This is a genomic window from Beutenbergia cavernae DSM 12333 (assembly GCF_000023105.1).
Classification (GTDB): Bacteria; Actinomycetota; Actinomycetes; order Actinomycetales; family Beutenbergiaceae; genus Beutenbergia; species Beutenbergia cavernae.
Map to the genome: position 1 here is coordinate 3,081,172 of NC_012669.1, position 115,343 is coordinate 3,196,514.

The window sequence follows — 115,343 nt, forward strand, 5'->3', positions numbered from 1 at the left end:
GTGGCGACGTCGAGGATCCGCGTCGACGGACCGGCGAGATCGAAGTCGATCACCCCCCGGACGTGCCGCTGCCCGTCCTCGCCCGCCGGGGAGAAGATCGTGTTCTCGACGGTGATGTCGTTGTGGCCGACGACGTCGGGAGCGTCGAACACATCGGGCACCTCGTCGATGCGGACGCGCTCACGCCAGGTCACGCCCGGCGGGAGAACGACGTGGGCCGAGACGTCGTGCAGCCGACGCTGCAGCTCCGCGAGCTCCACGAGCACGTGCTCCCCGAGCGCCCACGGGTGCACGGGACGGCCACCCATGTCGCCCTCGACGAACGTGCAGACCTCCCGACCGACGTCATCGATGCCGAGGAACCGGGGCGCACCGTCGAAGCCCGCGCGTTCCAGGTGCAGGAGGTAGGCCTCGACGGCCGCGCTGTGCTCGCCGCGAGGACGGCGCACCGTGGCCCCCCGGCGCACGAGTCCGTCGGAGACGTCGCCACCCTCGAGCGGCGTCTCGACCTCGGGGGCATCGTCGGTCCAGGTCATCGTGTCCGGGTGCACCGCGTGATCCTGCCAGATCACCCTCAGACGCGACCGGCGAGCCGCCCGAGCCGCGCGACGGCGTCGACCACGGCGTCTGCCGCCGCGGTGAGGTCCTCGGCGCCGCGGGTCCGCCCGAACGTGAACCGCACGGCGGTCCGGGCGAGCGCGGCGTCGTAGCCCATCGCCGTGAGAACCGGCGACGGCTCGTCGCTGCCCGCCGCGCATGCGGAACCGGACGAGCACGTGATCCCGCGCTCCTCGAGCTCCAGCAGCACCGCCTCGCCGCTCGCGGCCGCGAAGACGAACGACGCGTGACCCGGGAGACGGAGCGTGGCGTGCCCGGTGAGCGCGGCGCCCGGGACGCCGTCGAGCACGCGCGCAACGAATGCGTCGCGCCGCGCGACGACGGCGGCGTCGGACGCGCCGTCGTCGTCCGGCAGCGTGCGGGCGTCGGCAGCGAACCTCACGGCCGCCGCCATCCCGACGGCGGCAGCGACGTTCTCCGTGCCGGAGCGCCGCCCGCTCTCCTGCCCGCCGCCGTGCAGGAGCGGCTCGAGCGGGACGCCGCGCCGGGTCCACAGCACCCCGACGCCCTTGGGTGCGCCGAGCTTGTGACCGGACAGGCTGAGGGCGTCGACGCCCAGCGTCTCGACGTCGAGGTCGAGCCACCCGGCCGCCTGCACGGCGTCGCTGTGGAACAGGGCGCCGACGCGGGCGGCCAGTGCGGCCAGCTCGGCGACCGGCTGGATCGTGCCCACCTCGTTGTTCGCGTGCTGCACGCTGACGATCGTGGTGTCCGCCCGGAGCGCCGCCTCGAGGACGCCCGGGTCGACGCGCCCGTCGCGGTCGACGTCGAGGACGTCGACGGCGTAGCCGAGCCGGCCGAGGAACGCCGCGGACTCCAGCACAGCCGGGTGCTCGACGGCGGACACGACCACGTGCCGGCCCCGGGGCGCCGCGAGCGCGATCCCTTTGACCGCGGCGTTGTCGGCCTCGGTCCCGCCCGAGGTGAACGTGACCTCGTCCGGGCGCGCGCCCAGCACCGCCGCGACGTCCGCGCGCGCCTCCTCGAGCCCGCGCCGGGCGGCCGCGCCCACCTCGTGGTGGCTGGAGGGGTTGCCGTAGGACGGCCCGAGGTACGGCCACATGGCCTCGAGGACGTCGCGCCGCAACGGCGTCGTCGCCGCCTCGTCCAGGTAGATGCTCACGGGTCCCTCCTCGCTCGGATGTCGAGGCCCAGGTCGAGGGCCCGCGCGCTGTGCGTGAGCGCACCGACCGAGACCAGGTCGACGCCGGTGGCCGCGACGGCGGCGACGTCCTCCAGGGTGATCCCGCCGCTGGCCTCCACGAGCGCACGGCCCGCGATCAGGGCGACGCCGGCGCGCAGGTCCTCGAGCGAGAAGTTGTCGAGCATGACCGTGCCGACGACGCCGGACGCGAGCACCGGCTCGATCTGGTCGAGCCTGTCCACCTCGACCTCGATGTGCGTCGTGTGCGGCAGCGCCGCACGGGCCCGGACGAGCACGGCGGTGATGTCGCCGGCCAGCGCCAGGTGGTTGTCCTTCGCGAGCACGGCGTCCGAGAGCGAGAAGCGGTGGTTGTGCCCGCCGCCGCAGCGCACGGCGTGCCGCTCCAGGGCGCGCAGTCCGGGCGTCGTCTTGCGCGTGTCGGTCACGCGCGCGGCTGTGCCGGCGACGGCGTCGACGTAGCGGCGCGTGAGCGTCGCGATCCCGCACATCCGCTGGAGGAGGTTGAGCGCGACCCGCTCCGCCCGGAGCACCGCGCGCGCCGGGCCGCGCACCTCGGCGAGCACGTCCCCCGGACCGAACGCGGCGCCGTCGGCCACCTGTGCGGTGACGACGACGTCCCCGCCGAGCGCCGGCGCCGTCATCGCGACCGCGAACACCTCGGCTCCCGCCATGACCCCCGGCTCGCGCGCCACGAGCGCGGCGTGCGCGACGGCGTCCGCGGGCACGAGGCTCTCCGACGTCAGGTCGCCCCACGGCGCGTCCTCCTCGAGAGCGGCACCGACGACCCGCTCGATCTGCGCGCGCGTCAGCATGCGGCACCGTCGCGTCCCCCGGCGGCCGCCCCCACGAGGACCCGGCGCGGTGTGCCCGCGACCACGCTGTGCCGCGGTGGGTCGAGCGCGGGCAGCGAGTCCGTGCGGTGGTGAGCTCCGACGGACGCGGTCCGCTCCTGGGCGGCCGCCACGAGCGCGCGGGCGCACGTGAGCAGGTTGCGGTCCTCGGCGGACGCGCTGTCCACCGCGTCCGGCGTCGCGAGGCCCGCGAGCGCCGTCGCCGCCAGGGCGAGGCCCTCCGCGTCGCGCTGCAGCCCGGCGTGCGCCCACATGAGCGTGTGCAGCTCGTCACGCGCGAACGGTGCGGCGTCGGCGGCGTCGTCGAGGACGATCGGCGACGGCGCCGACCACGCCGGGCCGCCCGCCTCCCGTGCGGCGGGCCGAGTCAGCGAGCGCACCGCCCGGCGGGCGAACACCGCGCCCTCCAGCAGCGAGTTCGACGCCAGCCGGTTCGCCCCGTGCACGCCCGTGCAGGCGACCTCGCCCACGGCCCACAGCCCCGGCAGGGACGTGCGCCCGTCGACGTCCGTGCGGACGCCGCCCATCCAGTAGTGCGCCGCCGGCGTCACGGGCACCGGATCGCGCGCGAGGTCGAGGCCGCGCGCGGCGCACGCGGCGACGATCGTGGGGAACCGGCGCGCGAGGAAGTCCGCGCCGAGCGCCGTGGCGTCGAGCCGGACCGGCTCGCCCTGCGCGGCGGCGACGGCGGCGATCGCCCGCGCCACGACGTCGCGGGGCGCCAGCTCCGCGTCCGGGTGCACCTCGAGCATGAAGCGGCGGCCGCGAGCGTCGAGCAGCACAGCACCCTCGCCGCGGACGGCCTCCGAGACGAGGAAGCTGCCGGGCCCGGCGAGCGCCGTCGGGTGGAACTGGTAGAACTCCAGGTCCGCCACGGCGGCACCGGCGCGCAGGGCGATCGCGACGCCGTCGCCCGTCGCCACGCCCGGGTTCGTCGTGTGCGGGTAGAGCTGCCCGGCGCCGCCCGTCGCGAGGACGACGGCGTCCGCGGCCAGCTCCGTGCCCCCGAGCAGTCGCACGCCGACGACGACGCCGTCGGCCGACACGAGGTCGGTGACGGTCGTGCGCTCCAGCACCGTCACGTCGCTGCGGCGGAGCTCCGCGACGAGCGCCCGCGAGATCTCCGCGCCGGTCGCGTCACCGCCCGCGTGCAGGATGCGGGCGTGGCTGTGCGCGGCCTCGAGGCCGCGTGCGAGCACCTCGCCGGCGGTGCCGGGAACGCCGTCGAACACGACGCCGCGACGCCGGAGGCCGACGATCGCGTCGGGACCGCCGGCGCACAACGCCTGCGCGGCCGCCGCGTCCACCAGACCGGCGCCGGCGGCGACGGTGTCCGCGACGTGTGCCGCGACGCTGTCCGGCGCCGGGCCGGCGACGGCGACGCCGCCCTGCGCGTGGGCCGTCGCGCTGACACCGAGGTCGGCCTTGGTGAGCAGCGTGACGTCGTGCGTCGCGCTCGCCTCGAGCGCCGCGACCAGGCCGGCGATCCCGCCGCCGACGACGACGACCCTCATGCGCGTGCCCCGGTCAGCGGCTGCGGGAGTGCGGCGAGCATGCGCTCGAGCGCCACCCGCGCGTCGCGCGCGACATGCTCGTCCACGGTGATCTCGTTGCGGACCTCGCCCTCGACGAGCCCGTCGAGCACCCATGCGAGGTAGCCGGGGTGGATGCGGTACATCGTCGAGCACGGGCAGATCACGGGGTCGAGGCAGAACACGGTCTTGTCCGGGTGCTCCGCGGCCAGCCGGTTGACGAGGTTGATCTCGGTGCCGATCGCGAGCACGGAGCCGGGCGCCGCCTCGGCGACGGCGCGCCGGATGTAGTCGGTCGAACCGGTCTCGTCGGCGGCGTCGACCACGGGCATGGGGCACTCCGGGTGCACGATGACGCGCACGCCTGGGTGCTCCTCGCGCGCGGCGTCGATCTGCGCCGTCGTGAAGCGCTTGTGCACGGAGCAGAACCCGTGCCACAGGATGACGCGCGCGTCGTCGAGCTGCTCCGGGCTGTTGCCGCCGAGCTCCTTGCGGGGGTTCCACATCGGCATCTCCTCGAGCGGGACGCCCATCGCCTTGGCCGTGTTGCGACCGAGGTGCTGGTCCGGGAAGAACAGGACCCGCTGCCCGCGCTCGAACGCCCACTCCAGCACGGTCCGCGCGTTCGACGACGTGCACACGATCCCGCCGTTGCGCCCGCAGAACGCCTTGAGCGCCGCCGAGGAGTTCATGTACGTGACCGGGATGACCGGCACGCGCCCGTCGGCATCCGGCTCGGTGCCGAACCGCGCGACGAGCTGTTCCCAGCAGGCCTCGACCGAGGCCTCGTCCGCCATGTCCGCCATCGAGCAGCCGGCCGCGAGGTTCGGCAGGATGACCCGCTGCTCCTCGCGCGCGAGGATGTCGGCCGTCTCCGCCATGAAGTGCACGCCGCAGAACACGATCGTCTCGGCGTCGGGACGCGTCAGGGCGGCGTTCGCGAGCTGGAAGGAGTCGCCCACGAAGTCGGCGTACCGCACGACCTCGTCGCGCTGGTAGAAGTGCCCGAGGATCACCAGGCGCTCCCCCAGCGTCTCCTTCGCGGCGGCGATCCGGGCGTGCAGCTCCGCCTCATCCATCCGCTGGTACGCGGGCGGCAGCTGGCCCGGCCGGATCACCGGCTCGGGGATGACGTCGAGCTCGGACGATCCCGGCCCGTAGCCGGGGACGGTGTCGAACACCCACGGCCCTTCGGCCAGGTCGGTGTCGCACGTCTCGGCGGGTCGGGCGACGACGAGGTCGTTGACGGAGGTCATCACACGCTCTTCTCTCGCGGGGTGAGGAGGTTGCGGCGGCCCTGTGCGGCGTCGCCTGAGTAGCGGTACAGGCTGGGCGGGCGGTGGCTCGTGCCCTCGACGCGCCGGCCGGTCGGCTCGAGCACGTCCGAGGCGAGCATCTGGCGGCGGAAGTTGGCGGGGTCGACCTGCCTCGCCAGCACGGCCTCGTAGACCTCGCGCAGCTGTGCGAGCGTGAACTCGTCCGGCAGGAAGGCGTGCGCGATCTGCGAGTACCCGAGCTTCGCGCGGAGCCGCTGCAGCGCGTAGTCGACGATCTCGGCGTGGTCGAACGCGAGCTCGGGCAGCTCCGCCGCCACGAACCACTCGACGTTCTCACCGTCGACGGCGAGAGCCGCCTCGTCCGGTCGCACCAGCGCCCAGTAGACGATCGACACCACGCGCGCACCCGGGGAGCGGTCGAGCCCGCCGAACGCGTAGAGCTGCTCGAGGTAGCGCGGCGTGAGGCCCGTCGTCCGCTCGAGGGTGCGGCGGGCCGACGTCCCGAGGTCCTCGTCGGGGCGCAGCGGGCCACCGGGGAGCGCCCACATCCCTTCCTGCGGCTGGCGGATGCGGCGCACGAGCGGCAGCCACGGCGTCGCGAGCCCGGTCTCCGGGTGCGGCAGCAGCGCGAGGATCACGCTCGAGACGGCCAGCTCGACGTCGTCGGCCGACGACGACGGCGCGGCGCGGCTCGTGCGCGCGTCGGCACCCGGGTCGTCAGCCACCACGTCCACTCGTCCACCTCGTCCGTCGAGTAAAGGTGAACGTGACCTTATGCCGGACCTTAGAGTCGACTCAACCCTAAGGGGGTGTGAGAGGCGTCACACCCCCGACCTGTCTCCGCGCCGGCGACCCGCCGAGTGCGCGAGTTCTCAGGCGGGATCCGCCCCGAGCAGGCGGCGCAGCGCGTCGACCTGGGCGACGACGAGCCGCTCCCGCTCCGCCCTACCGAGCGCATCGGAGTGCGCGACGGACCAGGAGTCCATCGCCTGCAGCACCGCGAACGCGAGGCGCGCCTGCAGGTCCGGCGGCAGGTCGTCGCGGACGGCGCCGGCAGCGCGCCCGGCGGCCAGCGCGCCGTCGAGCCAGGCGGCCATCGCGGCACGCGTGCGCACGAGAGCCGGCGACGCCGGCGCGTCGGGCAGGTGGAAGAGCTGCGCGAGGGCGAGGTACGAGCCCTCCTGCTGCCCGAGCCGGTCGATCCGCTCGACGAGCTCGCCCACGCGTTCCCAGAAGTCGCCGCGGGTCAGCCCCCTCGGATCGGGAACGGCCAGGTCCACGGCGAGCGCCCGGCCGACCTCGTCGACGACGGCGTCGAACAGTGCCTCCTTGCCGTCGACGTAGTGGTAGAAGGAGCTCTTGCTCATCCGGCACTCGGCGATGATCCGGTTGAGCGAGGCCCGCTCGTACCCCGCCGCGGCGAACTCGCGAGCCGCCGTCGCGAGCAGCAGGGCGCGCCGATCCGCGGGCAGGACGCCGACCTCCCGAGATGCCACGAGGGCACGCTACCACCGCCGTGGACCACCCGGTCCACGGCGGTGCTACGTTGTGTGGACCGTGCAGTCCACACCGAGGAGGTCATCATGCTCGCCGAGAGCTCTGTCCAGGACCAGCTGGACGCCGCACGGCACGACGCCCTGCGCGTGCTGGTCGTCGGCGCCGGCGTCGCCGGCTCGACAGTGGCTCAGCTGCTCCGCGCCCACGGGGTGCATCCTGTGCTCGTCGAACGAGCCGGGCCGGACGCCGGGAGCGGCTACATGCTGGCGCTCATGCCGCTGGTCGACCCCGTGATCGCCGCGCTCGGCGTCGCAGAGACCTATCGCGCGGCAAGCACCCCGCTGCGGCGCTACGAGATCCTGAGCAGCCGCGGGCGCAGGCTCCGCGAATACGGCATGACGAAGCTCCTCGCCGAGTTCGGCGACAACCGCGGGCTCAGCCGCGCCAGCCTGCTGCGCGTGCTCCACTCCCCCGGCGGGGCGATCACGCACCGCGCCACGGTGAGCGCGATCACGCAGACCGAGCGCGCCGCCGTCGTCACCATCGACTCGGGCGACGGTCCGCGGACCGGTGAGTTCGACGTCGTCGTCGTGGCGGACGGCCTGCACTCGACGACGCGCGACCTCGTGCTGGAGCCGGGCGAGGTGACGCGGTTCGACACCGGGTGGGGCGGCTGGGTGACGTGGTCCGACCCTGTCCACGACGCCGAACTGGGCCGTGAGCTGTGGGGAGCGGGAGCGTTCGTGGGGTCCTACCCGGTGGCCGACCGGCTGGGCTACATCGTGTGCGGGCCGCGCGACGAGACTCGCGCCGGGCCGCGCGTGTTCACGGACCGTGTCCGGCGACACCTCCCGAGCGTCGACGCCGCACTGGAGGACGTGCTCGACGTGACGGCCCGGGAGCACGACCCGTACTTCTGGCGTCTCGACGACTGCCGCACGGCCGCCTGGTCGCGGGGACGGGTCGTGCTGCTCGGGGACGCCGCCGCCGGGTTCCTCCCGACCGCGGGAATCGGCGCGGGCATGGCGATGGAGTCGGCCTGGGTACTGGCCGGGCGGCTCGCCGACACGTCACCCGGCGACGTGCCGCACGCGCTCCGGGCGTACGAGCGCGCTCAGCGCCCACGGGTCGAGGCGGCGCAGGACAACTCACGTCAGCTGGCGGGACTGATGTTCCGGCGAAGTCGCGCGTTCGCCGTCGTCCGTGATCTCGCCGCCCGGTTCATGCCGCTCGAGATGGCCATCCGGCCCATCCGGCGCCTGCTGCGGACCAGTCCACAGCCTCAGGCGGCGGCGCCCTCGGCCCAGCCGCCGCGGCGATAGGCCGGCGTCGCGAGCGCCAGGACCACGAGCGCGAGCAGGATGGAGCCGACCATCACCGTCGCCATCGCGACGGCGTCGCCGCCGAGCACCCCGACGATCGGGCTCGCGGTGGCGGCGACGGCCGCCTGCACGGCGCCGATCGTCGCGGCAGCGGCCCCGGCTCGCTCCCCGTGCCGGCTCAGGGCGATGGCCGACGCGTTCGGGGGGACGAATCCGTTGATCGCGATGACCGCCCACAGCGGGATCACCAGCCCCACGATGCCGCCCGCCCCGGTGAGCGCGACGACGAGCAGCGCGACGCAGGCGAGGAGGCTGGCGGGCAGAGCGAGCCGGATGATCCGGATCGGCGCGAACCGCCGGACGATCGCCGCGTTGACCTGCGCCGCCGCCACGAGGCCGATGCCGCCGGCCGCGAAGAGGAGCGCGAACTGGTTCTCGGAGAGCCCGTAGCCCTCGCGGAGGATGAACGGCGAGCCCGCGACGTAGGCCATGAGGGCGGCCATCGCAAGGCCGGGCAGGATCGCGAGGACGAGGAAGTGCCGGTCCCGCACGAGCACGCCGTAGGAGCGCAGGGCACCGCGCAGACCGTCCGTGCGGCGCCGCTCGGTGGGCAGGGTCTCGGGCAGGAACTTCCAGACGGCGAGCATGAGCAGCAGGCCGAGGCCCGCCAGCACGGCGAAGACGGCACGCCAGCCCGCGACGCCGGCGATGGCCCCGCCCACCGTCGGGGCAAGGAGCGGTGCGACGCCGATCACGAGCATGAGGCGGGACAGGATCGCCGACGCCGTGCCGCCGGTGAAGCGGTCACGGATGACGGCCATCGCGACCACCTGGGCGCTCGCGTTGCCCACGCCCTGGATGACGCGCAGCACGACGAGCGGCCAGAGGCCGGGGGCGACGAGGCACAGCAGCGACGCCACGACGTGGAGTCCGATGCCCACGAGGACCGGCGCGCGGCGGCCGAAGCGGTCGGACATCGGGCCGACGAGGAGCTGGCCGATCGCGCCGCCCACGAGGACCGCCGAGATCGTGAGCTGCGCCGAGGCGGTGGTGACGCCGAGGTCGGTCGCGACGTCCGGCATCGACGGGAGATACATGTCGATGGTGACGGCGCCGAGGCCGGACATGGCTCCGAGCAGGAGAACGAACTTCGGGCTCACGCGCTCGTGTCGCACTCGCGCACGGCGCTCAGCTGTCTGCGCGGGGTCGACGGCGGCAGCCGGGTCGACGGCGGCAGCGGGCTCGGCGACGCCGGTCGCCTCGCCGGGTGTGGTGACGTGCGGCGTGGACGGCGCGTGGCGGCGACCGGCAGATCGCCGGTTCAGGACAGGGAGGGGCACGGGCAACAATTCTCGCGGCCGGCGGCGCCGTTGTCGAATCGATTCGAGCGGGTTCGTCGTCCCTTCGCCCGGCGTGCACAAGATCTCCCCCTGGCGCTGGCCACGGACCGCGTGGTGGGATGGGTGGTCCGCGCTTCGAGGAGGTCCGCGTGCCCAACACGTTCGTGCCGGCGGCCTACGACCTGGTGTGGTCGGGTGCCGCCGTGGTCGTGCTCGGCCTCGCCGTGTGGGCGCTCCTGAGCCTGGGCGCGGACCGCACGCTGACGCCGGGCGTGCGCCTCCTGTGGGCCGTGCTCATCGTGGTTGTGCCCGTGCTGGGCGCCGCGGCGTGGCTCCTCGGCGGCCGGTCGACACCTCGCGCCGCCGCGAGCCGCGGCCGGCGTTGAGGATTCTGCCCCCCAGGCCAGAGCGGACTGACCTCGAGCTCAGGCGCCCCGACGACGGCGGCTGACGCCGAGGAGCCCCGCACCGAGCCCGAGGAGCAGCAGGACGGCGCCGACGCTCGGCAGGACCCCGATGCCCGTGCCCGGGAGCCCCGGCCAGCCCGGCCCCGGCCCTGGCGCCGGACCCGGCCCGGGCGGCGGCACCTGCGCGGGGACCTCGAACTCGGCCCAGACCTCCCCGCTGGCATCCCCCGTGAGCGTCACGCGGTGCGTGCCCGGGTCGATGTCGGCGGGAAGAGTCACGGTGAACGTCACAGCGCCGTTCTCGTCGGCGGTCAGCGTGCCCAGGTCGACAGGGTCGGACTCGAGGAGCCCGGACACCGACTCCCCCGGCAGGAAGCCCCTCCCGTAGGCGATCTGCACGTCACCCGCCTCGGCCACGCTCAGCTCGAGCGTCACCGATGCCCCGCCGACGCGGACGAAGCCCGGCTCCGAGGTGTTCCCGGCCTCGTCGGTGGCTGTCGCGGACAGGAGCGTGCCCGTCGGGATCCGCTCGGCGGGCACGCACACGAACCGACCGCCCGCGTCCGCCGTCGTCACACACACGACGTTCCCGCCCGAGTCGCGGATCGTCACCGTCGTGCCCGGCTCGGAGACGCCGGTCACCTCGGCGCCGTTGGTCGGGTCGAGCTGCGGGGGTGCAGGCGCAGTGTCGTCGACGGTCACGGTGACCGGCGCCGACGGTTCGCTCGTGTTGTCCGAGGGGTCGGTCTGGGCTGCGACGAGGGTCGTCTCACCGACCGGCAGCGGACTCGACGGCGTACACGACCAGGCCCCTGTCGCGTCCACGGCAGCCGTGCAGACGACCGTGCCGCCGCCGTCCGTCACCGTGACCGTCGCGCCGGGCTCCCCCGTGCCCTCGACGAGCACGTCCGGACGCACGCTGGCCCCGTCGGACGGTGCGGTGATGACCGGCGGAGCGGGCGGCGTGGTGTCCACGACGGCGACCTGTGCCGTCGTCGTCCCGTTGGCGCCGTTCACGGTGAACGTGAGCACGGCCGTGCCGATCTGCGTGGCTGTCAGGGTGGCGGTGTACGTGCCGTCGCCGTTGTCCGCCACGGCTGACAGCGTCCCGAGCGACGTCGTGATCGTGACGTCGTCGCCGCCGCCCGGCACAGGGTTCCCGTTCGCGTCAACCAGCGTCACGGTGACCGTCGACGACGTCGTCCCGTCCGACTCGATGGTCGCGGGCGCGGCCGCGATCGTCGAGGTGCTCGGGTCCGGCACGCCGACGACGAACTCGACGCTCGCCGTCGCCGCACCGGCTGCGCCGCCGACAGCGAACGAGACGGTCGCCGTCCCGACGCTCGTCGCCGACGTCAAGGTCGCCGTGTACGTGCCGTCGCCGTTGTCCGTCACGGTGCCGAGCGTGCCCGCGCTCGTCGCCATCGTCACGGTCGACCCGCCGGCACCGACCGGGTTGCCGTTCGCATCCAGCAGCGTCACCGTCACGGCTGAGGTACTCACGCCGTCGGCCACGATCTGCGTCGGCGAGGCGACGATCTTCGACGTGCCGGGGTCCGCCGGGCCGGGCACGAAGTCGACCTCGGCCGTGGCCGAGGCGCCGGCGCCGCCGATCGCGAAGCTGACCGTCGCCGTGCCCACCGTCGTCGCCGACGTGAGGGTCGCCGTATAGGTGCCGTCGCCGTTGTTCGTCACGCCGCCGAGGACGCCCAGCGTCGTCGTGAGGGTGACGACGTCGCCGGCGTCCGTCACGGGGTTGCCGTTGCCGTCCCGCAGGGTCACCGTGACCGTCGACGTGGAGACGCCGTCGGCGGTGATGCTCGCCGGGTCGGCGGCGATCTCGGACGTCGTCGTCGACGGCACGCCCGCGACGAACGCGACGGTGGCCGTCGCGGTCCCCGGCGTGCCGTTCAGCGCGAACGTGATGATCGCGGCCGGCGGGTCGGTCGACGTCGGCGACGTGAGGACGGCGGTGTAGGTGCCGTCGCCGTTGTCGCTCACCGGGCCGAGGGCACCGGCGTCGGTGCTCATGGTCACCGTGCCACCGGACGCGCCGACGGGGTTGCCGTTCGCGTCCAGCAGCGTGAGCGTGACGGTCGACGTGCTGACGCCGTCGGCGGTGATCTGCGTGGGGTCAGCGGTGATCGTGGACGTCGCGGGATCGGGCGCGCCGGCGGTGAACGCCACGCTCGCCGTGCTCGAGCTCGCGGCACCGTTCACCGTGAACGTCAGCGTGGCGGTCCCGGCGTCGGTCGACGATGTGAGGGTCGCCGTGTACGTGCCGTCGCCGTTGTCGGTCGTCGCCGTGAGCACACCCGCGTCCGTCCCGATGACGACGGTGCCGCCGGAATCCGTGAGCGGGTTGCCGTTCGAGTCCACCAGCTGCACCGTGACCGTCGACGTCGAGACGCCGTCGGCCACGATGCTCGCGGGGTCGGCGGCGATCGTCGAGGAGCCTGGGTCCGCGGCGCCGGCGGTGAACGTCACCGCCGCGGTGCTCTCGCCCGCCACGCCGTCGATCGTGAACGAGACAGTGGCCGTACCGGCGGCGGTGCCCGAGGTCAGCAGGGCCGTGTACGTCCCGTCGCCGCCCGCCGTGACGGCGCCGAGCGTGCCGAGCGTGGTGGCGAGGGCGACGACGTCGCCTGCGTCCGTCACCGGGTTGCCGTTCACGTCGCGGAGCGTGACGGTGATCGTCGACGTGCTGACGCCGTCGGCCACGATGCTCGCGGGGTCGGCGGCGATCGTCGAGGTGGCCGGGTCCGCGGCACCGGCCGTGAACGTCACCTCCGCCGTCGCGTCGGCGCCGGCACCGTTCACCGTGAAGCTCACCGTCGCGGTGCCCGCCGCCGTCGCGGACGTGAGCGTGGCCGTGTACGTGCCGTCACCGTTGTCCGTCACACCTGACAACGTGCCAGCCGTGCTCGACAGCGTGACGGCGTCGCCCCCCGCACCGACGGGGTTGCCGTTCGCGTCCAGCAGCGTGACCGTGATCGTCGACGTGCTCGCGCCGTCAGCCGGGATGCTCGTCGGGTCGGCGGCGATCGTCGAGGTGGCCGGGTCGGCGGCGTCTGCCGTGAACTCGACGCTCGCGGTGTCCGCCCCGGCCGCACCGTCGAGCGTGAACGTGAGCGTCGCCGTCCCCACGGCCGTCGCCGAGGTGAGCGTCGCCGTGTAGGTGCCGTCGCCGTTGTCGACGGTGCCGCTGATCGTCCCGGCGTCGGTGGCGACGACGACGGCGCCCCCGGACGCGCCGACGGGGTTGCCGTTGGCGTCCAGCAGCGTCACGGTGACCGCCGACGTGCTCGTGCCGTCGGCGACGATCGTGGTCGGGGCCGCCTCGATCGTCGAGGTCGCCGGGTCTGCGGCGCCCGCTGTGAGCTGCACCTCGGCTGTCGCTGGGGCGTCCGCACCGTTCACGGTGAAGCTGACGGTGGCGGTCCCGGCCGTGGTCGCGGACGTGAACGTGGCGGTATAGGTACCGTCGCCGTTGTCCGTGACGACGCCCAGCGTGCCCGCGTCGGTCGCGATCGTCACCGTGTCGCCCCCGGTCCCGACCGGGTTGCCGTTGCTGTCCTGCAGCGTGACGGTGATCGTGGACGTGCTGGCGCCGTCGGCGGTGATCGACGTCGGGTCAGCCTCGATCGTCGACGTGCCCGGATCCGCCGCGCCGGCCACGAACTGCACGGTCGCCGTCGCGTCCGCCGCGGCGTCGTTGACGGTGAACGTGAGCGTCGCCGTCCCGGCGGTGGTCGCGGACGTGAGGGTGGCGGAGTACGTGCCGTCGCCGTTGTCCGTGACGGCGGAGACCGTGCCGGCGTCGGTGCTGACGACGACGTCGTCGCCGCCCGCCGTCACCGGGTTGCCGTTCGCGTCCAGCAGCGTCACCGTCACCGTCGACGTGGACGCGCCGTCGGCCACGATCGACGTCGGGTCCGCCTCGATCGTCGACGTGCCCGGATCCGCCGCGCCGGCCACGAACTGCACGGCCGCCGTCGCGTCCGCTTCGGCGTCGTTGACCGTGAAGCTGACCGTCGCAGTGCCCGCGGCCGTCGCGGACGTGAGCGTCGCCGTGTACGTGCCGTCGCCGTTGTCCGTCACACCTGACAACGTGCCCGCCGTGCTCGACAGCGTGACGGCGTCGCCCCCCGCACCGACGGGGTTGCCGTTCGCGTCCAGCAGCGTCACCGTGACGGTCGAGGTGCTGGCGCCGTCGGCCACGATCGACGTCGGGTCCGCCTCGATCGTCGACGTGCCCGGATCCGCCGCACCGGCCACGAAGGCCACGGCAGCCGTGTCGGCGCCGTCGACGTCGTCGAGCGTGAACGTCAGCGTCGCCGTCCCGGCCGCTGTCTCCGACGTCAGGATGGCGGTGTAGGTGCCGTCACCGTTGTCCGTGACCCCGGACACGGTGCCGGCATCCGTCGCGACGACGACCGTCCCCGCCGAGGCGCCCACCGGGTTGCCGTTCGCGTCCAGCAACGTCACCGTCACCGTCGAGGTGCTGGCGCCGTCGGCCACGATCGACGTCGGGTCCGCCTCGATCGTCGACGTGCCCGGATCCGCCGCACCGGCCACGAAGTCCACGGCAGCCGTGTCGGCACCGTCGACGCCGTCGAGCGTGAACGTCAGCGTCGCCGTCCCGGCCGCTGTGCCCGACGTCAGGATGGCGGTGTACGTGCCGTCGCCGTTGTCGGTGGTCGTGCCGACCGACCCGAGGTTCGTCGTGACGACGACGGCGTTCCCGCCGCCCGGCACCGGGTTGCCCTGAGCGTCCCGCACCGTGACGGTGACCGTCGAGGTGGCCGCGCCGTCGGCGGTGATCGACGTCGGGTCCGCCTCGATCGTCGACGCTCCCGGGTCGGGCGCGCCGGCCACGAAGTCCACGGCAGCCGTGTCGGTCCCGTCCACGCCGTCGAGCGTGAACGTCAGCGTCGCCGTGCCGGCCGTCGTGGCGGCGGTGAGCGTCGCCGTGTACGTGCCGTCGCCGTTGTCGGTGACGGCGGAGACCGTTCCGGCGTCAGTCGCCACCACGACGGTGCCGGCCGATGCGCCCACGGGGTTCCCGCTCGCGTCCAGCAGCGTGACGGTGACGGTCGAGGTGGAGGTGCCGTCGGCGGTGATCGACGTCGGGTCAGCCTCGATCGTCGACGTGCCCGGGTCCGCGGCTCCAGCCACGAACTCGACGGTCGCCGTCGCGTCCGCGTCCACCCCGTCCACGGTGAAGGACAGCGTCGCCGTCCCGGCCTGCGTCGCCGACGTGAGCGTCGCCGTGTACGTGCCGTCCCCGTTGTCCGTCACTCCGGAGACTGCCCCGGTGTCCGTGCTGACGACGACGACCGCGCCACCGGCACCCACGGGGTTCCCGTTCGCGTCGAGCAGCGTGACGGTGACGGTCGAGGTGCTGGCGCCGTCGGCGGTGATCGACGTCGGGTCTGCGGCGATCGTCGAGGTGCCCGGGTCCGCCGGACCCGCGACGAACGCGACTGACGCCGTCGCGTCCGCGGCGGCCCCGCCGACGGTGAACGTCAGCGTCGCCATGCCGGCCGAGGTGGCCGACGTGAGCGTCGCCGTGTACGTGCCGTCGCCGTTGTCCGTGACCGCGCCGATCGTTCCGACGTCGGTCGCGATCGTGACGGCGTCGCCACCGCTGGTGAGCGGATTGCCGTTCGCGTCCAGCAACGTCACCGTGACGGTCGATGTCGAGACGCCGTCGGCCACGATGCTCGTCGGGTCGGCCGCGATCTGGGACGTGGCGGGATCCGCGGCACCCGCCACGAAGGCGACCTCGGCGGTGTCCGTCCCGGCCGTGCCGTCCAGCGTGAACGTGAGCGTGGCGGTGCCCGCTGCCGTCGCGGAGGTCAGGACGGCGGTGTAGGTCCCGTCGCCGTTGTCGGTGACGCCGGAGATCGTGCCCGCGCTCGCGGCGATGACGACGGCGGCGCCGCCCGCCCCCACCGGGTTCCCGTTCGCGTCTACCGCCGTCACGGTCACCGTCGACGTCGCGACGCCGTCCGCGGTGATCGACGTCGGGTCGGCGGCGATCGTCGACGTCGCCGGGTCGGGAGCACCCGCGACGAACACGACCTCGGCCGTGTCCGTCCCCGCCGTGCCGTCCAGCGTGAACGAGACGGTCGCGGTCCCCGCCGCCGTCGCCGACGTGAGCGTCGCGGTGTACGTGCCGTCGCCGTTGTCCGTGACGGCACCGACGGTGCCGAGGTTCGTCGCGACGACGACGGCGTTCCCGCCGCTCGGCACGGGGTTGCCGTTCGCGTCGAGCAGCGTCACGGTGATCGTCGACGTGGACGTCCCGTCGGCGGTGATCGAGGTGGGGTCGGCAGCGATCGTCGACAGGCCGGGATCGGGCGGCCCGGCCGTGAGCTCCACTGTCGCGGTGTCCGTGCCCGACGTCCCCTCGAGCGTGAACGTCAGGGTGGCCGTGCCGGCCGTGGTCGACGACGTGAGCGTCGCCGTGTACGTCCCGTCGCCGTTGTCGGTCGTGGCGCCCACGGTGCCCGCGTCGGTGCTCACGACCACGTCGCCCCCGGAGGCCCCCACCGGGTTCCCGTTGGCGTCCAGCAGCGTCACCGTGACCGTCGACGTGCTCGCGCCGTCGGCCACGATCGACGTCGGGTCAGCCTCGATCGTCGACGTCCCCGGGTCGGCCGCACCGGCCGTCAGCTCGACGGTCGCCGTGTCCGTCCCACCCGCGCCGTCCAGCGTGAACGTCAGGGTGGCCGTGCCGGCCGTGGTCGACGACGTGAGCGTCGCCGTGTACGTCCCGTCGCCGTTGTCGGTCGTGGCGCCCACGGTGCCCGCGTCGGTGCTCACGACGACGTCGCCGCCGGAGGCGCCCACCGGGTTCCCGTTGGCGTCCAGCAGCGTCACCGTGACCGTCGACGTGCTCGCGCCGTCGGCCACGATCGATGTCGGGTCAGCCTCGATCATCGACGTCGTCGGGTCCGCCGCCCCCGCCGTGAACTCCACGTCGGCGGTGTCGGTGCCGTCGACGCCGTCGAGCGTGAACGTCAGCGTCGCCGTGCCCGCGGCAGTCGCCGAGGTCAGCGTCGCCGTGTACGTCCCGTCCCCGTTGTCCGTGACCGAGCCGAGCGAGCCCGCCGTCGCCGCCATCGCGACCTCGCCACCCGATGCCGTGAGCGGGTTCCCGTTCGCGTCCAGCAGCGTCACCGTGACGGTCGACGTCGACACCCCGTCCGCCGTGATCGACGTCGGATCGGCGACGATCGTCGACAGGCCGGGGTCCGCCGCGCCCGCCACGAACTCGACGGTCGCGCTCGAGTTGGTCGCCGGCGCCCCGTCCACGCTGAACGTCACCGTCGCGGTGCCCGCTGTGGTGCTCGAGGTGAGCGTCGCCGTGTAGGTGCCGTCGCCGTTGTCCGTGACGGCGCCGAGCGAGCCCGCCGTCGTCGCGAGCGCGACCACGTCACCGGCGTCCGTCACCGGGTTGCCGTTGGCGTCCAGCAGCGTCACCGTGACGGTCGACGTCGACACCCCGTCCGCCGTGATCGACGTCGGGTCCGCGACGATCGTCGACGTCCCCGGATCCGCGGCGCCCGCCACGAACTCCACCTCGGCGGTGGCGGTGCCCGCGGCGCCGTCCACGGTGAACGAGATCGTCGCGGTGTCGAGCTCGACGCCCGAGGTGAGGGTGGCGGTGTAGGTGCCGTCGCCGTTGTCCGTGACCGCGCCCAGCGAGCCCGCCGTCGTCGCGAGCGCGACCACGTCACCGGCGTCCGTCACCGGGTTGCCGTTGGCGTCCAGCAACGTCACCGTCACGGTCGACGTCGACACCCCGTCCGCCGTGATCGACGCCGGGTCCGCGACGATCGTCGACGTCCCTGGGTCGGCGGCGCCGGCCACGAACTCCACCTCGGCGGTCGCCGCGCCGGCGGCACCGTCCACGGTGAAGGACACGGTCGCCGTCTCCGCGGTGGTCGACGACGTGAGCGTGGCCGTGTACGTGCCGTCGCCGTTGTCCGTGACCGCGCCCAGCGAGCCCGCCGTCGTCGCGAGCGCGACCACGTCACCGGCGTCCGTCACCGGGTTGCCGTTGGCGTCCAGCAACGTCACCGTCACGGTCGACGTCGAGACGCCGTCCGCCGTGATCGACGCCGGGTCCGCCACGATCGTCGACGCCTCGGGATCGGCAGCGCCCGCCACGAACTCCACGGTCGCCGTCGCGTCCGCGTCCGCGCCGCTCACCATGAACGAGACGGTCGCCGTCTCGACCGCCGTCGACGACGTGAGCGTCGCCGTCCACGTGCCGTCGCCGTTGTCCGTGACGTCCGAGAGAGCGCCAGCCGTCGTCGCCAGCGTCACCGTGCCGCCCGAGGCGCCGACCGGGTTGCCGTTCGCGTCGAGCAGCGTCACGGTGATGGCCGACGTCGACGCGCCGTCGGCGGTGATCTGCGTGGGCGACGCCTCGATGGTCGACGTCGCGGGGTCAGCGGGACCCGCCACGAAGTCCACGGTGGCGGTGGCGGAGGCGCCCGCACCGTCGATCGCGAACTCGACGGTCGCGGTCTCGGCGCTCGTCGACGACGTGAGCGTCGCCGTGTACGTGCCGTCGCCGTTGTCCGCCACGGCGCCGAGCGTGCCGGCGTCGGTCGCGATCGTCACGACGTCGCCGGCGTCCGTCACGGGGTTGCCGTTGCCGTCGAGGAGCGTGACGGTGACCGTCGAGGTCGAGGACCCGTCGGCGATGATCTCGATCGGGTCGGCCTCGATCGTCGAGGTGGTCGTCGACGGGACGCCGGCCACGAACGCGACGGTCGCCGTCGCCGTGCCGTCCACGCCGTCCAGTGCGAACGTGATCGTGGCAGCCGGCGGGTCGGTCGACGTCGGCGCGGTCAGCGTGGCGGTGTACGTGCCGTCGCCGTTGTCCACGACGGCGCCGAGCGTGCCGGCGTCGGTCGCCATGGCCACCGTGCCGCCCGAGGCGCCGACCGGGTTGCCGTTCGCGTCCAGCAGCGTCACGGTGACCGTCGACGTCGACGACCCGTCCGCCTCGATCTGGGCGGGATCGGCAGTGATCGTGGACGACGCCGGGTCGGCCGGGCCCGCGACGAACGCGACAGCGGCGGTTGCGGTGGCGTCCGCGCCGGCGACGGTGAACGAGACGGTCGCCGTCTCGACGTCCGTCGACGACGTCAGGGTGGCCGTGTACGTGCCGTCGCCGTTGTCCGTCACGGCCGACAGCTCGCCGGCCGTGGTCGTCATCGTCACCGTGCCGCCCGAGGAGCTGAGCGGGTTGCCGTTCGCGTCGACCAGCTGCACGGTGATCGTCGACGTGCTCGCGCCGTCGGCGGTGAGGCTCTCCGGGTCGGCGGCGATCGTGGAGGTGCCCGGGTCCGCGGCACCGGCCACGAACTCGACGGCGGTGGAGTTGCCGCCCTCGTCGCCGGCCACCGTGAACGACAGCACGGCCTCCCCCGTCGTCGTGGAGGTGATCGACGCCGTGTAGGTGCCGTCGCCGTTGTCGATGACCTCGCCGACCGTGCCGAGCGTCGTGGCGATGACGACGTCGGCACCACCACTCGTGACCGGGTTGCCGTTCGCGTCGTAGAGCGTCACCGTGGCGATGGCGGCCGACTCACCGTCGGCGACGACCATCGCAGGGTCCGCCTCGATGACCGACGGCCCCGCCGCGGGCGGACCGGCGACGAGCTCGACGTCCGTCGTGGCGGCGGCGTCCGCGCCGTTCACCGTGAACGACACCGTCGCCGTCCCGACGGCAGGGGTCGACGTCAGCGTCGCCGTGTACGTGCCGTCCCCGTTGTCCGTGACGTCAGACATCGTGCCGTTCGTGGTCTCGATCGTCACCGTGTCGCCGCCAGCCGTGAGCGGGTTCCCGCCGGCGTCGAGCAGCGTCACCGTGATCGTCGACGTGCTCACGCCGTCGGCGGTGATGCTCTCGGGGTCGGCGGCGATCGTCGAGGTGGCCGGGTCGGCGGCTCCGGCGACGAAGTCGACTGTCGCCGTGCCGGCGCCCGCCGCGCCGTTCACCGTGTACGTCAGGGTCGCCGTGCCCGCCAGCGCCGAGGTGAGGAACGCCGTGTAGGTGCCGTCGCCGTTGTCGAGGACAGAGCCGAGCCCCCCGAGGTCGGTGGCCACGGTCACCGTGTCGCCCCCCGCCTCGAGCGGGTTGCCGTACGCGTCCTGGAGCGTGACGGTGACGCGCGACGTCGCGGTCCCGTCGGCCGTGACGCTCGTCGGGGCCGCGGCGATGGTCGACGCGCCGGCGTCCGCCGGCCCGGGCGTGTGGAGAACGGTCGCCGTGCTCGCGCTCGTCGCGCCGTTGACGGTGAACGTCACGGTCGCCGGGCCGGTCGTCGTCCCGGCCGTGAGCGTCGCCGTGTACGTGCCGTCGAGGTTGTCGGTGACCGGCCCGAGCGTGCCGAGGTCCGTGAGGATCTCGACGGCGGCGCCGCCCTCGGTGAGCACGGTTCCCTGCGCGTCGCGGACCGTCACCGTGATCGTCGACGTGTCGGTCTCGTTCGCCACCACGCTCGTCGGGTCGGCAGCGATGAGCGAGGAGTCGGCGTCGGGTGCGCCGGCCAGCAACGTAATCGTGGCCGTGGCGGTGCCCGTTACGCCGTTCACCGTGTAGCTGATCGTGGCGACCCCGGGCGAGCGCGGCGAGGTGAAGACGGCCGTGTAGGTGCCGTCACCGTTGTCGCGGACGGCGCCGATCGAGCCGACGTCGGTGGTCATCTCGACGACGTCGCCGCCCGTGGCGAGCGGGTTCCCGTCCGCGTCGCGCAGCGTGACGATGACCGACGACTGGCTGACCCCGTCGGCGGTCAGCGACGAGGGGTACGGCTCGATGTCCGAGGTCGCCGGATCGGCGGCGCCGGGTACGAACTCGACGACGGCGGTGGTGCTGCCGGCCGCGCCGTCGAGGACGTACGTCACCGTCGCGGGCCCCGCCGTCGTCGCCGAGGTCAGCGTGGCCGTGTACGTGCCGTCGCCGTTGTCGGCGACATCGGACAGGCTCCCCGCCGTCGTCGCGAGCTCGACGGTGTCGCCGCCGGCGGTCACCGGGTTGCCGTACGCGTCGACGAGCGTCACGGTGACGGTGGAGGTGCTGACGCCGTCCGCCGTGATCGACGTCGGGTCCGCCTCGATCGTCGACTGTCCAGGGGACGCCTCACCCGGGATGAAGTTGACCTGCACCCACTGGGTGGTCTGGCCGCCGATGTTGGCGCTCACACGCGCCGCACCGACCGTCGTCGGCGCCGTGAGGCGCGCCGTGTAGGTGCCGTCGCCGTTGTCGGCCTGCTCCGAGAGCGTCCCGCCGCCGGTGGTGTTCCACAGCGCGGGCCCGCCGCTCGACGTGATGCGGTTCCCGAACGCGTCGACGAGGGTGATCGTGATGACCGCCGACCCCACGCCGTCGGCCACGAGCTCCGCGTGGGACGACGTGATCGTCGTCGTCGCGGGGTCCCACGGCCCAGCGACGAAGCTCGCCGTGGCCGGGCTCCCGCCGATCTCGCCCGCCTCGAGGAACGCACGGATCTCGTGGTCGGCCGCCACCGTCGTCGTCAAGGTGACGGAGCACGTGCCGTCGGACGCCGTCACGCACGAGCCGGCGGACGCGGTCACGGCCGAGGGCGTCTGGAACGTCACGAGCTGGCCGCCGACCGGCCCGCCGGCGGCGTTGCGCACCGTCGCCGTCGCGGCGTGCGACTCCACGCCGTTCGCGACCCGGGTGCCCGAGCTGATCGTCAGGCTCGAGTCGGTCGGGACGGGCTGGTCGTTGTCGAGCACCTCGAGGGCGACGTCGGGCAGCACCAGGCCGTCGAAGTTCGGGTCGGTGGACGTGACCTGGTGCGTGATCGTGGTGGTCCGCGTGCCGTTGACGATCGAGTCGTCCACGGCTGCGGCGACGATCTCGCCGGAGCTCGCCGTCGTCGGGACGACGAGCGGCGACGGCGTGAGTGTCGCCCACGCCGGGTCCGTCACGGTGGGCGCGATGGTCAGCGGCGCCGTCGCGGGCAAGGAGCTCGTGACCGTGTAGGTGCCGGTGGCCCCACCCTCCTCGACGCTGAGCTCCGTCGGCGCGAGCGTGAGCGGTGAGACGTACTGGACGACGTTGTCGGTGGAGGTCGACGCCTGCGACGGGTTGGCGGCGTCGTCGGCGATCGCACCCTCGGGCAGCGAGAGCTGCACCAGGCCGGATCCGTCCGCGCGGGCCACGACGTCGAAGGAGCTGCCTGACGTGCGGGTCACGCTCGTGACCCGCGCGCCGGGTGCGGTCGATCCCTCGGTGCTCACGGCCGCCGGGAGGAGGTCGGCGGTCACCGTCTCGGAGAGCGTCACCGTGAAGTGGATGTCGCGGACGGACGTCGGGTCGGCCTGGCTCGCGGCCTGCTCGACGGTGGTGAACGGTCCGCAGCTGTCCGCCTCCGGCTGAGCGAGCACGCGGGAGTACTGGGACGTGGCGCCGGTGGCAGCCGTCGTCTGGACGCGGATGTTCCCCGCGCCCAGGGTGTACGGCACGGTGATGGTGGTGGCCGCGGTGATACCGCTCTGGGAGCCGAGGTAGACCTCGGCCTTCGTCGTCGGCGTGTAGTACACGTCGATCGTCACGGGCGTCGCCGGGACCACGCCGGCGGTCGGAGGCGTCACCGTCACGTCCAGGGTGCACGTCTGGTCCCCAGGTGCGACGGCGGTCGGGAACCAGGTGCGGATGTTCTGGTTCGAGTTGACGCCCTCGTTGAAGACCAGCGCCGTCGTGTCGTCCTCGTTGGCGGGCGTGCCGCCGCCGAACGAGTTCGGGCCGAACGTGTTGCGCTGGACGGGCAGGATGCCGGAGCCGGCACCGACGAATACCGACCAGGATCGCCGCCCGTCGAAGTAGTTGTCCTGGACCGTCCAGCCACTGCTCGCGGTTCCGGTCAGGCCCATCCCCGCGAAGTAGACGCCGTAGCTGGCGTTCTGGGCTGCCGTGTTGCTGAGCGTGTTTCTCTCGATGACGTTGCCCGAGCCTGCCCGGTTGACATAGATGCTGGTCGCCCCGGCGCTGTTGATCCTGGTGAACGTGTTGCCGGTGATCGTCGCGTCGGTGAGCGTCGCCCCGGTGAGGTCGAGCTGGTAACGGCCCGACTGGAAGCCCTCGAAGGTCGAACCGGTGATCGTCAGGCCGTTCAGCGTCGCGCTGCCCTGCATCTGGAAGCCGTAGTAGGCCTCCGTGTCGGGGTCGAACATGCGGATGCGGTCGAGCGTCAGGTCGTTGATCGTGGCGCCGGCGGCCACGCGGATCGCCGAGCCGCCGCCCGAGTAGGTCGATCCCATCTCGACGTTGCGGATCGTGACGCCGTCCGCGCCGTCGGCCAGCCAGAAGCAGCGCTCGAGGTTGATGCTGCCGGGGTCGGTGCACGAGCCGTTCTCGACGACGGCGCCGTCACCGCTCGGTCCGAACACGAACGCCGTCTCGTTGCTCTTGATGTTCGAGAAGTTGCGGACGGCGACGTCCGGGCCGTTGAGGTAGATCGCCGTCGCGCCGCCGGCGTCGTTGAGCGAGGCGATCCCGAGGCGGTTCTGGAAGTCGAACGTCACGGTGGCCGTCGCCATGAAGTAGGCGCCCGAGTCGCCCCACGGCGTGAGCGTCCCGACGTACATCATGTTCGTCGCGCCGGTGCCGCTGGCGACGATGGTGCCGCTGGGCTGGACGCCTGGTGTCGCCGAGTCCACGTCGTCAGCCGGGGCGATCGTGACCGTGTCGTCCGCCGGCAGCGCGTTCGACTCCTGCAGCGCGGCGCGCAGCGTGCACAGGCCGGTGGCCGTCTCGCAGACGCCGTCACCGGGCGCGGCGTCGTCGCCCTGGTGGCTGAGGGAGTTGACGAGGAACGTGTGGCTGGCCGCTGCGGCCGGGACGACCTGCAACGCGACGACGCCCGACGCGAGCAGCGCCCCGATCGCCACCGCGGCGGCGATGCCGCGCCGTCGCCGTCCCGGCTCGGCGTGCCTGACCCGATCCCCATGCGCGCCGGAGTTCCGCATGAGTCCCCACATGTGCCCACCCCGCCTCGTGTGCACCCGCCTGCGGGCACACGATCACCCCGATGCCAAGCTCCCCCGGGCGCATCCTTCCGGTGGGCAACGGTGTCCGCCACCCGAGCCGGCCCCACGTGCGCCCGACAGCGGGCAGGATGGCAGGAGCGGCCGCACGCCTCACGAGGGCGCGGCCGACCTCGGAGCGAAGGAGCCTCGATGCGGATCGGCATTCCGGCCCAGACCGGGCAGAGCCTGGTCGCCGCCACCCCGGCGACGCTCCCCCGGCTGCGCCGCCTGGGCTACGACGTCGTCGTCCAGGCCGAGGCCGGATCGCAGGCACGCTTCCCGGACGCGGCCTACGTCGAGGCCGGCGCCACGATCGATGACGCCGACGCCGTCTGGGCGAGCGACGTCGTCGCCGCCACCACCGCGCCCGACGCGGCTCAGGTCGCGGCGCTGCGCCCCGGAGCGCTGCTGGTCACGATGCTGGCGCCCGCCCATCGGGCCGGCCTCCTCGACGCGCTCGCTGAGCGAGGGGTGACGGCCCTGGCGCTCGACGCCGTCCCGCGCATCTCGCGGGCGCAGTCGATCGACGCGCTCTCGGCGCTCTCGAACGTCGCGGGGTACCGCGCCGTCATCGAGGCGGCCAGCGAGTACGGCGGCATGTTCGCCCCGCAGGTCACCGCTGCCGGGTCGACGGCGCCCGCCCGGGTCTTCGTGATCGGCGCCGGCGTGGCGGGGCTCGCCGCGATCGGGACGGCCGGGAGCCTGGGGGCGGACGTGAGGGCCTTCGACGTCCGGCCCGAGGTCGCCGAGCAGATCGAGTCGCTGGGGGCGACGTACGCGCGCGCCGACGGCGCCGAGCAGGAGGTGAGCGCCGACGGCTACGCGCGCGAGCTCACCGCCGCGCAGGAACGCGCGGCCGCCGCCGTCTACGCCCGCGAGACCGCGAACGCCGACGTCGTCGTCACGACGGCGCTCGTCCGTGGCCGCGCGCCGCGCACGATCACCGCCGAGATGGTGGCGGGGATGCGGCCCGGCAGCGTGATCGTCGACGTCGCCGCGACCGGCGGCGGCAACTGCGAGCTGACCGTGCCGGGGCAGCGGGTCGTGACGCCGGGCGGCGTCGTCGTCCTCGGCTGGACCGACCTGGCGGGGCGGATGCCGGCGCACAGCTCCCAGCTGTACGGCACGACAGTGGTCAACCTGCTGACCCTGCTCACGCCCGACGCCGACGGCACCTGGCGCCTCGACCCCGACGACGCGGTGCAGCGCGGGATGACCGTGACCGACGGCGGGCGCGTCACGTGGCCGCCTCCGCCGGTCGCGGTGTCCGCCGGGGTCGCCGCGCCGCCCGCGCGGCCCGCACCACTCGTAGCGGCGGCGGTGCCGCCCGCGCCCGGCGAACCGGGTGCGGGTCCTCCTGGGTCATCCCCCGCGCCGCCGCGAGCGCCCAGCGTTCCCGACGACGGTGAGCTCCGCCGTCGTCGTGCGCGGCGCACCGTGACCGGCGCACTCGCCGCGACGCTCGTGATGCTCGGGCTCTCGTTCGCGCCGACGTCGGTGCTTGCCCAGGTGACGGTGCTCGTGCTCGCCGTCATCGTCGGGTTCTACGTGATCTCGAACGTCAGCCACGCGCTGCACACACCGCTGATGTCGCAGACCAACGCGATCTCGGCGATCATCCTCGTCGGCGCGATCGTGCAGATCGGGAGCTCGAGCTGGGTCGTGACCACGCTGGCCGTCGTCGCGGCCGCCGCGGCCAGCATCAACGTCGTCGGCGGCTTCGCCGTGACGTACCGGATGCTCGGCATGTTCACGAAGGGGCGCTGAGCCGTGCTCCTCTCCGCCGTCCAGGCCGTCTACCTCCTCGCCGCCGTGCTGTTCGTGCTGTCGCTCGCGGGCCTGTCGAAGCAGGAGACGGCGCGGCGCGGGAACGTCCTCGGGATGATCGGCATGGCGCTCGCGCTGGGCGCCACGATCGCGCTCGCGCTGGCCGGCAGCTCCCGGCCGGTCGCGGTGACGGCCGCGCTGATCCTGCTCGTGCTCGGCGTCGGGACGGCGGTGGGTCTGCCCGTCGCGCGGCGGGTGCTGATGACGCAGATGCCGGAGCTCATCGCCCTGCTGCACAGCACCGTCGGTCTGGCGGCCGTGCTCGTGGGGTTCACGTCGTTCCTCGAGGGCACGCGTGACGCCGCGCACCTGGTGGAGATCCACGTCGGGGTGCTCGTCGGCGGGGTCACGCTGACCGGTTCGGTGGTGGCGTACCTCAAGCTCGCGGGGCGGATCCCGTCGGCGCCGCTCGTGCTGCCCGGGCGGAACTGGCTCAACCTCGCGGCGCTCGTCGCGTCCGGCGGGATCCTCGCGTGGTTCCTCGCTGCGCCGTCGATGGCTCCCCTGCTGGTGGGCGCGGTCGTCGCGCTCGCCCTGGGCGCCCACCTCGTCGTGGCGATCGGCGGCGGCGACATGCCCGTCGTCGTCTCGATGCTCAACTCGTACTCGGGCTGGGCGGCCGCGGCGGCCGGATTCATGCTCGGCAACGACCTCCTCATCGTGACGGGGGCGCTCGTCGGGTCCTCCGGTGCGATCCTCTCCTACCTCATGTGCCGCGCGATGAACCGCTCGTTCGTCAACGTGATCCTCGGTGGGTACGAGACGGCGGGTACCTCGGGCGCCGGCGCGGCAGGCGGGTCCGGCGTGGCGGGCGGGCCGGACGCGCGGGGCGCCGTGCCCGCCCACACCGAGATCGCCGCGGCCGACGTCGCCGCACTGCTCGAACAGGCCGGTTCCGTGATCATCGCGCCGGGGTACGGGATGGCGGTCGCTCAGGCCCAGTACCCGGTGGCGGAGCTCGCGTCGCGGCTGGCCGCCGACGGCGTGCGCGTGCGGTTCGGCGTCCATCCGGTGGCCGGTCGGTTGCCGGGTCACATGAACGTGCTGCTCGCCGAGGCGAAGGTGCCGTACGACGTCGTCCTCGGGCTCGACGAGATCAACCCCGACTTTCCCGCGACCGACGTCGTGCTCGTCATCGGCGCCAACGACACCGTGAACCCGGCCGCGCAGGAGGACCCCGGGTCCCCGATCGCCGGGATGCCGGTGCTCGAGGTGTGGAAGGCCCGGCGCGTGATCGTGTTCAAGCGGTCGATGGCGGCAGGCTACGCCGGCGTGCCGAACCCGCTCTTCGTCCGCGAGAACACGGCGATGCTGTTCGGGGACGCGAAGGAGCAGGTCGAGGCGATCCTGCGCGCTTTGTGAGCGCGATCGCGGCCCGCGCGTCCGATCCGGTGAGCGACTAGCGGGGCCGGCGGGCCGCGGGCCCGTCAGCCGGTGCTCGCGAAGACCGTCACGCGCAGCGGGATGCCGTCCGCCCAGGGCATCAGCGCCCACGGGAGGAAGGGCGGCCGGGCGCGCGCCGTCAAGGTGACCTGCGCCGTCGTCGGGTCTGCCGCGCCGGTCGGGCCGACGGCGGCCAGGTCCTCGAGGTCTCCGACGACGACGCCCGGGGCCGACGCCAGGAACTCCTCGACGGACGTCCGCACCGATGCGTCCGTCAGGGCTGGTTCGCCGGCGCCGAAGTACTCGTCGGTGTCGAACGCGTCGGCGGCGTCGGCCGCTGCCGCGTCGGCGAGCGCGAACAGCGCCTTGCGCTCGAGGTAGACGGCGCTGGCCGAGGCCACCACCAGGATCATCGCGAGCGCGAAGGCGACGCACGCGAGGGAGAGCAGCATGACCTGCCCGCGCTCGCCGTCCTCGTCGCCGCGCCGGACACGCCGCCAGCGGAGTCGAGCGGCGTGCAGAGCTCCGACGAGCGCTGCCGTCGCCGCTCCCATCAGCGCTCCCGGTACTGGTCGACGGCGGTCCACGCCTGGGCGGAGACGGGCACCTCGAGCGGGACGGCGGAGCGCAGCCACGACGGCACGAGCGGTAGCGGGACGGTCGCGTCGACCTCGACCAGGACCGTGCTGCCGGCGGCGAGGCACTCGTCCTGGCAGGAGATCCGCAGGGCCGCGTCGCCGTCGACCTCGATGCCCTGGTCCGCGAACGCGATCTCGACGGCGCGGGCGGCGAGGAGCTCGGCGTCGTGCGGGTCGCTCGCCTGCGCGACGATCCGACCGGCGTCGCGGGCGGCGCCTTCGGCGGCGAAGACCGCAGCCTGCGCCTCGCCGAGGACGAGCACCAGATAGACGAGCGGGACGAGGAGCAGGAGCGCCACGCCGAGGAACTCCACGACGGCGCTGCCGCGCTCCGGATCGTCCTCGAGGGGCGTCACTGTTCCTGCACCGCCCGCCCGGTCACCGTGACGACGCCTCCGGGGCCGAGGAGTCCCAGCACCGGCAGGGGTGCCGTGACATCGACCTCCACGGTCGCGACACCTCCGTCGTCCGAGGTCCGGGCCGTGACGTCCTGTGCGTAGGTCGGAGAGAGCGAACCCGCGATCAGCGCCTCGGTGCGGGCGACGCCGTCGTCGAGCTCGCCGTCGTGCAGGGCGGCCAGCCGGGCGCCCTCGGCGGCGCAGTCGATCAGCGTGGTGCGCACGTGCAGCACGAGGGCCAGCTGGATGACCCCGAGCGCCAGGACCACCACGAGCACGCTCACGAGAGCGAAGTCCACGACTGCCGACCCCCGCTCGGCGTCGGCCCGCGCCGGCCGGGCCGAGGCGCCCATCAGAGGTTGAGCACCCGATCGAGAGCGGTGTTGAACACGTTGACGAGTGCGTCTCCGGCGATCGCCCACAGGGCGACCACGAGCCCCGCCGTCATGAGCGTCACGAGCACCCACCCCGGGACGTCGCCCCGTTCGGGGTCTTCGCCGGCGAGGCGGGCCGTTCTGCCCCGCCACCATCGATCCGCCATCTCAGAACCTCCTCATCCTTCTCGACGCGACCGCGTCAGAACCCCACCCGCAGGACTGCGAGACCGGGGAAGAGTGCGAAGACGACGGTCACCGGGAGGACGAGGAAGACCACCGGGATCATCATCGCCACCTCCTTGCGACCGCCGGACTCCATGAGCTCGCGCTTGCCGGCGTCGCGCGCGTCAGCGGCCTGGGCGCGCAGCACGTCGGCGAGCGGGCTGCCCCGCTCGATCGCGACGGCCACGCCGTCCGCGAACCGGGAGACGGCCGGCAGGTCGGTGCGGCGCGCGAGGCCCTCGAGGGCGCCGGCCATCGTGGCCCCGGCCCGGACGTCCGCCAGGGTGCGGCCGAGCTCCGCCGACAGCTCGCCCTGCGTCGAGCGAGCCACGCGGTCGAGGGCGGCGACCGGAGCCTCCCCGGCACTCACGGCCAGGGCGAGCAGCTCGGCGACGGTCGGGAACTCGGCCATGATCCGCGCCTCGCGCGCCCGGACCTGGCGCGTGAGGCGCCGGTCCCGCAGCAGCATCCCGGCGACGGCGGCGAGAGCAACGAGCACAGCGAGCGGTACGGGGCTGACGCCCCGGGTCACACCGATGACGATCGCCAGGGCCAGGCCGAGAGCGAGTCCGGCCGCACCCCAGGCCACCTGCTCCACGCGGAACGCGTCGACGCTCGTCCGCCCGCCGGCGAGCGCGAGGCGACGGCGGATGCTCGACGACGAGCTCCCGAGCCGTTCGAGGAGCTTCCCGACGTCGCCGACCACGGGGGCGATGAGCCGCTCGAGGGCGGAGGCGGCGCCGTCGCTGGCGGGGAGCAGGGTCGACGTCGCGCGCCTAGCCCGCACGTAGGGGCCGACCCGGTCCGCGAACCGCACACGGCGGGCGGCGAGCCGCCACCAGACCGTGACGAGCCCGATCCCGAGGCCGAGGCCGGCGAGCGCGCCGATCGCCGCGAGGGTGCCCGGGGCCACGGGGTCGCTCATCGCAGCACCCGCGGATCCTCGGCGAGGCGGCCGATCCGCATCATGGCGAGGTAGGCGACGACGCATGTCAGCCCGCCGGCCAGCAGCATGAGGACGCCGGCCGGGGTGTCGAACGCGGCGGCGGTCTCGGGCCGGGTGCTCATGAGGGCCAGCACGACCCACGGCGCGGCGACGGCGAGCCGGGCACCGTTGACCGTCCACGACTGCCTGGCCTCGAGCTCGCCGCGGGTGCGCAGGTCGTCCCGGAGGAACTCCGACAGGGTCCGGAGCATGCGGCCGAGGTCGCTGCCGCCGACGTCGGTGGCGATCCGGAGGGTCTCGACGATGCGGTCGGCGACGGGATCGGCGAGCCGCTCCTTGAGTGCGTCGAGCGAGGCCACGAACCGCCCGGAGGCTCGGTAGTCGACGGCGAAGGCGTGCAGCTCGGCGCGCACCTCCTGGGGTCCTCGCTCCGACAGGGAGATGAGGGCCTCGGGGAGGGTCATCCCTGCTCGGACCGCTGAGGTGAGGTCGTCGACGACGTCGGGCCACACCTGCCGCAGCTCCACCCGGCGGCGCCGGGCACGCCCACGCACGTAGACCGTGGGCGCCGCTGCGGCGATGAGTCCGAACGCGGCTGCGATGCTCGCCCCGGAGCCGACCGCGAAGGCCGCCGTCGCGACGATCAGGCCGAGGCCGAGACAGACGCCGACGAAGGTCCGCAGGCTCACGCCGTGGAGACCCGCCTGGACGAGCTCGTCCTGGGCTCGCGCCGTCCATCCGGTGGCCGGCCGAGGCGACGTCGATCGAGGCCACCACGCCGACCAGGCGGTCACGATCCCGGCTCCGAGGAGCAGGCCCGCGACGGCGCCCATCGCCTCAGTTCTCCCCGTGCGCGAGCAGGCGGGCGAGGTCGAACCCGGCGCGGACGAACCGGTCCTCGTGGGGCGGGTAGCCGTCGGCGCGGTGCAGGACGCCCGCGACGGCGTCGCGCGGGCGGGTGAAGAGGCTCGCGGTCTCGACGACGCCGCCCTCGGCGCGGCCCGTCAGTGCGACGACCTCGCGCACGCTGCGGTGCCCGTGCGCATCGAGGTCGAGGTGCACCACGACGTCGATCGCGGAGGCGACGGTGGGGACGACGAACTGGGAGCTCACGTTCTCGCCCGCCAGGAGCGGCAGGACGCACATCTTCACCACGGCCTCGCGGGCGGAGTTGGCGTGCACCGTTCCCATCCCGGGAATGCCCGCGTTGAGAGCGATGAGCAGATCGAGGCTCTCGGCTTCACGCACCTCCCCGACGACGAGGCGGTCGGGCCGCATCCGCAGGGCCTCCTTGACGAGGCGGCGCAACGGGATCTCGCCCGTGCCCTCGAGGTTCGGCTGTCGGCACTGCATACCGACGACGTCGCGGACGGCCGGTCTCAGCTCGAAGACCTCCTCGCAGGTGATGAGGCGCTGCGAGGCGGGGATCGAGCCGGACAGAGCGTTGAGCAGGGTGGTCTTGCCGGCCTGGGTCGCACCGCTGACGAGGATGTTGAGGCCGGCGACGACGCACGCGTGCAGGAAGGCGGCGACGCCGGCCGGGAGGGCACCGAGGCCGACCAGGTCGTCGACGTGGGTCGCCCGCACGAGGTACTTGCGGATGTTGACGGCGAGGTGGCGCCGTGTGATGTCCGGGATCACGACGTGCACGCGTTCGCCGGTGGGCAACGTCGCGTCGACGAACGGGACGGAGAGGTCGAGGCGCCGGCCGGACGTGCGGAGCATCCGCTCGACGAGCTCGCGCACCTCGGGCTCGGTGAGCATGACCGTCGTCAGCTCGGGGACCCCGCGCCGCGCGACGAACACCCGACCGGGCTCGTTGATCCAGATCTCCTCGATCGTGGGGTCGTCGAGGAGCGGCTGGAGCGGACCGAGCCCGGCGACGGCGTCGAGCACGGCCTTGGCGGCGAGTGCCGTGTCTGCGAGCGGCGGGACCGCGCCGCGGAGGGCGCGTTCGTCGTAGTCGGCGACGGCCTCGGCGATGAGGGAGCGGACACCGGTGGTGTCCCGCGCCGGATCGAGCCCGCGGCGTCGGATGACCTCACGGACCTCCGACTCGATGCGCGCGACGGCGTCGACCATGCGTCCCCTCCCCCTTCCCGGTGCCCCCGCGGACGTCCTCGTGGCGTCACCATAGGCGCGCACTGCCGGGTTCGTGGGCGGTTTCGGGACATCTGTGGACGACGGCGTCCGGGCGGTGCACCGGCGCCGTCGCCCGCGCGGGGTCGTGCCCCGCGGCCGCTCAGGCGGTGGGGTCCTTCAGCGCGCGCATCGCGTCGAGCAGCGTGTCGTGGATGTAGGCGAGCTCGGGCGAGGCGCTGCCCCATTCCTCGGCCGGCGCGTCCCCGTCCCAGGCTTCCGCATCGGCGCCGGAGTCCCACGCGAGCTCGCCGTGCTGCCAGATCCACCAGAGGTTCGCGCTCGGGTCCTGGACGCGAGCGAACTGCGTGCCGAAGAAGTCCGTCGGTCGCGTGACGAGCGTGGCGCCGCGCTCGAGCGCCCGCTCGAGGGTCGCCTCGAGGTCGTCCACGTAGACCTGCAGCAGGCTGGGCGTGAAGGGCCAGTCGGGCTTGCGCTCCGCGAGCATGATGGTCGTCGTGCCGACCACGACCTCGCCCTGCAGGAGCAGGCCGTCGTCGTCGACGGTGCGTGCTTCCGGGCGCTCCGTGCCACCGAAGACGTCGATGACGAAGCGCGTGAGCTCCTCCGCACCGCGCGTGATGATGAACGGGTTGACGGTGGCGTAGCCGTCGGGCGCTGCGGGGATCGACATCGTGGCTCCTGATCGTTTCGTGCGAGCTTGGTGCCCCCATTTCATCGCCCGCCGCGGGACTCGGGATTGAAGATTTCCGCCCTCAACCGGTGGCGAGGATGCGCGCGGGCGTCTGCCCGTGGAACACCCGCAGCGACCTCGTCAGGTGGGCCTGGTCGGCGTACCCGCACAGCGTCGCGCACTCCGCCGGAGGGACGCCCTGCTGGAGCAGCGCGAACGCCTCCCGCGCACGGACCAGCTGCGCGATCTGCTTGCGGGTGAGACCCGTCGACGCGCGGACCCGACGCTGCCAGTGCCGCTCCGAGTAGCCGGCGTCGTCGCCGGACAGCGCGCGACGTACGGCATCGTCGGAACGCACGATGCCCAGGTCCAGCAGCTGGTCGACGAACGTCGTGAGCTCGCCGAACTCCGGGAGGGGGACACGATGTCGCGTGATCTCGACGTGCCCGTCACGGACCGGGAGACGACGCTCTGCCCCCAGCACGAGCTGTTTGCTCAGGCCGGGCACGACGACGTGGGCACGCAGCTGCACCCCCCACACGTGCTCGCCCACGGCCGACGCGATCCACCGGTGTCCGAGGCTCGGGCCGGACAGACCAGCGAGCACCTCACCGCCCGGCCGCCGCGCGAACCAGAGGTCCCAGTACTCGACCGCGGGCGCGAGATACCGCTCGTCGCGAACCGCACGCGCCTGCCACACGCACTCGATGTGCGGTGAGTCGAGCCGCCGCTCCTCGTACATCGCGGCGTCGTCCGGCACTCCTCGATTATGCCGTTCGGCCGAGGCTCAGCAGCCGGGTGACGCCTCGTCAGAGCACGAGGTGCTGGTGCCCGTCCAGAACCTCGCGCACCAGGTCCAGCTGGCCCGCGTGCGTGCTCGTCTCGACGATCACGTGCAGCACGACGGACCGGACGGTCGGAAAGGCGCCGGAGTCCGCCCACCCGGGCTCGGGCCGCCGCGGCGGAGCGTCGAGGTCGACCCCGGCGAGGATGCGGTCCGACGTCGCGATCGCGTGGCGGTAGGCCGTCAGGACCGCGTCGGGATCCTCGTCGTCGGCGACGACCCAGTCGCCGTTCGGACCCTCCGGCCAGAAGTCCAGCGGTCCCCCGGCGACGACCACCTCGAACCAGTACCGCTCGTCCGAGAGCGTCAGGTGCCGAAGCAGCCCCAACGTCGACCAGCCGGACGGCGCCACCACCGCGCGCAGCTGAGCCTCGTCCATGCCGGCCGCCTGGTCCAGGACGTGCCGGCGCGCCGAGCCGAGGGCGAGGAGGAGCGCAGCTCGCTCCTGCTCCGATGTCATCCGGCCATCCAACCAGCCCTCGAACGAGCCGGATGCCGGTGCCCCATGGCCCGCCACGCGTCCGAGGATCAGGCGGACGCCACCACCCCGGAGTACCGGTCGAGCACGATCGCGGTGAGCCGCCGGTCGGGCGCGAGCGGCGCCGTGACGACGTCGGCGCCCGCCGCCCGCACCTTGTCGAGGAAGAACCCCGGCGCCAGCAGGTATGCCGCGACGACGACCCGCCCGCCCTCCGGCAGCCCCGCCCGCGCCGCCGCCACGGCCTCCGGCACCGACGGCCGTGCGATCGAGCCGTACCCCACCTCGACCGGCCGGGCGAGCGTCAGCGACAGCGCGCCGGCGACGGCCTCGACGTCGCCCGACGAACGCGCGTCGCTCGACCCTGCGGCGGCGAGCACCACGCCGTCGCCCGGCCCGAGCCCGGCCTCGTGGAGCCGGTCCGCGAGGATCGCCACGAGGCGCCCGTCCGGCCCGAGCGGTCCCGACGCCGCGGACCGGCCGCTCTCCGCCGACGACGCGCCGGGCCTCTCGGCGTCCCTCCGCACCGCCTGCGCGACGTCCACGTGCACGTGGTACCCGCCGGACAACAGCAGCGGGACGACGACGGCGTCCCCGCCGTCGTTCGCGACGTCCCGTACGACGTCGGCCACCGCCGGCTCCTGCACGTCGACGAACGCCTCGCGCACGTCCAGGCCGGGGGCGGCGCGGCGGACGTCGTCGAGCAGGGCGCGCACGACCGCTCGCCCGGCCGGGTCGTCGGTGCCGTGCGAGCACCCCACGAGAACCGGCGGCCGCGCCTCGTCGCCCACCGCGACGTCAGCCGTGACCTCGGCCTCCGACACCGCCGCGCGCTCTCCCGCCATGCCCTGCATCGTCACGCTCATCCCGCCAGCTCCAACCGGTAGCCCCGCTTCACGACGGTGCGCACGAGCCCCGGCGCCCCGGTCGACTCCCGCAGCCGGGCGATCGCGACCTCGGCCGCGTGCGGGTCGCGCGACTCGCCGGGCAGCGCCTCGAGCACCGCGTCCCGCGAGACGACGTCGCCGTGCGCGGCCGCGAGGGTCCGGAGCACCTCGAGCCCGCTGGGCGAGAGTCCGAGCACGCGCCCGTCCAGCACCGCGACCCGAGAGCGGATGAGGAGTCGCCCGGCGGTCGTGCACAGGGCGTACGTCTCCGCCTGCTCGTAGTGGGCGATCAGCGTCCGCACGAGCGCTCCGAGCCGCCCGCGGTCCGGCTGCAACGGCCTCACGCCGCGGCGCTCGAGCGGCTTCGCCGTGATCGGACCGACCGCCGCCGCCACCATGGCGCCCGACGCCAGCCGCGCGACCACCTCCGCACCCACGCCCTCGGCCTCCGCCGCGCCGAGCCACGCCTCCGCGCCGGGCGCCGACGTGAACACGACGGCGTCGATCTCCCCGTCCGCCGCCGCGTGCACCGAGACCCGCACCGCCTCCGGGTCCGGCGCCGGCCCCCACCGGTACACCTCGAGGCTGATCACCTGGGCGCGTGCCTCGGCGAGCACGACGTCGAGCCCGTCCGCCCCGGCACCGTGGTGCTGGACGGCGATCCGCAGCCCGACCACGCCCTCGCCGAGGAGCAGGTCCGCCACCTCGGCCGACGTCTCCGACTCGGCCACCCAGTCCGCCGTCAGCCCCACCGCCTGGATCGCCCCACGCGCCTTCGGTCCACGCGCCACGAGCCGCGCCCCGGCGAGGACCTGCACGAGGTCGTCCGCGAGCCCGTGCGCGTCAGCCGCCTCGACCCAGGCCCGGAACCCGATCCCGGTGGTGACGACGACGACGTCCGGCGCGTCCTCGAGGAGCGCGCGCGTGGCATCGAGCAGCCGGGAGTCGTCGACGTGCGGGATCATCCCGAGCGCCGGCGCATGCCGAACCTCCGCGCCGCGCCGCTCGAGCGCCGCCGCCAGCTCCGAGGAGCGCCGGTCCGCCGTCACCAGCACCGTGCACCCGGCCATCACCTGCGTGAGCTCGCGCCCGGCGCTCCCCGGCTCGACCTCCGCGCTCACGACGCGGCCTCGAGCACACCAGGCGCGGCGACGTCCCCGACCACGATCACCGCCGGCGCGCGCACCCGGGCACGCCGGGCGACGTCGGCGATGTCGTCGAGCCGTCCGCGCGTCACCCGCTGCTGCGGTGTCGATCCGCTCTCGACGACGGCGACCGGTGTCGCGGCGTCGGCCCCCGCCGCGAGCGCCTCGGTGGCGATCCGCGCGAGGTTGGACACGCCCATGAGCACCACGAGCGTGGCCGCGCGGTCGCGGACGCACGCGAGCGCGACGTCGTCGAGTCCGGCGTGGCCGGTGACGACGTGCAGCGCCGCGACGCTCCCCCGGTGCGTGAGCGGAATCCCGGCCAGCGCGGGCACCGCGAGCGCGCTGCTCACACCCGGGACGACGTCGACGTCGACCCCCGCCTCCCGGCACGCGAGCACCTCCTCGCCGCCGCGTCCGTACACGAACGGGTCGCCGCCCTTGAGCCGTACCACGCGCTGCCCGCGCCGCGCGCGCTCGACCAGGATGGCGTTGATCTCGTGCTGCGGCACCGGGTGGTGTCCGGGCGTCTTGCCCACCTCGACGATCTCGACGCCGGCCGGCAGCTCCGCGAGCACGCCGCGTGGCCCGAGCCGGTCGGCGACGACGACGTCCGCCTGCGCGAGCTCGCGCCGCCCGCGCAGCGTGAGGAGGTCGACGGCGCCCGGGCCGCCGCCGACGAGGACGACGCGGCCGGGTCCGGGCCGCCGGCGACGCTGGTCGACGCCGTCGGCCAGCGTCGCCGCGATGCGGTCGCGCACGGCTCGCGACCGGCCGGGGTCGGCCGCCGCGGCGCGCGCGTCGGTCACGACGCCGACGAGCACGTCGCCGCTGCGCGTCGTCGCCGGCGTCCGCGCGCTCCCCTCGTGCGCGGCGCCCGCGTTGACGCACCACACGCGCGCCGCCTCGGCCCACGCCGCGAGCTCCCGGTTCGCGGCCGCCGAGCCGGTCGCGGCGAGGACCAGCCACGCCCCGTCCAGGTCCGCGGGGGCCACGTCCCGTGCCGACCAGTCCAGCGTTCCCGCCGCCACGAGCTCCGCCAGGTCCTCGCACACCTCGGGGGCCACGAGCCGCACCCGCGCCCCGTCGTCCAGCAGCGCCCGCGCCCGGCGCGCGGCCACCGGCCCACCGCCCGCGACGAGCACCGTGCGGCCGGCGACGTCCAGCCCGAGGAGCGTCGTCATCCGGGCTGCCCCACGTGGACGACGCCGTCCGTCACCTCGGTCGGATACGTCACCAGATCCGCGGCCTCGCCGGGGAGCGGGTCGCGGCCGACCGTGTCGAGGCACCGGCCGGTGGCGAGGTCGAAGACCTGCTTGTACATCGGGCCCGCCACCGTCGGTACGCCGCCTCGCGTCCCCACGATGCCTCGCGAGATGACGTTCGCCCCGCTGTACGGGTCACGCTGCTGCACGGCGAGCACGCGGTCGTCGGTGAGCCGGAACAGCGCGACCTGAACGCCGTCCAGCAGCGCGGCCGCCCCGCGCTCCACGGCGAGATCCGACACGCGACACACCGCGTGCCACGTCACGGACGTGGCGAGCGCCGCCGTCGTCGTGCCTGGTGTCGCGGCACTCATCCCCGCACCTCCAGCCGCGCCGGGGCGATGACGACCGACTGCCGCTCGGTTGCGGTAGCCGGCCGTGGCTGCCCCCGCTCGGCCACGTACGCCAGGTCCGGGTCCGGCGTCGTCGGCGCGTTGACGAACGAACCGAACCGCCGCAGCTTCTCCGGGTCGGCGAGCACGGCGCGCCACTCGTCCTCGTACGCCTCGACGTGGGCGACCATCGCCGCGTCCAGGTCGGCCGCGATCCCGAGGCTGTCGTCCAGCACCACGGCGCGGACGCCGTCGAGCCCGCCGTCCACCTCGTCGATCCAGGCCGCCGTGCGCTGCAGCCGGTCGGCGGTCCGCACGTAGTACATGAGGAACCGGTCGATCGTGCGGACGAGCGTCGCCGTGTCGAGGTCCTCGGCGAGCAGCCGCGCATGCTTCGGCGTGAACCCCCCGTTCCCGCCGACGTACACGTTCCAGCCCTTGTCGGTCGCGATGACGCCGACGTCCTTCCCGCGCGCCTCGGCGCACTCCCGCGCGCACCCGGACACCCCGAGCTTGAGCTTGTGCGGGGAGCGCAGGCCTCGGTAGCGCAGCTCGAGCTCGACCGCGAGACCCACGGAGTCCTGGACGCCGTACCGGCACCACGTGGACCCCACGCACGACTTCACCGTGCGCAGCGCCTTCCCGTAGGCGTGACCCGACTCGAACCCGTGCTCGACGAGCCGCGCCCAGATCTGCGGCAGCTGCTCGATCCGGGCCCCGAACATGTCGATGCGCTGACCGCCGGTGATCTTCGTGTAGAGGCCGAAGTCCCGCGCCACCTCCCCGATCGCGACGAGACCGTCCGGCGTGACCTCCCCGCCCGGGATCCGCGGCACCACCGAGTACGTGCCGTCCTTCTGCAGGTTCGCGAGCACGTGGTCGTTGGTGTCCTGCAGTGTCGCCTGCTCGCCGGAGAGGATGTGGCCGTTGCCGAGCGACGCCAGGATCGACGCCACGACCGGCTTGCAGATGTCGCAGCCGCGGCTCGGCAGCGTCCCGGCTGTCCGGGTATCCACCGCATCCTCGGCCGTCCGCCCGAACCGCGCGACGATCTCGCTGAACGTGTGCAGCTCCGCCACCCGGACGGCGTCGAACAGCTGCGCCCGCGAGAGCTCGAAGTGCTCGCACAGCGCGTTCGAGACGGCGACGCCGGCCCGCTCGAGCTGCGTCGTCGTGAGCTTCTTCACGAGCGGGAGGCACGACCCGCAGCTCGTCCCGGCCCGCGTGCAGGCCTTGACCCCCGCGACGTCCGTGCACTCGTGCTCGGTGACGGCCGCGCGGATCGTGCCGGCCGAGACGTTGTTGCACGAGCAGACCGTCGCGTCGTCCGGCAGCTCCAGGTCGGCGGCGCGCGCCCCGGCCACCGACGCCGGGAGCAGGAACGACCCCGGGTCCCCCGGGAGCTCGCTGCCGACCATCGGCCGCAGTGATGCGTACGGCGACACGTCGCCCACGAACACGCCCCCGAGCAGCGTCCGTGCGTCGTCGGAGAGCACCAGCTTCGAGTACACGCCCGCCGCCGGGTCGGCGTGCACCAGCTCCATCGAGCCGGGTGTGCTGGCGAACGCGTCGCCGAAGCTCGCGACGTCGACGCCCTGGAGCTTGAGCTTCGTCGCGGTGTCCGCGCCCGGGAACGTCGCAGCTCCGCCGAGCAGCCGGTCCGCCACCACCTCGGCCATCGCGTACCCGGGTGCGACGAGCCCGAGGCACCGGCCGTCGATGCACGCGACCTCCCCGACCGCCCACACGTGGGGTGCCGACGTGCGGCAGGCGTCGTCGACGACGGCGCCGCCTCGCTCCCCGATCGCGAGTCCCGCGGCGCGGGCCAGCTCGTCGCGCGGCCGCACCCCGGTCGCGAGGACGACGACATCGACGTCGAGGCGCGTGCCGCCGTCGAACTCGAGCCTCCCCACGTGGCCCGTCCGACGGGACGGCTTCATCGCGGCGGTGGCCGTGGACGTGCGCACGCTGATGTCCAGCGCCCCGATGAGTCGGCGCAGCGCCTCCCCGCCGCCCAGGTCGATCTGCGCGTCCATGAGATGCGTCCCGAACTGGACGACGTTCGCCTGCGCCCCCAGGGCGCGCAGCGCGCCTGCCGCCTCGAGCCCCAGGAGCCCGCCGCCGATCACGGCCCCGCGGACCGGCCGGGTGAAGCCGCCGGTCGCGTGCTCCGCGTTCGCCCGGCGCTTGTCCTCGACCCAGCCGCGCAGCGCGGCGACGTCGTCGACCGTGCGGTACACGAACACGCCCGGCAGCTCGTGGCCGGGGATCGGCGGGACGGCCGCGCTGGACCCCGTGGCGAGCACGAGCTCGTCGTAGTCCCAGACGTGGCCCAGGCGGTCGACCGCCTGGCGGGCGACCGGGTCGATGCGTTCCACGGCGCGGTCGGTGTGGAGCTCGACGAGCGGGTCGTCCCACATCCGCGGCTCGCCGAGCGCCAGCTCCTCGGGGTCGCGCGCCGAGAAGTACGACGTGAGCGCGACCCGGTCGTACGGGCGGCGCGGCTCCTCGGCGAGGACGGTGATGCGCCAGGCGGCGGCGCCGTCGCGGGCACGGAGCGCCTCGACGAGCCGGTGCGCGACCATGCCGCCACCGACCACGAGCAGGTGCTTCACACGGGTGCTCACTGCGGCCTCCCTGGGTCGAACGATCCGCGAACGCGACGGGCCGATGCTCGGACGGTAGGCGGGCGGCGTTTCACGGGGGTGCTCCGCGGGTTGCGCCCCCGTAACGTCGCCCTCACGCGAACGTGGCCGCCGTCGTGAGGGCGCGGTCCGCGAGGAACTCGACGAGTCCGCACACCGCGTCACGGCACGTGCCGCAGCCGGTCGTCGCACGCGTGGCCCGCGCGACGTCCTCCACGCTGCGCGCGCCCGAGCGCACGCACGCGGCGACGTCGCCCTTGGTCACGCCGTTGCACGTGCACACGCGCGCGGCGTCCGGCATGTGCTCGGGGCTGGACACCGGCGCCGTCGACGCCGCCACCGGGCGCAGCAGCAGGTGCGCGGGATCGGCCGGGACCGGGGTGCGCCGCGTGTAGGCGGACGCGAGGTCGGCGCCGACGTCGGGGGCGCCCACGCACGTGGCGCCGACGAGCAGCCCGTCAGCCACGACGACCTCGACGTGCCGCCCGGACGCCGGGTCGCTGAGCGCCACCGATCTCTGGCCCGGCTCGCGGGCGGCGCCGCCGCACACGCCCATCGTGACGACGTCGAGCCCCGGCGCCTTGACGCGCACGACGTCGGTCCCGCGGGCGCCGGGCTCCTCGAGCGTGCGGACCACCACCCGGGTGCCGAGGCGCCAGGCCATGCTGGGCCGGTCCGGCGACGCCGGGCCGCGGGACACCGGGCCGCGGGACGCCGCGCGCGACGCGCCCGGCCCCACCTCCGCGGCACCGGCCAGGTCCGCCAGCGCCGTCGCCAACCTCCGCGCCTGGTCCCAGCCCTGCGCGATGAGCCCGGTGCCGCCCTCGGGCGGCTGCGCGCAGTCCCCGATCGCGAACACGTGGGGGTCGTCCGGGCTCGCCAGGTCGGGGCCGACGACGACGCCGCGCGCCACGCTCAGCCCCGCGGAGGACGCGAGGCGCGTCTCCGGCGTCGTCCCGCACGCGAGCACCACGAGGTCGGCCCGGACGTCCCACGCGCGGCGGCCCTCGCCGTCGGGAGCGACGCCCTCGACCACCACGCTCTGCACCCGACCGCCGCCCGCGCGCACCGCCCGCGTGGCGGCACCCGTCACGGTGGTGACGCCGAGCTCGCCCAGCGAGCGTTCGAGCACCGCCCCGGCCGCCGCGTCGAGCTGGCGCTCCATCGGCGTCGGCCCCGGGTGCACGAGCGTGACGTCGAGCCCGCGCCGCGCCAGGCCGCACGCCGCCTCCACGCCGAGCACCCCGCCCCCGACGACGACGGCGCAGCGCGAGCTGAGCGTCGCCGCCACGACGTCGCGCGCGTCGTCGAGCGTCCGCAGGGCACGGACCCCGGCCGGCAGGGCGCTCTCGAGGCCCGGCACGTCCGGGATCCGCGCCTGAGCGCCCGTCGCGAGCACGAGCGCGTCGTACGGGTACGCGGCGCCGGCCGTGAGGACCGTGCGCGTGCTGCGGTCGATCGCGATGACCTCGGCGCCGAGCCGCACGTGCGCACGCTCGTGCGCCTCGGGCAGCGCCAGGTCGGCGAGGTCGCGCCGCCCGGCGACGACGTCGCTCAGCAGCACCCGGTTGTACGGGGCGTACTCCTCGGCGCCGAGCACCGTGACGTCGACCTGATCCGTCCGGGCGAGCAGGTCGGCTGCCAGCCGGGACCCGACCATCCCGTTGCCCACGACGACGACGCGCAGCGGTTCCGGCGTCGTCGTCGCTGCGCCGCTCACGCGGGCTCCGCGGCGGGCGCGACGTCCACGGCGCAGACCTTGAACTCCGGCATCCCGGAGACGGGGTCGGTGGCGTCCGACGTCACGCGGTTGACGCTGCCCTCGCCCGCCCAGTGGAACGGCATGAACACGGTGTCCGGCCGGATCCGCCCCGTGAGCCTGGCCGGGGCGACGGCGTCGCCCCGGCGCGAGGTGACCCGCACCGCCGCACCCTCGACGATGCCGAGCCGGTCGGCGAGCAACGGGTGCAGCTCGACGTACGCGCCGTCCAGGGCCGCCGCCAGCTCCGGCACTCGCCGCGTCTGAGCGCCCGACTGGTAGTGCTGGAGCACGCGGCCGGTCACGAGGTGCACCGGGGCCTCGGCCCGGACGTCGTCGCTCGGCCCGACGTGGTCGACCGGGATCATCCGCGCGCGCCCGTCCGGCGTCGGGAAGCCCGTGAGGAACAGCCGGGGCGTGCCCGGGTGGTCGGCGCTCGGCACCGGCCAGTACAGGCCCGGGCCGCCGCCGGCCTCGTCCGCGTCGAGGCGCTCGTGGCTCAGCCCGGCGTAGTCCGCCACGCCTCCCGCGCTCGCGCGCGCCAGCTCGTCGAACACCTCCGCCGGGTCCGTCTCCAGCGTCACCGGCGAGCCGAGACGGCGCGCGAGCTCCGCGAGGACCCACAGCTCCGAGCGCGCCTCGCCCGGTGGATCGAGCGCGCGGCGACGGCGGATGACGCGGCCCTCGAGCGAGGTCATCGTGCCCTCTTCCTCCGCCCACTGCGTGACCGGGAGGACGACGTCCGCCAGCAGCGCCGTCTCCGAGGGGACGACGTCGCTCACGACGAGCAGGTCGAGCGAGCGCAGGTTCTCCGTCACGCGTGTCGCGTTCGGTGCCGACACCACGAGGTTGCTGCCGTGCACCAGCAGCGCGCGCGGTCCGTCGGCGGTCCCGAGCGCGTGCAGCAGCTCGACGGCGGGCCGGCCCGACCCTGGCAGGCTCTCCGGCGCCACGCCCCACACCGCCGCGACGTGCCGGCGAGCGCCGTCGTCATCGATCCGCCGGTACCCCGGCAGCTGATCGGCCTTCTGCCCGTGCTCGCGGCCGCCCTGCCCGTTGCCCTGCCCCGTGATCGCGCCGTACCCGCTGCCGACGCGTCCGGGAAGCCCCAGCACGAGCGCGAGGGCGATCGCCGCCGTCACCGTCGCCGTTCCCTGCGTCGACTGCTCGACGCCGCGCCCGGTGAGGACGTACGCCCCACGGCCACCGCGGGACGGCGACGCGGCGGCGAGCAGCCGAGCGACGCGGCGCAGCTGCGCGGCCGGCACGCCGCACACCGTCTCGGCCCGCTCCGGCCACCACTGGCTCACGGCGCGCCGCACCGCCTCGGCACCGCTCGTGCGCTCCGCGACGTACGCGGCGTCGTCGAGCCCCTCGGCCCACACGATGTGCAGCAGCGCCAGCAGCACCACGAGGTCGGTGCCCGGAACCGGCTGGAGGTGGGCTCCCTGGCCGTCGTCGGCGAGCGCCGCCGTCGCGCTGCGGCGCGGGTCGACGACGACGAGCCCGCCCGCCGCCCGAGCCCCGGCGAGGTGCTGGACGGCGGGCGGCATCGTCTCGGCGACGTTGCTGCCGAGCAGGAGGACGGCGTCGGCCCCGCCGAGGTCAGCGAGCGGGAAGGGCAGGCCACGGTCGACGCCGAACGCGCGCGTCGCCGCGGCCGCGGCGCTCGACATGCAGAACCGGCCGTTGTAGTCGATGTTCGGCGTGGCGAGCACCGTGCGCGCGAACTTGCCGAGCGTGTACGCCTTCTCGTTCGTCAGGCCGCCGCCGCCGAACACCGCGACCGCCTCGCGGCCGTGCCGGTCCTGGATCTCGCGCAGCCGCGTCGCGACGACGTCGAGCGCCTCGTCCCAGGACGACGGCGCCAGCTCGCCCTGCGCGTCGCGCACGAGCGGGACGGTGAGCCGGTCCGGGGCGGTGAGCACCCGGGCGCTCGTCCAGCCCTTCTGGCACAGTCCGCCGCGGTTCGTCGGGAAGTCGCGCGGCGTGACGGCGACCTCCGTCGGTCTGCCCGGGGCGGCACCCGACGCGGGGTCCAGGCGCATCGCGCACTGCAGCGCGCAGTACGGGCAGTGCGTGTCGGCGGATGTCGCGGCTGTCATGGACGACGCTCAGATCGCCTGGGCGGCGAGCGCCGTGCCGCGACGCGCGTAGACCGCCCACGTCACCACCGCCATCACCAGGTAGACGGCGACGAACACCCACAGTGCCGGCACCAGGCTGCCCGCCAGCGACGTCGACATCGCGAACCCGCGCGGGATGAGGAAGCCGCCGAACGCGCCGACCGCCCCGGCGATCCCGAGGCACCCCGCCGCGGCGAGACGCGCCCGGGCGATCGCTCCGCCGTCGTCGGCCGCTCCCGCACGGAACACGGCCGGGATCATCCGGTACGTCGCGCCGTTGCCGACGCCCGTCGCCACGAACAGCACCAGGAACGAGGCGAAGAACCGGCCGAACGACCCCGACCCCAGCGCCTGGATCGCGCCGACCGCCCCCAGCGCCATGACGACGAACGCGGCGATGGTCACACGGGCCCCGCCCACCCGGTCGGCGACCATCCCGCCGAACGGACGCGCCACGGAGCCGACCAGCGCCCCGAGGAACGCGATGGACAGCGTCACGTGCGGGAACTGGCCGGCGAGAAGCGTGGGGAACACGCCGGAGTAGCCGATGAACGAGCCGAACGTGCCGATGTACAGGAACGAGATGATCCACGTGTGCCGGTTGCGCACGGCGGCGCCGAACGAACGGGTGTCGGCCTTCGCCGTCGCCAGGTTGTCCATGAACCGCCACGCGAGGAACGCCGCGAGCACGACGAGCGGGATCATCATGAGCCCGGCGCGCTCGAGGGCCACGCCGCCCGCCGTCACGATGACGAGGGGGACGGCGAGCTGCACGGCCGCCGTCCCGAGGTTGCCGCCCGCGGCGTTCAGCCCCAGCGCAGCGCCCTTCTCCTTCTCGGGGAAGAAGAACGAGATGTTCGCCATCGACGACGCGAAGTTCCCGCCCCCGAAGCCGGCGGTGGCGGCGACGACCAGCAGCACGCCGAACGGCGTCTCCGGGTTCTGGACCACCACGGCGAGCAGCCCAGTAGGCACCAGCAGGAGCAGGGCGGAGATGACCGTCCAGTTCCGTCCCCCGACGATCGGGACCGCGAACGTGTACGGGATGCGCAGCGTGGCGCCCACGAGGCTCGGCACCGCGATGAGCCAGAACTGCTGGTCCACCGTGAGCGTGAAGCCGGCCGCGCCGAGCTGCGGGACCACGATCGACCACAGCGCCCACACGGCGAACCCGAGGAACTCCGCGAAGATCGACAGCCACAGGTTCCGCCGGGCGACGGCGCGGCCGCCGTCGCGCCAGAACGTCGCGTCCTCCGGGTCCCACCGCTCGATCCACCGGCCGCCCAGCCGGCGCGGCGCGGCGTCGGGCCGGGGCGGGCGGGTCGACGACGACGGCGCGTCCGGGGACGCGGTCGCGGCCTGCGGGGCGGTCGGGGCGGTCGTGGCGAGGCGACCCTGGTCGTCGTTCGTCGTCGTCATCTCGGCTCCCGGTGAGCTGGTGTCGCGAGCGGGTGGTCCGGCGTGAGCGACGCTAGGCAGCGCGCGTTTCCGGGCGAGCCACCCGCTGTTACCCGGGCGTAAGGATCAGCGCACAGCGCGCCGCGACCCCCTGTGAGCGGGCAGTCGTCGCCGAGTGCGTGATCTCTGTCGACGACACGCCGTCGAGCGCGTGAGACGTCACGCACTCAGCATCCGGGCGCGGCTCCGAGACCCGCTCCCGGCACCCGACGCCCTCGCCGTGCGGGGGGTGGGCGCCGGTGGGAGGGTGTCGGACGAACCGACGCGCCCATCTCACCTGGGGGACTGATGTCGAGAACGAGCCCGGCCGCCGACGTCGACGCGCGCGGCTCGGACGGCCCGCTCGAGGATGCGCTGCTGCGGCTCGGCCGCCACCTGCGCCCCGGCGAGGTGTCCGAGGACCTGCGTCAGGTGTTCCTGCGCGGCGGCCGCGAGGGTGACGTCTTCTACCGGGACCGTTGGTCGCACGACAAGGTGGTCCGCTCGACCCACGGCGTGAACTGCACCGGCTCGTGCTCGTGGAAGGTGTACGTCAAGGACGGCATCATCACGTGGGAGTCCCAGCAGACCGACTACCCGAGCGTCGGGCCCGACTCCCCCGAGTACGAGCCCCGCGGCTGTCCCCGCGGCGCCGCGTTCTCCTGGTACACCTACTCGCCCACGCGGGTGCGCTACCCGTACGTGCGCGGCGTGCTGCTGGCGGCCTACCGCGAGGCGAAGGCGCGCACGGGCGACCCGGTGCTCGCCTGGGCGGCGCTCACCGGCGACCCCGACACCGCGCGCGCGTACAAGTCGGCCCGCGGCAAGGGCGGTCTCGTGCGCGCGAGCTGGGACGAGGCCGCGGAGATCGTCGCCGCCGCGCACGTCCACTCCATCAAGGCGTACGGCCCCGACCGCATCGCCGGCTTCTCCCCGATCCCCGCGATGTCGATGGTGTCGCACGGCGTCGGCGCCCGGTTCATCCAGCTGCTCGGCGGCACGATGCTGTCGTTCTACGACTGGTACGCCGACCTGCCCGTCGCGAGCCCGCAGGTCTTCGGCGACCAGACGGACGTCCCGGAGTCCGCCGACTGGTGGAACTCGACCTACTGCATCATGTGGGGCTCGAACGTCCCGGTGACCCGCACCCCTGACGCCCATTTCATGACGGAGGCGCGGTACCGCGGGCAGAAGGTGGTCGTCGTCTCGCCCGACTACGCCGACAACACGAAGTTCGCCGACGAGTGGATGGCCGTCCACCCCGGCACCGACGGCGCTCTGGCGATGGCGATGGGGCACGTCATCCTCACGGAGCACTTCGCGCACGAGCGCACGGTCCCGTTCGTCGACTACGTCACGCGGTACACCGACATGCCGTACCTCGTGGCGCTCGACGAGTCGCCGACGCCGGAGTCCTACGTGCCGGGGAAGTTCGTCACGGCCGCCGACCTGCCGGAGCACGCGGCCGAGGCGAACGCCGCCTTCAAGCCCGTCGTGCTCGACGACGGCGGATCACCCGTGGTCCCGAACGGCTCCCTCGGGCATCGGTGGGGTGAGGCCGACGTCGGCCGGTGGAACCTCGACCTCGGCGACCTCCGCCCCCTGCTGTCCGCCGCCGACGGCGCGGGAGCCGAGGGCACCGCCGCCGTCCTCCTGCCCCGTTTCGACCTGGTGCCGGGTGACGGCGAGGAGCACCAGGGCGGGTCCGGCGTCCTCGTGCGCGGCGTCCCGGTGCGGCGGGTCGGCGGACGCCTCGTGACGACGGTGTTCGACCTGATGCTCGCCCAGTACGGCGTGAACCGGCCGGCCCTCGACCTGCCCGGGACGTGGCCGTCCGGGTACGACGACCCACAACCCTGCACCCCTGCGTGGCAGGAGCAGTTCACCGGGGTGTCCGCGGCGCAGGCCCAGCGCATCGCCGCCGAGTTCGCCGACAACGCCGAGCGGTCCGGCGGCCGCTCGATGATCATCATGGGCGCCGGCGCGAACCACTGGTTCCACGCCGACACGATCTACCGGGCGTTCCTGGCACTGACCACGATGACCGGCTGCCAGGGGGTGAACGGTGGCGGCTGGGCGCACTACGTGGGCCAGGAGAAGTGCCGCCCGATCACCGGCTGGGCGCAGTACGCGGCCGGGCTGGACTGGTCGCGCCCACCCCGGCAGATGATCGGGACGGCGTTCTGGTACACCGCGTCCGACCAGTGGCGGTACGACGGGCTGGGGGCCGACGCCCTCGCGTCGCCGTTGGCGCGCGGCCTGTTCGCCGACCGGACGACGGCCGACTGCCTCGTCGAGTCGGCGCAGCGCGGCTGGATGCCGAGCTACCCGACGTTCGACCGCAACCCGCTCGACCTCGTCGACGAGGCGGAGGCCGCGGGGAAGGAGCCCGCTCGGCACGTGGTCGACGAGCTCGGCGCCGGCCGTCTGCGGTTCGCTGTCGAGGACCCGGACGACCCCGCCAACTTCCCGCGGTGCGTGACGATCTGGCGCGCCAACGTCCTCGGCTCCTCCGGCAAGGGCAACGAGTACCTCCTCAAGCACCTGCTCGGCACCGACGCCGCCGTCTTCGCGCAGGAGTCCGAGCCGCAGCGGCGGCCGCGTTCCGTGACGTGGCGCGACGAGGCGCCGGTCGGGAAGCTCGACCTGCTGACGACCCTCGACTTCCGGATGACGAGCACGACGCTGTTCTCCGACGTCGTGCTCCCCGCGGCGACCTGGTACGAGAAGCACGACCTGTCGAGCACGGACATGCACCCGTTCGTGCACTCGTTCAACCCCGCGATCGACCCGCCGTGGCAGACCCGCACCGACTTCGACATCTTCCACACGATCGCCCGTCGGATCTCCGAGCTCGCCGCCACGCATCTCGGCGTCCGCAAGGACCTGGTCGCCGCGCCGCTGCAGCACGACACCCCCGACGCGATGGCCGTGCCCCACGGCACCGTGCTCGACTGCGGCGCCGGGCCGACCGAACGCGAGCTGGTCCCCGGCCGCACGATGCCGAAGCTCGTCGTCGTCGAACGCGACTACCCGGCGTTCGCCGCGCGGATGGCCGCGCTCGGCCCGCTGACGGACACGCTCGGCATGGTGACGAAGGGCGTGCCCTACGACCCGACCGAGGAGGTGGCCCACCTCGGCCGCCTGAACGGCGTCGTCGCGGACGGTCCCGCCGCCGGACGGCCGCGCCTGGAGGCGGACACGCACGTGTGCGAGACGATCCTCGCGCTGTCCGGGACCACCAACGGGCGGCTCGCCGTGCAGGGCTTCGAACGGCTCGAGGAACGGACCGGGCAGCGCCTCGCCGACCTCGCCCGCGACGAGCAGGGCAAACGCGTGACGTTCCCGGACGTGCAGGCGCGCCCGACGGCGGTCATCACCTCTCCCGAGTGGTCCGGATCCGAGCACGGCGGACGGCGGTACTCGGCGTTCGTCGTCAACGTCGAGCGGCTCAAGCCGTGGCACACGCTGACCGGGCGACAGCACTTCTTCCTCGACCACGACTGGATGAGCGAGCTCGGCGAGAACCTGCCCGTCTTCCGGCCGCCGCTCGACATGCACCGCCTGTTCGTGGACTCACCGCCGCTCGGCGACACCTCGCCCAGCGGGTTCCCGGCGTCGGCCGGGCACGCGGAGGTCGCCGTCCGGTATCTCACCCCGCACTCGAAGTGGTCGATCCACTCGGAGTACCAGGACAACCTGTTCATGCTGTCGCTCTCCCGCGGCGGGCCGAACATCTGGATGTCACCCGTGGACGCCGCGAAGGTCGGCGTGGTCGACAACGAGTGGATCGAGGCGTACAACCGCAACGGCGTCGTCGTCGCCCGCGCCGTCGTCAGCCACCGCATGCCGCCCGGCACCGTGTACATGCACCACGCGACGGACCGCACCGTCGACGTGCCGCTCGCGGAGACGTCCGGGCTGCGCGGCGGCATCCACAACTCGCTCACGCGCATCCTGCTCAAGCCGAGCCATCTCGCCGGGGGGTACGCCCAGCTGGCCTGGGCGTTCAACTACCTCGGGCCCACGGGCAACCAGCGCGACGAGGTGACGGTGATCCGACGCCGGTCCCAGGAGGTCGAGTACTGATGCGGGTCATGGCGCAGATGTCGATGGTGATGAACCTCGACAAGTGCATCGGGTGCCATACGTGCTCGGTCACGTGCAAGCAGGCGTGGACGAACCGGACCGGCGTCGAGTACGTGTGGTTCAACAACGTCGAGACCCGGCCCGGCCTCGGCTACCCCCGGACGTATCAGGACCAGGAGCGCTGGCAGGGCGGCTGGGTCCGCACCAAGCGGGGGAAGCTCAAGCTGCGTGCCGGCGGTCGCGTGAAGAAGCTCGCGACGATCTTCTCCAACCCGAAGATGCCGTCGATCCACGACTACTACGAGCCGTGGACGTACGAGTACGACATGCTCCTGTCCGCGCCGCAGGGTCCGCACACCCCCGTGGCGAAGCCGAAGTCCCTGCTCACCGGCGAGGACATGCGCATCCAGTGGTCGGCGAACTGGGACGACGACCTCGGCGGGTCCACCGCCACGATGCAGGACGACCCCGTCCTCAAGCACATGAGCGAGCACGTGGCGGAAGAGCTCGAGCAGACGTTCATGTTCTACCTGCCGCGGATCTGCGAGCACTGCCTCAACCCGTCGTGCGTCGCCTCGTGCCCGTCCGGCGCGATGTACAAGCGGGCCGAGGACGGGATCGTGCTCGTCGACCAGGACCAGTGCCGCGGCTGGCGCATGTGCGTCACCGGGTGCCCGTACAAGAAGGTCTACTTCAACCACAAGACCGGCAAGGCCGAGAAGTGCACGCTGTGCTACCCGCGCATCGAGGTCGGCCTGCCGACGGTGTGCTCGGAGACGTGCGTCGGCCGGCTGCGCTACCTCGGCCTCGTGCTGTACGACGCCGACCGCGTCACCGCGGCAGCGGCGGTCGAGGACGAACACGCTCTGCTGGCCGCCCAGCGCTCGGTGTTCCTCGACCCGCACGACCCCGAGGTCGTGGCCGCGGCGCGTGCCGAGGGCATCCCCGACGACTGGATCACCGCCGCACAGGCCTCGCCCATCTGGGACCTCATCTCCCGGTACGAGGTCGCCCTCCCCCTGCACCCCGAGTACCGCACGCTCCCGATGGTCTGGTACATCCCGCCGCTGTCGCCGGTGGTCGACGTCGTCGCCTCGTCCGGGAACGACGGCGAGGAGGCGCGCACGTTGTTCGCGGCGATCTCGCAGCTGCGCATCCCGCTGGAGTACCTCGCCGGGCTGTTCACGGCCGGCGACACCGCGCCCGTCGAGCGCGTCCTGCGCCGCCTGGCCGCGATGCGGTCGTACATGCGCGACCTCAACCTGGGTGAGGAGCCGCGGGAGGAGACGGCCGCCGCCGTCGGGATGTCCGGGTCCGAGATCCAGGCGATGTACCGCCTGCTCGCGATCGCGAAGTACGACGAGCGGTACGTCATCCCGAGCGCACACACGGAGATCGCGCGTGAGCTGGACGAGCTGAGCTGCTCCCTCGACTACGACGGCGGGCCCGGCATGGGCGGCGGCGGACCGTTCGGCTCGTCCAGCGGGACGCCGACTCCCGTCGCCGTGGAGAACTTCCACGCCCTCGGAGCTCGCCAGAGCGCCGACTCCCCGAACGGGCCGAGCACGCCCGGCCGCGTCAACCTGCTCAACTGGGACGGCAACGGCGCACCACCCGGCCTGTTCCCGCCGAGCAGGCCCGACGACGCCGGCCCGACGTCCGGCGGGGGTGCCTGATGCGCACATTCCTGCCGCGCCCGAGCGCCCGAGCCCCTGAGGTCCCGCCGCTCGCGGCCGTCACGGTCACGCCGGCCGAACGCCGTCGCACGCACCTCGCGGCGAGCGTGCTCCTGGAGTACCCCGACGCGCGGGTGCGCGACGCCGTCCCGGACGTCGCCGCCGTCGTCGCGACGCTGCCCGAGCCCGTGGCGACGCGCCTCGCGCGGTTCCTCCGCGTTCTCGAGGAGCGCCCGTCCGCCGAGCTCGAGGCCGCCTACGTCGCGACGTTCGACCTCAAGCGCCGGTGCTCGATGTACCTCACGTACTACGCGACGGGCGACACCCGGAAGCGCGGCACGGCGCTCGTCCGGTTCGCCGAGGCGTACCGCGCCGCGGGCTGGGAGCGCGGTGGCGACGAGCTGCCGGACTACCTGCCGATGGTGCTCGAGTTCTCGGCCCGCGCCCACGACGACGACGCCGCCCGCATCGCCGCGGGACTGCTCGGTGCGCATCGCGACGGCATCGAGGTGCTGCGCTCGGCCCTGACCGCGGCGCAGAGCCCCTGGACCGACGTCGTCGAGGCCGTGTGCCTGACGCTCGGGCCGCTCGACGACGCGACGCGGGAGCGCTTCGTGGAGCTCGTCACCGCCGGGCCGCCGACCGAGATGGTGGGCCTCAGCGCGCTCGGGCCGTACGAGACCGGCCCGGCCGCCCAGAGCTCCGCGACGACGGGGGTGCGCGCATGAGCACCGGATCGGTCCTGCTGTGGGTCGTCCTCCCGTACGTGACGTTCGCCGTCTTCCTCGTCGGGTCGATCTGGCGGTACCGGTACGACAAGTTCGGGTGGACCACTCGCTCGAGCGAGCTGTACGAGAACCGGCTCCTGCGCCTCGGGTCGCCGCTGTTCCACGTCGGGCTCCTCTTCGTCGCGCTCGGCCACGTGCTCGGGCTCGTCATCCCGAAGACGTGGACGGAGGCCGTCGGGATCGACGAGGCGATCTACCACGCCGTCGCGACCTACCTCGGCACGCTGGCCGCCGTCGCTCTCGTCGCCGGGCTCGTCATCCTCGTCTACCGACGGCGCACCACCGGCCCGGTGTTCCGGGCGACCACGCGCATGGACAAGACGATGTATGTGTTCCTCGCCGCGTCGATCCTCGTCGGCACCTGGGCGACCGTCCAGACGCAGCTGCTCGCCGGCGGCCACGGCTACGACTACCGCGAGACCATCTCGCCGTGGTTCCGCAGCCTCTGGTACCTCCAGCCGCAGCCGGAGCTCATGGCCGGCGTGCCCGCCGCGTTCCAGCTGCACATCGTGGCGGCCAACCTGCTCTTCATCCTGTGGCCGTTCACCCGCCTCGTGCACGCGTTCTCCGCGCCCGTCCCGTACCTGTTCCGGCCGTACATCGTCTACCGGTCGCGCGAGGCGTCCGTCGGCTCCCGCGCACCGCGCCGCGGGTGGGACCCGACGACGACGCCACGCCGCTGACGCCTCACGAGGAGGGACCATGTCGCACCGCGCCGAGGAGCCGCCCGCGCCGCCGTCGGAGGTCGCCGGTGCGCCGGGCCGGAGGTCGGCCGGCGGCCCGGCCGGGACGTCGCCCACCGTCCAGCTCGCGCTCGCCACCGTCGGGTTCGCCGTCAACTTCTGGGCGTGGGCACTGATCAGCCCGCTGGGGGCGGCGTACAAGGAGGACCTCGGCCTCACCGACGTCGAGCAGTCCATCGTCGTCGCGATCCCGGTCATCGTGGGCTCGCTCGGTCGCATCCCCGTCGGCGCGCTCACCGACCGGCTCGGCGCCCACGTGATGTTCCCCGTCGTCAGCGTGCTGACGATCGTCCCGGTCCTGTTCATCGCCCTCGTCGCCGACTCGCTCGCCATGCTCGTGATCGGGGGCTTCCTGCTCGGCATCGGCGGCACGGCGTTCGCCGTCGGCGTCCCGTTCGTCAACGCCTGGTACCCGCCGGCGCGACGCGGCACGGCGATCGGCATCTTCGGGATGGGCATGGGCGGCACCGCGATCTCCGCCTTCACCACGCTGCGGCTCGCCGAGACGTGGGGGCGGGCGACGCCGTTCGTCGTCGTCGCCGTCGTCCTGGCGGTGTTCGCCGTGGTCGCCTGGCTCCTCCTGCGCGACGCCCCGGGCCGCTCGGTCGCGCCCGCCGGGGGGATGCTCGCGCGCACGTGGGCGACGCTGCGCCTCAAGGGCACGATGCCCCTCGCGTGGCTGTACGCCGTCGGGTTCGGCGGCTTCGTGGCGTTCTCCGTGTACCTCCCGACGTTCCTCGTCAACGCGTATGACCTGACGCCGTCCGACGCCGCCCTCCGCACCGCCGGCTTCGTCGTGCTCGCGGTCGTCATGCGCCCGGTCGGCGGGGCGCTGTCGGACCGGCTCGGGGCCATCGGCGTGTCGGTGGTGTGCTTCGGCGTCGTCGCCGTGCTGGCGGGAGTCGTGGCGCTCGGCCCCGCGCTCGTCCCGCTCGGCACGATCGGCTTCCTCGGGCTGGCGGCGGCGCTCGGTGCGTCGTCCGGAGCGACGTTCGCCCTCGTGGCGAAGGTGGCCCCGGCGGACAAGGTCGGCGGTGTCACGGGGCTCGTCGGCGCGGCGGGCGGTCTCGGCGGGTTCATCCCGCCCCTCATCATGGGTGCGGTGTACCAGCTCGACGGGACCTACGGCCTCGGGCTCGGTCTGCTCGCCCTGACGGCGTTGCTCACCGTGTTCTTCACGCTGGGTCCCGTCCGCCGGGCCGCCCGCCCCTCGTGAGCGCCGTCAGCGCCGTCGACGCCGTCGTCCTCGCCGGCGGGCGCTCCGCCCGGCTCGGCGTCGACAAGGCCGGCCTGCAGCTGCACGGACTCCCGCTGCTCGACCACGTGCTCGCCGCCACGGCCGGAGCCCGGCGCACGGTCGTCGTCGGCCCACCGGACGTCGCGCGCCCCGGTCTGCTGCTGGCGCGCGAGGAGCCGTCGTTCGGCGGACCGGTCGCCGGGATCGCCGCCGGTTTGGCCGCGTTCGAGAGCGCGGACGGCGCGGACGGTTCCTCGCCCGCGCCGCTCGTGCTCGTGCTCGCGTGCGACGTCCCACGCGCGGCCGAGGCGGTGGCCCACCTGCTCGCCGCGGCGGCCCACCTCGCGCCCGAGAACGACGGCATGTTCCTCGAGTCCCGCGGCCGCGACCAGTGGCTGGTCGGGGTGTACCGCCGGGCGTCGCTGGACCGGGCGCTGCGCGAGCTCGGCGCGCCGGGCTCGGTCCACGGCGTCAGCGTGCGGGCGCTCGTCGAGCGGTTGGCCTGCGTGCGCGTGCCCGACCCCGAGCACGCGAGCGCCGACGTCGACACCTGGGACGATCTGGGTCGCGCCATCCGGCACGACGGACGGGAGTGATCTCTTGAGCGACCTCGACGACTGGGTGGACGCGCTGGCCGCGGAGCTGGGCGTGCCGCGCGAGGCGGTGGACGTGCCGGCGATCCTCGATCTCGCGCGGGACGCCGCGCACCGCGTCGTGCGGCCCGCGGCGCCCGTCAGCACGTACGTCGCCGGCTACGCGGCCGGCCTCACCGCGGGGAGCGCCGCCCGGCCGGAGCCGACGGCCCCGCCGACCCAGGGGACCCCGCTCGAACGAGCACGCGACCTGGCGCTGCGCTGGCCGACCGCCTCTGCCGAGGACGCAAGTCCGATGTAAGCGGCCCTTGCCACGCTCGGAGCCAGGCCGCCGCCGGTGGCCGGTATCGAGAGCGGAGGCCGCATGAGCGAGTTCTACGTCGAACCCGAGTCGTTGCGCCGTTACGCGCACCAGGTCTCGGACCACGCCCGTGCGGCCGAGGCCGCTGCCGCCTACGCGGACTCCTGGCTCGTGGAGGCCTGCGCCGTCGGCGTGCTGTTCGACCAGTTCGACGACGCCCGGTGCGACGTGGCGGACCTCGCGTCCGCGACGTTCCGCTCCCTCTCCGAGGCGCTGCAGGCCTCCGGTGACGAGCTCGCGGCGTCGGCCGACTACTACGCGACCACCGACGAGGACCAGGCTGCCGAGCACGACGGCGCCCTCCCGGACGGCGGTGAGACGGATGGGGAGCACAGCGGCGCTGGTGTCACCGCAGGAGCCGGAAGTCGAGACTGACCTCGTGGAGGTCGTCCTCCCCGGCACGTTCTCGAACCCGACGGAGGTCGTCAGCACCGTGCTGGACCTCGCCCTGGGGTTCGACCCTCGGCAGGTCGTCGAGGACACGTTCCGCGGCGACTGGCGTGGCGTCGGGCGCACCGGGTACGCCTACCGCGCGCTCGTCGAGTTCCAGGAGATCCTCGTGTCCGACCTCCTGCGCCACTCCTCGGAGGCGATGGCGGACTGGGACGGGCGCGCGGCCGACGGCGCCGACGCCTACGTCCGGTCGCTCGTTCGCGACATCGACGAGCGGCAGGCCGCGGTTCACGGCCTGGCAGGGATCCATCTCGACCTGGCGCTCGGCATGCAGAGCGCCGCGGAGACGATGCGGGACGCGTTCGACGAGCTCGAGGTGCTCGTGCTCGAGGCCGCCGGCATGGGCGTCGTCTCGGGCGCGGGCGGCTGGCTCCCGTGGGTGGGCGACGACCTGAAGGCGCGCTTCGAGGAGCTCCTCGCGGCGGTCCGGGCGCAGTGGAACGTGATCGAGCAGCAGTCTCAGCAGACGGCCACGCGCGTCGGCTCCGCGGCGGACGCGGCACGGCGGGAGGGCTCCCGGCTCGGACTCCCGCTCTCGCAGCCGGGCGGGTACGACCACCCGATCGCCGAGGCCCCGGACGACAACCCCGTGGCCGATGGCCTCGGTCCCGACGGCGGGGGCGACAGCTCGGGCGAGGACGACCCGGCCGGCGAGCTCGGTCCCGAGGACGGGGCCGGCGAGCTCGAACCCGAGGGCGACGCCGGTGCGCGAGATCCGGACCGAGGCGACGACCGGGACTGAGCAGGACTGAGCGGCCCCGGCGGGAATGCGCTGGCGCGCCGGCGTGCGGCGGTGCTTACCTCGACCAGCCGCTGGTCGCGGCCGAATCGAACCGGAACGAGAGCCAGCATGTCCTTCACGCCCACGATCACGCGGTACTGGCAGACGCCTTTCGCCCACGGCGAGGTGCTGCCGGGCGAGGGCCGCTTCTCCCTGACGATCAACGCGGACCTCGGCGAGGACAGGCGGGTGACGGTGCTCACGACGTCGGACGGCACGGTCCGAGCCGCCGTGACGCCGGCGCTCGCCGAACGCGCCGGCCTCGCCACCGGGACGTTCTCGGCGTCGTCCTTCCGAGCGAGGCTCGCGGAAACCGGGATCACCGTCCACGACCCCGACAACCTCTTCTACTTCCCGGAGTCCGAGCACGCCGCGCTGCAGCGGGAGGCGGCGGCCGACGGCGTCCGCCGGTTGACCGCGAGCGACGGCGCCGCCTTCGCCGCCTTCGAAGCGGCGGCTCCGGAGGCTGACCGGGACGACGCCTTCGTCGAGCTGGACCACTGGGCGGTGGTCGGGGCCTTCGCGGCCGGCCGGCTCGTCAGCGCCGCGAGCGCGTACCCCTGGCGCGACGCGCCGGTCGCGGACATCGGAGTCCTGACCGTCCCGGACTCCCGCGGACGCGGACACGCCCGCGCCGTCGTGCGTGCGCTGAGCGCGTACGCGCTGGGCGAGGGCTACGAGCCGCAGTACCGCTGCCAGCTCGACAACGTCGCCTCAGCGGCCACCGCGCGACGCGCCGGCCTGACGCTGTTCGGCACGTGGGAGGTCGTCTCCCCCGACTCGGCCTGAGCATCTCGGGCGCCGGCGTCGGGCGGCGCGGCTCCGTCCTGCTCCCGGTCCGGCAGGATGGGCGCGTGAGCACACCACGCTGGGTCGACGTCGCCCGTGCCGCCGGCCTCATGGGCGACGACGGCGTCCCGCGGCCCACGATCTTCGCCGAGATGAGCGCCCTCGCCACGGCCACGGGATCGCTCAACCTCGGCCAGGGCTTCCCGGACGTCGACGGCCCGGCGTGGATCCGCGCGGCAGCGATGCGCGCCATCGACGACGGCGCGAACCAGTACCCGCCCGGCCCCGGCATCCCGGAGCTGCGCCACGCCGTCGCCCGGCACCAGCACCGGCACTACGGGATCGACCTCGACCCCGACCGCCAGGTGCTCGTGACGACCGGGGCCACGGAGGCGCTCGCCGCCGCGGTGCTCGCTCTCGCCGGCCCCGGCGACGAGGTGCTGACGCTCGAGCCGTACTACGACTCGTACGCGGCCACGATCGCCCTCGCCGGCGCCACGCACACCACGGCGCCGCTCGTCGCGACGCCGGACGGGTTCCGGCTCGACGTCGCGGCCCTCCGAGCGGCAGTGACGCCGCGCACGCGCGTGATCCTCCTCAACACCCCGCACAACCCGACCGGGACGGTGCTCACCCGCGACGAGCTGGAGGCGGTGGCGGCCCTCGCGCGCGAGGCGGACGCCGTCGTCGTCACCGACGAGGTGTACGAGCACCTCACGTACGACGACGCCCGCCACGTCCCGATCGCCACGCTCCCGGGCATGGCGGAGCGCACGCTCACGATCTCGTCCTCCGGCAAGACGTTCTCGCTCACGGGCTGGAAGATCGGCTGGGTGAGCGGGCCGGCCCCGCTCGTCGACGCGGTCCGCACGGTCAAGCAGTTCCTCACCTACGTCTCGGGCGCGCCGTTCCAGCCGGCGATCGCCCGGGCGCTGGACGACGACGACGCGCCGCGCGAGCTCGCCGCCAGCCTCGCCGCACGCCGCGACCTGCTCTGTGCCGGCCTGCGGGACGTGGGGTTCGACGTCGTCGTGCCGGCCGGCACGTACTTCGTGCTGGCCGACGCCGCCCCGCTCGGCTGGACCGACGGCGCCGCCCTCGCCCGAGCGATGCCCGAGCGGGCGGGCGTCGTGTGCGTCCCCGTGAGCGCGTTCTGCCGGACCGACGACGCCGTCGCGACGGCGTTGCGCTCGTGGGTGCGGTTCACGTTCGTCAAGAGCGAGGACGTGCTGCGCGACGCCGTCGAGCGCCTGCACGCGCTCCGCGGCTGATCAGGCGCGTGTGTCGGCGAGCGTGCGCTCCAGCAGCGTGCGCAGCGCGTCCCGGTTCACTCCCGTCAACCGCGTGAGGTAGAGGCAGACCTTGCTCGCGCGGTGCGGCCCGAGCCCCGCCACGAGGTCGGGCCAGCGCTCCGAGAAGTCGTCGGGGAGGTAGATCGTGTGCTGCCGGGGACCCGGCGCGAACGCGAGCCGCGGGGCTCGACCCCGGTGCCCGCTCTCGTAGGAGTAGGCGTACTCGCCGAACCCGATGATGCGGCCCGCCCACACGACCGGCTCCTCCCCGCTGACCTCGCCGAGCATCGCGAGCAGCTCGTCGGCCTCGGCCCGCCGAGGGCCGCTGGCGCGGTCGAGCACCTCCTCGACCGGGAGGTCCGACGGCGACATCGCCGGCTGCTTCGCTGCCATGGGACCTCGCAAGGCTGGGGCGCCCAGCGTACTGCGGGAGCGGACACCGAGGCAGGCAGCGCAGCGACGTCCGAGCGTCAGCGGCTCAGCACGTACGACTGGATCGCGACGGCCGCCGCGCCCCGCGCCCACTCGGAGAAGTCGGCATCCCTCACGAGGAGCTCGACCGGGCTCGCGGCCGGGTGCCGGTGGGCGTCGAGCTCCGCCCGCGCCACGTCCCCGGCGACGGCCATGAGCCCGACTCCCTCCCCCGCGAGCACGATCGTCGACGCGAACGTGAGGTTGGCCGCTAGCGCCGCGAGCCGACCCAGCGCCGCGGCGGAGCCCCGGACGACCGAGCGGGCCACCGGGTCGCCGTCGGCGGCCAGTCGCAGCACGTCCTCATACGTCACGAGCCGGCCGAGCCCGACCGACGCCTGCGCCACGACGCTCGACGTCGCGAGCATCGCCGACGCGCAGCCGCGGTGACCGAGCGGGCACTGCGGTCCCCCCGGCTCGAGCGGGATGTGCCCGACGAGTCCGACACCGGCATCGTCGCTGGTGATGACCCGTCGCTCGGCGACGAGGCCGAACCCGACCCCGGCGCCGATCGTCAGCACGGCGAACGTGTCCCAGCCTCGGCCGGCGCCGAACCACAGCTCCGCCTGCGCCAGCGCGGCGAGATCGTTGCCGACCACCGCCGGGAACCCTGTCGCTCGTTCGAGCTCGTCGGCGAGGTGGACCTCGTCCCACTCGAGGAACATCGCGTCCTGCACGACGCGACCGTCGCGGACCCGCCCTCCGACGCTCAGGCCGAGCCCGGTCACGGCAGGAGCGTGCTCCGCCAGGCGGGCGACGACGGAGGCAACGGTCGCGACCACGTCAGCGACGTCGTGCCCGGCGAGCGGCGCGTCGGCACGGGCGACCTCCTCGCAGCGCAGCGTCGTCAGGACGCCGTGGACGTCCGTGCCGGTGATCTTGACACCCACGAAGTGGTGGGAGTCCGGGACGACGTCGAGGGGCCGACCGGGGCGGCCGACCCGCCCCGGACCCGGGTCCGCGCCGGCCTCGACGAGGAGCCCGCCGGCGAGCAACGGCTTCGTCAGCCGCGACAGGCTCGCCTGCGAGAGATTCATCCGGCGGGCGAGCTCGGCACGCGAGAGCGGCCCCGCGAGCAGCACCTCCAGGGCCACGGCGTGCGCTGTGCCCTCCGGCTCGACCCACCCCGTGGCGCGGTGCGCCGACGGCGTCGGCTGGATCGGCGGCATCGGCTCACCTCCTCGGCTCTCACGCGCATATTACTTCCGGTTCGGAACGTTGTCCGGGGAATGGGCCGCGCCCGAACGAGCGGATGGGCACCTTGACGTCCTAATAACTGTCGCGGTAGAACTAATCCCGGTCGCCTGATGTGACCCGAGCCACCCTGACGAAGGAGTCGATGCGTGTCCCGCGTCGTGTCCCACCCCGCCCCGTCCGACGTTCCCGACGCCGTCCAGCTCAGCGCAGGCGGCACCGGCGTCGTCCTCGACCTCGCCGGAGGCCGGCTGCCGCGGGTGCTGCACTGGGGCCGCGACGTCGGCCGGCTCCCCCCCACGGAGATCGACGACCTGCGCCGCGCGAGCGTCCCGCCCCAGGTCTCCGGCTGGGTCGACGTCGACGTCCCGCTCGGGCTGCTGCCCGAGCAGAGCGCCGGCTGGCTCGGCACCCCCGGACTCACCGGTCACCGCGCGGGCCGCGACTTCTCGACGGCGTTCGTCACCACCGCCGTCGACGTCACCGAGCCCGCGGACGACCCCACGATCGCCCACCGCGTCCGCGTGAGCGCCCGGGACGCCGTCGCCGATCTCGACCTCGAGCTCGACCTCGAGCTGACCCGGTCGGGCGTGCTGCGCCTCCGTGCTCGGGTGACGAACACCGGCGACGACGTCTTCGACCTCGCCACGCTCGACCTCGCGCTGCCGGTGCCGACCGAGGCGGCGGAGCTGCTCGACCTCACAGGCCGGCACCTGCGGGAACGCTCGATGCAGCGCGGCCCGTTCACGCTCGGGACGCACCTGCGGGAGTCGCGGCGCGCCGCCGGCCACGACGCCAGCCTCGTGCTGGCCGCCGGCGAGCCGGGCTTCGGGTGGCGGCACGGCGATGTGTGGGGCGTGCACGTCGCGTGGTCGGGCAACACCCGCACCTACGCGGAGCGCACGAACCACGGCGAGTCGTTCCTCGCCGGCGGCGAGCTCCTCCTCGCGGGCGAGGTGCGGCTGCACCGCGGCGAGCGGTACGAGACACCGTGGCTGTACGCCTCACGCGGCACCGGCCTCGACGACCTGGCGGCGCGCTTCCACGACTTCCTGCGCGCCCGGCCCGAGCACCCCCGCTCGCCGCGGCCGGTCACGCTCAACGTCTGGGAGGCGGTCTACTTCGACCACGACCTGCCCCGGCTCCTCGAGCTCGCCCGGATCGCCGCCGACGTGGGCGTCGAGCGGTACGTGCTCGACGACGGCTGGTTCCGCCACCGCCGCAACGACTCCGCCGGCCTGGGCGACTGGTACGTCGACGAGGGCGTGTGGCCGGACGGCCTCGCGCCGATCGTCGACGCCGTGCACGAGCTGGGGATGCAGTTCGGCCTGTGGTTCGAGCCCGAGATGATCAACCCCGACTCGGACCTCGCCCGCGCCCACCCCGAGTGGATCATGGCTCCGGGCGACCGCCTGCCGGTGCCGGCGCGGCGGCAGCAGGTCCTCAACCTCTCGATCCCCGAGGCGTACGAGCACGTCCGGTCGAGGATGCTCGCGATCCTCGACGAGTACCGGATCGACTACATCAAGTGGGACCACAACCGCCCGCTCGTCGAAGCGGCGACCCGCGCCACCGGGCAGCCAGCCGTGCACGCCCAGACGCTCGCCACGTACCGGCTCATCGACGAGCTCAAGGCGGCCCACCCCGGCCTGGAGATCGAGTCGTGCTCCGGCGGCGGCGGGCGGGCCGACCTCGGGATCCTCGCGCGCACCGACCGGATCTGGGCGTCCGACTGCATCGATCCGCTCGAGCGGCAGCAGATCGAGGCGGGAACGTCCCTGCTCCTCCCGCCCGAGCTCGTGGGCTCGCACGTCGCCTCCCCGGTCAGCCACACGACCGGCCGGTCGCACTCCCTCGACTTCCGCGCCGGGACGGCGTTCTTCTCCCACCTCGGCATCGAGTGGGACGTGACGAAGGCCGACGACGCCGACCGCGCTCGCCTCGCCGCGTGGGTCGCCACGCACCAGGCCCACCGGCACCTCCTGCACACCGGCCGCGTCGTCCACGCGGACCAGCCGAACCCGGCGCTGTGGGTGCACGGCGTCGTCGCCGCGGACGCCGCCGAGGCGATCTTCGCCGTCGTCGCCCTCGCCACCGGTGTCGCGTCCCCGCCCGGCCGGGTCCGGATCCCCGGTCTCGCGCCCGATGCGCGGTACCGCGTCGCCCCGCTGCCGCCGGGCGACTACGACGACCCCCGGGTGCGGTGGCACCAGCCGTCCTGGTGGGCCGACGGCGTCACGCTGGCCGGCGTCGTCCTCGCCGAGGTCGGGATCCAGGTACCCGCCCTCCTTCCCGAGCAGCAGGCGCTGCTCCACCTCGAACGGGTCTGAGCGCTTCACGAGCGAGGACACCAGCCGCACCGTCGCGTCAGGAGGCACCATGGCAGTCCAGACCTCGGCCCTTCCCTCGACCAGGGCCGGCACCCGACCATCGAGGAAGCAGCGCCCGCGGAGCGACTGGCGGATCGCGCTCGCGTTTCTCGTCCCGGCCGCGATCGGCCTCGTCGTGTTCTACATCTGGCCGGCGCTGCGCGGCCTCTACTTCAGCTTCACGACGTACCAGGTGCTCACCCCGCCGGAGTGGGTGGGCGGCGAGAACTACTCGCGGATGTTCGACGACCCGCTGTTCTGGAACGCGCTGTGGGTCACCGCGTACTACGTGCTCCTGAACATCGGCATCCAGACGCTCGTCGCGATCGCGATCGCCGTCCTCCTCCACCGGTTGACCCGGTCCACCGTGATTCGCGGGATCGCGCTCCTGCCCTACTTCGTCGCGAACGTGATCATCGCGCTCGTCTGGTTCTTCATGCTCGACTTCCAGATCGGGATCGTGAACGTCGCGCTGGACACGATCGGGCTCGACCGGATGGCGTTCTTCGGAGACCCGGCGCTCGCGATCCCGACGATCGCTCTCATCAACGTGTGGCGACACATGGGCTACACGGCGCTGCTGCTGTTCGCCGGCATGCAGATGATCAACCCGCAGCTCTACGAGGCGGCGCGCGTCGACGGTGCGTCCGAGCTCCGGCAGTTCTTCTCCCTCACGCTCCCGCTCCTGCGCCCGGTGCTCGCGATGGTGCTCATCGTGACGATCACCGGATCGTTCCAGGTGTTCGACACGGTCGCCGTCACCACAGGCGGTGGTCCGGCGAACGCGACCCGCGTCCTCAACATGTACATCTACGACCTCGCCTGGGGGCAGCTGGACTTCGGCTACGCGTCAGCGCTCGCCGTGGCGCTGTTCGTCCTGCTGTTCACCATCGCGTTCGTCCAGCTCCGGCTCATGCGGGCCGGCGAGTCGGACGAGAACTGAGGAGGCCACGATGGCTACCACCACAGCACTGCCGGGCTCCGGCGTCGACACGTCCGCCGGTCCCCGCCCGCGGGGCCCGAGGCCGGGGCGCGTCGTCGCCTGGATCTGCCTGGTCCTCATCCTCCTCGTGACCCTCGTGCCGTTCTACTGGATGCTGCGCACGGCGTTCTCGACGAACGGCGTCCTCTCGGCCGAACCCGGCAACCTCCTGCCGGCCGGGTTCACGCTCGACGCGTTCCGCCGCGTCTTCGGGCTGACGACGCTGGAGGAGAACCTCGCCCAGGGCGGCGCCGGCTCCGCCCTCAACTTCTGGGTGTACCTGCGCAACTCGGTCGTCGTCTCCACGCTCATCACCGTCGGCCAGATCACGTTCTCGGCGATGGCCGCGTACGCGTTCAGCCGGCTCGTCTGGCGCGGGCGGAACGCCGTGTTCGCGCTGTTCCTCTCCGCGCTCATGGTGCCGGGCATCTTCACGGCGATCCCGAACTTCGTGCTCGTCAAGGAGCTCGGACTGCTCAACACGTATGCGGGCATCGTGCTGCCGACGTTCTTCATGACGCCGTTCGCGATCTTCTTCCTCCGGCAGTTCTTCCTCGGCATCCCCCGGGAGATCGAGGAGGCCGCGCTCATCGACGGCGCGGGTCGGGCTCGCGTGTTCGCGCGCATCATCGTGCCGATGAGCTCGGCTCCGATCATGACGCTCGCGGTGCTGACGTACATCGCGGCGTGGAACGAGTACCTGTGGCCGCTGCTGGTCGGGCAGGCGGACAACGTGCGCGTCCTCACGGTCGCGCTCGGCATCTTCCGGTCGCAGACGCCGAACGGCACGCCCGACTGGTCCGGCCTCATGGCCGGGACGCTCGTCTCCGCGTTGCCGATCATCGTGCTGTTCTGCGTGCTCGGGCGACGCATCGTCAACTCCATCGGCTTCAGCGGGATCAAGTGAGGGAGGCTGCCATGACCAGAACTGGAACCCACGCACGGACGCGCGTCCGCGCCGTCGTCGCCGCCACGGCGGCACTGACCGCCGCTGGAGCCGTCCTCGCCGGATGCGCTCCGCCGAACGACGTCGGCCGCGACGGGCGCACGATCGTCCGCTACTGGATGTGGGACTCGAGCCAGATGCCCGGGTACCAGCAGTGCGCCGACGACTTCGAGGCGGCGAACGACGACATCGAGATCCGGATCGAGCAGTACGGCTGGGACGACTACTGGACACAACTGACGGCGTCGTTCGTGGCCGAGAACGCCCCGGACGTGTTCGTCGACCACACCGCGCACTTCGGGAAGTTCGTGGTGCTCGACCAGATCCTCGACATCTCCGACCGGGTCGAGGCCGACGGCGTCGACCTCGACCAGTACCAGGACGGCCTCACGAGCCTGTGGACCGGGCCGGACGGCGAGTCGCTCTACGGGCTCCCCAAGGACTGGGACACCGAGGCGCTGTTCTACAACACGGCCATGATCGAGGAGGCCGGGTACAGCGCCGAGGACCTCTGGGAGCTCGAGTGGAACCCGACCGACGGCGGCTCGTTCGAGGAGCTCGTCGCGGCGCTCACCGTCGACGCGAACGGCGTCCGCGGCAACCAGGAGGGCTTCGACGCGGACAACGTCGCCACCTACGGGCTCGGGTTCAACGGGTCCGGGGGCGCGTTCGGCCAGACCCAGTGGAGCCCGTTCGCGCTCGGCAACGACTGGCAGTACGCCGACCAGAACCCCTGGGGCACGGAGTTCTACTACGGCGACGACGAGTTCACGGAGACGATCTCGTGGTGGCGCTCGCTCATCGAGAAGGGCTACATGCCACCCCTGGCGCAGGCGACGTCCGGCGTCAACCAGATGGAGACGCTGGGCGCGGGCGGGTACGCGATGATCGTCGAGGGTGCCTGGAACGCCCGTGCGGTCTCCGAGCTGGCGGGCATCGAGGCGCAGGTCGCGCCGACGCCGATCGGGCCGAGCGGACAGCGCGCGTCGGTCTTCAACGGGCTCTCCGACGCCATCTGGTCGGGCACCCCGAACCCGGACGAGGCGTGGCGCTGGGTGTCCTACCTCGGCTCCCCCGACTGCCAGGACGTCATGGCGGACAGCGGCCGCATCTTCCCGGCGATCAGGACCTCGACCGATACCGCCATCGAGGTGTTCGAGGGCCTCGGGATCGACGCCGAGGCGTTCGCCGTGCACGTCGACGACGGCACGACCGTGCCGACGCAGATCAGCGACCGGTTCGCGCAGATCGACACGATCATGCTGCCGGCGCTGGACAGCGTCATGGCGTTCGACGCCGAGCCGGACACCCTCGTCGGCGCGAACGACCGGGTCAACGCCCTGTTCGACGACGACTGACCTTCGCGAGAGGAAGTTTGCGCGACCGCGAGAGGAAGTCTGCGCAGACTTCCTCTCGCGGTCGCGCAAACTTCCTCTCGCGAACGGTGTGGGTGGGGCGTGGAAGGCTGAGGGCATGTGCGGGAGGTATGCCCAGTTCCGGGCGGCGCAGGAGCTGGCCGACGCGTTCGACGTCGACGAGATCATGGACGACGCCGAGGAGCTCGAGCCCTCGTGGAACGTGGCCCCGACGGACGGCGTGCGCACGATCCTGGATCGCGCCCCGAAGCCGCCCGAGGGTGCGGACGACGGCGGCAGCTCCGGCGCCGCCGGTGGCGGGACGGACCGCACGCGCGAGATGCACCTCGCCCGGTGGGGTCTCGTGCCGGGCTGGGCGAAGGACCTCAAGGTCGGCTCCCGGATGTTCAACGCACGCCTGGAGTCGCTCGCGGAGAAGCCCGCGTTCGCGAAGTCGCTCGCCACCCGGCGCTGCCTCGTGCCCGCCGACGGCTACTTCGAGTGGCAGAAGCACGAGGCCGCCGGCGGCGGGAAGCCGACGAAGACTCCGTTCTTCATCCACTCCACCGACGGCGCTCCCCTCGCGTTCGCAGGGCTGTACGCGTTCTGGCGCGACCGGTCCAAGGCGGACGACGATCCGGCGCGCTGGGTCCTGTCCACCACGGTCGTGACCACGCAGGCCCGCGACGGGCTCGAGGCGATCCATGACCGGGAGCCCGCCGTGCTCGCCCCTGACGTCGTCGAGGCCTGGCTCGACCCCGCGCTCACGGACCCGGCGGAGGTGCTCGCCCTGCTCGAGACACCGCCTCCCCCGCTCGAGTGGTACGAGGTCTCGGCGCGCGTCGGCTCGGTCCGGAACAACGGCCCCGAGCTCGTCGACCCGGTCTGACCTGCGCCGTCGCGGCGCCGAGAGCCGCCACCACGCCGGCTCCGCGCGCAGCGGTGCCACCTCCACCGCCGGTCTGACGCCCGCCTCGTCCCCCGGTGGGACGACGATGCGGGCTCGCGAACCTAGGCTCACCCGTGTGAGTACGCCCGCGCCTGCCCGAGAACCCGGGGCCGTTGCCGTGCTCGACCGCAACCAGCTCGCGGTGGACGTGCTGCTCGCGGGCGGCGCGTTCGTCATGCTCGGACTGGCGACGATCGCGCTCGGAGTCGGGACGTCGTCGTCGTTCTGGGACGTCCTCGCGGGCGTCGGCATGCCGGTCGCGATGGTGTTCCGCCGGCGCTCCCCCGTCTGGTCCGCGGCCGCCGTCGACGCGTTCGCGCTGCTGCACTTCGCGTTCGGTTCGCCGCTCCTGCCGGTGGACGTCCTCATCTTCGCGAGCGTGTACTCCGTGACCGTCCACGGGCCGCTCTGGGCGCGCCGGACTGCCCTCGGGGCGGCGCTTCTCGGGTCGCTCCTCGTGCCGCTGCGCTACCTCGACTCGCCGATCTCCGACCCGGTCGGGTGGTCGCTCTTCATCCTGCTGGCGTTCGCGGGGCTCGCCTCGCTCGTCGTGGCCTCGTGGGCGCTCGGCCTCCTGCGCCGGTCGCGCATGCAGCGCGTCGAGTCGTTGCGGGAACGTGCCGAGCGCCTCGAGCTCGAGCGGGACCAGCAGGCGCAGATCGCGACGGCCGCGGAACGGGCCAGGATCGCCCGCGAGATGCACGACGTCGTCGCCCACTCGCTATCCGTCGTCATCGCCCAGGCGGACGGCGGGCGGTACGCGGCGGCGAACGACCCGGCGGCCGCGACACGCGCCTTGACCACGATCAGCGAGACCGGGCGCGCCGCGCTCGCCGACATGCGCCGCATCCTCGGCGTCCTGCGGTCCGGCCCCGGCGGCGACGCCGCCGTCGCCCCGCAGCCCGCCGACGCCGACCTGGACGAGCTCATCGGCCACGTGCGCGCGAGCGGCGTCGACGTCTCGCTCGTCCGTGTGGGGCAACCGCGGCCGCTGCCGCCGGGCGCCGGCCTCACCGTGTACCGGATCTGCCAGGAGGCGCTGACCAACGTGCTCAAGCACGCCGGCCCCGGCGTGCGCGTCACTGTCCTCCAGACCTGGACGGCGACGCACCTCGTGCTGCAGATCGACGACGACGGGCGCGGCGCGGCCGCGTCGTCCGACGGCGCCGGCCAGGGCCTGCTCGGGATGCGGGAGCGGGCGACGATGTTCGGCGGCACCCTCACCGCCGGTCCCCGACCGGGTGGGGGCTACCGCGTCCGCGCCGAGCTGCCCCTGCCGTCGCGGTCGGTGCCGCCGACGCCGTACCGTCCCTTCGAACCGACCCACGCGCCGACCCACCCCGCGCGCCCGGTCGCCCCGCCCGGCAGCCCACCGCAGGAGAGACAGTGACAGGCACCCCCGACGCGCCGCCCATCCGCGTCGCCATCGTCGACGACCAGCAGCTCGTGCGCGCGGGCTTCGCGCTCGTCATCGACTCGCAGCCGGACATGGAGGTCGTGCTCGAGGCCGGCGACGGCGCACAGGCGGCCCGGCTGCTGGCCTCGCACGACGTCGACGTCGTCCTCATAGACGTCCGGATGCCCACCCTCGACGGCCTCGCCGCCACCCAGCGCATCCTCGCGTCACCGCCGCCCGGCGGGACGGCTCCGAAGATCGTCATCCTCACGACGTTCGACCTCGACGAGTACGTGCTCGCGGCCATCAAGGCCGGCGCGAGCGGGTTCCTGCTCAAGGACACGCCGCCCGAGGAGATGCTCGCGGCGATCCGCACCGTGCACGCCGGCGACGCCGTCATCGCGCCGTCGTCGACGAAGCGGCTCATCGAACACCTCGCGGCGGTCCTGCCGGACGAGCAGAAGACGCCCACGACCGCGCTCGACGCGCTGACCGAGCGCGAGCGCGAGGTGCTCGTGCTCATCGCCCGCGGCCGGACGAACACCGAGATCGGTGCTGACCTGTTCGTGGCCGAGGCGACGGTGAAGACGCATGTCGGCCGCATCCTCGCGAAGCTCGGCGCCCGCGACCGGGTGCAGGCCGTGGTGATCGCCTACGAGACCGGACTCGTGGCGCCGGGCGCCTGACGCCGTCGTCGCCCACCGTGCGGCGGGCACCGGTAGGCTCTGACACGAGCGTGGGTCCGCCGCGCGTGAGCCCGGGAGGCCCAGATGTCGGGTTTCGAGAACCGCAACCCGTCCGCGCCCGCCGAGCGCCCCGTGACGATCACGACGGCCCGCCGCGCACCACGCTCCTCCTCGATGCCTCCGCCCTCAGCGGCGCCGCGGGCGTCCTCCGCCCCGAAGGCACCCAGCAACCGGGCGTTGTTCCGGCTCGGGGCGACCCAGATGGTGCTCACGATCGTCGTGGTCATCGTGCTCAACGTCGTCGCGCGCAGGCTCGGGCTGAACTTCTGGGGCTCCGTGGCGCTGTGCGCCGTCGTCGCGCTCGCCTGGCCGTTCGTCGCCGCGCGGTTCCGACGCCGCTGACCGGCGGGCGGACCCACCCGCCGGCACGTCCCACCACGGGATGACACCCGGACCCACCCGCGGCCCGACGCCGGCCGATCGCGCGCTCCGTACCGTCGAGACCGTCACCACGCCAGGTCTCCCGAGGAGCAGCACATGTCCATCGACGTCACCCCCGCACCCGCCACGGGACCAGCCGCCGCGGTGCCCGCCGTGCGCGCCGCGGGCCTGCACAAGGTCTACGGCCGCGGCGAGACGGAGGTGCGGGCGCTCGACGGCGTCGACGTCACGTTCGCGTCCGGGGCCTTCACCGCGATCATGGGCGCGTCGGGCTCCGGCAAGTCGACGCTCCTGCACCTGCTAGCGGGTCTCGACTCCGCGACGGCCGGCAGCGTGTTCCTCGGCGAGACCGAGCTGACTCGCCTGGACGACACCGCCCTGACGCTCCTGCGCCGCGAGCGCGTCGGGTTCGTGTTCCAGGCGTTCAACCTGCTCCCGATGTTCACCGCCGAGCAGAACATCGTCCTCCCGCTCGAGCTGGCCGGGGCCGACGTCGACCGGGCCTGGTTCGACACGCTCGTCGAGACCCTCGCCCTCCGGGAGCGGCTCACGCACCGCCCGAGCGAGCTCTCCGGTGGGCAGCAGCAGCGGGTCGCGATCGCCCGCGCACTCCTCACCCGGCCCGACGTGGTCTTCGCCGACGAGCCGACCGGGAACCTCGACTCCCGCACCGGCGCGGAGGTCCTCGCGTTCCTGCGGCGGAGCGTGCGCGAGCTCGGCCAGACGGTCGTCATGGTCACGCACGACCCGGCCGCGGCCGCGTACGCCGACCGCGTGGTCCTGCTCGCCGACGGCCGCGTGGCCGGCGAGATCACCGACCCGACGCCGGAGTCCGTGCTCACCGGGCTGGAGGCTCTGCGCGGCGCCGACGTCGTCGCGCAGGCCGCGGGCGGCCGACACTGATGGGGCGGCTGACCTGGGCGCAGATGCGCCGTACCGCCCCCCGCCTCGTCGCCGTCGGCATCGCGATCATGCTGGGCGCCGCGTTCATCGCCGCGATGCTCCTGAGCTCGGCGACGATGCGTCGGGTCGGCTTCGACGCCGCCACCGCGTCGCTCGGCGACCCCGACCTTGTCGTCGTCGCCGACCAGGAGTCCCTGACCCAGGCGGATCTCGACGCCCTCGCGGCGCTCGACGACGTCGCCGCGATCGAGCCGCGGCGGGAGATGTACGTCGATGTCGGCGGCTCGGGCCGCAGCGAGGGCGTGCTCGCGACGCCCGTGGCGTCGCACCCGCGGCTGGCGGGCTACACGATCGAGCAGGGCGAGGTGCCCACCGGCGCCGGCCAGGTGGCCCTGCCCGCGGCGACGGCCGACCGGCTCGACGTCGGGATCGGCGACGACGTGACGCTGACCCTCCGGGTCTGGACGCCCGACGGCGAAGGGGTGCCCGAGCGGAGCGACGCCCAGGTCGTCGGCATCGCCGCCGACGGCACGGGCTTCGGCTACGGCACGCCGACGGCGCTCGTCGACCCCGCACAGCTCGACGCGTGGGCCTCCGCCGCCGACGAGGAGCCGAGCTTTGTGCAGGTGAGCCTGCTGCTGACGGACGGGGCCGACGTCGAGCAGGCGCGCGCGGCGATCGCCGACGCCCTCCCGGCCGGCGACGTCCGGACGCGGGACGAGCACGCGGCGGCGCTCGCCCGCGACCTCACCGGCGACGAGGACGTCCTGTCGATGCTCGTCCTGCCGTTCGGGGCCGTCGCGCTCTTCGTGGCCGGCCTCGTCATCGCGAACACGTTCACCGTGCTCGTCGCCCAGCGGACGCACACCTTGGCACTGCTGCGGTGCGTCGGCGCTACCCGCGCGCAGCTGCGCCGGTCCGTGCTGCAGGAGGCCGCGGTCGTGGGCGCCATCGCCTCGGCGGTCGGTGTGCTGCTCGGGATCGGTCTCGGGCAGGTGACGCTCACGCTGCTGCGCGCGGCCGACCTCGACGTCCCGCTCCCGGCCACCGTCACGCTGACGCCCTGGGTCGTGGCCGTCCCCCTCGTCGTCTGCACGCTCGTCACGCTCGTCGCGGCGACCGGACCCGCCCGCCTCGCGACGCGCGTACCCCCGCTGGCAGCGATGCGTCCCGTCGAGCTCACCCAGGCACGTGGCGCCGGACGTCTGCGGCTCGTGGCCGGATGGGCGTTCGCCGCCGCCGGCGGTCTCCTCATGGTCGGCGCGCTCGCCGGGGGCGAGACGATCGGCTACGAGCTCTCCCTCGCCGTCGGGGTCGCGGGCGGCGCGATCTCGATCCTCGGGTTCATCCTCCTCACCACGTGGATCGTGCCCGCCGGCCTGCGCGCTCTCGGCCGACTCGCGACCCGCGTGGCCGGTGTCCCCGGTGCGCTCGCCGCCACGAACGCCCGGCGGAACCCGCGACGCAGCGCGACGACGGCGACGGCGCTGCTCATCGGCGTCACGCTCGTCACGATGATGGCGACCGGGGCGGCGATGACCCGCGCCCAGATGGGCGAGACGCTCTCGGACCGCTACCCGGTCGACGTCTCGATCGGGTCGGACCCCGACACCGAGGTCGGGCTGCCGATCGAGGAGGCGCCCCTGAGCGACGCCCAGATCGAAGCGGTCGCCGGTGTCGACGGCGTCGCGCACGTGGCGCCGCTCACGGGCGTCGTCGTGACGGCCGTCGGAGCGAGCGGTGACGGCGTCGAGCTCGCCGTGCGCGGCATCGCGCCGGGCGACCTCGACGGCGCCGTGCGGGACTCGCCCGCCGCGGAGCTCGACGCCGGCACGGTGCTCGTCCCGCAGGGGTGGCTCGCGGACCTCGGCGTCGCCGGTGGCGACGAGCTCACGCTCGAGGGCGCGGGCGGCGAGGCCACGCTCCGCGTCGTCGTCGCCGACTCCGCCGGTGCGGTGCCGCTCGTCACGCCGGACGTCCTCGACGAGCTGCAGCCGGGCGCTGCCGTGAACCGGCTCTGGGTGCGGATCGCCGACGGCGCGGACGTGCGCACCGTCACCGGCGACCTCTCGGACGCCCTGGTGGCAGTGTCGTCCGACGCCGACGCCTCACCGGTGGTCAGCGGGAACGCCGTCGAGCGGGTGGGGTTCGAGCAGGTCGTCGACACGCTCCTGGCGGTCGTGGTCGGGCTGCTCGCCGTCGCCGTCGTCATCGCGCTGGTCGGCGTCGCCAACACGCTCGCGCTGTCGGTGATCGAGCGGCGCCGGGAGAACGCGCTGCTGCGAGCGCTCGGGCTGACGCGCCGGCAGCTGCGCGGCACGCTCGCCGTCGAGGGCTTCCTCCTGGCGTTCGTCGGGGCGCTGGTCGGCGTCGCCCTCGGCCTCGGTTACGGGTGGATCGGCGGGGTCCTGCTGCTGCGGTTCGGTGGCACCGCCGACCTCGTCGTGCCGTGGGCGCACATCGGGGCGGTCCTCGCGATCGCCGCCGTCGCCGGTGTCGTGGCGTCGGTGCTGCCGGGACGGTCGGCGGCGCGCGTCTCGCCGGTGGCGGCGCTCGCGGCCGACTGACGGCCCGCGAGACCCGGTTCGCGCCGCGCGCGACCGGTGTGCTGGGGCGGGTGTGGACGACGGCGGAGGGTGCCGTCGTCCACACCCGCCCCGTCCGCGTCCGCTCCCGCGCGCGACGATCCGGGCGTGACGAACCCCGCGGCGCTCCTCCCCGCGTGCTGGAGCACGCCCTGGCACCTGGCCGTGGTGGACGGGCCGGACGTCGGGTGGTGCCTCCCGATCGTGGCTCGGGCGCGGGTCGTCGGGCGGGGCGTCGACGCGGACCTGACGCTCGAGGACCCCGCCCTCTCCCGGCGGCACGTCGCCGTCCGCCTGCGCGGTGACGCGGTCCAGGTGCGGGACCTCGCCTCCGCCAACGGCACCCGCGCGCTGCTCCCGCCGCGACGGCCCCGCCGGCCTCGCCGCGCGGATGCGGCGGCGCCGACGAGCCGCGGCCCGGCACCGGGCCGCACGCGCCGACGCCGGGCCGGCCGCGCCTGGCGCATCGTCCCGCCCGGCACCGTTCTCGTCGCCGGGGGCTCTCGCCTCGAGGTCCGCGCGCGCCCCGGCCGCGCGGCACCCGACCCGCCGCGCCCGGACGCCGGACTGCCCGTGGCACGCCTCGTGACGCCGCTGCTCATGGGCCTCATGTCGGTTCCGTTGCTCCTCTCCTCCGTCGGGTCCGGGCCGCTCCCGGCGTGGCGCCTGGCGCTGCTCGTCGCCGTGCCCGCGCTGCTCGTGGTCTCCGTCGTGGCCGCGGTCGTCGGGCACCGGCGTGAGCGCGGCCGCGACCCCGAGCTGCCCACGCCGGACCCGCCGACGGCGCCACCCGACCCGCCGGCGCTCGCGCTGCTCGCCGTCCGCGGCGGACCCCTCCCCGAGGCGAGCGGCATGCTGGACGTGGGCACCGAGACGATCGAGCTCGACGACGCCGCGTCGCTCGCCCTCGTGGGCGCACCGGCGGCCGTGGCGGCGATGGCCCGCTGGGTGGACGCCCAGCTCCGGCTCGCCGGGCGCACCGCCCGGGTCCTCGTCGCGTCGTCCTGGCACGAGGTGCCGGCGGACGCGGGCCGCGTCGTCGAGGTCGGCGAACGCCATGTCCGCCGCGTGTCGGCCGGGTGGGCGGAGGCGATCGTCGCTCACCTGGGCCGGCCCGCGGCACCGGAGCTCCCCGCCACCGTCCCGCTCACCGACCTCCTCGGCGCACGGACCGGGCCGGAGGTCCTCGCCGCGTGGCGCTCCCCGAGCGGCACATTGGCGGCGCCGATCGGGGTGGGCGCCCACGGGCCGCACGTCCTCGACCTGGCCGCGGACGGCCCGCACGCCCTCGTGGCCGGGACCACCGGCGCCGGCAAGTCCGAGCTGCTGCTCGCCTGGATCCTCGCGCTGACCGCCACGCACCCGCCGCGCGACCTGGCGCTCGTCCTCGTCGACTACAAGGGCGGGGCGACGTTCGCCGCCGTCGCCGATCTCCCGCACGTGACGGGCGTGCTCACCGATCTGGACGCCGCCGCCACGGGCCGGGCGCTCGCGAGCCTCCGCGCGGAGCTGCGCCGCCGGGAGCGGGCGTTCGCGCTGGTCGGGGCGCGGGACCTCCCGCAGTACCGGGCCCGCGACCCTGCCGAGCGGGTGTCGCGCCTCCTCGTGGTCGTCGACGAGTTCCGGACCCTCGCCACCGAGCTGCCCGGGTTCGTCGACGGGCTCGTCCGCCTCGCCGCGCAGGGGCGTTCGCTCGGGATCCACCTCGTGCTCGCCACGCAACGCCCGGCGGGCGCCGTCACCGCCGAGATGCGCGCGAACATCGGGGTGCGGATCTGCCTGCGCGTGCTCTCGTCCGCCGACTCCCTCGACGTCGTCGACGCTCCCGACGCCGCCGAGCTGCCGGCCGCGCCCGGCCGCGCCCTGGTCCGGACGACGGGGCTCAGCGAGATCCAGGCCGCGTGGAGCGGCGGCGAGCACGACGGCGGTCCGATCGCCTCCGCCGTCCGGCACGCGGCGCGTCTCGCCGGCGAGCTCGGACACGGCGAGCTCGTGGACGTGCGCACCCCCTGGGCCCCTCCCCTGCCGGTCGACGTGCGGCGACCCGACGTGCCCGGCGTCCTCGTCACCGACCTCCCGGAGGAGCAACGGCTCGGAACCTGGTCGTGGGAGGGCGCACCCCTGCTCGTCACCGGCGGACCGGGCTCGGGGCGCAGCACCGCCCTGGCCAGCCTGCTCGGGGCGCGCGTGCGCGCCGGGGACCACGCGCACGTTATCGGCAGGGACCTCGCGAGGCTCTGCCCGGCGGTCGGGCTCGCGCGGGGTGACCATCCGACGCTGGGCACCGTCGTCGGGCCGGAGGACCCGCGGCGTCTCGCGCGGCTCGTCACGGTGCTCGAGTCCGGCGGTGCGCGGCCGGGGACGGTCCTGGTCGTCGACGACGTCGAGACCGCGACCGAGGCGCTCGACCGCGTCGGCGGCCCCGGCGCCGGCACGGACCGGCTCGTCTCGCTGCTGCGCCGGTCCGCGTCCCTCGGGCTCCGGATCGCCGTCGCCGGCGCGGCCCCCGGCACCCGGTGGTCGGCTCTCGTGCGCCACCACCTCGCGCTCGGGGTCCGCGACGCGGGGAGCGCGGCCCTGGCGGGGATCCCGCGCGAGCTCGTGGGGGTGGCCCTCTTCTCCGGGCGCGGGGTGCTGCTCGGGCCGGACGGCCCGTTGGCCGTGCAGGTCGTGCGCGACGACGGCGCGTGGCCGACCGGCGGCGGTGCGGCGACCCCGCGCCTGCATGCGCTGCCGGACGTCGTCGACCTGGCGGCGCTCCCGCCGTCGGACGGCGAGGGCCTCGTCATCGGGGTGGGCGGCGACGACGCAGGGCACGTCCGCGTCCCGCTGCTGCCCGGCCGGCCCTGGCTCGTGGTCGGCTCGCCCGCCACCGGCCGGACGGGCGTCCTCGACATGGTGGCCGACCTGCTCGGTGACTCCCGCCGCGTGGTCCGCGTCGACCCCGGGACGCAGACGCTGCCCGACTCGCCTCCCGGCGTGACGTGGCTGGTGGACGACGCCGAGTCGCTCCTGCCCGAGGTGTCCGACGCGCTCGCCACCCTGCTCGCCGGCCGCCGAGAGCGCTGCGTCGTCGTCACGACCGGCGAGGCAGCCGCCTCCTCCTATCGCGGGGTGCTCGCCGTCGTCCGCGACGCACGGACGGTGCTCCTGCTCGGATCGGCGGCCGGCTCCCCCGCCGCCGGCGTCGACACGAGGGCCGCCCGGGACCCGGTTCTCGGGCACCTGCCCGGCCGGGGCGTGCTGGTCATCGGCGGGCGCGCGTCGCCGGTGCAGATCGCGCGCGTCGGAGGATCGCGCCGCTGACTACAGCAGGGCCGACGGCGTCCCGCGCGCCTGCGTCGCGGCGAGCGAGGAGGGAACGAGCAGCAGGACGAGCGTGGCGATCCCCAGGACGACGACGGCGCCGCCGAGCACGGGGTTGGCCCCGATCTGGGAGATCCCGACGGCGGCGAGCAGCAGCTGCCACGTGACCACCGGTCCCCGCGGCCAGCGCCGGCCGCGCGCGAGGGCGCGAGCGCCGGCACCGAGCAGCGCCGCGAGCCCGAGAGAGAAGATCGCCAGGCCGACGGCGCTGAGCGGCTCCCCCACCCCGCGCAGGAGGTCGACCACGAAGAGGACGCCGAACGCGGTCAGGGCCGCCACCTGGACGAGCAGCAGCAGCAGCGCGACGCGGAGCGGGACAGGGAGCGATCCGAGCGACGATCGCCGTCGGCCGGCGTCGTCGGACCCGGCCGCGGAATCGGCGGATTCAGGTGGTTCGGGGGGCACGACGACTACTGTAGGCTGGCCCGCACCGTGGACGCGGACCCGACGACGAGGCCACGACCCGGCGCAGTGTGACGAAGCCCTCACCCGTCACGCGGGTGAAACTTGCGCGTAACCCCTTGTGTGCGCAGAAGTCGCATGTGACAGTGGTGTGCAGCAAACACCCCCCGAGTCGCCCGGATCCGCCCGGATCCCGTGTAGCGACGCGCGCCCACGAGGAGCTGTCATGACGGACTGGCGTCACCGCGCTGCGTGTCTCACCGAAGACCCTGAGCTGTTCTTCCCGATCGGCAACACCGGTCCTGCGCTCGCCCAGATCGACGAGGCGAAGGCCGTCTGCCAGCGCTGCGACGTCGTCGACTCCTGCCTGAAGTGGGCCATCGAGACCGGCCAGGACTCCGGCGTCTGGGGCGGCATGTCGGAGGACGAACGCCGCGCCCTCAAGCGCCGCACGGCCCGCGCCCGCCGCGCCGGCTGACACTCCGCCGATCGGGGCCGCTCGAGGTCACTCGACCTCGAGCGCCTCGTCCATCTTGCCCGGGAGCACCACCGACGGCGGTGCCGCCCGGCCCTCGTCGGCACCGTCTCCGCCGTCCTGGACGCTGATCCGCAGCGGCGCGAGCCGCGCGACGATCCGGACCTCGGTCCCTCCGCCGTCGGCGTGATGCCACTCGATGGTCCCGCGCAGCTCCCCCGCGACGAGCGTGCGCACGATCTGCATCCCGAGACCCGTGCCCGACGGGCTGCCCAACGGCCCCATCCCGACGCCGTCGTCGATCACGCGCACGACGAGCCGGGTGCCGTCCCGCTCAGCGAGGATCCGCACCGTGCCGCCGGTCTCGGCGAGCCCGTGCTCCACCGCGTTCGCCACCAGCTCCGTGAGGACGACGGCGAGCGCGGTCGCCTCCGTGGCCGGGACCGGCCCGAACGACCCCTCGCGCACGGTCCGGACCGACTGCTCACCGGACGCGACGTCCGCCGCGAGCCGCAGCGTCCGGCCGAACACCTCGTCGAAGTCGACCACCTCGTCGATGGTCTGCGAGAGCGCCTCGTGCACCGTCGCGATCGTCGCCACCCGGCGCATCGCCTCCTCGAGGGCGAGGCGGGCGTCGTCCGACGTCGTCCGGCGGGCCTGCAGGCGCAGCAGCGCCGCCACGGTCTGCAGGTTGTTCTTCACGCGGTGGTGGATCTCGCGGATCGTCGCGTCCTTCGTCACGAGCTCCTGCTCGCGCCGCCGCAGCTCCGACACGTCGCGGCACAGGAGCACGGCGCCCATCCGTGCGCCCTTCTCCGTGAGCGGGATCGCGCGCAGCGACAGGCTGACGCCGCGGGACTCGATGTCCGTGCGCCACGCCGCGCGGCCCATGACGACGAGCGGCAGCGACTCGTCGACGAGCTCCGCCTCGTCGATGAGACCGGTCACGACCTCCGCGAGGGAGTGGCCGACGAGGTTGCCGAGCACGCCGAGCCGGTGGAAGCAGCTCAGGGCGTTGGGGCTGGCGTACAGGACCTCGCCCTCGCCGTTGAGGCGGACCAGGCCGTCCCCCACCCGCGGGGCGCCCCGCAGGCGCCCGGTGGCCGAGTTCATCGACGGGTACTCGCCGGTCGCGATCATCGAGCAGAGGTCGTCGGCCGCCTCGACGTAGTTGATCTCCAGGCGGCTCGGCGTGCGGGAGGCGCCGAGGTTCGTCTCCCGCGCGATGACGGCGATCGCCTTGCCGTCGCGCACCACAGGGATGGCCTCCTCGCGGATCGCGTAGGACCCGTTCCACCGCGGCTCGCGGCTGCGCCGGATCACACCGCCGGTCAGCGCCTGGCCGAGGGCCGCGACCTGTCCCTCGGGCGCGCGCCGTCCGACGACGTCCTCGTAGTGGACGGTCGCGCCGGTGGAGGGACGGCAGTGGGCGACGGCGACGAAGTCGTCGTCCCTCGTCGGCAGCCACAGCACGAGGTCGGCGAACGCCAGGTCGGAGATCACCTGCCAGTCCCCGACCAGCAGGTGCAGCCAGTCCATCTCCGCGGACCTGAGATCACCGTGCGCCTGGATCAGGTCGCTCATCGTCGACACCCGGCAAGCGTAACGACGCCGGACGGCGACCACCGGCGCGGTGCCGTCGTCGTCGGGCACGGCCCCGACGATAGGCTGCCCACGAGCAGCCGGGAGGAGTGGTCATGGAGTTCACCGCCGAGCTTGACTACGCCGCCGCACCGGACCGCGTGGCGCGGATGCTCGCCGACCCGGAGTTCGTCCGGCGCAAGATCGACGCGACCGGCGCGCTCGAGGCCACGATCGACGTCGCCGACGCCGCCAACGGCGCCTTCACCGTGACGTCACGCCGCTCGCTGCCGACCGATCAGGTACCGGCGTCGTTCCGCACCTTCGTCGGGCCGACGCTCGACGTGCGTCTCGTCGAGGCGTGGGGTCCCGCGGACGAGGCCGGACGCCGGGCCGGCACGCTCGCGCTCGAGATCGTGGGTGCCCCGGTCCGCGTGAACGCCACGCTCGCGCTCGTGCCGGACGGCGCCGGGTCGCGGGAACGCGTCCGGGGCACGATCAAGGCGCTCGTCCCTCTCATCGGCGGTCCGATCGAGCAGGCCGCCCGGACCGCCCTCGACGCCGCCGTGCACGCCGAGGGGCGTGTCGGGCGGGAGTGGCTCGCCGCTCAGTCCACGGCCTGACGGCTCGCCGGGACGAGGCGATCGGCGGATCCGAGCAACTCGGACGACCGGATGTCCACATCGTGGACGGAATCCGCCTCGCCGCCGACCCGCCTCCGACGCACGGCACTCTGGGCGACGTCCAGTCACGGCCCACGATCGAGAGGTCAGCCCCAGTGTCACGTCAGGTGTCGGATCAGGTGTCGGATCGGGAGTCCGACGACACGCCCACGCGGAGCCGGTTCCGGTTCCCGTCCTTCAGCGTCCAGGTGATCGGCGGCCTCGTGCTCGGCGCGATCCTCGGCTGGATCGCCTTGCGCATCGGACCGGTGGGCGCCGACGGCGACCCCAACTGGCTCACCGAGACGCTCGACGTGATCGGCTCGTCGTTCGTCGGTCTGCTCCGGGCGATCGTGCCCCCGCTGGTGTTCACGGCGATCGTGGCGTCGATCGCGAACCTCCGGAACGTCAACAACGCGGCGCGCCTCGCGGGGCAGACCCTGCTGTGGTTCGCGATCACGGCGGCGATCTCCGTGGCGATCGGCATCGCGCTGGGCCTCATCGTCCAGCCGGGGGTCAACACGTCGATCGGCGCCGAGCACGCGGAGACGCCCGGTCGCACGGGGACGTGGGTCGACTTCCTCACCGGGCTCCTGCCCGCGAACTTCCTCGGCCTCGGCGGGAGCGTCGGCGAGGACGGCCTGAACGTCAGCTTCAACGTCCTGCAGATCGTCGTGATCGCGCTCGTCATCGGGATCGCCGCGCTCCGAGTCGGGCGCAAGGCCGAGCCGTTCCTCACCTTCAACGCCTCGGCGCTGCAGATCGTCCAGAAGGTGCTCTGGTGGATCATCCGCCTCGCGCCGCTCGGCACGCTCGGCCTCATCGGCAACGCGGTGGCGACGTACGGCACCGACCTCTTCGCGCCGCTCGCGTCGTTCGCCGGTGCCGTGTACCTGGGCCTCGCGCTCGTGCTCTTCGCCGTCTACCCGATCCTGCTGCGGTCGGTCGGGCTGCCCGCCCTGGCGTACTTCCGCGGCGCATGGCCGGCGATCCAGCTGGCATTCGTCTCGCGGTCCTCGATCGGCACGCTGCCCGTGACCGAACGGGTCACGGAACGCAACCTCGGGGTTCCCCGCGCGTACGCGAGCTTCGCCGTGCCGCTCGGCGCGACCACCAAGATGGACGGGTGCGCCGCCATCTACCCGGCGATCGCGGCGATCTTCGTCGCGCAGTTCTACGGCATCGAGCTGTCGATCACCGACTACCTGCTCATCGCGTTCGTGTCCGTGGTCGGTTCGGCGGCGACCGCCGGCCTCACCGGCGCGATCGTCATGCTCACGCTCACGCTGTCGACCCTGGGCCTGCCGCTGGAAGGCGTGGGCCTTCTCCTCGCGATCGACCCGATCCTGGACATGGGTCGTACGGCGGTCAACGTGGCCGGACAGGCGCTCGTCCCGACGATCGTCGCGAAGCGCGAGGGCATCCTCGACGAGGAGCGCTACCGTTCGGGCCGCGCGGAGGACCTGTTCACCGACGACGACGCTGACGCCGACACCGCGAATGCCGACCGGACCGACGACGACCGGACGCCCGTTCCCGCCCGCGCCTGACTCCGGCCCGGACCGCCGCGCCGGCGGCCGGTCGGTCGGTCGGTCGGCAAGAGCACCCCATCTAGCCAGGGCGGGTACCACCTCGGCGAGATCGATGCCCAGGTATCGATCTCGCCGAGTGATACGCGCCGCAACCGAATGGGCTACTTGATTCCCGTGTTCGCGAGCGCGGCGACGAACTGCCGCTGGAACACGAGGAACACCACGAGAACCGGGATGACCGAGGACACGGATCCCGCCATGGCGAGTCCCGCCGAGAGCCCGCCGTCGGCGTCGACGAACCGCGTGAGGCCGAGCGGGATCGTGTAGAGGAACTCGTTCGACAGCATGATCAGCGGGGTCTCGTAGTCGTTCCAGGACCCGACCCAGCTGATGATCGCGAGCGCCGCCAGGGTCGCGCGGACCTGTGGCAGGTAGATGCGGAAGAAGAGCCGGAACTCCCCCGCCCCGTCCATCCGAGCGGCCTCGCCGAGCTCGGCCGGGACGGCCAGGAACGCCTGGCGCATCAGGAACGTGCCGAACACCGTGAAGATGCCCGGCAGGATCAACGCCCACAGCGTGTTGTAGAACCCGACCTGCTGGAAGAACATGAACCGCGGGATGAGCAGCAGCTGCGTCGGCACGATCGTCGTGGCCAGGTAGAGCAGGAACACCTTGTCGCGGCCCTTGAAGGAAAGCCGGGCGAACGCGTAACCGGCGAGCGCCGACGTCGTGAGGTCGCCGATCAGGCCGAGCCCCGACACCGTGATCGAGTTGGCGAAGAACACGGCCATCGAGGGGATGCCCTCGAGCCAGACGACGACGTAGTTCTGCCACTGCACCGGGTCCGGGATCCAGGTGGGTGGGATGGAGAAGACGTCGATGTTGCGCTTGAGCGACGACGACAGCATCCAGACGAACGGGAGCAGGAACAGCATCGCGAACGCCCAGAGCAGCACCGACTTGACGACGTAGCGCGTGCGGGCAGCCGCCCTCTTGTTCCGCGGCGTCCGCGTCGCTACCTGAGGGCCGCTCGCCGCAAGAGCGGTCGCGCCCGCGGGCAGCGGAGCGGTGGCTCCGCCCAGCACCGGGACCCCCACGGCCGGCCCGGAGGAGTAGTCCTCGACGGACTCAGTCATGTGTACAACCCCCGTCCACGCTGGATCCGCCAGATGAATGCCGTCAGCAGAGCCACCCCGACGAAGCTGAGCATGCCCATCGCCGCGGCGTATCCGAACCGGTAGAACTGGAACCCGGTCTGATACATCAGGTACGACAACGTCGTCGACGACTCGCCGGGCCCTCCAGAGGTCAGGAACGCGATGAGCCCGAATCCCTGTGAGTGGCCGATCATCGACATGATCAGCAGGAACGTCGTCGTCGGAAGCAGAGCCGGCCAGGTGATGGTCCAGAACTTCCTCACCCGGCCGGCGCCGTCGAGCTCAGCCGCCTCGTAGAGGTCAGGCTGCATCGCTTGCAGCGCGGACAGGAAGATCACCGAGTGGAACCCCATGCCCGCCCACGACGTGATGAGGATCAGCGACATCAGGCTCCACTGCTGGTCCACGAGCCAGGCCGGAGGGTCGGCGACCCCGAGATTTCCCAGACCCTGGTTCACGAGGCCCGCTGTGGGGTGCAGCAGCACCAACCAGACGAAGCCGATCGCGATGGAGCTCACGATGTGCGGCACGAAGAAGATCGCCCGCAGCACCGCCTGCCCGAACACCGGCCCGTTGAGGCACAGGGCGATGACGAGCCCACCGGCCATCGTCAAGGGCACGCCGATCCCGGCGTAGAGGAAGGTGCGACCCACCGCCCGCCAGACCTTGTCGTCCGAGATCAGCGCGACGAAGTTGTCGACCCCGATGAACGTGATCCCCTCCAGGCCGGACACCACGTTCCAGTCCGTGAAGGTGATCGCGATGCCGCTCACCAGCGGGACCAGCGTGAAGGCCAGGAACCCGAGCAGGTTCGGCAGGATGAACAGCCAGCCGATCGTCGGCGACATCCCGCCGGGGCCGAGCCGCTTGCGGCGCGGCCCGGCCCCGGGGGAGGCGCTCGCGGCGACCGCGACCTGGCCTGCCGCGACAGTCACGACCGGTCGCTCTCGTGCCGACGACGACGCATCACGCCCCGCCGTTCGCGATCGCGGCGTCCCCCTGCGCCACAGCCTCCGTGACCCACGACTCGACGGTGCGGTCGCCGAGCAGCACCTCGTCGGTCAGGGTCAGTGTGATCTGGTCGAGCTGGGTGCCCGCGGTGAAGATGGAGTCGACCGGGAGGATGAGGTCGGGGCTGAACAGCATCGAGCGCCACGACTCGACGTCGTACAGCTCCTCGGCGTTCTCGCTGAGCAGGTCGGCCAGGATCTGGTCCTCGCTGGTGTCGCCCACCAGTGCCGGGAGACGGCCGCCTCGGGTCATGAACTGCGCGGCGTTCCGCATCCAGAACTTCGCCAGCTCCCACGCCTCGTCCTGGTAGTCCGACTCCGGGTTGATCGAGATCAGGTCGCCGCGCTGCCCGGTGTTCCACGCCGTCATGCTCGGGTCCGGCGTCGGGAGCGGCATGCAGTACGTCTGGAAGTCGTGCGGGTACTCGTTCGTGTCGTTGATCGAGCGGATGATCTGACCGGACGCGATCAGCATCGCCACGCGGCCGGCGATGTACGGGTTCTGGCTGAAGGTCTGGAGCTGTTCGGCGATGATCGTCTGCTGGTCCATCTGCACGCCCTCGGCCTGCAGCGCGAGTCCCAGCTCGAGCTCGGTGGCGAACCACGGGTCGGCGAAGTTGGTCCGGGCGCCGTCGTCCGCGTAGCGGTAGTCCGGTCCGAGCAACACCCGGGCCTGCGACGGGTAGTTGAGCGTGCCGAACACACCGTCGCCGGTCAGCTGCCGGGCGACGTCGACGAACTCCTCGACGGTCCAGGTCGCGCCGAGGGTGATGCCGGCGGCGTCCAGCATCTGCTTGTTGATGTACACGTGCGCGGGTGCGCGGGCGGCCGGGATCGCGAACACCTGGCCGTCCCGGACGTAGTTCGCGGCCGGGTCGGCGTCCGCCCTGAACTCCGCGAAGTCGTCCTCGGCGGCGATCTTGTCGGTCAGGTCGATCGCGAGCCCGGCGTCGGCGCGCTGGAACAGGCGCGCCGGGTTGTAGCTGAAGAACACGTCGATGCCCGCGCCGCCGGTCAAGGACGTGTCGAGCTTGAGGTTGCCGTCCTCGTCATTGACGTACCGGGTGTAGGTCACCTGGATGTCGGGGAACTCGTCCATGAACGCGGCGCACAGGTCGTCCGGGCCGGTCTCGTTCGGCACGCCGCCCCAGACGTTCAGGGTGGCACCTCCGCCTCCGCCCCCGCCTCCGCCGCCCCCGCCTCCGCCTCCGCTGCCTCCGCCCGCGAGGTTGCACGCTGACAGGCTGGCGGCTGCTGCGGCGACGCCGGCGCCGCCCAGGAACGTGCGGCGTCCGAGCTGTGATCGGTGGGTCATCATGGTCTCCTCGTTGAGTGATGTTCCGTGGACGGTGGAGCGGGTAGGGCGGCGATACGGTCAGAAGCTCTGCTCGACGGCGCGGCGGGCCTGGTGGAGAAGGACCTTCAGCTTGTCCGGACCCACGGAACCTGTGACGTCCACGAGCGCGAGGGCGACGGGGTGCGGCTCCGGCGTGACGAGATCGATGGCGCCGGCGATGTGGTGGGGCGCGAGCCAGTTCTCCAGGATGAGGACGTCGTCGGCGAGGAGCTCGCGGGCCGCGGCCAGCACGCCCTCCTCCGTGTCCGCGACGACGGCGGGGTCACCTCCCCATCCGTCGCGACGGCGGGAGGCGCGCAGGATCTCGAGGGCCTCCTCCTCGGGCAGGTCCAGCACGAGCTTGAGCGCCAGGACCGAGACGTTGAACGGGAAGTGACCCGACCAGAACGTGACCGTCTCCGTGCCGTGGCGGACGCGGAGCAGGTAGATCAGCTCGTCGCGCCACAGCATCGACATCGCCAGCATGAAGTCCGGGTGGTCGGCGGCGAACGCCTCGATCGGCCCGCGCGCCGTGCGCAGGAGCGACACCCGGGTCGCGGCCGACGCCAGTGCGAACACGCCGTAGTCGGGCGCGAACGCACCGGCGTCGTTCTTGCGGAGATAGCCGATCTCGGTGAGCGTGGCGAGGATCCGCGACGCCGAGCTCTGGTGGACGCCCAGCCTGCGCGCCACCTCGGTGCCGGTCAGGGGCGCATCCTCGTCGACGACCATCTGCAGTACGTGCAGCCCGCGGGCCAGGGCCTGGTTGCGCGTCGCCCCCGGCAGCTGCGGCACCGTCATGGGAGGCCGGCTGTCGCGATCGCCGTCTCACGCCCGGGATCGCGCACGATGCGGTGATCGGGGTCGCTGTAGCACCGGACGGCGAACAGGGAGGCCGGCGCGTTGCCGTGCACCCCGCGCACCTCGACCGTCAGGTCCGACGTGGTGACCGGGGTGTCCAGGACCAGCCGGTACGCGCTCTGGTGGTGGTCCTCGACCTCGGCCAGCACCCGCCCGTCGGCCCGGACGGTGAAGGCGCTGACGCACTGCGGCATCGCATCCTCCGGGTGCGTGTACAGCACCGACTCCATCGCGTGGTCGAAGTCGGTGTCGAACCGCAGCTCCACCCGGCCGACGACCTGAGGCTCGTCCCAGGTGAGCCGCAGGGTCGGCGTCGGGTCGTCCGGCGCGGCGATCCAGGCGTTGCCGGAGCCGCTCGGTCGATCCACGCCGTTGCTCACAGCCGCCGGCGGACCGAGCCGGACGGGCGGGTCGAGCGTGAGCGCGATGTTGCGGCCGGCTGGGCGGCGCACCGGCGTCCAGAACTCCAGGCCGGGCTGACCGATCCGGTCGTCGGCGACCTGGTCGCCTCCGTGGCGCAGCGGGACGAGCCCGGTCACCACGAGGTCCGAGGCGTGCACGGCGACATCGGGGTTCGCGAGCAGGCACAGGACGACGTACGCCGGCTCGTCCAGCTCGGCGTCGAGGTCGACCTTGACGAGCTGCTCGCCCGGCTCGAGGTCGATCGCGCACTCCCCGACCACCTGGTCCGGCGTGTAGTCGTCGGCCCGCGCGCCGCGACGCAGCTGGACACGCAGCGTCGTGGGTGCCGCGACGTCCACCCGGAGGCCGACCTGCGGCACCGGACCGGCCTCCAGCGGAAGGAGCTGGCCGCGGTCGACGTCGAGGGCCACCGGCGCGCCCGCCGCGGCCAGGGAGCCGAGGACGTACTCGGAGCTCGCCGTGATCCTGGCGGACCGGCCCAGGTCGTCCGGGTCGTCCAGGGCGTGCTGCGGGATGTGCTGGCCGGTGCGGAGCAGCTCGCGCTGGAGCTCGGCCATGAGGTCGGGGGCCAGGAGCTGCGCCGGCAGCAGCCCCTCGCGCAGGCACAGGGCGGCCGCCGTCGCCGCCGCCTGTCCGCCGTGCGCCCCGGTGGCCATGACCCGCGTCGACCCGAACGCGACGTGGCTCGCCGAGATGATCCGGCCGGCCAGGAACAGGTTGTCGACGTCGCGGCTGACCAGGCAGCGGTACGGGATCTGGTACGTGCCGCGCGCGTGCAGGTGGTTCGAGCCGGGCTTCTCGCTGAACACCCCGTCCGCCGGGTGCAGGTCGATCGACCAGCCGCCGAAGGCCACGGCGTCGGCGTGCTGCGTCTGGTCGAGGACGTCGTCCTGCCGCAGCATGTGCAGCCCTTCGAACCGACGGCTCTCCCGCTTGCCCGGGATCGTGCCGACCCATTCGAGCGTCAGGTTCTCGGCGTCGGGGAACTCGCCCGAGTTCTTGAGGTGGTTCCACACGCCGTACACGACCTGCCACAGCCGCCACTTGATCGTCTCGGTCTCGTGCACGGTGTCGAGGCGGCCGCCCCACTCGATCCACCACAGGCGGCAGCCGTCGACGTTGGTGGCGAAGCTGCGCGCCCGCGGGATCTCGCTCAGGTCCGCGAGCGCGTAGGACGGCGGCGTGAACCGCACCGGGTGGCCGACGTCCTTGCTGTAGAAGTAGATCGAGTGGCCGAGGAGGTGCCCGTAGTCGTCCGTCGGGGCGAACTTCTCGCCGAACTCCGCGCTCGCCTCCGCACCCATCCGGAACGCAGCGCCCGCCAGGAACCCGAGCGCGCCGTCGCCGCTCGCGTCGAGGAAGTACGGGGCGGTGATCTCGTACCGCGTGGAGTTCTGGCTGCAGAACGCCGTCACTCCGGCGATCCGGTGGGTCTCGTCGCCGGTGTCGGCCATCTCGACGTCGACCATCGCCGTGTTGAGCAGCAGCGTGATGCCCGGCTCCTCGACGACCTTCTCGAGCAGGATCGTGTCGAAGATGACGGGATTCCCGTCCCGGTTGCGGTACGTGTTCTCGACCAGCACCTCGTCGACGACGCCGCCCTCCCGGGCGAACCTGTTGTTGTTGCCCATGTGTGCTGTCGCGCCGAGGATCCACAGGCGGACCTCCGACGAGGAGTTGCCGCCCAGGACCGGCCGGTCCTGCACCAGGACGACCCGCATGCCGGCACGGGCCGCGGTGATCGCCGCGCAGCTCCCCGCCAGTCCGCCGCCGACCACCACGAGGTCGGCGTCATGCGTCTGGGTCGTGTACTCCCGTCGGTCCTGTGCCGCGACGACGGCGAGCCGTTCGGCCCGTGGTTCGGGGACATCGGTGCGGTTCGGTAGCCGCCCTTGGCTATGACGCATGGCCAGACCCAAGCATGCGCCACACGCATGGTCAAGACCCTTGCGGCGCGGCGTCTCGTCCACTCCGGAGCGCACCACGCCCGATCGCGTGGGTCCGTGACCAACTCGTGACCCGGTTTCCGGCCGCTCCGGCTTGACGTCGGCCGCAGCCGTGGGACACGCTTCACCCACCGTGAGAGCGCTCCCATGGAGCGTCGCACGATCGCCCTTGGGAGCGCTCTCACCACTGGTCGCGGCGACGCGGCACGCAGTGAGAGAACCGGGTGGCACGCTCGCCGCCCCGACGACGAAGGAGTCACCCCGTGCGCACTACCCGCATCCGCGCGTCAGCCGGTCTCGCCGGCACCGCCGCGCTCGCCCTGGTCCTGGCGGCCTGCTCGTCCGGAGGGGGCGACGACGAGACCCCCGACGCCGAGGAGCCCGGTGGAGGTGAGGAGATCACGCTCACCGTCTCGACGTTCAACGACTTCGGCTACACCGACGAGCTCCTCGCGCTGTACGAGGAGGAGAACCCCGGCATCACCGTCGAGCACGTCCTCGCCGCGCGCGCCGAGGACGCCCGCGCGAACCTCACCACGAACATCGCCGCCGGCGGCGAGGGTCTCTCGGACATCGAGGCCATCGAGCTCGACTGGTGGAGCGAGTTCATCCAGTACCCCGACAACTTCGCCGACCTGTCCGACCCGTCAGTCGAGGGCCGCTGGCTCGAGTCGAAGACGGCGGCGGCCACGACCGAGGACGGTCGCCTGCTCGGCTACGGCACCGACACCGGGCCGCAGGCCATCTGCTACCGGGCCGACCTGTTCGAGGCGGCCGGCCTGCCCACCGACCGCGCGGAGGTCGCCGAGCTGCTCGGCGGCGAGGACGCCACGTGGGAGACGTACTTCGAGGTCGGGCGCGAGTTCGTCGCCAACAGCGAGTCCGCGTGGTTCGACGTCGGCACGTCGATCTACCAGGGCATGGTCAACCAGATCGAGTTCGCCTACGAGGAGGCCGACGGCACCCCGATCGGTCTGACGAACCCCGAGGTTCGGGAGGCGTACGACGCCGTCATGCAGGCCACCGACGACGGTCTGTCCGCCGGGATGGAGCAGTGGCAGGAGGACTGGACCGCAGGGTGGCAGAGCGACGCCTGGGCCACCCAGCTCTGCCCGCCGTGGATGCAGGGCCCGATCGAGGGCAACGCGGCCGGCGTCGAGGGCTGGGACATCGCCGACGTCTTCCCCGGTGGCGGCGGCAACTGGGGCGGCTCCTACCTGACGGTCCCCGCGGGCGGTGAGCACGTCGAGGAGGCGATCGCGCTGGCGAACTGGCTGACGTCGCCCGAGACGCAGGTCCTGGCGTTCCAGAACGCCGGGACGTTCCCGAGCCAGGTCGACGCGTACACCGACCCGGCACTCACCGAGTACACGAACCCGTTCTTCAACGACGCGCCCGCGGGTGAGATCTTCTCCAACCGCGCGCTGGGCGTCGACGAGCTCGGCTTCATCCCGTTCAAGGGTCCGAACTACTTCGCGATCCACCAGACGGTGCAGGACGCGATCCTGCGGGTCGACGTCACCGGCGAGCAGGACGCCGAGACGGCCTGGCAGACGGCGGAGCAGGCGTACACGGACCTCGGTCTGTAGCCGCCGCTCATCAACCCGTTCGCCAGCCGGCGGGGGTGTGGACCCGACGGTCCACTCCCCCGCCGGCGCCCCGAGGAGAAGGAGCTGGAATGGCCGTCGTCACCCCCGGCCGTCCGACCCCGACGCGCGAGCGTCCCACCGAGGCACGCCGCATCGGTTTCCGCCAGCGCATGGGCCGGTGGGACGTCAAGGTCTCGCCGTACCTGTACATCTCGCCGTTCTTCCTGCTGTTCGCCATCACCGGGCTGTTCCCCCTGCTGTACACGGCGTTCGTGTCGGTGCACGAGTGGAACCTGCTCGGCGGGCAGGGCGAGTTCGTCGGACTGCAGAACTTCGCTGACGTCTTCGCCCAGCCGAACTTCGTCAAGTCGATCGTCAACACGTTCAGCATCTTCCTGTTCTCGAGCGTGCCGCAGGTCGTCGCCGCGATCGCGCTCGCCGCCGTGCTCGACGCCAACCTGCGGGCCAAGACGTTCTGGCGGATGGGTGTGCTGCTGCCGTTCGTCGTGGCGCCGGTCGCCGTCGGCCTCATCTTCGGCCGCGTCTTCGCCGACGACTCCGGCCTCGCGAACGCCCTGCTCACCACGATCGGTCTCGAGCCGCTCGGCTGGCACTCCGACCGCCTGACGAGCCACGTCGCGATCGCGACGATGGTGAACTTCCGCTGGACGGGCTACAACACGCTCATCTTCCTCGCCGCGATGCAGGCGGTCCCGCGTGACCTGTACGAGGCGGCGATCATCGACGGCGCCGGGCGGATGCGGCAGTTCTTCTCCGTCACCGTGCCCCAGCTGCGGCCCACGATCATCTTCGTGGTCATCACCTCGACCATCGGCGGCCTGCAGATCTTCGACGAGCCGCGGATGTACGACGGCCAGGGCCTCGGCGGCCCGTCCCGCAACTGGATGACCATCGCGATGTACATGTACGACGTCGGCTGGGGCAATCAGAAGAACTTCGGTCGGGCCGCCGCGATCGCGTGGCTGCTCTTCCTCATCATCGTCGTGGTCGCGAGCATCAACTTCCTCATCACGCGGCGGATCTCGACCGGCGACGGCGCCCGCAGGGGTCGCGCCCGGCTCGTCACCGACGCCGCACGCGCCTCACTCACGAGCAAGGAGTCGGCATGACCTCGCTCCCCGTCATCGCTCAGACCGCCGGCCCCGGTGCGGCGAGGTGGGCCGGGCGGCGCCGCGGCCGGCGCACCGGCGGCACCAACCGCCGTCCCGGCTGGCTGACGTACGCGATCCTCGTCGTCGTCATCCTCGGCTCCGCGTACCCGCTGTACTACACGATCCAGCTCGGCTCCTCGGACGCCGTCACGATCGCCCAGGAGCCCATCCCCCAGCTGCTCCCGCAGGGCAACTTCTTCGACAACGTCGCGACGCTGTTCGACGGGACGATCCCGTGGGGCCGCGCGTTCCTCAACTCCGTCGTCATCTCGACCGCCGCCGCGCTGTCGGTGGTCGCGTTCTCGACGCTCGCCGGCTACTCGTTCGCGAAGCTGCGCTACAAGGGCCGCGGACCGCTGCTCGTGTTCGTCATCGCGACGATGGCCGTCCCGACGCAGCTCGGCATCGTGCCGATGTTCATCCTGTTCACCGAGCTGGGGATCAACAACAACATCCTCGGCGTGATCATCCCGGCGATGGTCTCGGCGTTCGGCGTGTTCTGGATGACGCAGTACCTCGAGCAGGCGCTGCCGTACGAGCTCATCGAGGCGGCCCGCGTGGACGGCGCCTCGATGATCCGGACGTTCTGGCACGTGGCACTGCCCGCGGCGCGACCCGCGGCGGCGATGCTCGGGCTGTTCACGTTCGTCACGCACTGGACGGCGTTCTTCTGGCCGTTCATCATCCTGACGTCGGCGAACCCGACGCTGCCGATGGCGGTGCAGCTGCTGCAGGCGAACTACTTCACCGACTACTCCCTCGTGATGGCCGGCGTGCTCCTGACGACCGTCCCGCTCCTCGTGCTGTTCATCGTCGCCGGGAAGCAGCTCGTGAGCGGCATCATGCAGGGCGCGGTCAAGGGATGACGCGCCCGGCCACCCCCCGCCCCGGCACGCCTGCGTGCCCCTCCCCGACCTGCGAGGCCCACCTGTGACCAGCTCCACCGCCGACGTCACGGCGAGCACCACCGCCCGGGGCGGCGTGGTGCGCCGCTTCCCCGCCGACTTCCTCTGGGGCTCCGCGACGGCGGCGTTCCAGATCGAGGGCGCGGCGTGGGAGGACGGCCGCGCCGACTCGATCTGGGACGCCTTCGCCCGCGTCCCGGGCGCCGTCGTCGGCGGCGACGACGGCAGCGTGGCCACCGACCACTACCACCGGTACGCCGCCGACGTGGAGCTGATGGCGGAACTCGGGCTGGGCGCGTACCGCTTCTCGACGTCGTGGGCGCGCATCTGCCCCGACGGCGGCGCACCGAACCGCGCCGGCCTCGACTTCTACTCGCGCCTCGTCGACGCGCTCCTCGAGGCGGGCATCACCCCGTGGCTCACGCTGTACCACTGGGACCTGCCGCAGACGCTCGAGGAGCAGGGCGGGTGGACGAACCGCGACGTCGCCCAGCTGTTCGTCGACTACGCGCTCGCCACCCACGAGGCTCTGGGCGACCGGGTGCGGCACTGGACCACGCTCAACGAGCCGTGGTGCTCCGCGTTCCTCGGGTACGCCGGCGGGCAGCACGCGCCCGGTCGTCGGGACGACAGCGCGGCCCTAGCGGCCCTGCACCACCTGCTGCTCGCGCACGGTCTCGGCATCACGGCGCTGCGGGAGCGGGACGCGGACGCCAGCCTCGGGATCACGCTCAACCACTCGCACTTCTGGCCCGCGGACCCCGACTCCGCCGCCGACCTCGACGCCGTACGGCGCATGGACGCCCTGCAGAACCGGTTGTTCCTCGACCCGATCTTCCGCGGGTCCTACCCCGCGGACGCGCTGGTCGACCTCGCCGACGTGTGGCCCGACGTCGTCCGGGACGGCGACCTCGCCACGATCGCCGCGCCGATCGACGTGCTCGGGGTGAACTACTACACGGCGAGCGTCGTCACCGCCGACGGCGTCCGGGGCGGCGTCTCCCTCGGCGACGTTCCCAGCGACGTCGAGGACGGCGGTTCCGGCGATGCGGCAGCGCACACCGTGCGCTCGCCGTGGGTGGGGGCACGCGACGTGCGCGTGGTCGACACGGCCGCCGCACGCACGGCGATGGACTGGGAGGTGCACCCGGACGCGCTGCGCGACCTGCTCGTGCGGATCGACACCGAGTACGCCCGCCCGGCCGGGACGGCGCTCGTGGTGACCGAGAACGGGGCGGCGTACGACGACGAGCCGGACTCGGACGGGCTCGTGGACGACGTCGAACGGCGAGACTACGTCGCGGCGCACCTCGCCGCCGTGCACGAGGCGATCCAGACCGGGGCCGACGTGCGCGGATACTTCCTCTGGTCGCTCCTCGACAACTTCGAGTGGGCGTTCGGGTACTCCAAGCGGTTCGGGATCGTGCGCGTCGACTACGACACGCTGCGACGCACCCCGAAGGGGAGCGCGTTGTGGTACTCGTCGGTGGCACGCTCCGGCGAGCTGGGCGTCGACGGCGCTCGATGAGGCGCGGCGTCGCCGGGCACACGGTCGTGGCGGGTACGGGGATGGACACAGGGTCGTGATGGACAAGGACATGGCGGGGACGGACGAGGGCCGGCGCACGGCGCCGACGCTCGTCGAGGTCGCACGACTGGCCGGGGTGTCGCGGGCGACGGCGTCACGCGCGCTCAACGGCGGGCTGCGCGTGAGCCCGGAGGCGATGGACGCCGTCCGGCGCGCCGTCGCCGAGCTCGGGTACTCGCCGAACCGGGCCGCGCGCTCCCTCGTGACCAGGCGCACGGACTCGATCGCCGTCGTCGTCCCCGAGTCCGACGACCGGGTGTTCTCCGACCCGTTCTTCGCCGTCACGCTGCGGGGCGTGACCTCGGCGCTCGCGGCGACCGACATCCAGGCCGTGCTGCTCGTGGGGCAGGGCCGGCACGACGTCGGCCGGGTCGAGCGGTACCTGCGGGGCGGGCACACCGACGGCGCGATCGTCGTCTCCCACCACCAGGCCGACACGTTGGCCGTGACCCTGCGGGAGATCGGGCTGCCGTCGGTGTACGTCGGGCGCCCGCTCGCACCCGACGCCGACGTGCCGTACGTGGACGTCGACAACGTCGCCGGGGCGCGCCTCGCCGTCGAGCACCTCATCGCCCAGGGTCGCCGCCGGATCGGTCTCATCGCCGGCCCGCAGGACATGAGCGCGGGCGTCGACCGGCTCGCCGGCTGGCGCACGGCGCTCGCGGCGGCGGGCCTCGACGCACCGGAGCCGGTCGTGGCCGACTTCACGCTGGCCGGGGGCGCCGCCGCCGCCGACCGTCTCATGGCAGCGCACCCCGAGCTCGACGCGGTGTTCGCCGCGAGCGACCGCATGGCCGCCGGCGCGCTGCCGATCATCGCCGCGCACGGCCGGAACGTGCCGGACGACGTCGCCGTCATCGGCTACGACGATCTCGAGCTCGCGTCGCAGACCCACCCGCCGCTCACCACCGTGGTGAACCCGGTCATCGACATGGCGACTCGAGCCGTGCACATGGTCCTCGACCAGATCGCCGGGCGCGACGTCGCCTCGCCGGTGCTGCTCACCACTCATCTGGTGCTGCGCCGCTCGGCTTGACGTGCTGCCGGTCCGGTCCGCGGCGGTGCGGGGATGGCCCGCTCCGCCCACCGGTTGAAACGTGCCAGTTGGCGCAAGGGGCGGTCTCATCGGCTCACACACCGCCACATGCGACAGGTCGCGGGGCAGATGTCGCCCTTGCCAGGTCTTAAACGATTTAGGTAGGGTCGCTGCCGCACGCCGTCGCGCTTCGCACGGCGGACCTCGACGCGGAGGAGAAGGCCATGCAGGTTCGGACCACACGGGTGGCGCGATGGGGCGTCCCGCTCGCAACAGCTGCACTCGCGCTCGTCGGGAGCACCTCGGCCGCCGCAGCACCGACCACCACGGAGCGCGGCGACGGCGGCGTCGAGATCACGGGCCACCGCGGCAGCGGCGGACTCAGCCCCGAGAACACAGTGCCTTCGTTCCTCATGGGCCGCGTGCAGGGCTCCGACTGGATCGAGATCGACGTCCAGCTGAGCGCCGACGACGTCCCGTTCCTGTTCCACGACGCCACGCCGGCACGGACCACCGACGTCGAGGACGTCTTCCCCGACCGCGCCACCGACCCGATCACCTCGTTCACCTGGGACGAGCTGCGCCGTCTCGACGCCGGGTCGTACTTCGACGACCTGTACACCGGCACGCGGATACCCGGCCTGCGCGACGCGGCCTGGATCGCCGGCGGCAGCTCCGGCATCAACATCGAGCTCAAGTCGCCCGAGAACTCCCCCGGCGTCGAGCAGGTGCTCGCCGACGCCCTCGCCACCGACCCGCTCTGGCAGCGCCTCGTCGACCGAGGCCTCGTGGTCGTCAGTTCCTTCGACGAGACCTCGCTGCGCGCGTTCCACGAGCTCGCTCCGGCGGTCCCGGTGCTGCAGGTCGGTGCTGTGCCCGACGACGCCACCCTCGCGGAGTGGGCGACCTGGGCGGACGGCGTCGTCACGAACTACCGGCTGCTCGCGGACGCCGACGTGGCGCGTGTCCAGGGCTTCGGGCTCGACCTCAACGTGTACACGGTGAACGCGCCCGACGCGATGCAGCGCATGATCGACCTGGGCGTCGACGGCATCATCACCGACTTCCCGGGGACCCTGGCCCGCCTCGAGGCCGGACGCGACCCGCTGCCCCTGGCGAACGGCATCGAGGTCGCCGAGGTCAACGCGAACGTGCCGGGCGACGACCTGCAGCCGGAGACCGGCGAGCACGTGGTGCTCACGAACACGACCGACGCGCCCGTCGACGTCTCGGGATGGACGCTCCAGGACGCCGTCATCAACCGGCTCGCGATCGGCGAGGGCTACGTCATCCCGCCGGGAGGCACGCTGCGCGTCTACACGGCCTCGGGCACGAACGCGCCCGACGCCTACTACAACGGCGGCACGCGCACCGTCCTCAACAACGACGGCGACTCGATCGCCGTCATCGCCGGGACCCCCGACGCCACCCGAGTGCCCGTGAACCTCCTGCTGCGGGACCTGTATGCGTACTGAGGCCTCGACCCTCCGGCGGGGACCCGCCCTGCGGCGGGGGCGGACGCAGGCGTACCACGGACTCGTGCCCGGGCCCGGTGAGCCGCACCTCGCACGCCGGGACCTGCTGCCCGCCGCGGAGGGCCGTCTCTCGGAGAACGCGAGGTCGGGGTCGCCCCGGAGCGTGGCCTACCTCGCCCACCTGACGGACGTCCAGCTGCTCGACGTGCAGTCGCCGTCCCGGCTCGAGGCGGTGCACCGGTTCGGCTGCCGAGCGGACACCCGGCTCCTCCTGCCCATGCAGCGGCCGCAGGAGGTGCTCGCCGCGCATGCGACCGAGGCGCTGGTCCGCGCGATCAACGCCGCCGGCCGGAGCCCGCTCACCGGCGCCGAGCTGCAGCTCGCGTTCACGACCGGCGACAACGTCGACAACATGCAGCTCAACGAGGTCCGCGCTTTCCTGCGGCTCATGAGCGGCGGCGAGGTCCGCATGGACTCCGGCGGCCCGGCGTACGAGGGGGTGCAGGACGGCCGCTTCGAGTGGGCGTGGGCGCCGGACGACCCGGCCAACGACTGGGGCCGAGCGCACGGCTACCCGACCGTCCCCGGGCTCGTGGCCGCGGGCCTGCGCCCGTTCCGGGCGACCGGGCTCTCCGTGCCGTGGCTGTCGTGCTTCGGGAACCACGACGGTCTGGTGCAGGGCCGCGTGCCGAACTCCGAGGAACTCACGGCGATCTCGGTCGGGAACCGGAAGGTCATCGACGTCGAGGAGCCGTTCGGCGACTTCTTCGCAGCGCCGGCGAGCTTCTTCGCCGGGCGCGCGGAGCGCGTGACCGCCGACGCGGACCGGCGCGGCGTTCCCCGCGCCGAGTTCGTCGGGGCGCACGCCGCGGCCGTCGACGGCGCGCACAGCCACGGCTTCACCGAGCGGAACGTCGCGGACGGCACCGCGTACTACGCCTACGACGGCATCCCCGGGCTGCGCATCGTCACGCTCGACACGACGAACCCCGCCGGCGGCTTCGAGGGCTCGATCGACTCCCGGCAGCTCGCCTGGCTGCGCGAGGCGCTGGAGGAGGTGCACGACGCCGCCGGCCGCGCCGAGCGCCTCGTCGTCGTCACCTCGCACCACCCGCGCACGTCCATGACGAACGACCTGGCGGTGCCCGCCGGACAGCCCGACGCCGGCCGGCGCGTCCTGGGCGAGGAGGTGGCGGCCCTCCTCCACCGCTACCCCGGCGTCGTCGCCTGGGTCACCGGACACGTGCACGTGCATCGGGTGCGGCCCTGCCACCCGCCCGCCGGGGCGCCCGGGAACGGGTTCTGGGAGATCACCACGGCGTCGGTGATGGAGTGGCCGTCCCAGGTGCGGCTGCTCGAGATCGTCGACGACGGCGCCGGCTCCCTCGCGGTCGTCTCGACGGTGCTCGACCACGACGCCGCCGCGCGACCCGACGGGCTCGCCTCCCCGCTCGAGCTCGCGGCCTGGCACCGGGAGCTCGCGGCGAACGACCCCGGCTCCGTCGGCGGCTTCGACGCCGAGGGCGCCGCCGACGACCGGAACGTCGAGCTGTGGCTGCCCGACCCGCGCTGACGACCCCGCGCTCAGCGCGCCGGCGGCGCCGTGGACCCTCGCGCGACCAGCTCGACGGGCTCGACGTGGTCGCCGAGCGACGGCCCGTCGGCCAGTCGTTCGAAGACGGCGGCGCCGAGCGCATGCCGATCCAGACGCAGCGTCGTGAGAGGCGGGTCGAGGAGCTCCGACGTCGTGAGGTCGTCGTGGCCGACGACGGACAGCTCCGCGCCGATCCGCACGTTCCGTGCGCGCGCCGCGCGGTAGACGGCGTGCGCGGTGAAGTCGGAGTTCGTGACGATCGCCGTCGGGGGGCGATCGCTCGCGAGCAGCTCCGCGGTCCGGGTCTCGACGCCGTCGATGCTCAGCGCCACCTCGACGGCGTCAGGCCGCACGCCGATCTCTGCGCAGCGGGCGAAGAACGCCTCCACGCGGTCGGTGTCGGCGACGACGCCGGCCGGCGCGGTGAGGAACGTGATCTCCCGGTGGCCGAGGCCCGCGAGGTGGTCGACGGCCTGGCGCACCGCGGAGACGTTGTCCGGCGTGACCCGGCTGACGGCGGGATCGGGCTCGGTGACGGCGTTGAGCACCACGGTCGTCGCCGCGGGGCTCAGCGCCCGCCAGGTACGGACGGCCTCCCCGGTCCCGACCGGGGCGATGGCCAGGCCCGAGACGCGGCGCGCGGCGAGGTGCTCGAGGTGCTCGTGCTCCCGCTCCGCGGAGTAGTCGGAGTCGACGGCGAGGATCGTCGCCCCGCGCGCCGTCGCGGCGGCCTGGGCACCCCGGATGATCTCGAGGAACAGCGGGTTGCGCATGTTCCGGATCATGAGTCCGAACGTGTCGGTGGACCCCGTGCGCAAGGCGCGAGCCACCGGGTCGGCCCGGTAGCCCAACCGGCTGGCCACCTCGAGGATGCGCTCCTTGGTGGCGGCTGCGACGCCGTCCCGGTCGTTGAGCGCGAAGCTGGCGAGCGCCGTCGAGACTCCCGCCTCGCGCGCCACGTCGCGGATGCTCGGCCGATCTCCCACTCGTCTGCTCCTGTCGGTCGCGTCGTTGACGATCTTAATCGATTTAGTCTACGTTGGCCCCAGTCCGCGGCGGCGCGTCGCGGCCGGGCAGAAGTACATCGGAGTACACCCACGGAGGCCAGATGTCCGACGTCGAGCTGAGGGCCGTCGTCAAGACGTTCCCCGACCCGGGCGCCGGGGAGACGACAGTCCTGCACGGGATCGACATCCGTGCCGGGAGCGGCCAGTTCGTCGTCCTGCTCGGCCCCTCGGGCTGCGGCAAGTCGACGTCGCTCCGGATCGTCGCCGGGCTGGAGTCCGCCACGAGCGGCGACGTGCTCATCGAAGGCGTCCGCGTGAACGAGGTCCCCGCCGCCAAGCGTCACATCGCCATGGTGTTCCAGAACTACGCGCTGTACCCGCACCTCACCGTGCTCGAGAACATCGTGTTCGGGCTGCGCGTGCGCAAGGTGCCGAAGGCGGAGCGGGAGGCGAAGGCGCGCGACGCCGCCGAGCGCGTCGGGCTCGAGGCCTACCTCAAGCGGCGGCCCAGCCAGCTGTCCGGCGGGCAGCGGCAGCGGACCGCTCTCGCCCGCGCGCTCGTGAGCGACGCGAAGGTCGTGCTCATGGACGAGCCGCTGTCGAACCTCGACGCCCGGCTGCGCCACCAGATGCGCGTCGAGCTGCGCGAGCTCCAGCGCAGCCTCGGCCTCACCGTGCTCTACGTGACCCATGACCAGGTCGAGGCCATGACGATGGCCGACCATGTCGTCGTCATGCGCGACGGGAACGTGGCGCAGGCGGCCTCTCCGGTCGACCTGTACACGGACCCGGCGGACGCCGGGGTGGCGGCCTTCATCGGTTCGCCGCCGATGAACCTGCTGCCCGGCCGGCTCGACGAGGCCGGGCTCCGGCTCGCCGGCGACGGCGCCGGGCTGCCGATCCCCACCGCCGTCGCCACCCACGGCCTCGCCGACGGCCGCCTCACCGTCGGTGTGCGGCCCGAGTCGCTCGCCCTGACCGACGACGCCGCGGCACCGCTCGCCGGCACCGTCCGCCTCAGCGAGATCCTCGGCGCCGAGACGCTGCTCACCGTCGACCTCGCGCCGGGCGAGCAGGTCGTGGCCCGGCTGCCCGGGATCGTCCGGGTGGCCGACGGCGCTCACGTGCGGCTCGCCGTCGCGCACGACGACGTCCGGTACTTCGACCACACCAGCGGGCGCCGGCTCGCCGGGGCCGACGACGACCCCGCACCCCTCGAGAGAACAGGAAACGCGCGATGAGAACGACACGACGACACGCCGCCATCGTGCTCGCCGCCTCGGCGGCCGGCGCGCTCGCACTCAGCGCCTGCTCCGGCGGCGGTGAAGACGGCGGCGGGGGCGACGGTCCGGTGGACCTCACGATGTACTACCCGATCGCCGTCGGCGGCCCGCTGCAGGAGGTCGTGGACGACCTCGTCGCGCAGTGCGAGACCGAGCTCGGCGACGTCTCGGTCGAGGCCGTCTACGCAGGGTCCTACGCCGACACGATGACGAAGGCGCAGACGGCGTCCCGCTCGGGCGACGGACCCGATCTGGCCGTCCTGCTGACGACCGACCTGTACACGCTGACGGACAACGACCTCATCCTGCCGCTGGACGAGCTGGACGACGACCTCTCCTGGACCGAGGAGCAGTTCTTCCCCGGGTTCCTCGCCGGCGGGCAGGCCGAGGGGCAGCTGTGGAGCCTGCCGTTCCAGCGGTCGACGATCGTCCAGTACTACAACAAGGAGCTCTTCGAGCAGGCGGGGCTCGACCCGGAGGCACCGCCGACCACGTGGGAGGAGCTCGCCACCACGGCCGCGGCGCTCCAGGAGGCCGGCGTCGCCGAGTACGGCATCGAGATCCCGTCGACGCAGTTCGGGAACTGGATGCTGCAGGCCATGGCGATCCAGAGCGGCGTCGAGGACACCGCCGGCGTCGACGGGATGGTCGAGTACCTGGGCGACGACGGCACCATCGAGGCGATGGACTGGTGGCTCGACCTCACCGAGTCCGGAGTCATGCCGAGCGGCACCACGGAGTGGGCCTCCACCCCGGAGGACTTCCTCCAGGGGCGCACGGCGATGATGTGGCACACGACGGGCAACCTCACGAACGTGCGCACGAACGCATCGTTCGAGTTCGGGGTGAGCATGCTGCCGGCGAACACCGAGCCGGGCTCCCCGACCGGCGGCGGCAACCTGTACGTCTTCGACACGGGCGACGACGCGCGCCAGCAGGCTGCGTACGAGTTCTCCCGGTGCCTCACCGAGCCCGAGCGAGCGGCCCAGTGGAGCATGGACTCCGGCTACGTCGCCACCGGCCCCGCCGCCTGGGAGACCGACACCATGGCGACCTACGCGGAGGAGTTCCCGCAGGCGACGGTGGCGCGGGACCAGCTCGAGGTCGCTCAGGGCGAGACGACGTCGCACGAGAACCAGCGCGTCGCTCAGGCGATCAACGACGCCATCGCCGCCGTCCTGACCGGCTCCGGGGACGCCGACTCCGTGTTCACCGGGCTGCAGGAGGAGATCGACCAGATCCTCGCGCCGTACGCCCAGTAGGCCCCGGTGGGGGCGGCGCCGAGGGCGGCGCCTGCCCCCACCACCACCTCGTCCAAGGAGCTGCCGGTGGCCCAGGTCATCGACGTCGTCGCCGAGGCGACCCACGGCGTGCCCCGTCGCGAGCGCACCGCCCGGGCGCGCGACACGGCGTTCGCGTGGGCGCTGCTCGCGCCCGCGTTCCTCGTGCTCGTCGCGTTCACGCACTACCCCGTGATCTCCTCGGTGCTCGCCAGCACCGAGGAGCGCGGCGGGGACCGCGGGTTCGCGAACTACGAGCGGATGATCAACGACCCCGTGTTCTGGAAGGTCGTGGTCAACAACATCTGGTTCGCGCTGGGCACGGTCCCGACGTCGATGGCGCTCGCGATCCTCATGGCCGTCTGGGTGAACGGGAAGCTGAAGGGGCGTGGCTTCGTCCGCCTCGCGTACTTCACCCCCACGATCCTGCCGATGGTCGCCGTCGCCAGCATCTGGCTCTTCTTCTACTCCCCCGGCATCGGACCGATCGACCAGCTGCTCACCTGGGTGGGCCTGCCGACCCGCAACTGGCTCGGGGACCCGTCGACGGCGATGCCCGCGCTGATGGTCATGATGATCTGGAAGCTGGCGGGCTTCTTCATGATCTTCTACCTGGCCGGGCTGCAGAGCCTCTCCCCCGAGCTCGAGGAGGCGTCGACCCTCGAGGGCGCGTCGCGGTGGTACCACTTCCGGCGTGTGACGTTCCCGCTGCTCGCCCCGACCACGCTGTTCGTGTTCGTCGTGGCCGTGACGGACGCGTTCAAGATCATCGACCACCTGTTCATCATGACGAGCGGCGGCCCCAACAACGCCACCAACCTGCTGCTCTACTACATCTACGACACCGCGTTCACGTTCTTCGACCCTGGCTACGCCGGAGCGCTCACGCTGGCGCTCGTGGTGATCCTCGGCGTCGTCGCCGTCGTGCAGTTCGGCGTCCTCGAGCGGCGGGTGCACTACCGATGACGACGGCGACCTCCCCCTTCGCGCGCGGCCTCGAGACGGTCGGGGCGTGGCTCCTCGGCCTGCTCTGGCTCTTCCCGCTCGTGTACGCGCTGTGGGCGTCGGTGCACCACCGCGACGCGGCCACCAGGCTGGACCTGACGGCGCCGCTGACGTTCGACAACTTCGTCACCGTGTGGAACGGGGCACCGTTCGACAGGTACTACCTCAACACGATCCTGCTGGTGTGCGGCATCCTCGCGGGGCAGCTGGTGCTGGGGACGCTCGCGGCGTACGCGTTCGCCCGGTTCGACTTCGCGGGCAAGAACATCGCGTTCGCGCTGGTGCTCGTGCAGCTCATGATCACGCCGGACATCCTCATCTCCGAGAACTATTCGACGATGGCCCGGCTGGAGCTCGTGGACACGATCCCGGCGATCGGACTTCCGTACATCGCCAGCGCCTTCGGCATCTTCCTGCTCCGGCAGACGTTCAAGTCCATGCCGATCGAGCTGGACGAGGCGGCCGAGATCGAGGGGTGCTCGCGGCTGGGCCGTCTGTGGCGGGTGTACGTGCCGTTGGCGAAGCCGACGTTGGTCGCGTACGGTCTCGTCTCCGTGAGCACGCACTGGAACAACTTCCTGTGGCCGCTCGTCATCACGAACAGTGTCGAGGCTCGGCCGCTCACGGTCGGACTCTCGATCTACAACGGCACCGAGTCCGGGATCGACTGGACCCTCATGTCGGCCGCCACCGTGATCGTCGTCGCGCCCCTCCTCGTCGCCTTCCTCCTCTTCCAGCGGCAGTTCGTCCAGAGCTTCATGCGGGCCGGCATCCGGTGAGCGCGGCGGCAGCGGAGGCGCCCGGTGGGGCGGCCTCCGGAGGGATGGTCCGCGCCGTCGTGTGCGACCTCGACGGCACCGTGTACCTCGGCGGTACCCCGATCCCCGGCTCGCCGGAGGCGATCGCCCGGCTGCGCGAGGGCGGGGTACGGGTGCTGTTCGTGTCGAACAACCCGACCCGGACCGCGTCCGACTACGCCGACCGGCTCAGCGGCATGAGCATCCCGACGCGCCCGGACGACGTGCTCACGAGCGGGGGCGTCACCGCGCGGTGGCTCGCCGCGGAGCACCCCGACGCGAGGGTCTACGTGATCGGCGAGCAGAGCCTGGTGGGCGAGCTCCTCGCGGCCGGGGTCCGCCTCGCCTCCGACGACGACGCCCCGGACGCCGACATCGTGCTCGCGGCGTTCGACAGGACCTTCACGTACACCAAGTGGGAACGGGCCCACCAGGCGCTCCTGCGGGGGGCGCTGTTCGTCGCGACGAACCCGGACGCCGCGTGCCCGGTCGACGGCGGCGGCACGATCCCGGACTGTGCGGGCGTCACGGCCGGCCTGACCGCGACGACGGGACGCGCGCTCGACGTCGTCGTCGGCAAGCCGTCGGCGATCATGGCGGCGGCGATCCTCGGCGTCACCGGCACCCGGGCCTCCGAGACCCTCGCGGTCGGCGACCGGGTGGCGACCGACGTCGAGCTCGCGACGGCCAACGGCTTCGCGGGTGCGCTCGTGCTCAGCGGCGTGACGACGGCGGAGCAGGCGGCCGCGCTGCCGGACGACGTGGCGGTGCTCGGCTCGCTCGCCGACCTGCCGGCGCACCTCGGGCTGGCTCAGGCGGCGGTGTGATCCGGCGGATCGTCGTCGGCGCGCGGGTTCGGACCGAAGCGGCTCCGATCCGCCTGGCGGTGGCCACCGCGCCCTGAGTCGCGCAGGATCGCCCCACAGCGCGGCTCAGGACGCGCTCGGCCGGGCGAACCGCGACTCAGGGCGTGCTCGAATGCCCCGGGCGTTCGAGCCGCGCGGGCCACGCACACGAACGCGGTCCTGCCGACGGCGGCTCAGCGACCGGGCTCGAGGTGCCCGAAGCGGTGCCGCGTGCGGCTCACCGCCTGCTCGCGCAGCACGGCGAGCAGCTCCCGCCGGCCCGTCAGGAGGACCGGGCCGTCCAGGATCGTGGCGTCGGCCTCCGCGGCGGCGGCGTGCAGCGCGGGCGCCGCCGGACCGAGGACCCGGACGCGACCCGTGACCTCCCCGGCCGCGACCCGCGCGGCGAACGCGGCGTCGTCCTCGACGACGACGTCCCGCACCGCCCGCGACGCACCGCGCGACGCGGCGTCGTCGGCCGCGCTCATGACCACCGGCACGCGGACGGCACCCGCCGCCTCGCACACGCGGCGCACGTCCCGGCCGCTCGCGCCCGCCGGAGCGCGCACGGTGAGGCCGGGAACGGGCCGGAACCGGAGCAGGTTCTCCTCGGCGCGCAGGCCCGTGGCGTCGCGCGCGGCGAGCTCGTCCGCGAGCACCGCGGCGTCGGAGGCACGCGCGGCGACGAGCCACGCGTCGTCGGCGAGCGGCCCGCCGTGCTCCGCCGGATCGGCCTCCCAGCGACCGAGCTGCGCCACGTAGTGCGGCCCGCCGGCCTTGGCGCCGGGGCCGACGGCGGAGTCCTTCCACCCGCCGAACGGCTGACGCTGCACGATCGCGCCGGTGATGTGGCGGTTGACGTACGCGTTCCCGACCTCGACGGCGTCGAGCCACTGCTCGATCTCGCCGTCGTCGAGGCTGTGGATCCCGCCGGTCAGCCCGAACCGCACCTGGTTCTGCCACGCGATCGCCTGCTCGAGCGAGGAGGCGCGCATGATCCCGAGCACCGGACCGAAGCACTCGGTGAGGTGGAAGAACGAGCCCGGGGCGACGCCGTCGCGCACGCCCGGACGCCACAGGCGGCCGGTCCAGGGCGCGTCGGCGTCGAGCTCCGCCGGCTCCACCAGCCACGTCTCCCCCGGCTCGAGCGCGGTGAGTGCCCGCAGGAGCTTGCCCTCGGGCGGCTCGATGACCGGGCCCATGCCGGTGCCGGGGTCGGTCGGCGCGCCGACCCGCAGCGAGCGCACGGCGTCGACGAGCTGAGCGCGGAACCGTGCGGAGGAGCCCACGGAACCGACGAGGATGAGCAGGCTCGCGGCTGAGCACTTCTGCCCGGCGTGCCCGAACGCGGAGCGGACGACGTCGGCGACGGCGAGGTCATAGTCGGCGCTCGGTGTCACGATCAGCGAGTTCTTCCCGCTGGTCTCCGCGAACAGGCGGGGCCCGCCCGGGTGCGCCGAGCGCCAGCCGGCGAACATGCGGGCCGTCTCGATCGCACCCGTGAGGATCACCTGGTCGACGCCGCCGTGCCCGACGAGGTGGCGTCCGACGCCGCCCTCGTCGGTCCGGACGACCTGCACGAGGTCGGCGGGGTGACCGTGCGCGGTCAGCGCCTCGCGGACGGCGTCGGCGGCGATCTCGAGGCAGCGCGGCACGGCGTGCGCGGGCTTCGCGACGACGGCGCTGCCCGCCGCGAGCGCGGCGAGCACGCCGCCGGCCGGGATCGCCACCGGGAAGTTCCACGGGGGCGTGACGAGCGTGACCGCCACGGGCACGTACCGGATCGGCTCGCCGTCGGCCGCCGACGCCGCGGCCGTGGCGTCCAGCGCGCGGGCCGACGCCGCGTAGTACCGCGCGAAGTCCACGGCCTCGGAGACCTCGGGGTCGGCCTCGGCCACGGTCTTGCCGCCCTCGTGCGCCATCGACGTCACGAGGTCGCCGCGGCGTCGTTCGAGCGCGTCGGCGGCGGCCTCCAGCACGGCTGCCCGCTCCGGGGCCGGCACCGCTCCCCAGGCGGCGCCGAGCGCACCGGCCCTCTCGACGACGGCGTCGACGTCGGCCGTCGTGTGCAGCACCGGCGACGACGGCGCGCCGGGATCCGCGCCCAGCGCCCCGAGCGCCCACGCCCGCACGTCGTCGAGCGCCGGATCGGAGTCGACGGCGTTCCTGAACGCGGCACCGGAGGCGTGAGCGGCGCGCTCGGCCGTGCGGCGCGCATCGTGGGAGATGCGCGGAGCGGCCCCCACGCTCGCCCGGAAGCGGGCCTCCTGCTCCGGCATCGCGCCACCGGCGTCGTCGTGCGGCGCGAACAGGGCGTGGAGGAAGTTCTCGGGCGCCGCGTTCTCCTCGAGCCGGCGCACGAGGTAGGAGACGGCGACGTCGAAGTGCTCCGGTGCGACGACGGGTGTGTACAGCAGCACGGAGCCCACGTCGGCCTTGACGGCGCGCGCCTGGGCGGGCGCCATGCCCTGCAGCATCTCGACGTCGAGCGCCTCGCTCACGCCGCGCCGGGTGGCGAGCAGGTGGGCGAGCGCGACGTCGTACAGGTTGTGGCTCGCGACGCCGAGCCTCACGGCGTCCGCGACCTCGGGGCGCAGGCCGGCGTCGAGCAGGTGGACGCAGTTCGCGTCGACGTCCTCCTTCGTGAGGTACGGCGCCTGCTCCCACCCGTGCAGCTCGGCCTCGACGCGCTCCATCGCGAGGTTCGCGCCCTTGACGAGGCGGACCTTGATGCGGGCACCGCCGGCAGCTCGTCGAGCCCGCGCGAACGCCACGAGCCGCTCGAACGCCGGCGCCGAGTCCGGCAGGTAGGCCTGGAGCACGATGCCCGCCTCGAGCCCCTGGAACTCGGGCTCGGCCAGCAGCGTCGTGAACACGTCGACGGTGAGGTCGAGGTCGCGGTACTCCTCCATGTCGAGGTTGACGAATGCTGCCGGCGAGCGGCGCGCGGCGGCCCGGTACAGCGGCCGCAGCCGCTCGAGCACTCGGGCCACGGTCCCCGCCGTGTCCCACGTGCTGATCTGCGACACGAGGGAGGAGACCTTGATCGAGACGTAGTCGACGTCGTCGCGCATCAGCAGCGACCGGGTGCGCTCGGTGCGCGACGCCGCCTCCGCCTCGCCGAGCACGGCCTCGCCCAGCAGGTTGATGTTGAGCCGGAACCCGGCCGCCGTCGACGCCGCCAGGTGACGGGACAGCGGTCGGTCCCGCGCGTCGACCACCAGGTGCCCGACGAGCTGGCGCAGCCGTCGTCGGGCGAGCGGGACGACGACGCCCGGTGCGACGGCGGCCACGCGGGTCCCGAGCCCGAGCAGGAGCCGGTCTGCCGCGGAGAGGAACGCGCCGGCGGCGGACGACGACAGCTGCGCGAGCTCGCGCGCCGCGACCCGGACGTCCTCGGGCCGGGCGACCCGGTCCACGAAGCGGACCGCGAGGTCGAGTCCCGCCGGGTTCGCGACGAGGTGGGCGAGGCGGGCGCTCGTGGCGGCCTCGCTCCGCGTGGCTCCCGACGCCGTCCGCTCCGCCCACCGGTGGGCCAGCTCGACGGCCTCGTCGGCGAGGTCCGCGGGGGCGACGGCGGCGGGTGCGTCGGCGTCGGGTGCGGGTGCGACGGCGTCGCTCGGGGCGGGGTCGGCCATGGCACCAGTGTTCGCCCGCCGGCCGGCGTTGTCTTGTACGATCCGGCGCGCGATGACGAACGACCGAGACAACGACGGCGACGACGGCGACGCGGCCGCCCTCGGCGCCCGGGACCTCGGCCCCGCCCTGCTCGCGCTCATGGACGAGCTCACGGTCACGATGTTCTGCGCGAAGGACACCGCCGGCCGGTACGTCGCCGTCAACCCGACGTTCGTGCGGCGAGCCGGCGAACGGTCCCGGCGCGCGGTGCTCGGCCGGCGGGCGGAGGACCTCTTCGTCGCCCCGCTCGCCGAGCGCTACTCGGCGCAGGACGCCCGCGTGCTCGCCGGCGCGGAGCTGCGCAACGAGCTCGAGCTCATCCGCTCGCTCCACGGCCAGGCGCGGTGGCACCTCACCACGAAGCTGCCCGTACGGCAGGCGAGCGGCGCCGTCGTCGGCCTCGTCTCGATCTCGCAGGACCTCGGCGAGCAGCGCGCCGACGACGCCAGCCTCGCGTCGCTCGCGCGTGTCGTCGAGCGCATCCATGCCCGCCCGGGCGACGTCCCCTCGGTGGCGGACCTCGCCCGGGAGGCCGGCTGCTCGCCGGGCGTGCTGGCACGGCGGGTGCGCCGGGTGTTCCAGCTGTCGCCGGGGCAGCTGGTGCTCCGCGCCCGGATCGACCACGCCGCGGGCCTGCTCGCCGGCACGGACACACCCATCGCCGAGATCGCGCAGGCCAGCGGCTTCTACGACCAGGCGGCGTTCTCCCGCACGTTCGCGCGCCTGTCCGGGGAGACGCCGGCGCAGTTCCGACGGCGGGAGCGTCGCGTCACGCGGCCGTAACTCCCGAGCGCACCGCGCGACACGATCACGTGCCAGCCTGGAGAGCATGACGACGCAGTCCACGGCGTCGGGCCGGGTCCCGACGAACGCCCGCATCGTGGCGATGAGTGCCGCGCACTGGGACCGGGTCCACGCGATCTACGCGGCCGGCATCGCCTCCGGCCACGCCACGTTCGCCGAGGAGCCGCCGACCTGGGCGGAGTTCGACCGCGGGAAGCTCCCGGTGCTGCGGACCGTGGCGATCGACGAGGCCGGCCACGTGCTCGGATGGGCCGCGTGCAGCTCGACGTCGTCCCGCCTCGTCTATGTGGGCGTCGTCGAGCTGTCGCTGTACGTCGACCCGGCGGCCCGCGGCCGAGGGATCGGGACGCTCCTGATGTCGCACCTCGTCGCGGCGAGCGAGCGCGCCGGGTTCTGGACGCTGCAGTCGGCGGTCTTCCCGGAGAACACGGCGAGCCTGGCGCTGCACCAGGCGCACGGCTTCCGCACGGTCGGCATGCGGACGCGCATCGGGCGGATGACGCACGGGCCCCTGGCCGGGCACTGGCGGGACACCGTCCTGCTCGAGCGCCGCAGCACCGTGGTCGGCTGACCGCGTTCAGTCGACGTCGAGCCGGACGGTCGGGCCGGGTCGGTCGAGCACGGTGGCGAGCACGGCGTCGATGGCGAACGCGGTCGCGGCCGACAGGTCGACGGCGTCCGGGTCCAGCAGCCACTGGATCTGCAGCCCGTCCATCACCCCGATCACCGAGCTCGCCGCGTGGGACAGCCGCTCCTCCGACGGCGTGGGCCCGCCGCCGTCGGCAGCGGCGTCGCGCAGCGCCGTCACGATCTCCGCGCGGAGCACGGCGAACCTCTCCCGCGCCCAGTCGCTCGCCGAGTGCCCGTCCGTGACCGCCTCCGCGGTCAGCACGGTGTACGCCTGCACGACGCCCCGCCGTCGCGCGTTCTTCTCGGCCGTCCGCTCGAGGTGGCTGAACATGCCCCGGCCGCCGGGCATGTGGTGACCTTCGACGTCCGCGACGTCGATCCGGTCACGCAGGCGGAGCACCTCCTGCAGCAGGAGGTCCTTGGAACCGAAGTGGTGCAGGACACCGGCCTGCGTGATGCCGACCTGCTCCGCCACGTCGGCCAGGGAGCCCGCGTGGTAGCCCTTCGACCCGAAGACCTGCATCGCCGCCTGCACGATCTCCGCGCGGCGCTCCTCACGTGCGGGCCGCAGCCTCGTGGGCGCAGCACCGCCACGTCTCCGAGCAGCCGGTCCATCCACCATGACCGCACCCTACGGCCCGTCGCGGCCCGCTCCTGCACCCCGTCCGCGAGCGGCGTGACGGGCGCTGCCCCGTCTCCCTACCGCTCCGCGCCCGGAGTCTCCGCCGGCGCCCCCTGATCGGCGATCCACGCGTCCTCGGCGGCGTAGTCGAACTGCGGCGTCTGGGAGTCGACCCACGCGAACGTGGGGAACGCCTCCCGCCAGTCCTGGCTCGCCGTCACCTCGCGCATCCAGTCGATCTCCCCCGGAAGAGCGTCGTCGTAGGAGGTGACGGCGCGGTAGCCGAGCTCGCGTTCGGCGGCGCTCATGTCCAGCACGAAGGGCCACGGAAGGCCCCACGGGGAAGCGCCCAGCCCGGCCACCGCCGGCCCCGCCATCGGGTGCACGCGCACCTCGGCGCCGACCACCCCGTAGACGCGCCGCACGATGTCGGCGACGGTCGGCGCGCTCGGGTCGCCGCCGTTGAGCACCCGGTCGCCCGGGTTCGCCGCCGCGAGCCGCACGAGCTCCGCGAGGTTGGCAGCGGCGACCGGCTGGAACCGGCTCGCGCCGTCGTGCGCCAGGACCACGTCCCGCCGCCCGTCGAGCACGCGCTTGAGCGCGAACCACTCGCGGGGATTCGTCGCCCTGGGTCCGTGGATCGCGCCGGCCCGCAGGAGCGTCGCCGGCACCGGACAGGCGAGCCACGCCTCCTCCAGCTCGACCTTCCCGCCCGCGTACGTCTCGCCGTCCGCCTCCACCACGCGCTGCCCCTCCGTCACGGGCAAAGGCGGCGGCGGGTGGTCGTCGCCGAGAAGCGGCCGTCCGTCGTCGGTCGCGTAGACCGCCGCGGAGGAGATGACGACGGCGCTGCCGACGTCGAGCCCCTGCACGGCCCGGGCGTGCTCCGCCCGCATCGCGACGACGTCGACCACGACGTCCGTCCCGGACCCGACGGCGGCACGCAGGACGTCCGGGTCGTGCGCGTCGCCGATCACCTCGCGCACACCGAACGGGCCGAGCTCGGCGTCGAGAGGTCGCGACCCGCGATGGACGAGCGTGACCTCCCACCCGTCTCGGGCGAGCGCCGCCGTCGCCGCCACACCGATCAGGCCGTTGCCGCCGAGCACCACCGCGCGTCGCGTCATGACCGCGACGCTACGAGCGCCGGGCGCCCGGGACCAGCGGTTCTGCCGTCGGCAGAGCGCGGCGGGGCGCGCGGCAGCACGCACGCCGCGTGCGACGATCAGGGGATGACGACGTCGAACGCCACGCCTGACGCCCCGGAGACCCCCGAGCCCGAGTCCACGCACACGTTCGAGACCCTGTGGACGGAGCGGGTCGGAGCACGCACCTACGTCGGTCGCAACGAGCGCGGCGGCGAGGTGCGCATCGGCCCGCAGGAGCTCGCCGGTGCGTTCACTCCGGGGGAGCTGCTCGCGATCGCGCTCGCCGGGTGCACCGGCATGAGCGCCGACTCGCCGATCGCCCGCCGCCTCGGTGACGACGTCGCGATCAGCGTGGGCGCGACGCGCATCAAGGACGTGCCCGGCAACCGGTACGGCCAGATCTCGCTGGAGATCGTCGTCGACGCCGCGAGCCTCGACGAGGCCGGCCGCGCCCAGCTGCAGAACGTCGCACGGCGCGCCGTGGACAGCCAGTGCACGGTCGGACGCAGCATCGAGCCGCCCGGCGTGCACGTCGATCTCGCGTTCAGCGACGAGGGGTAGCCGTGCCACGGCCGCGCTGGTTCCGGTTGCCCTCCACCGGCCACCTGCCGACGCTCGAGGACGTCCTCGACGGCGCGCTGACGGTGCCGTCGACGCTCGTCCGGTCGCAGGTGGACAGGCTGCGGAGCCGCCGGCCGGACGCGACGCCCGCCGACGTCGTCGCCATGCTCGAGCGCCGCTACCTGCTCACCGTGAGCGGGATGGGTGGCGCTGTCGGCGCGACGGCGGCGGCCCCCGGGCTCGGCACGGGTGCGGCGATCGCGCTCACCGCCGGGCAGGTCGTGACGTTCCTCGGCGCCTCGGCCGCGTTCGCGCTGTCCGTGGCGGACGTGCACGGTATCGCCGTCGACGACGCCGAACGCCGGCGCGCGCTGCTCCTCGCCGCGCTGCTCGGGCCGTCGGGCACCCGCGTGGTCGAGGAGGAGATCGGCGTGGGTACCGCCCTGTGGGGCCGCGCGCTGCTCACCCGCCTCCCGCTGACCACGGTGAAGAGCGTGAACGCGACGCTCGCCCGGAAGGTCGTGCGGACGACGACGGCGCAGGTCTCCTCCGTGATGATCGGGCGCCTCGCGCCGTTCGGGATCGGCGCGATCGTCGGGATCGTCGGCGGCCGGGCGCTCGGCGGCGGTGTCGTCCAGGCGACGCGGGACGCGTTCGGCCCGGCGCCGGCCGACTTCGTGCGCGAGATCGGCCACGGGCCGGCGGACCTCCCCGAGCTCGAGCCCCTCCTCATCGAGGCGGTGCCCCTCGCGCTGGAGGCGGGACCGAGCGCTGCCGCGACTCCGGCCTGACCCGCCGACGCCCGTCCGCGGCCCGATCCCGGACCGGGGTGCGCGGAGCCGCCCCGACGGGGAAGACTGGTGGCCATGACCAGCGCCCCGATCCCCACCGTCACCCTGCGACCCGGAGTCGACATCCCGCTGCTCGGCCTCGGCACCTGGCAGGCCACGGGCACGGACGGCTACGACTCCGTCCGCGCCGCCCTCGACCTCGGCTACCGCCACGTGGACACCGCCCGCGCCTACGGGAACGAGGACCAGGTCGGGCGTGCCGTCGCCGACTCGGGCATCGACCGGAGCGAGGTGTTCGTCACGACGAAGCTCCCGCCCGAGGAGGCGGGCGACGCGCCCCGGATCATCGACGAGTCCCTGGAGCGGCTCGGCTTCGACTACGTCGACCTGTGGCTCGTGCACTGGCCGCCGAACAAGCAGGCCCGCCCGGACGTGTGGGCCGACGTCGTCGCCGCGCAGGAGGCCGGGAAGGCCCGCGCGATCGGCGTCAGCAACTACTCCCCCGCCCAGATCGACGAGCTGACGGCGGCGACGGGTGTGACGCCGTCGATCAACCAGATCCCGTGGAGCCCGTCCGACTTCGACGCCGACCCCGTGGCGGCGCACCGCGAACGCGACGTCGTGCTCGAGGGCTACAGCCCGTTCAAGCGCACCAACCTCGAGGACCCCGTGCTCACCGCCATCGCGGACGCGCACGGCGTCACGACGTCGCAGGTCGTGCTCCGGTGGCACCTCGACACCGGCGTCGTCGTCATCCCGAAGTCCGTGCATCCCGACCGGATCGCGGCGAACCTCGACGTGGCCGGGTTCGCGCTGGACGCCGACGAGGTGGAGCGGATCAGCGGCCTCGGCGGCTGACGCCCCTGACCGCACGCCCAGTCAGACCCCAACGTTCGACTCAGACCCTCCGGCGGGTCTGAGTCGAACGCTGGGGTCTGACTCGTCTGGGGCGCCGTTGACGACGACGCCGCCTCGCCGTACAGTACCGAACTGTTATGAAACCTCTCGGTTATGCGAACGCGGGAGCGCCGCCGTCGAACTCCCGGCTCGACGCGACGTTCGCCGCCCTGGCCGACCCCACGCGCCGGGCGATCCTGGTGAGGCTGCGGGCCGGCGAGGCCACGGTCACCCAGCTCGCCGCGCCGTTCGCGATGACGCAGCCCGCCATCTCGAAGCACATCAAGGTCCTCGAGCGGGCCGGCCTCGTGACCCGGGGCCGGGTCGCACAGAGCCGCCCGGTGAGGCTCGCGGCTGAGCCCCTGGCGGAGGCCACCGAGTGGCTCGCGGCGTACCGGGACTTCTGGGAGTCGCGCTTCTCCCGGCTGGACGCGCTGCTCGACGACCTCCGGGAGCAGCGATGAGGTTCGCCGGGACGCTCGCCGTCACGACGCCGTCGGAGACGGAGCTCGAGGTGGTCCGCCGGTTCGACGCCCCCCGCGACCTCGTGTTCGCCGCGCTCACGCAGCCGGCGCTCCTGCGGCGGTGGCACGGCGCCGACGGCTGGGACCTCGTCGTGTGCGACGTCGACCTGCGCGTCGGTGGCGCGTGGCGCTTCGTCGCGCGCGGCCCTGCCGGCGAGCCGGACATGGGCTACGGCGGGGAGTTCGTCGAGGTCGAGCCGCCGTCGCGGCTCGTGCAGACCGAGCGGTTCGACGACGCCTGGTACACCGGCATCGCGCACGTCACGACGGACCTCGCCGAGTCAGACGGCGTCACGACCCTGCGCATGCGGATCCGGTACGCCTCCCGCGAGGTGCGCGACGCCGTCGTCGCCTCACCCATGTCGCGCGGCATGACCGAGGGCTACGACCGCCTGGCCCGCCTGCTCGCCACCGAAGAAGGAGATGTGTCATGACCCATTCGCCGATGAGCTGGTCCTTGGAGGTGGTCGTGGTCCCCGTGTCGGACATCGACGCCGCCAAGGCCTTCTACGCCGACAAGCTCGGCTTCGCCGTCGACCACGACACAGTGATCAACGAGAACGTGCGCATCGTGCAGCTCACGCCGCCCGGTTCGGGGTGCTCGATCGTCATCGGGAAGGGTGCGGTGCCGGACATGCCGCCCGGGTCCCTGCAGGGCCTGCAGCTCGTGGTGCCCGACATCGAGGCCGCCCACGCGCAGCTGGTGGAACGCGGGGTCGACGTGAGCGAGGTGCAACGACTCGGGGAGAACCCGCAGCCGATGCCGCACCCCCTCGACAACGTCGGGTTCGTGTTCTTCTCCGACCCGGACGGCAACGGGTGGGGAGTGCAGCAGATCTCGACACGCGCGCAGACCGGGGTGCCGATCGCGCCCGTGACGTGAGGTCCTGCGACGGTTCCGGCGCGCCGGAGCCGCGTCGGCGCGGAATGCTCTCCGGGGCACGCGAGTTGTCGCCACCGTGACCACTCCGCCTCCGCGCGCCCGCCCGCCTCTGTCCGTGCTCGACCTGGCCTCCGTGAGCGAGGGGATGTCGAGCGGCGACGCCCTCGCGGCGACGACGGCGATCGCGCGCCGGGCGGACGAGCTGGGCTTCGCGCGGTTCTGGGTCGCGGAGCACCATTCGATGCCGGCTGTCGCCTCGACGACGCCGCCGGTGCTCATCGCGCACCTCGCAGCGGCCACGGAGCGGATCCGCGTGGGCTCGGGCGGCGTGATGCTGCCGAACCACGCACCGCTCGTGGTCGCCGAGCAGTTCGCGATGCTCGAGGCGCTGCACCCGAGCCGGATCGACCTCGGGATCGGCCGCGCACCGGGGGCGGACCCGGCCACGGCGGCGGCGCTGCGCCGTACCGCCGACGGCAGCGACGTCGCCGACTTTCCGCAGCACGTGCTCGACGTCCTCGGCCTGCTCGGCGACCCGCGCGGCGCGACCGGCCTGGCGATGCGGTTCACCGCCACGCCCGCGGCCGACGGCGGCCCTCGCCCCGGTGCGTCGGCTCCCCCGGTGTGGTTGCTCGGCTCCTCCGGGTACAGCGCGCAGCTCGCCGGCGAGCTCGGGCTGCCGTTCAGCTACGCGCACCACTTCAACACGCCGTACACGGACCAGGCGCTGGCGCTGTACCGCTCGTCGTTCCGCCCCTCCCCGGCGCTCGACGCGCCCCGCGCGATGGTGAGCGCCTCGGTGATCGTGGCGGACACGAGTGAGGAGGCGGACTACCTCGCAGGCCCGAGCCGCGTCATGGCGCTGAGCCTGCGGCGGGGCACGCTCGCCCCGATCGTCCCGCCCGAGCGGGCCGCGAAGATTCTGAGTGACCTGAGCGAGGTCGACCGCGCGCAGCTGGACCAGCTGCCGGGCACCCAGATCCGCGGGACCGCCGAGCACGCCGTCACCGAGCTCGAGGCGCTCGCCGCCCGCACGCAGTCCGACGAGCTCATGGTCACCGCGACGACGTTCGACCCCGCCACGAGAATCGGCACGCTGGAGGCGCTCGCCGCCGCCTGGTGACGGTGCCACGGGCGTGCTGGGCGCGCTCGGGTCCGCGAGTGCGGAGTGTGCGTCCGAGTGCGGTGCGTGCCGGTCCGCGCTCGGACGCCCACCCCGCACTCGGCGGAAGGTGAGGCCGTGGGAGGCCCGTGATGGGATGGGCCCATCCGAGCGAAGGAGCACGTCATGACGGACCCGACGATCGCCGTCGTCCTCCGCCCCCAGGTCGCACCGGAGCGGCTGCGCGAGTCCGTGCGCGCGGCCGAGTCGGCCGGCCTCGAGGAGGTCTGGCTGTGGGAGGACTGCTTCCTCACCGGCGGCATCTCGACGGCGGCGCTCGCGCTGGCGTGGACCGAGAGCCTGCGCGTCGGTGTCGGCCTGCTGCCGGTGCCGCTGCGCAACCCCGCGCTCGCGGCCATGGAGCTGGCGACGCTCGAACGCGTCCATCCCGGGCGGTTCCTGCCCGGGCTCGGGCACGGGGTGCTGGACTGGATGGGTCAGGTCGGCGCGCGGGCGGCCTCGCCGATGACGCTGTTGCGGGAGTACACGGTGGCCGTGCGGTCGCTGCTCGCCGGTGAGCGCGTGGACGCCGCCGGCGACTACGTGCAGCTGGACGGCGTGGCTCTGGACTGGCCGCCGGCCGCACCGCCGCCGGTCTACCTCGGTGCGACGGGTGCGCGGACGCTGCGCCTCGCCGGCGAGGTCGCCGACGGCACGATCC

At 73.5% G+C, this 115,343-nt stretch carries 91 protein-coding genes (2 of these 91 only partly in view); 51 read left to right on the plus strand and 40 right to left on the minus strand.

Annotated features, from left to right (window positions below):
- The 7 genes from BCAV_RS13975 to BCAV_RS14005 form a co-directional block, all read right to left on the minus strand.
- Window positions 1-551, minus strand: the 5' portion of a protein-coding gene (locus tag BCAV_RS13975) for an aminoglycoside phosphotransferase family protein (protein ID WP_015883257.1). Its footprint begins 307 nt before the window's first position; the window shows 551 of its 858 coding nt (coding positions 1-551); it begins with the start codon at window positions 549-551; its stop codon lies beyond the left edge, outside the window.
- A 23-nt stretch (window positions 552-574) separates the two neighbouring features.
- Entirely contained in the window at window positions 575-1,741 is a 1,167-nt protein-coding gene (locus tag BCAV_RS13980) for a cysteine desulfurase family protein (RefSeq protein WP_015883258.1), read from the minus strand.
- A complete protein-coding gene (gene nadC, locus BCAV_RS13985) occupies window positions 1,738-2,595 on the minus strand; it encodes a carboxylating nicotinate-nucleotide diphosphorylase (RefSeq protein ID WP_015883259.1) in 858 nt (285 codons plus the stop codon). Before nadC ends, BCAV_RS13980 begins: the two co-directional genes overlap by 4 nt.
- Entirely contained in the window at window positions 2,589-4,148 is a 1,560-nt protein-coding gene (gene nadB, locus BCAV_RS13990; protein WP_015883260.1) for an L-aspartate oxidase, read from the minus strand. The genes nadC and nadB overlap by 7 nt, the downstream gene beginning before the upstream one ends.
- Window positions 4,145-5,422, minus strand: a complete 1,278-nt coding sequence (gene nadA / locus BCAV_RS13995; RefSeq protein WP_015883261.1) for a quinolinate synthase NadA — start codon at window positions 5,420-5,422, stop codon at window positions 4,145-4,147. Before nadA ends, nadB begins: the two co-directional genes overlap by 4 nt.
- Window positions 5,422-6,177, minus strand: coding sequence for an NUDIX hydrolase (locus BCAV_RS14000; RefSeq protein WP_015883262.1), 756 nt, complete (start codon window positions 6,175-6,177; stop codon window positions 5,422-5,424). Before BCAV_RS14000 ends, nadA begins: the two co-directional genes overlap by 1 nt.
- A 138-nt stretch (window positions 6,178-6,315) precedes the next feature.
- Window positions 6,316-6,939: a TetR/AcrR family transcriptional regulator gene (locus BCAV_RS14005; protein ID WP_015883263.1), complete on the minus strand. Its 624-nt coding sequence runs from the start codon at window positions 6,937-6,939 to the stop codon at window positions 6,316-6,318.
- Window positions 6,940-7,026: 87 nt separating this feature from the next.
- Here BCAV_RS14005 and BCAV_RS14010 point away from each other — a divergent pair, with 87 nt between their 5' ends.
- Window positions 7,027-8,262: an FAD-dependent oxidoreductase gene (locus BCAV_RS14010; protein WP_015883264.1), complete on the plus strand. Its 1,236-nt coding sequence runs from the start codon at window positions 7,027-7,029 to the stop codon at window positions 8,260-8,262.
- Here BCAV_RS14010 and BCAV_RS14015 read toward each other — a convergent pair.
- Window positions 8,223-9,602, minus strand: a complete 1,380-nt coding sequence (locus tag BCAV_RS14015; protein WP_245528845.1) for a multidrug effflux MFS transporter — start codon at window positions 9,600-9,602, stop codon at window positions 8,223-8,225. The genes BCAV_RS14010 and BCAV_RS14015 overlap by 40 nt on opposite strands.
- A gap of 149 nt (window positions 9,603-9,751) precedes the next feature.
- On the opposite strand from BCAV_RS14015, the gene BCAV_RS14020 reads away from it, so the two are divergent.
- Window positions 9,752-9,988, plus strand: a complete 237-nt coding sequence (locus BCAV_RS14020) for a PLDc N-terminal domain-containing protein (RefSeq protein ID WP_015883266.1) — start codon at window positions 9,752-9,754, stop codon at window positions 9,986-9,988.
- A 39-nt stretch (window positions 9,989-10,027) separates the two neighbouring features.
- On the opposite strand, the gene BCAV_RS22755 is transcribed toward BCAV_RS14020, so the two are convergent.
- Window positions 10,028-24,046, minus strand: a complete 14,019-nt coding sequence (locus BCAV_RS22755) for an invasin domain 3-containing protein (protein ID WP_015883267.1) — start codon at window positions 24,044-24,046, stop codon at window positions 10,028-10,030.
- A gap of 198 nt (window positions 24,047-24,244) precedes the next feature.
- Between BCAV_RS22755 and BCAV_RS14030 the strand changes: the two genes are divergently transcribed.
- Window positions 24,245-25,861, plus strand: a complete 1,617-nt coding sequence (locus BCAV_RS14030) for a Re/Si-specific NAD(P)(+) transhydrogenase subunit alpha (RefSeq protein WP_015883268.1) — start codon at window positions 24,245-24,247, stop codon at window positions 25,859-25,861.
- A 3-nt stretch (window positions 25,862-25,864) separates the two neighbouring features.
- The gene (locus BCAV_RS14035; protein WP_015883269.1) at window positions 25,865-27,283 is read left to right on the plus strand and encodes an NAD(P)(+) transhydrogenase (Re/Si-specific) subunit beta; all 1,419 of its coding nucleotides are present in this window, start codon (window positions 25,865-25,867) and stop codon (window positions 27,281-27,283) included.
- A gap of 65 nt (window positions 27,284-27,348) precedes the next feature.
- On the opposite strand, the gene BCAV_RS14040 is transcribed toward BCAV_RS14035, so the two are convergent.
- The 18 genes from BCAV_RS14040 to BCAV_RS14125 form a co-directional block, all read right to left on the minus strand.
- Window positions 27,349-27,858 (minus strand): hypothetical protein, encoded by a 510-nt coding sequence (locus tag BCAV_RS14040; RefSeq protein ID WP_015883270.1) that lies wholly within the window; start codon window positions 27,856-27,858, stop codon window positions 27,349-27,351.
- Window positions 27,858-28,298: a hypothetical protein gene (locus BCAV_RS14045; protein ID WP_015883271.1), complete on the minus strand. Its 441-nt coding sequence runs from the start codon at window positions 28,296-28,298 to the stop codon at window positions 27,858-27,860. The genes BCAV_RS14040 and BCAV_RS14045 overlap by 1 nt, the downstream gene beginning before the upstream one ends.
- On the minus strand, window positions 28,295-28,639 hold the full coding sequence (locus tag BCAV_RS14050; RefSeq protein WP_245528847.1) for a TadE/TadG family type IV pilus assembly protein: 345 nt from the start codon (window positions 28,637-28,639) through the stop codon (window positions 28,295-28,297). The genes BCAV_RS14045 and BCAV_RS14050 overlap by 4 nt, the downstream gene beginning before the upstream one ends.
- 53 nt (window positions 28,640-28,692) lie before the next feature.
- Complete coding sequence (locus BCAV_RS14055; RefSeq protein ID WP_015883273.1) at window positions 28,693-28,881, minus strand: hypothetical protein; 189 nt, start codon at window positions 28,879-28,881, stop codon at window positions 28,693-28,695.
- 35 nt (window positions 28,882-28,916) lie between these two features.
- Window positions 28,917-29,864, minus strand: coding sequence for a type II secretion system F family protein (locus tag BCAV_RS14060; RefSeq protein WP_015883274.1), 948 nt, complete (start codon window positions 29,862-29,864; stop codon window positions 28,917-28,919).
- Window positions 29,861-30,718 carry a type II secretion system F family protein gene (locus BCAV_RS14065; protein ID WP_015883275.1) on the minus strand — a complete coding sequence of 286 codons (858 nt, stop codon included), beginning with the start codon at window positions 30,716-30,718 and terminating at the stop codon, window positions 29,861-29,863. The genes BCAV_RS14060 and BCAV_RS14065 overlap by 4 nt, the downstream gene beginning before the upstream one ends.
- 4 nt (window positions 30,719-30,722) lie before the next feature.
- Entirely contained in the window at window positions 30,723-31,967 is a 1,245-nt protein-coding gene (locus tag BCAV_RS14070) for a TadA family conjugal transfer-associated ATPase (RefSeq protein WP_015883276.1), read from the minus strand.
- 160 nt (window positions 31,968-32,127) lie between these two features.
- Window positions 32,128-32,658 carry a VOC family protein gene (locus BCAV_RS14075; protein ID WP_015883277.1) on the minus strand — a complete coding sequence of 177 codons (531 nt, stop codon included), beginning with the start codon at window positions 32,656-32,658 and terminating at the stop codon, window positions 32,128-32,130.
- Between the two features lie 82 nt (window positions 32,659-32,740).
- Window positions 32,741-33,418 carry a helix-turn-helix domain-containing protein gene (locus tag BCAV_RS14080; protein WP_245528849.1) on the minus strand — a complete coding sequence of 226 codons (678 nt, stop codon included), beginning with the start codon at window positions 33,416-33,418 and terminating at the stop codon, window positions 32,741-32,743.
- 49 nt (window positions 33,419-33,467) lie between these two features.
- Entirely contained in the window at window positions 33,468-33,962 is a 495-nt protein-coding gene (locus BCAV_RS14085) for a DinB family protein (RefSeq protein WP_015883279.1), read from the minus strand.
- A gap of 68 nt (window positions 33,963-34,030) precedes the next feature.
- Window positions 34,031-34,771, minus strand: coding sequence for a sirohydrochlorin chelatase (locus tag BCAV_RS14090; protein WP_015883280.1), 741 nt, complete (start codon window positions 34,769-34,771; stop codon window positions 34,031-34,033).
- Window positions 34,772-34,842: 71 nt separating this feature from the next.
- A complete protein-coding gene (locus tag BCAV_RS14095; protein WP_015883281.1) occupies window positions 34,843-35,988 on the minus strand; it encodes a uroporphyrinogen-III synthase in 1,146 nt (381 codons plus the stop codon).
- Entirely contained in the window at window positions 35,985-37,196 is a 1,212-nt protein-coding gene (cobA, locus tag BCAV_RS14100; RefSeq protein ID WP_015883282.1) for a uroporphyrinogen-III C-methyltransferase, read from the minus strand. The genes BCAV_RS14095 and cobA overlap by 4 nt, the downstream gene beginning before the upstream one ends.
- On the minus strand, window positions 37,193-37,591 hold the full coding sequence (gene nirD, locus BCAV_RS14105) for a nitrite reductase small subunit NirD (protein WP_015883283.1): 399 nt from the start codon (window positions 37,589-37,591) through the stop codon (window positions 37,193-37,195). Before nirD ends, cobA begins: the two co-directional genes overlap by 4 nt.
- Window positions 37,588-40,194, minus strand: a complete 2,607-nt coding sequence (nirB, locus tag BCAV_RS14110; protein WP_050761877.1) for a nitrite reductase large subunit NirB — start codon at window positions 40,192-40,194, stop codon at window positions 37,588-37,590. The genes nirD and nirB overlap by 4 nt, the downstream gene beginning before the upstream one ends.
- Window positions 40,195-40,348: 154 nt before the next feature.
- Complete coding sequence (locus BCAV_RS14115) at window positions 40,349-41,974, minus strand: FAD-dependent oxidoreductase (RefSeq protein ID WP_015883285.1); 1,626 nt, start codon at window positions 41,972-41,974, stop codon at window positions 40,349-40,351.
- Complete coding sequence (locus BCAV_RS14120) at window positions 41,971-44,118, minus strand: molybdopterin oxidoreductase family protein (protein WP_015883286.1); 2,148 nt, start codon at window positions 44,116-44,118, stop codon at window positions 41,971-41,973. The genes BCAV_RS14115 and BCAV_RS14120 overlap by 4 nt, the downstream gene beginning before the upstream one ends.
- A gap of 9 nt (window positions 44,119-44,127) precedes the next feature.
- Entirely contained in the window at window positions 44,128-45,558 is a 1,431-nt protein-coding gene (locus BCAV_RS14125) for an MFS transporter (protein ID WP_015883287.1), read from the minus strand.
- A 327-nt stretch (window positions 45,559-45,885) separates the two neighbouring features.
- Between BCAV_RS14125 and BCAV_RS14130 the strand changes: the two genes are divergently transcribed.
- The 11 genes from BCAV_RS14130 to BCAV_RS14180 all read left to right on the plus strand — a co-directional run bounded on the left by BCAV_RS14130 (window position 45,886) and on the right by BCAV_RS14180 (window position 58,357).
- On the plus strand, window positions 45,886-49,665 hold the full coding sequence (locus BCAV_RS14130) for a nitrate reductase subunit alpha (RefSeq protein ID WP_015883288.1): 3,780 nt from the start codon (window positions 45,886-45,888) through the stop codon (window positions 49,663-49,665).
- The gene (gene narH, locus BCAV_RS14135) at window positions 49,665-51,341 is read left to right on the plus strand and encodes a nitrate reductase subunit beta (RefSeq protein ID WP_015883289.1); all 1,677 of its coding nucleotides are present in this window, start codon (window positions 49,665-49,667) and stop codon (window positions 51,339-51,341) included. The genes BCAV_RS14130 and narH overlap by 1 nt, the downstream gene beginning before the upstream one ends.
- Window positions 51,341-52,069, plus strand: coding sequence for a nitrate reductase molybdenum cofactor assembly chaperone (gene narJ / locus BCAV_RS14140; RefSeq protein WP_015883290.1), 729 nt, complete (start codon window positions 51,341-51,343; stop codon window positions 52,067-52,069). Before narH ends, narJ begins: the two co-directional genes overlap by 1 nt.
- Entirely contained in the window at window positions 52,066-52,812 is a 747-nt protein-coding gene (gene narI, locus BCAV_RS14145; protein WP_015883291.1) for a respiratory nitrate reductase subunit gamma, read from the plus strand. Before narJ ends, narI begins: the two co-directional genes overlap by 4 nt.
- A gap of 19 nt (window positions 52,813-52,831) precedes the next feature.
- Window positions 52,832-54,088 (plus strand): MFS transporter, encoded by a 1,257-nt coding sequence (locus BCAV_RS14150; RefSeq protein WP_015883292.1) that lies wholly within the window; start codon window positions 52,832-52,834, stop codon window positions 54,086-54,088.
- A complete protein-coding gene (gene mobA, locus BCAV_RS14155) occupies window positions 54,085-54,705 on the plus strand; it encodes a molybdenum cofactor guanylyltransferase (RefSeq protein ID WP_015883293.1) in 621 nt (206 codons plus the stop codon). The genes BCAV_RS14150 and mobA overlap by 4 nt, the downstream gene beginning before the upstream one ends.
- A gap of 4 nt (window positions 54,706-54,709) precedes the next feature.
- A complete protein-coding gene (locus tag BCAV_RS14160) occupies window positions 54,710-55,003 on the plus strand; it encodes a DUF6457 domain-containing protein (RefSeq protein ID WP_015883294.1) in 294 nt (97 codons plus the stop codon).
- A 63-nt stretch (window positions 55,004-55,066) separates the two neighbouring features.
- The gene (locus BCAV_RS14165) at window positions 55,067-55,438 is read left to right on the plus strand and encodes a type VII secretion target (protein WP_015883295.1); all 372 of its coding nucleotides are present in this window, start codon (window positions 55,067-55,069) and stop codon (window positions 55,436-55,438) included.
- A gap of 4 nt (window positions 55,439-55,442) precedes the next feature.
- A complete protein-coding gene (locus BCAV_RS14170) occupies window positions 55,443-56,258 on the plus strand; it encodes a hypothetical protein (RefSeq protein WP_015883296.1) in 816 nt (271 codons plus the stop codon).
- 108 nt (window positions 56,259-56,366) lie between these two features.
- Complete coding sequence (locus tag BCAV_RS14175; protein ID WP_015883297.1) at window positions 56,367-57,086, plus strand: GNAT family N-acetyltransferase; 720 nt, start codon at window positions 56,367-56,369, stop codon at window positions 57,084-57,086.
- A gap of 65 nt (window positions 57,087-57,151) precedes the next feature.
- On the plus strand, window positions 57,152-58,357 hold the full coding sequence (locus BCAV_RS14180; RefSeq protein WP_015883298.1) for a pyridoxal phosphate-dependent aminotransferase: 1,206 nt from the start codon (window positions 57,152-57,154) through the stop codon (window positions 58,355-58,357).
- Here the strand turns inward: BCAV_RS14180 and BCAV_RS14185 are convergent, their stop codons facing one another.
- Together BCAV_RS14185 and BCAV_RS14190 are read right to left on the minus strand one after the other, a co-directional pair.
- Window positions 58,358-58,771, minus strand: coding sequence for a DUF1801 domain-containing protein (locus BCAV_RS14185; RefSeq protein ID WP_015883299.1), 414 nt, complete (start codon window positions 58,769-58,771; stop codon window positions 58,358-58,360).
- Between the two features lie 77 nt (window positions 58,772-58,848).
- Window positions 58,849-60,018, minus strand: coding sequence for an ROK family transcriptional regulator (locus tag BCAV_RS14190; RefSeq protein ID WP_015883300.1), 1,170 nt, complete (start codon window positions 60,016-60,018; stop codon window positions 58,849-58,851).
- A 174-nt stretch (window positions 60,019-60,192) separates the two neighbouring features.
- Here BCAV_RS14190 and BCAV_RS14195 point away from each other — a divergent pair, with 174 nt between their 5' ends.
- From BCAV_RS14195 to BCAV_RS21690, 11 genes are all read left to right on the plus strand, one after another.
- Window positions 60,193-62,373 (plus strand): alpha-galactosidase, encoded by a 2,181-nt coding sequence (locus BCAV_RS14195; RefSeq protein WP_015883301.1) that lies wholly within the window; start codon window positions 60,193-60,195, stop codon window positions 62,371-62,373.
- A gap of 49 nt (window positions 62,374-62,422) precedes the next feature.
- Window positions 62,423-63,355 carry a carbohydrate ABC transporter permease gene (locus tag BCAV_RS14200; protein ID WP_015883302.1) on the plus strand — a complete coding sequence of 311 codons (933 nt, stop codon included), beginning with the start codon at window positions 62,423-62,425 and terminating at the stop codon, window positions 63,353-63,355.
- A gap of 10 nt (window positions 63,356-63,365) precedes the next feature.
- Window positions 63,366-64,301 (plus strand): carbohydrate ABC transporter permease, encoded by a 936-nt coding sequence (locus tag BCAV_RS14205; protein ID WP_015883303.1) that lies wholly within the window; start codon window positions 63,366-63,368, stop codon window positions 64,299-64,301.
- Window positions 64,302-64,312: 11 nt separating this feature from the next.
- Window positions 64,313-65,698: an ABC transporter substrate-binding protein gene (locus BCAV_RS14210; RefSeq protein WP_015883304.1), complete on the plus strand. Its 1,386-nt coding sequence runs from the start codon at window positions 64,313-64,315 to the stop codon at window positions 65,696-65,698.
- Window positions 65,699-65,813: 115 nt separating this feature from the next.
- Window positions 65,814-66,584: an SOS response-associated peptidase gene (locus BCAV_RS14215; protein ID WP_015883305.1), complete on the plus strand. Its 771-nt coding sequence runs from the start codon at window positions 65,814-65,816 to the stop codon at window positions 66,582-66,584.
- 136 nt (window positions 66,585-66,720) lie between these two features.
- Window positions 66,721-68,034, plus strand: coding sequence for a sensor histidine kinase (locus BCAV_RS14220; protein ID WP_245528852.1), 1,314 nt, complete (start codon window positions 66,721-66,723; stop codon window positions 68,032-68,034).
- Window positions 68,031-68,726 carry a response regulator gene (locus tag BCAV_RS14225; RefSeq protein ID WP_015883307.1) on the plus strand — a complete coding sequence of 232 codons (696 nt, stop codon included), beginning with the start codon at window positions 68,031-68,033 and terminating at the stop codon, window positions 68,724-68,726. The genes BCAV_RS14220 and BCAV_RS14225 overlap by 4 nt, the downstream gene beginning before the upstream one ends.
- Window positions 68,727-68,900: 174 nt before the next feature.
- Window positions 68,901-69,128 (plus strand): hypothetical protein, encoded by a 228-nt coding sequence (locus BCAV_RS14230; RefSeq protein WP_144016788.1) that lies wholly within the window; start codon window positions 68,901-68,903, stop codon window positions 69,126-69,128.
- Between the two features lie 135 nt (window positions 69,129-69,263).
- The gene (locus tag BCAV_RS14235; RefSeq protein ID WP_015883309.1) at window positions 69,264-70,070 is read left to right on the plus strand and encodes an ABC transporter ATP-binding protein; all 807 of its coding nucleotides are present in this window, start codon (window positions 69,264-69,266) and stop codon (window positions 70,068-70,070) included.
- Window positions 70,070-72,637, plus strand: coding sequence for an ABC transporter permease (locus BCAV_RS14240; protein ID WP_015883310.1), 2,568 nt, complete (start codon window positions 70,070-70,072; stop codon window positions 72,635-72,637). Before BCAV_RS14235 ends, BCAV_RS14240 begins: the two co-directional genes overlap by 1 nt.
- A 126-nt stretch (window positions 72,638-72,763) precedes the next feature.
- Complete coding sequence (locus tag BCAV_RS21690) at window positions 72,764-75,961, plus strand: FtsK/SpoIIIE domain-containing protein (RefSeq protein ID WP_015883311.1); 3,198 nt, start codon at window positions 72,764-72,766, stop codon at window positions 75,959-75,961.
- Here the strand turns inward: BCAV_RS21690 and BCAV_RS14250 are convergent, their stop codons facing one another.
- Window positions 75,962-76,426 (minus strand): hypothetical protein, encoded by a 465-nt coding sequence (locus BCAV_RS14250; RefSeq protein ID WP_015883312.1) that lies wholly within the window; start codon window positions 76,424-76,426, stop codon window positions 75,962-75,964.
- Between the two features lie 223 nt (window positions 76,427-76,649).
- On the opposite strand from BCAV_RS14250, the gene BCAV_RS14255 reads away from it, so the two are divergent.
- Window positions 76,650-76,901 (plus strand): WhiB family transcriptional regulator, encoded by a 252-nt coding sequence (locus BCAV_RS14255; RefSeq protein WP_015883313.1) that lies wholly within the window; start codon window positions 76,650-76,652, stop codon window positions 76,899-76,901.
- A gap of 27 nt (window positions 76,902-76,928) precedes the next feature.
- On the opposite strand, the gene BCAV_RS14260 is transcribed toward BCAV_RS14255, so the two are convergent.
- Window positions 76,929-78,482, minus strand: a complete 1,554-nt coding sequence (locus BCAV_RS14260; RefSeq protein ID WP_015883314.1) for a sensor histidine kinase — start codon at window positions 78,480-78,482, stop codon at window positions 76,929-76,931.
- A gap of 113 nt (window positions 78,483-78,595) precedes the next feature.
- Between BCAV_RS14260 and BCAV_RS14265 the strand changes: the two genes are divergently transcribed.
- A complete protein-coding gene (locus tag BCAV_RS14265) occupies window positions 78,596-79,102 on the plus strand; it encodes a DUF2505 domain-containing protein (protein ID WP_015883315.1) in 507 nt (168 codons plus the stop codon).
- A 179-nt stretch (window positions 79,103-79,281) separates the two neighbouring features.
- The gene (locus tag BCAV_RS14270) at window positions 79,282-80,691 is read left to right on the plus strand and encodes a dicarboxylate/amino acid:cation symporter (RefSeq protein WP_043349928.1); all 1,410 of its coding nucleotides are present in this window, start codon (window positions 79,282-79,284) and stop codon (window positions 80,689-80,691) included.
- Between the two features lie 143 nt (window positions 80,692-80,834).
- Here the strand turns inward: BCAV_RS14270 and BCAV_RS14275 are convergent, their stop codons facing one another.
- From BCAV_RS14275 to BCAV_RS14295, 5 genes are read right to left on the minus strand one after another with little or no spacing between them, the layout of a single operon-like run.
- Window positions 80,835-81,809 carry a carbohydrate ABC transporter permease gene (locus BCAV_RS14275; RefSeq protein WP_015883317.1) on the minus strand — a complete coding sequence of 325 codons (975 nt, stop codon included), beginning with the start codon at window positions 81,807-81,809 and terminating at the stop codon, window positions 80,835-80,837.
- Window positions 81,806-82,765 (minus strand): carbohydrate ABC transporter permease, encoded by a 960-nt coding sequence (locus tag BCAV_RS14280; protein WP_015883318.1) that lies wholly within the window; start codon window positions 82,763-82,765, stop codon window positions 81,806-81,808. Before BCAV_RS14280 ends, BCAV_RS14275 begins: the two co-directional genes overlap by 4 nt.
- 31 nt (window positions 82,766-82,796) lie before the next feature.
- On the minus strand, window positions 82,797-84,155 hold the full coding sequence (locus BCAV_RS14285; RefSeq protein WP_015883319.1) for an ABC transporter substrate-binding protein: 1,359 nt from the start codon (window positions 84,153-84,155) through the stop codon (window positions 82,797-82,799).
- Window positions 84,156-84,215: 60 nt separating this feature from the next.
- A complete protein-coding gene (locus BCAV_RS14290; RefSeq protein WP_015883320.1) occupies window positions 84,216-84,977 on the minus strand; it encodes a helix-turn-helix domain-containing protein in 762 nt (253 codons plus the stop codon).
- Window positions 84,974-87,367: an FAD-dependent oxidoreductase gene (locus tag BCAV_RS14295; RefSeq protein ID WP_015883321.1), complete on the minus strand. Its 2,394-nt coding sequence runs from the start codon at window positions 87,365-87,367 to the stop codon at window positions 84,974-84,976. The genes BCAV_RS14290 and BCAV_RS14295 overlap by 4 nt, the downstream gene beginning before the upstream one ends.
- Before the next feature lie 302 nt (window positions 87,368-87,669).
- On the opposite strand from BCAV_RS14295, the gene BCAV_RS14300 reads away from it, so the two are divergent.
- From BCAV_RS14300 to BCAV_RS14330, 7 genes are all read left to right on the plus strand, one after another.
- Window positions 87,670-88,995 (plus strand): ABC transporter substrate-binding protein, encoded by a 1,326-nt coding sequence (locus BCAV_RS14300; protein WP_015883322.1) that lies wholly within the window; start codon window positions 87,670-87,672, stop codon window positions 88,993-88,995.
- Window positions 88,996-89,084: 89 nt separating this feature from the next.
- On the plus strand, window positions 89,085-90,125 hold the full coding sequence (locus BCAV_RS14305) for a carbohydrate ABC transporter permease (protein WP_015883323.1): 1,041 nt from the start codon (window positions 89,085-89,087) through the stop codon (window positions 90,123-90,125).
- On the plus strand, window positions 90,122-91,033 hold the full coding sequence (locus BCAV_RS14310; RefSeq protein ID WP_015883324.1) for a carbohydrate ABC transporter permease: 912 nt from the start codon (window positions 90,122-90,124) through the stop codon (window positions 91,031-91,033). Before BCAV_RS14305 ends, BCAV_RS14310 begins: the two co-directional genes overlap by 4 nt.
- 64 nt (window positions 91,034-91,097) lie before the next feature.
- Complete coding sequence (locus BCAV_RS14315; RefSeq protein ID WP_015883325.1) at window positions 91,098-92,600, plus strand: glycoside hydrolase family 1 protein; 1,503 nt, start codon at window positions 91,098-91,100, stop codon at window positions 92,598-92,600.
- Between the two features lie 58 nt (window positions 92,601-92,658).
- Entirely contained in the window at window positions 92,659-93,696 is a 1,038-nt protein-coding gene (locus tag BCAV_RS14320; protein WP_015883326.1) for a LacI family DNA-binding transcriptional regulator, read from the plus strand.
- Window positions 93,697-93,920: 224 nt separating this feature from the next.
- The gene (locus tag BCAV_RS14325) at window positions 93,921-95,171 is read left to right on the plus strand and encodes a glycerophosphodiester phosphodiesterase family protein (RefSeq protein ID WP_015883327.1); all 1,251 of its coding nucleotides are present in this window, start codon (window positions 93,921-93,923) and stop codon (window positions 95,169-95,171) included.
- A 64-nt stretch (window positions 95,172-95,235) separates the two neighbouring features.
- A complete protein-coding gene (locus tag BCAV_RS14330; protein WP_050761742.1) occupies window positions 95,236-96,744 on the plus strand; it encodes a TIGR03767 family metallophosphoesterase in 1,509 nt (502 codons plus the stop codon).
- Window positions 96,745-96,755: 11 nt separating this feature from the next.
- On the opposite strand, the gene BCAV_RS14335 is transcribed toward BCAV_RS14330, so the two are convergent.
- Window positions 96,756-97,751: a LacI family DNA-binding transcriptional regulator gene (locus BCAV_RS14335; protein WP_015883329.1), complete on the minus strand. Its 996-nt coding sequence runs from the start codon at window positions 97,749-97,751 to the stop codon at window positions 96,756-96,758.
- Window positions 97,752-97,873: 122 nt separating this feature from the next.
- Here BCAV_RS14335 and BCAV_RS14340 point away from each other — a divergent pair, with 122 nt between their 5' ends.
- From BCAV_RS14340 to BCAV_RS14360, 5 genes are all read left to right on the plus strand, one after another.
- Window positions 97,874-99,013 carry an ABC transporter ATP-binding protein gene (locus BCAV_RS14340; protein ID WP_015883330.1) on the plus strand — a complete coding sequence of 380 codons (1,140 nt, stop codon included), beginning with the start codon at window positions 97,874-97,876 and terminating at the stop codon, window positions 99,011-99,013.
- Window positions 99,010-100,317, plus strand: a complete 1,308-nt coding sequence (locus tag BCAV_RS14345; protein WP_015883331.1) for an ABC transporter substrate-binding protein — start codon at window positions 99,010-99,012, stop codon at window positions 100,315-100,317. The genes BCAV_RS14340 and BCAV_RS14345 overlap by 4 nt, the downstream gene beginning before the upstream one ends.
- Window positions 100,318-100,383: 66 nt before the next feature.
- Window positions 100,384-101,301 carry a carbohydrate ABC transporter permease gene (locus BCAV_RS14350; protein ID WP_015883332.1) on the plus strand — a complete coding sequence of 306 codons (918 nt, stop codon included), beginning with the start codon at window positions 100,384-100,386 and terminating at the stop codon, window positions 101,299-101,301.
- The gene (locus BCAV_RS14355; protein ID WP_015883333.1) at window positions 101,298-102,119 is read left to right on the plus strand and encodes a carbohydrate ABC transporter permease; all 822 of its coding nucleotides are present in this window, start codon (window positions 101,298-101,300) and stop codon (window positions 102,117-102,119) included. Before BCAV_RS14350 ends, BCAV_RS14355 begins: the two co-directional genes overlap by 4 nt.
- The gene (locus BCAV_RS14360) at window positions 102,116-102,964 is read left to right on the plus strand and encodes an HAD-IIA family hydrolase (RefSeq protein ID WP_222836644.1); all 849 of its coding nucleotides are present in this window, start codon (window positions 102,116-102,118) and stop codon (window positions 102,962-102,964) included. Before BCAV_RS14355 ends, BCAV_RS14360 begins: the two co-directional genes overlap by 4 nt.
- A 212-nt stretch (window positions 102,965-103,176) precedes the next feature.
- Here the strand turns inward: BCAV_RS14360 and BCAV_RS14365 are convergent, their stop codons facing one another.
- Window positions 103,177-106,620 carry a bifunctional proline dehydrogenase/L-glutamate gamma-semialdehyde dehydrogenase gene (locus tag BCAV_RS14365; protein ID WP_015883335.1) on the minus strand — a complete coding sequence of 1,148 codons (3,444 nt, stop codon included), beginning with the start codon at window positions 106,618-106,620 and terminating at the stop codon, window positions 103,177-103,179.
- A gap of 52 nt (window positions 106,621-106,672) precedes the next feature.
- Between BCAV_RS14365 and BCAV_RS14370 the strand changes: the two genes are divergently transcribed.
- Both BCAV_RS14370 and BCAV_RS14375 read left to right on the plus strand, forming a co-directional pair.
- The gene (locus BCAV_RS14370) at window positions 106,673-107,443 is read left to right on the plus strand and encodes a helix-turn-helix transcriptional regulator (RefSeq protein WP_015883336.1); all 771 of its coding nucleotides are present in this window, start codon (window positions 106,673-106,675) and stop codon (window positions 107,441-107,443) included.
- 46 nt (window positions 107,444-107,489) lie between these two features.
- On the plus strand, window positions 107,490-108,035 hold the full coding sequence (locus BCAV_RS14375; RefSeq protein ID WP_015883337.1) for a GNAT family N-acetyltransferase: 546 nt from the start codon (window positions 107,490-107,492) through the stop codon (window positions 108,033-108,035).
- A 6-nt stretch (window positions 108,036-108,041) separates the two neighbouring features.
- Here the strand turns inward: BCAV_RS14375 and BCAV_RS14380 are convergent, their stop codons facing one another.
- A complete protein-coding gene (locus BCAV_RS14380; RefSeq protein ID WP_050761743.1) occupies window positions 108,042-108,716 on the minus strand; it encodes a TetR/AcrR family transcriptional regulator in 675 nt (224 codons plus the stop codon).
- A gap of 77 nt (window positions 108,717-108,793) precedes the next feature.
- The gene (locus BCAV_RS14385) at window positions 108,794-109,843 is read right to left on the minus strand and encodes an NAD-dependent epimerase/dehydratase family protein (RefSeq protein ID WP_015883339.1); all 1,050 of its coding nucleotides are present in this window, start codon (window positions 109,841-109,843) and stop codon (window positions 108,794-108,796) included.
- Between the two features lie 105 nt (window positions 109,844-109,948).
- Between BCAV_RS14385 and BCAV_RS14390 the strand changes: the two genes are divergently transcribed.
- From BCAV_RS14390 to BCAV_RS14425, 8 genes are all read left to right on the plus strand, one after another.
- Window positions 109,949-110,425, plus strand: a complete 477-nt coding sequence (locus BCAV_RS14390; RefSeq protein WP_015883340.1) for an OsmC family protein — start codon at window positions 109,949-109,951, stop codon at window positions 110,423-110,425.
- 2 nt (window positions 110,426-110,427) lie between these two features.
- The gene (locus tag BCAV_RS14395; protein WP_015883341.1) at window positions 110,428-111,216 is read left to right on the plus strand and encodes a hypothetical protein; all 789 of its coding nucleotides are present in this window, start codon (window positions 110,428-110,430) and stop codon (window positions 111,214-111,216) included.
- A gap of 75 nt (window positions 111,217-111,291) precedes the next feature.
- The gene (locus BCAV_RS14400; RefSeq protein WP_015883342.1) at window positions 111,292-112,074 is read left to right on the plus strand and encodes an aldo/keto reductase; all 783 of its coding nucleotides are present in this window, start codon (window positions 111,292-111,294) and stop codon (window positions 112,072-112,074) included.
- Between the two features lie 137 nt (window positions 112,075-112,211).
- Window positions 112,212-112,577, plus strand: a complete 366-nt coding sequence (locus BCAV_RS14405; RefSeq protein WP_015883343.1) for an ArsR/SmtB family transcription factor — start codon at window positions 112,212-112,214, stop codon at window positions 112,575-112,577.
- Entirely contained in the window at window positions 112,574-113,071 is a 498-nt protein-coding gene (locus tag BCAV_RS14410) for an SRPBCC family protein (protein ID WP_015883344.1), read from the plus strand. Before BCAV_RS14405 ends, BCAV_RS14410 begins: the two co-directional genes overlap by 4 nt.
- Entirely contained in the window at window positions 113,068-113,520 is a 453-nt protein-coding gene (locus tag BCAV_RS14415) for a VOC family protein (protein ID WP_015883345.1), read from the plus strand. The genes BCAV_RS14410 and BCAV_RS14415 overlap by 4 nt, the downstream gene beginning before the upstream one ends.
- Window positions 113,521-113,596: 76 nt before the next feature.
- Entirely contained in the window at window positions 113,597-114,643 is a 1,047-nt protein-coding gene (locus BCAV_RS14420) for an LLM class flavin-dependent oxidoreductase (protein WP_245528855.1), read from the plus strand.
- A 165-nt stretch (window positions 114,644-114,808) separates the two neighbouring features.
- Window positions 114,809-115,343: the 5' portion of an LLM class flavin-dependent oxidoreductase gene (locus BCAV_RS14425; RefSeq protein ID WP_015883347.1), read on the plus strand. The gene runs 335 nt beyond the window's last position; the window shows 535 of its 870 coding nt (coding positions 1-535); its start codon is at window positions 114,809-114,811; the stop codon falls past the right edge of the window.

Coding starts and splice junctions, on each gene's coding strand:
- nadC (WP_015883259.1), bottom strand. CDS start 2,595: ATGCTGACGCGCGCGCAGATCGAGCGGGTCGTCGGTGCCGCTCTCGAG.
- nadB (WP_015883260.1), bottom strand. CDS start 4,148: ATGAGGGTCGTCGTCGTCGGCGGCGGGATCGCCGGCCTGGTCGCGGCG.
- nadA (WP_015883261.1), bottom strand. CDS start 5,422: ATGACCTCCGTCAACGACCTCGTCGTCGCCCGACCCGCCGAGACGTGC.
- BCAV_RS14010 (WP_015883264.1), top strand. CDS start 7,027: ATGCTCGCCGAGAGCTCTGTCCAGGACCAGCTGGACGCCGCACGGCAC.
- BCAV_RS22755 (WP_015883267.1), bottom strand. CDS start 24,046: ATGTGGGGACTCATGCGGAACTCCGGCGCGCATGGGGATCGGGTCAGG.
- BCAV_RS14030 (WP_015883268.1), top strand. CDS start 24,245: ATGCGGATCGGCATTCCGGCCCAGACCGGGCAGAGCCTGGTCGCCGCC.
- BCAV_RS14040 (WP_015883270.1), bottom strand. CDS start 27,858: ATGGGAGCGGCGACGGCAGCGCTCGTCGGAGCTCTGCACGCCGCTCGA.
- BCAV_RS14055 (WP_015883273.1), bottom strand. CDS start 28,881: ATGGCGGATCGATGGTGGCGGGGCAGAACGGCCCGCCTCGCCGGCGAA.
- BCAV_RS14060 (WP_015883274.1), bottom strand. CDS start 29,864: ATGAGCGACCCCGTGGCCCCGGGCACCCTCGCGGCGATCGGCGCGCTC.
- BCAV_RS14065 (WP_015883275.1), bottom strand. CDS start 30,718: ATGGGCGCCGTCGCGGGCCTGCTCCTCGGAGCCGGGATCGTGACCGCC.
- BCAV_RS14070 (WP_015883276.1), bottom strand. CDS start 31,967: ATGGTCGACGCCGTCGCGCGCATCGAGTCGGAGGTCCGTGAGGTCATC.
- BCAV_RS14075 (WP_015883277.1), bottom strand. CDS start 32,658: ATGTCGATCCCCGCAGCGCCCGACGGCTACGCCACCGTCAACCCGTTC.
- BCAV_RS14085 (WP_015883279.1), bottom strand. CDS start 33,962: ATGACATCGGAGCAGGAGCGAGCTGCGCTCCTCCTCGCCCTCGGCTCG.
- cobA (WP_015883282.1), bottom strand. CDS start 37,196: ATGACGACGCTCCTCGGGCTGGACGTCGCCGGCCGCACGGTGCTCGTC.
- nirD (WP_015883283.1), bottom strand. CDS start 37,591: ATGAGTGCCGCGACACCAGGCACGACGACGGCGGCGCTCGCCACGTCC.
- nirB (WP_050761877.1), bottom strand. CDS start 40,194: ATGGTCGCGCACCGGCTCGTCGAGGCGCTCCGTGCCCGCGACGGCGCC.
- BCAV_RS14120 (WP_015883286.1), bottom strand. CDS start 44,118: ATGACAGCCGCGACATCCGCCGACACGCACTGCCCGTACTGCGCGCTG.
- BCAV_RS14125 (WP_015883287.1), bottom strand. CDS start 45,558: ATGACGACGACGAACGACGACCAGGGTCGCCTCGCCACGACCGCCCCG.
- BCAV_RS14130 (WP_015883288.1), top strand. CDS start 45,886: ATGTCGAGAACGAGCCCGGCCGCCGACGTCGACGCGCGCGGCTCGGAC.
- narH (WP_015883289.1), top strand. CDS start 49,665: ATGCGGGTCATGGCGCAGATGTCGATGGTGATGAACCTCGACAAGTGC.
- narJ (WP_015883290.1), top strand. CDS start 51,341: ATGCGCACATTCCTGCCGCGCCCGAGCGCCCGAGCCCCTGAGGTCCCG.
- narI (WP_015883291.1), top strand. CDS start 52,066: ATGAGCACCGGATCGGTCCTGCTGTGGGTCGTCCTCCCGTACGTGACG.
- BCAV_RS14150 (WP_015883292.1), top strand. CDS start 52,832: ATGTCGCACCGCGCCGAGGAGCCGCCCGCGCCGCCGTCGGAGGTCGCC.
- BCAV_RS14165 (WP_015883295.1), top strand. CDS start 55,067: ATGAGCGAGTTCTACGTCGAACCCGAGTCGTTGCGCCGTTACGCGCAC.
- BCAV_RS14175 (WP_015883297.1), top strand. CDS start 56,367: ATGTCCTTCACGCCCACGATCACGCGGTACTGGCAGACGCCTTTCGCC.
- BCAV_RS14185 (WP_015883299.1), bottom strand. CDS start 58,771: ATGGCAGCGAAGCAGCCGGCGATGTCGCCGTCGGACCTCCCGGTCGAG.
- BCAV_RS14190 (WP_015883300.1), bottom strand. CDS start 60,018: ATGCCGCCGATCCAGCCGACGCCGTCGGCGCACCGCGCCACGGGGTGG.
- BCAV_RS14200 (WP_015883302.1), top strand. CDS start 62,423: ATGGCAGTCCAGACCTCGGCCCTTCCCTCGACCAGGGCCGGCACCCGA.
- BCAV_RS14205 (WP_015883303.1), top strand. CDS start 63,366: ATGGCTACCACCACAGCACTGCCGGGCTCCGGCGTCGACACGTCCGCC.
- BCAV_RS14210 (WP_015883304.1), top strand. CDS start 64,313: ATGACCAGAACTGGAACCCACGCACGGACGCGCGTCCGCGCCGTCGTC.
- BCAV_RS14215 (WP_015883305.1), top strand. CDS start 65,814: ATGTGCGGGAGGTATGCCCAGTTCCGGGCGGCGCAGGAGCTGGCCGAC.
- BCAV_RS14230 (WP_144016788.1), top strand. CDS start 68,901: ATGCCTCCGCCCTCAGCGGCGCCGCGGGCGTCCTCCGCCCCGAAGGCA.
- BCAV_RS14235 (WP_015883309.1), top strand. CDS start 69,264: ATGTCCATCGACGTCACCCCCGCACCCGCCACGGGACCAGCCGCCGCG.
- BCAV_RS14240 (WP_015883310.1), top strand. CDS start 70,070: ATGGGGCGGCTGACCTGGGCGCAGATGCGCCGTACCGCCCCCCGCCTC.
- BCAV_RS14255 (WP_015883313.1), top strand. CDS start 76,650: ATGACGGACTGGCGTCACCGCGCTGCGTGTCTCACCGAAGACCCTGAG.
- BCAV_RS14260 (WP_015883314.1), bottom strand. CDS start 78,482: ATGAGCGACCTGATCCAGGCGCACGGTGATCTCAGGTCCGCGGAGATG.
- BCAV_RS14265 (WP_015883315.1), top strand. CDS start 78,596: ATGGAGTTCACCGCCGAGCTTGACTACGCCGCCGCACCGGACCGCGTG.
- BCAV_RS14275 (WP_015883317.1), bottom strand. CDS start 81,809: ATGACTGAGTCCGTCGAGGACTACTCCTCCGGGCCGGCCGTGGGGGTC.
- BCAV_RS14285 (WP_015883319.1), bottom strand. CDS start 84,155: ATGACCCACCGATCACAGCTCGGACGCCGCACGTTCCTGGGCGGCGCC.
- BCAV_RS14290 (WP_015883320.1), bottom strand. CDS start 84,977: ATGACGGTGCCGCAGCTGCCGGGGGCGACGCGCAACCAGGCCCTGGCC.
- BCAV_RS14295 (WP_015883321.1), bottom strand. CDS start 87,367: ATGCGTCATAGCCAAGGGCGGCTACCGAACCGCACCGATGTCCCCGAA.
- BCAV_RS14305 (WP_015883323.1), top strand. CDS start 89,085: ATGGCCGTCGTCACCCCCGGCCGTCCGACCCCGACGCGCGAGCGTCCC.
- BCAV_RS14310 (WP_015883324.1), top strand. CDS start 90,122: ATGACCTCGCTCCCCGTCATCGCTCAGACCGCCGGCCCCGGTGCGGCG.
- BCAV_RS14320 (WP_015883326.1), top strand. CDS start 92,659: ATGGACAAGGACATGGCGGGGACGGACGAGGGCCGGCGCACGGCGCCG.
- BCAV_RS14325 (WP_015883327.1), top strand. CDS start 93,921: ATGCAGGTTCGGACCACACGGGTGGCGCGATGGGGCGTCCCGCTCGCA.
- BCAV_RS14340 (WP_015883330.1), top strand. CDS start 97,874: ATGTCCGACGTCGAGCTGAGGGCCGTCGTCAAGACGTTCCCCGACCCG.
- BCAV_RS14345 (WP_015883331.1), top strand. CDS start 99,010: ATGAGAACGACACGACGACACGCCGCCATCGTGCTCGCCGCCTCGGCG.
- BCAV_RS14355 (WP_015883333.1), top strand. CDS start 101,298: ATGACGACGGCGACCTCCCCCTTCGCGCGCGGCCTCGAGACGGTCGGG.
- BCAV_RS14365 (WP_015883335.1), bottom strand. CDS start 106,620: ATGGCCGACCCCGCCCCGAGCGACGCCGTCGCACCCGCACCCGACGCC.
- BCAV_RS14370 (WP_015883336.1), top strand. CDS start 106,673: ATGACGAACGACCGAGACAACGACGGCGACGACGGCGACGCGGCCGCC.
- BCAV_RS14375 (WP_015883337.1), top strand. CDS start 107,490: ATGACGACGCAGTCCACGGCGTCGGGCCGGGTCCCGACGAACGCCCGC.
- BCAV_RS14380 (WP_050761743.1), bottom strand. CDS start 108,716: ATGGTGGATGGACCGGCTGCTCGGAGACGTGGCGGTGCTGCGCCCACG.
- BCAV_RS14385 (WP_015883339.1), bottom strand. CDS start 109,843: ATGACGCGACGCGCGGTGGTGCTCGGCGGCAACGGCCTGATCGGTGTG.
- BCAV_RS14390 (WP_015883340.1), top strand. CDS start 109,949: ATGACGACGTCGAACGCCACGCCTGACGCCCCGGAGACCCCCGAGCCC.
- BCAV_RS14400 (WP_015883342.1), top strand. CDS start 111,292: ATGACCAGCGCCCCGATCCCCACCGTCACCCTGCGACCCGGAGTCGAC.
- BCAV_RS14405 (WP_015883343.1), top strand. CDS start 112,212: ATGAAACCTCTCGGTTATGCGAACGCGGGAGCGCCGCCGTCGAACTCC.
- BCAV_RS14410 (WP_015883344.1), top strand. CDS start 112,574: ATGAGGTTCGCCGGGACGCTCGCCGTCACGACGCCGTCGGAGACGGAG.
- BCAV_RS14415 (WP_015883345.1), top strand. CDS start 113,068: ATGACCCATTCGCCGATGAGCTGGTCCTTGGAGGTGGTCGTGGTCCCC.